The sequence below is a fragment of the Pseudomonas sp. IPO3747 genome (assembly GCF_013385245.1).
In the GTDB taxonomy this organism is placed as follows: Bacteria; Pseudomonadota; Gammaproteobacteria; order Pseudomonadales; family Pseudomonadaceae; genus Aquipseudomonas; species Aquipseudomonas edaphica.
On record NZ_JACAQL010000019.1, the window covers coordinates 1 to 107,114 of the forward strand.

General features: G+C 60.7%; 84 protein-coding genes, 2 tRNA genes and 1 pseudogene. 45 read left to right on the top strand and 42 right to left on the bottom strand.

Going from position 1 to position 107,114, the window contains the following annotated elements; translation table 11 throughout:
* The 3 genes from HX790_RS21110 to HX790_RS21120 all read right to left on the bottom strand — a co-directional run.
* Positions 1–6,759: hemagglutinin repeat-containing protein (locus tag HX790_RS21110; protein ID WP_176992084.1), on the bottom strand; the 6,759-nt coding region annotated here is incomplete at its 3' end.
* 44 nt (positions 6,760–6,803) lie between these two features.
* Positions 6,804–7,322 carry a toxin-activating lysine-acyltransferase gene (locus tag HX790_RS21115; protein WP_017139694.1) on the bottom strand — a complete coding sequence of 173 codons (519 nt, stop codon included), beginning with the start codon at positions 7,320–7,322 and terminating at the stop codon, positions 6,804–6,806.
* Positions 7,323–7,333: 11 nt separating this feature from the next.
* Complete coding sequence (locus HX790_RS21120) at positions 7,334–9,037, bottom strand: ShlB/FhaC/HecB family hemolysin secretion/activation protein (protein ID WP_050547762.1); 1,704 nt, start codon at positions 9,035–9,037, stop codon at positions 7,334–7,336.
* A 598-nt stretch (positions 9,038–9,635) separates the two neighbouring features.
* On the opposite strand from HX790_RS21120, the gene HX790_RS21125 reads away from it, so the two are divergent.
* On the top strand, positions 9,636–9,779 hold the full coding sequence (locus HX790_RS21125; protein WP_017139696.1) for a hypothetical protein: 144 nt from the start codon (positions 9,636–9,638) through the stop codon (positions 9,777–9,779).
* A 572-nt stretch (positions 9,780–10,351) separates the two neighbouring features.
* Here the strand turns inward: HX790_RS21125 and treR are convergent.
* Positions 10,352–11,056 (bottom strand): trehalose operon repressor, encoded by a 705-nt coding sequence (treR, locus tag HX790_RS21130; RefSeq protein WP_017139697.1) that lies wholly within the window; start codon positions 11,054–11,056, stop codon positions 10,352–10,354.
* A 252-nt stretch (positions 11,057–11,308) separates the two neighbouring features.
* On the opposite strand from treR, the gene treP reads away from it, so the two are divergent.
* The 5 genes from treP (at position 11,309) to HX790_RS21155 (ending at position 18,795) form a co-directional block, all read left to right on the top strand.
* Positions 11,309–12,751, top strand: a complete 1,443-nt coding sequence (gene treP, locus HX790_RS21135; RefSeq protein ID WP_017139698.1) for a PTS system trehalose-specific EIIBC component — start codon at positions 11,309–11,311, stop codon at positions 12,749–12,751.
* 124 nt (positions 12,752–12,875) lie between these two features.
* Positions 12,876–14,522: an alpha,alpha-phosphotrehalase gene (treC, locus tag HX790_RS21140; RefSeq protein ID WP_176992085.1), complete on the top strand. Its 1,647-nt coding sequence runs from the start codon at positions 12,876–12,878 to the stop codon at positions 14,520–14,522.
* A 74-nt stretch (positions 14,523–14,596) separates the two neighbouring features.
* Positions 14,597–15,817, top strand: coding sequence for a carbohydrate porin (locus tag HX790_RS21145; protein ID WP_169985223.1), 1,221 nt, complete (start codon positions 14,597–14,599; stop codon positions 15,815–15,817).
* 165 nt (positions 15,818–15,982) lie between these two features.
* Positions 15,983–18,514: a phosphoenolpyruvate--protein phosphotransferase gene (gene ptsP / locus HX790_RS21150; RefSeq protein WP_170040766.1), complete on the top strand. Its 2,532-nt coding sequence runs from the start codon at positions 15,983–15,985 to the stop codon at positions 18,512–18,514.
* A gap of 2 nt (positions 18,515–18,516) precedes the next feature.
* Positions 18,517–18,795 (top strand): PTS transporter subunit EIIB, encoded by a 279-nt coding sequence (locus HX790_RS21155; protein ID WP_017139702.1) that lies wholly within the window; start codon positions 18,517–18,519, stop codon positions 18,793–18,795.
* A gap of 136 nt (positions 18,796–18,931) precedes the next feature.
* Here the strand turns inward: HX790_RS21155 and mltF are convergent, their stop codons facing one another.
* Complete coding sequence (gene mltF / locus HX790_RS21160) at positions 18,932–20,392, bottom strand: membrane-bound lytic murein transglycosylase MltF (RefSeq protein ID WP_017139703.1); 1,461 nt, start codon at positions 20,390–20,392, stop codon at positions 18,932–18,934.
* 287 nt (positions 20,393–20,679) lie between these two features.
* Between mltF and purL the strand changes: the two genes are divergently transcribed.
* The 3 genes from purL (at position 20,680) to HX790_RS21175 (ending at position 25,619) form a co-directional block, all read left to right on the top strand.
* Positions 20,680–24,576 carry a phosphoribosylformylglycinamidine synthase gene (gene purL / locus HX790_RS21165; RefSeq protein WP_138449448.1) on the top strand — a complete coding sequence of 1,299 codons (3,897 nt, stop codon included), beginning with the start codon at positions 20,680–20,682 and terminating at the stop codon, positions 24,574–24,576.
* 4 nt (positions 24,577–24,580) lie between these two features.
* Positions 24,581–24,892, top strand: coding sequence for an NGG1p interacting factor NIF3 (locus HX790_RS21170; RefSeq protein ID WP_176992086.1), 312 nt, complete (start codon positions 24,581–24,583; stop codon positions 24,890–24,892).
* Positions 24,893–25,355: 463 nt separating this feature from the next.
* Positions 25,356–25,619 carry a DUF6124 family protein gene (locus tag HX790_RS21175; protein WP_176992087.1) on the top strand — a complete coding sequence of 88 codons (264 nt, stop codon included), beginning with the start codon at positions 25,356–25,358 and terminating at the stop codon, positions 25,617–25,619.
* A gap of 169 nt (positions 25,620–25,788) precedes the next feature.
* Here HX790_RS21175 and nagE read toward each other — a convergent pair whose 3' ends face one another.
* The 7 genes from nagE to HX790_RS21210 form a co-directional block, all read right to left on the bottom strand.
* Positions 25,789–27,486: an N-acetylglucosamine-specific PTS transporter subunit IIBC gene (nagE, locus tag HX790_RS21180; protein ID WP_138449454.1), complete on the bottom strand. Its 1,698-nt coding sequence runs from the start codon at positions 27,484–27,486 to the stop codon at positions 25,789–25,791.
* A gap of 26 nt (positions 27,487–27,512) precedes the next feature.
* Positions 27,513–30,023: a phosphoenolpyruvate--protein phosphotransferase gene (gene ptsP, locus HX790_RS21185; protein WP_176992088.1), complete on the bottom strand. Its 2,511-nt coding sequence runs from the start codon at positions 30,021–30,023 to the stop codon at positions 27,513–27,515.
* Positions 30,024–30,052: 29 nt separating this feature from the next.
* Positions 30,053–31,063: an SIS domain-containing protein gene (locus HX790_RS21190; RefSeq protein ID WP_371318506.1), complete on the bottom strand. Its 1,011-nt coding sequence runs from the start codon at positions 31,061–31,063 to the stop codon at positions 30,053–30,055.
* Positions 31,056–32,162 (bottom strand): N-acetylglucosamine-6-phosphate deacetylase, encoded by a 1,107-nt coding sequence (gene nagA / locus HX790_RS21195; protein WP_176992090.1) that lies wholly within the window; start codon positions 32,160–32,162, stop codon positions 31,056–31,058. Before nagA ends, HX790_RS21190 begins: the two co-directional genes overlap by 8 nt.
* Before the next feature lie 10 nt (positions 32,163–32,172).
* Positions 32,173–32,931 carry a GntR family transcriptional regulator gene (locus tag HX790_RS21200; protein ID WP_099549346.1) on the bottom strand — a complete coding sequence of 253 codons (759 nt, stop codon included), beginning with the start codon at positions 32,929–32,931 and terminating at the stop codon, positions 32,173–32,175.
* A gap of 271 nt (positions 32,932–33,202) precedes the next feature.
* The gene (locus tag HX790_RS21205) at positions 33,203–33,706 is read right to left on the bottom strand and encodes a murein L,D-transpeptidase family protein (protein ID WP_099485500.1); all 504 of its coding nucleotides are present in this window, start codon (positions 33,704–33,706) and stop codon (positions 33,203–33,205) included.
* 36 nt (positions 33,707–33,742) lie between these two features.
* Positions 33,743–34,291, bottom strand: a complete 549-nt coding sequence (locus HX790_RS21210; protein WP_017139715.1) for an NUDIX hydrolase — start codon at positions 34,289–34,291, stop codon at positions 33,743–33,745.
* 146 nt (positions 34,292–34,437) lie between these two features.
* On the opposite strand from HX790_RS21210, the gene HX790_RS21215 reads away from it, so the two are divergent.
* The 5 genes from HX790_RS21215 to purT all read left to right on the top strand — a co-directional run bounded on the left by HX790_RS21215 (position 34,438) and on the right by purT (position 37,734).
* Entirely contained in the window at positions 34,438–35,040 is a 603-nt protein-coding gene (locus HX790_RS21215) for a CoA pyrophosphatase (RefSeq protein WP_017139716.1), read from the top strand.
* A 35-nt stretch (positions 35,041–35,075) separates the two neighbouring features.
* Positions 35,076–35,600, top strand: a complete 525-nt coding sequence (locus HX790_RS21220) for a gamma carbonic anhydrase family protein (protein ID WP_058414816.1) — start codon at positions 35,076–35,078, stop codon at positions 35,598–35,600.
* Positions 35,597–35,812, top strand: coding sequence for a DUF1289 domain-containing protein (locus HX790_RS21225; protein ID WP_090368760.1), 216 nt, complete (start codon positions 35,597–35,599; stop codon positions 35,810–35,812). The genes HX790_RS21220 and HX790_RS21225 overlap by 4 nt, the downstream gene beginning before the upstream one ends.
* Before the next feature lie 203 nt (positions 35,813–36,015).
* Complete coding sequence (locus tag HX790_RS21230) at positions 36,016–36,483, top strand: VUT family protein (RefSeq protein WP_056858699.1); 468 nt, start codon at positions 36,016–36,018, stop codon at positions 36,481–36,483.
* Positions 36,484–36,552: 69 nt separating this feature from the next.
* Positions 36,553–37,734 carry a formate-dependent phosphoribosylglycinamide formyltransferase gene (gene purT / locus HX790_RS21235; protein ID WP_138449464.1) on the top strand — a complete coding sequence of 394 codons (1,182 nt, stop codon included), beginning with the start codon at positions 36,553–36,555 and terminating at the stop codon, positions 37,732–37,734.
* A gap of 120 nt (positions 37,735–37,854) precedes the next feature.
* On the opposite strand, the gene HX790_RS21240 is transcribed toward purT, so the two are convergent.
* From HX790_RS21240 to HX790_RS21250, 3 genes are all read right to left on the bottom strand, one after another.
* A complete protein-coding gene (locus tag HX790_RS21240) occupies positions 37,855–39,165 on the bottom strand; it encodes an MFS transporter (protein WP_176992091.1) in 1,311 nt (436 codons plus the stop codon).
* A 390-nt stretch (positions 39,166–39,555) separates the two neighbouring features.
* Positions 39,556–40,794, bottom strand: coding sequence for a transporter associated domain-containing protein (locus tag HX790_RS21245; protein ID WP_099549349.1), 1,239 nt, complete (start codon positions 40,792–40,794; stop codon positions 39,556–39,558).
* Positions 40,795–40,806: 12 nt separating this feature from the next.
* The gene (locus HX790_RS21250; RefSeq protein ID WP_017139723.1) at positions 40,807–41,619 is read right to left on the bottom strand and encodes an inner membrane protein YpjD; all 813 of its coding nucleotides are present in this window, start codon (positions 41,617–41,619) and stop codon (positions 40,807–40,809) included.
* A gap of 233 nt (positions 41,620–41,852) precedes the next feature.
* On the opposite strand from HX790_RS21250, the gene ffh reads away from it, so the two are divergent.
* The 6 genes from ffh (at position 41,853) to HX790_RS21280 (ending at position 45,922) form a co-directional block, all read left to right on the top strand.
* Entirely contained in the window at positions 41,853–43,229 is a 1,377-nt protein-coding gene (gene ffh, locus HX790_RS21255; protein ID WP_017139724.1) for a signal recognition particle protein, read from the top strand.
* A 252-nt stretch (positions 43,230–43,481) separates the two neighbouring features.
* On the top strand, positions 43,482–43,733 hold the full coding sequence (rpsP, locus tag HX790_RS21260; protein WP_003175899.1) for a 30S ribosomal protein S16: 252 nt from the start codon (positions 43,482–43,484) through the stop codon (positions 43,731–43,733).
* Between the two features lie 5 nt (positions 43,734–43,738).
* On the top strand, positions 43,739–44,275 hold the full coding sequence (gene rimM, locus HX790_RS21265; RefSeq protein ID WP_003175898.1) for a ribosome maturation factor RimM: 537 nt from the start codon (positions 43,739–43,741) through the stop codon (positions 44,273–44,275).
* Positions 44,257–45,030 carry a tRNA (guanosine(37)-N1)-methyltransferase TrmD gene (trmD, locus tag HX790_RS21270; protein ID WP_017139725.1) on the top strand — a complete coding sequence of 258 codons (774 nt, stop codon included), beginning with the start codon at positions 44,257–44,259 and terminating at the stop codon, positions 45,028–45,030. Before rimM ends, trmD begins: the two co-directional genes overlap by 19 nt.
* A gap of 45 nt (positions 45,031–45,075) precedes the next feature.
* On the top strand, positions 45,076–45,426 hold the full coding sequence (gene rplS / locus HX790_RS21275; RefSeq protein ID WP_003175895.1) for a 50S ribosomal protein L19: 351 nt from the start codon (positions 45,076–45,078) through the stop codon (positions 45,424–45,426).
* An 82-nt stretch (positions 45,427–45,508) separates the two neighbouring features.
* Positions 45,509–45,922, top strand: coding sequence for an acyl-CoA thioesterase (locus HX790_RS21280; protein WP_016977715.1), 414 nt, complete (start codon positions 45,509–45,511; stop codon positions 45,920–45,922).
* A 1-nt stretch (position 45,923) separates the two neighbouring features.
* Here the strand turns inward: HX790_RS21280 and HX790_RS21285 are convergent, their stop codons facing one another.
* Positions 45,924–47,732: a sodium:proton antiporter gene (locus tag HX790_RS21285; protein WP_099549351.1), complete on the bottom strand. Its 1,809-nt coding sequence runs from the start codon at positions 47,730–47,732 to the stop codon at positions 45,924–45,926.
* 107 nt (positions 47,733–47,839) lie between these two features.
* Between HX790_RS21285 and xerD the strand changes: the two genes are divergently transcribed.
* From xerD to HX790_RS21315, 6 genes are all read left to right on the top strand, one after another.
* Positions 47,840–48,736, top strand: coding sequence for a site-specific tyrosine recombinase XerD (gene xerD, locus HX790_RS21290; RefSeq protein ID WP_017139727.1), 897 nt, complete (start codon positions 47,840–47,842; stop codon positions 48,734–48,736).
* A 140-nt stretch (positions 48,737–48,876) separates the two neighbouring features.
* Positions 48,877–49,608, top strand: coding sequence for a thioredoxin fold domain-containing protein (locus HX790_RS21295; RefSeq protein ID WP_017139728.1), 732 nt, complete (start codon positions 48,877–48,879; stop codon positions 49,606–49,608).
* Between the two features lie 129 nt (positions 49,609–49,737).
* The gene (locus tag HX790_RS21300; RefSeq protein ID WP_017139729.1) at positions 49,738–51,042 is read left to right on the top strand and encodes a homoserine dehydrogenase; all 1,305 of its coding nucleotides are present in this window, start codon (positions 49,738–49,740) and stop codon (positions 51,040–51,042) included.
* A gap of 66 nt (positions 51,043–51,108) precedes the next feature.
* Positions 51,109–52,518, top strand: a complete 1,410-nt coding sequence (gene thrC / locus HX790_RS21305; protein WP_176992092.1) for a threonine synthase — start codon at positions 51,109–51,111, stop codon at positions 52,516–52,518.
* Positions 52,519–52,629: 111 nt separating this feature from the next.
* A complete protein-coding gene (locus HX790_RS21310) occupies positions 52,630–56,208 on the top strand; it encodes a transporter substrate-binding domain-containing protein (RefSeq protein ID WP_176992093.1) in 3,579 nt (1,192 codons plus the stop codon).
* Between the two features lie 73 nt (positions 56,209–56,281).
* Positions 56,282–57,526 (top strand): EAL domain-containing protein, encoded by a 1,245-nt coding sequence (locus HX790_RS21315; RefSeq protein ID WP_176992094.1) that lies wholly within the window; start codon positions 56,282–56,284, stop codon positions 57,524–57,526.
* Here HX790_RS21315 and HX790_RS21320 read toward each other — a convergent pair.
* A complete protein-coding gene (locus tag HX790_RS21320; protein ID WP_170039925.1) occupies positions 57,495–58,157 on the bottom strand; it encodes a response regulator transcription factor in 663 nt (220 codons plus the stop codon). The genes HX790_RS21315 and HX790_RS21320 overlap by 32 nt on opposite strands.
* Positions 58,158–58,364: 207 nt before the next feature.
* Between HX790_RS21320 and HX790_RS21325 the strand changes: the two genes are divergently transcribed.
* A complete protein-coding gene (locus HX790_RS21325; protein WP_026013896.1) occupies positions 58,365–58,649 on the top strand; it encodes a DUF3509 domain-containing protein in 285 nt (94 codons plus the stop codon).
* 196 nt (positions 58,650–58,845) lie between these two features.
* Here HX790_RS21325 and HX790_RS21330 read toward each other — a convergent pair whose 3' ends face one another.
* A complete protein-coding gene (locus HX790_RS21330; protein ID WP_017139735.1) occupies positions 58,846–59,718 on the bottom strand; it encodes a TIGR02285 family protein in 873 nt (290 codons plus the stop codon).
* The gene (locus tag HX790_RS21335; protein WP_176992095.1) at positions 59,718–60,917 is read right to left on the bottom strand and encodes a CaiB/BaiF CoA-transferase family protein; all 1,200 of its coding nucleotides are present in this window, start codon (positions 60,915–60,917) and stop codon (positions 59,718–59,720) included. The genes HX790_RS21330 and HX790_RS21335 overlap by 1 nt, the downstream gene beginning before the upstream one ends.
* Before the next feature lie 148 nt (positions 60,918–61,065).
* Here HX790_RS21335 and HX790_RS21340 point away from each other — a divergent pair, with 148 nt between their 5' ends.
* Positions 61,066–61,608 (top strand): YaeQ family protein, encoded by a 543-nt coding sequence (locus HX790_RS21340; protein WP_017139737.1) that lies wholly within the window; start codon positions 61,066–61,068, stop codon positions 61,606–61,608.
* Positions 61,609–61,817: 209 nt separating this feature from the next.
* A complete protein-coding gene (gene recJ / locus HX790_RS21345) occupies positions 61,818–63,527 on the top strand; it encodes a single-stranded-DNA-specific exonuclease RecJ (protein WP_017139738.1) in 1,710 nt (569 codons plus the stop codon).
* A 163-nt stretch (positions 63,528–63,690) separates the two neighbouring features.
* Here recJ and HX790_RS21350 read toward each other — a convergent pair whose 3' ends face one another.
* The 4 genes from HX790_RS21350 to HX790_RS21365 all read right to left on the bottom strand — a co-directional run bounded on the left by HX790_RS21350 (position 63,691) and on the right by HX790_RS21365 (position 68,259).
* Positions 63,691–64,977 carry a virulence factor family protein gene (locus HX790_RS21350; RefSeq protein WP_017139739.1) on the bottom strand — a complete coding sequence of 429 codons (1,287 nt, stop codon included), beginning with the start codon at positions 64,975–64,977 and terminating at the stop codon, positions 63,691–63,693.
* Positions 64,977–67,619, bottom strand: a complete 2,643-nt coding sequence (mprF, locus tag HX790_RS21355; RefSeq protein ID WP_017139740.1) for a bifunctional lysylphosphatidylglycerol flippase/synthetase MprF — start codon at positions 67,617–67,619, stop codon at positions 64,977–64,979. The genes HX790_RS21350 and mprF overlap by 1 nt, the downstream gene beginning before the upstream one ends.
* Positions 67,620–67,898: 279 nt before the next feature.
* Positions 67,899–67,975 (bottom strand) — tRNA-Met (locus tag HX790_RS21360).
* A gap of 207 nt (positions 67,976–68,182) precedes the next feature.
* A tRNA-Met gene (locus HX790_RS21365) sits at positions 68,183–68,259 on the bottom strand.
* 280 nt (positions 68,260–68,539) lie between these two features.
* On the opposite strand from HX790_RS21365, the gene dinB reads away from it, so the two are divergent.
* The gene (gene dinB, locus HX790_RS21370; RefSeq protein ID WP_017139741.1) at positions 68,540–69,598 is read left to right on the top strand and encodes a DNA polymerase IV; all 1,059 of its coding nucleotides are present in this window, start codon (positions 68,540–68,542) and stop codon (positions 69,596–69,598) included.
* Positions 69,599–69,730: 132 nt separating this feature from the next.
* Here dinB and HX790_RS21375 read toward each other — a convergent pair whose 3' ends face one another.
* The 4 genes from HX790_RS21375 to HX790_RS21390 all read right to left on the bottom strand — a co-directional run bounded on the left by HX790_RS21375 (position 69,731) and on the right by HX790_RS21390 (position 74,631).
* Positions 69,731–70,684, bottom strand: coding sequence for a hypothetical protein (locus tag HX790_RS21375; RefSeq protein WP_017139742.1), 954 nt, complete (start codon positions 70,682–70,684; stop codon positions 69,731–69,733).
* A 20-nt stretch (positions 70,685–70,704) separates the two neighbouring features.
* The gene (locus HX790_RS21380; protein WP_017139743.1) at positions 70,705–72,420 is read right to left on the bottom strand and encodes a proline--tRNA ligase; all 1,716 of its coding nucleotides are present in this window, start codon (positions 72,418–72,420) and stop codon (positions 70,705–70,707) included.
* A 272-nt stretch (positions 72,421–72,692) separates the two neighbouring features.
* Positions 72,693–74,225 (bottom strand): AmpG family muropeptide MFS transporter, encoded by a 1,533-nt coding sequence (locus tag HX790_RS21385; RefSeq protein ID WP_017139744.1) that lies wholly within the window; start codon positions 74,223–74,225, stop codon positions 72,693–72,695.
* Positions 74,226–74,268: 43 nt separating this feature from the next.
* Positions 74,269–74,631, bottom strand: a complete 363-nt coding sequence (locus HX790_RS21390) for an MGMT family protein (protein ID WP_099549362.1) — start codon at positions 74,629–74,631, stop codon at positions 74,269–74,271.
* 148 nt (positions 74,632–74,779) lie between these two features.
* Between HX790_RS21390 and HX790_RS21395 the strand changes: the two genes are divergently transcribed.
* The 5 genes from HX790_RS21395 to groL all read left to right on the top strand — a co-directional run bounded on the left by HX790_RS21395 (position 74,780) and on the right by groL (position 79,427).
* Positions 74,780–75,787, top strand: coding sequence for a DUF481 domain-containing protein (locus tag HX790_RS21395; RefSeq protein WP_017139746.1), 1,008 nt, complete (start codon positions 74,780–74,782; stop codon positions 75,785–75,787).
* A 125-nt stretch (positions 75,788–75,912) separates the two neighbouring features.
* Positions 75,913–76,644: a HugZ family protein gene (locus tag HX790_RS21400; protein ID WP_017139747.1), complete on the top strand. Its 732-nt coding sequence runs from the start codon at positions 75,913–75,915 to the stop codon at positions 76,642–76,644.
* 66 nt (positions 76,645–76,710) lie between these two features.
* Positions 76,711–77,187, top strand: a complete 477-nt coding sequence (locus HX790_RS21405) for an FxsA family protein (RefSeq protein WP_016975517.1) — start codon at positions 76,711–76,713, stop codon at positions 77,185–77,187.
* A 247-nt stretch (positions 77,188–77,434) separates the two neighbouring features.
* Positions 77,435–77,731 carry a co-chaperone GroES gene (groES, locus tag HX790_RS21410; protein ID WP_017139748.1) on the top strand — a complete coding sequence of 99 codons (297 nt, stop codon included), beginning with the start codon at positions 77,435–77,437 and terminating at the stop codon, positions 77,729–77,731.
* Between the two features lie 49 nt (positions 77,732–77,780).
* The gene (groL, locus tag HX790_RS21415; RefSeq protein WP_017139749.1) at positions 77,781–79,427 is read left to right on the top strand and encodes a chaperonin GroEL; all 1,647 of its coding nucleotides are present in this window, start codon (positions 77,781–77,783) and stop codon (positions 79,425–79,427) included.
* 194 nt (positions 79,428–79,621) lie between these two features.
* Here groL and HX790_RS21420 read toward each other — a convergent pair whose 3' ends face one another.
* The 4 genes from HX790_RS21420 to HX790_RS21435 form a co-directional block, all read right to left on the bottom strand.
* Positions 79,622–79,999: a hypothetical protein gene (locus HX790_RS21420; RefSeq protein ID WP_176992096.1), complete on the bottom strand. Its 378-nt coding sequence runs from the start codon at positions 79,997–79,999 to the stop codon at positions 79,622–79,624.
* 81 nt (positions 80,000–80,080) lie between these two features.
* Entirely contained in the window at positions 80,081–81,376 is a 1,296-nt protein-coding gene (locus tag HX790_RS21425; protein ID WP_017139750.1) for a sensor histidine kinase KdpD, read from the bottom strand.
* Positions 81,369–82,064, bottom strand: coding sequence for a response regulator transcription factor (locus tag HX790_RS21430; RefSeq protein ID WP_017139751.1), 696 nt, complete (start codon positions 82,062–82,064; stop codon positions 81,369–81,371). The genes HX790_RS21425 and HX790_RS21430 overlap by 8 nt, the downstream gene beginning before the upstream one ends.
* A gap of 77 nt (positions 82,065–82,141) precedes the next feature.
* The gene (locus HX790_RS21435; protein ID WP_099549364.1) at positions 82,142–84,091 is read right to left on the bottom strand and encodes an LTA synthase family protein; all 1,950 of its coding nucleotides are present in this window, start codon (positions 84,089–84,091) and stop codon (positions 82,142–82,144) included.
* Between the two features lie 200 nt (positions 84,092–84,291).
* On the opposite strand from HX790_RS21435, the gene colR reads away from it, so the two are divergent.
* The 5 genes from colR (at position 84,292) to HX790_RS21460 (ending at position 88,063) form a co-directional block, all read left to right on the top strand.
* Positions 84,292–84,975 carry a two-component system response regulator ColR gene (colR, locus tag HX790_RS21440; protein WP_003175870.1) on the top strand — a complete coding sequence of 228 codons (684 nt, stop codon included), beginning with the start codon at positions 84,292–84,294 and terminating at the stop codon, positions 84,973–84,975.
* Positions 84,965–86,245, top strand: coding sequence for a HAMP domain-containing sensor histidine kinase (locus tag HX790_RS21445; RefSeq protein ID WP_017139753.1), 1,281 nt, complete (start codon positions 84,965–84,967; stop codon positions 86,243–86,245). The genes colR and HX790_RS21445 overlap by 11 nt, the downstream gene beginning before the upstream one ends.
* A 189-nt stretch (positions 86,246–86,434) precedes the next feature.
* On the top strand, positions 86,435–87,115 hold the full coding sequence (locus HX790_RS21450) for a class I SAM-dependent methyltransferase (protein ID WP_017139754.1): 681 nt from the start codon (positions 86,435–86,437) through the stop codon (positions 87,113–87,115).
* Positions 87,116–87,119: 4 nt separating this feature from the next.
* Complete coding sequence (locus HX790_RS21455) at positions 87,120–87,839, top strand: lipopolysaccharide kinase InaA family protein (protein WP_017139755.1); 720 nt, start codon at positions 87,120–87,122, stop codon at positions 87,837–87,839.
* Positions 87,836–88,063 (top strand): hypothetical protein, encoded by a 228-nt coding sequence (locus tag HX790_RS21460; RefSeq protein WP_017139756.1) that lies wholly within the window; start codon positions 87,836–87,838, stop codon positions 88,061–88,063. The genes HX790_RS21455 and HX790_RS21460 overlap by 4 nt, the downstream gene beginning before the upstream one ends.
* 54 nt (positions 88,064–88,117) lie before the next feature.
* On the opposite strand, the gene HX790_RS21465 is transcribed toward HX790_RS21460, so the two are convergent.
* The 3 genes from HX790_RS21465 to HX790_RS21475 are packed head-to-tail and all read right to left on the bottom strand — an operon-like array spanning position 88,118 to position 91,744.
* Positions 88,118–89,218 (bottom strand): DUF1513 domain-containing protein, encoded by a 1,101-nt coding sequence (locus HX790_RS21465; protein WP_026013899.1) that lies wholly within the window; start codon positions 89,216–89,218, stop codon positions 88,118–88,120.
* 2 nt (positions 89,219–89,220) lie between these two features.
* Positions 89,221–90,285 (bottom strand): imelysin family protein, encoded by a 1,065-nt coding sequence (locus tag HX790_RS21470; RefSeq protein WP_017139758.1) that lies wholly within the window; start codon positions 90,283–90,285, stop codon positions 89,221–89,223.
* A 31-nt stretch (positions 90,286–90,316) separates the two neighbouring features.
* A complete protein-coding gene (locus HX790_RS21475) occupies positions 90,317–91,744 on the bottom strand; it encodes a di-heme oxidoredictase family protein (RefSeq protein WP_099549366.1) in 1,428 nt (475 codons plus the stop codon).
* 139 nt (positions 91,745–91,883) lie between these two features.
* On the opposite strand from HX790_RS21475, the gene HX790_RS21480 reads away from it, so the two are divergent.
* Positions 91,884–92,447, top strand: coding sequence for an NAD(P)H nitroreductase (locus tag HX790_RS21480; protein WP_017139760.1), 564 nt, complete (start codon positions 91,884–91,886; stop codon positions 92,445–92,447).
* 119 nt (positions 92,448–92,566) lie between these two features.
* On the opposite strand, the gene HX790_RS29900 is transcribed toward HX790_RS21480, so the two are convergent.
* The 8 genes and pseudogenes from HX790_RS29900 to gap form a co-directional block, all read right to left on the bottom strand.
* The gene (locus HX790_RS29900) at positions 92,567–93,322 is read right to left on the bottom strand and encodes a methyl-accepting chemotaxis protein (protein WP_371318507.1); all 756 of its coding nucleotides are present in this window, start codon (positions 93,320–93,322) and stop codon (positions 92,567–92,569) included.
* 150 nt (positions 93,323–93,472) lie between these two features.
* Positions 93,473–94,759, bottom strand: a pseudogene (locus tag HX790_RS29905) (chemotaxis protein); the annotation flags it as partial.
* Between the two features lie 85 nt (positions 94,760–94,844).
* Positions 94,845–95,246, bottom strand: coding sequence for a YbaN family protein (locus HX790_RS21490; RefSeq protein ID WP_017139762.1), 402 nt, complete (start codon positions 95,244–95,246; stop codon positions 94,845–94,847).
* A 199-nt stretch (positions 95,247–95,445) separates the two neighbouring features.
* Positions 95,446–96,054 carry a biliverdin-producing heme oxygenase gene (locus tag HX790_RS21495; RefSeq protein ID WP_176992098.1) on the bottom strand — a complete coding sequence of 203 codons (609 nt, stop codon included), beginning with the start codon at positions 96,052–96,054 and terminating at the stop codon, positions 95,446–95,448.
* A 135-nt stretch (positions 96,055–96,189) separates the two neighbouring features.
* Complete coding sequence (locus tag HX790_RS21500; protein ID WP_169985177.1) at positions 96,190–98,754, bottom strand: TonB-dependent receptor; 2,565 nt, start codon at positions 98,752–98,754, stop codon at positions 96,190–96,192.
* Positions 98,755–98,869: 115 nt separating this feature from the next.
* Complete coding sequence (locus HX790_RS21505; RefSeq protein WP_169985175.1) at positions 98,870–99,838, bottom strand: FecR domain-containing protein; 969 nt, start codon at positions 99,836–99,838, stop codon at positions 98,870–98,872.
* 74 nt (positions 99,839–99,912) lie between these two features.
* On the bottom strand, positions 99,913–100,431 hold the full coding sequence (locus HX790_RS21510; RefSeq protein ID WP_056858662.1) for an RNA polymerase sigma factor: 519 nt from the start codon (positions 100,429–100,431) through the stop codon (positions 99,913–99,915).
* Between the two features lie 225 nt (positions 100,432–100,656).
* Positions 100,657–101,658 (bottom strand): type I glyceraldehyde-3-phosphate dehydrogenase, encoded by a 1,002-nt coding sequence (gene gap / locus HX790_RS21515; protein WP_176992099.1) that lies wholly within the window; start codon positions 101,656–101,658, stop codon positions 100,657–100,659.
* A 221-nt stretch (positions 101,659–101,879) separates the two neighbouring features.
* Here gap and edd point away from each other — a divergent pair, with 221 nt between their 5' ends.
* The 4 genes from edd to HX790_RS21535 all read left to right on the top strand — a co-directional run bounded on the left by edd (position 101,880) and on the right by HX790_RS21535 (position 107,005).
* A complete protein-coding gene (gene edd, locus HX790_RS21520) occupies positions 101,880–103,706 on the top strand; it encodes a phosphogluconate dehydratase (protein ID WP_138451872.1) in 1,827 nt (608 codons plus the stop codon).
* Entirely contained in the window at positions 103,703–104,659 is a 957-nt protein-coding gene (locus tag HX790_RS21525; RefSeq protein ID WP_138451875.1) for a glucokinase, read from the top strand. The genes edd and HX790_RS21525 overlap by 4 nt, the downstream gene beginning before the upstream one ends.
* Positions 104,660–104,811: 152 nt before the next feature.
* Positions 104,812–105,546 carry a response regulator gene (locus HX790_RS21530; RefSeq protein WP_017139770.1) on the top strand — a complete coding sequence of 245 codons (735 nt, stop codon included), beginning with the start codon at positions 104,812–104,814 and terminating at the stop codon, positions 105,544–105,546.
* Positions 105,547–105,577: 31 nt separating this feature from the next.
* Entirely contained in the window at positions 105,578–107,005 is a 1,428-nt protein-coding gene (locus HX790_RS21535) for an ATP-binding protein (protein WP_198431518.1), read from the top strand.
* Positions 107,006–107,114: the final 109 nt, after the last annotated feature.

Genomic DNA, 107,114 nt, shown 5'->3' on the forward strand with positions numbered 1-107,114 from the left:
GGTGTCTTGCAGGCTTTCGATACTAAGATCGCCGCCGACGTCGGCGATGACTTTTTTGCCACTGGCCACCGCCCCCTTAAGCTGCGTGTCGCCGCCGGATGACAGCAGCAACTGGTTGCCAGCCTCCACTTTGGTATTGGTATGGGTCAGCTCGTCGCCGTCGGCCTGGCCCCGGTTTCCGGTGGCACCCAGGTCCAGGGTAAAGCCGTTTCTGCTACCGCCCAGCGAGAGGCCGATACCGATGCTGGCGCTGCTGCCTTTGCTGTCGGTGTTTTGCTGGCTGGTGTTGTTGGCGGCGAGCAGGTTGATGTCGCCGTCGGCCATCAGGCTGGCGTCACGCCCGGCCTTGATCTGGCTGCCTTGGACCGTGATGTTGCTGTCTGCACCTGCGCCGGTCGCGCGCAGGCGCACATCTTGACCGGCGGTGATGGTCGAACCGGTGGCGCTGTCGCTGGTCTGGGTGGTTTTGCTTTCGTTCTTCTTGGTGCCCAGCGACAGGCTGATGTTGATACCGCCTGCCGCGCCAGGGTCCATTGCCACCGCCGTGGCGGCGTTGTTACCGGCCAGCAGGACCGTGGCCGCTGCCAGCGCCTTCATGCGCCCGTCATCGGTTTTCTCCGATGCCTGCTTCATCTGCTGGGTGGTCTGGATTGCACTGATGACAGGGTTAGTCACCGTCAGAGTGAACCCGGTCTGTTTGAACAGGGTTTCACGTTCGCGCTTGCTGGTGTTGCGTGCCTCGACGATGTCGACGGTCTGCCCGGTGATGTCGACGTTACCCTCGGGCGCAGAGACGTGGCTGCCCACTTGGCGATAGCCTTTACCCGCATCGATCAGCACATTGCCACTGGTCGAGCCCACCGTACTGGCCGCCGCCGTCTGACGGAGGGTGAGGTCTTTGACGCTCTGCTGCTGTGTGCCGAGGGTGACCGCGATACCGCCGCCGCTGAACAAGCCGCTTGTCTTCACCGACTTGTCGTGACGTTCGCTGCTGCTCTCGGTCGCCGCTTCGATGTTGATGTTGTTGTCTGCCGCCAGAATGGTCTGGGTGGTAGACACCACGTTGCTGCCGTTCACGTTGATGTCGCGGCCAGCCTGAACGTAGGTCTGTTCGCCGCTGAGTGTTGAGCCTTGCGCCTGGGTTTGGTTGACGGTGTCGCGTGTGGTGGTGGTCTTGCTTGAGAACAAGCCGTTGCTGCCTTTGAACTTGTGTGCTTCATCAGCGAATTGGTTGTTTTTCGCAGCCGTCATGTTCACGTCGCGCCCGGCGTCGGCAATGATGGCACCTTGCTGACTGGTGACGCTCGCGCCTCGGGCATTGAGGTCCTGCCCGGCGCTCAAGCGAACATCGCCCTGGCCCTGAACGGTGGAGCCGACTTCTGTCTGGCTTGCGTCCTTGCGCCAGTTGCTGCTGTTCCAGCTCACCGATTGCTGATGGGCCTCGCCGACCGTCGCCAGGTTGATGGTGTTGCCTGCCTTGAGCGATGTGCTACCACCTGTGCCGGCGTTGACCACTTGGGCGCCGGTCAGGTTGAGGTCCTTGCCTGCGCTGACGTCGAGGGTGCCGCCAGCACCGCTGACAAACAGCCCGGCCACCCGCGAGAGATTGGTGCGCGTACCTTGGATGCTGCTGCTGTCACGACTGCTGGACACGACGTTGACGTTTCGCCCGGCGTTGATGGCGAGGCTTTCTGTCGCGCCGATCAGGCCGCCGAGGTTGTCGAGGTTTTCCCGTGCCGTCAGCGAGACCTTGTCGGCCTGGATGCGGCCGCCGAGGTTTTCGATGTTCTGCGCGGTAATCGCCATTACGCTGCGCCCTGCCAGGCTGCCGCTGTTGACCAGATCACCGGCAATGTTCAGGTTCAGGCGTTGCCCGGCAATCAGCGAGCCAGAGCCGTTAAGGTCGCTTTCCTGCACGCGCACGTAGACCTGCGGCACCAGCACGTTGCGGGTTTCGCCGCTGGCGAGGGTGACTTTTTTCTGTACCAGCCAGACGATATCGCTGGTCAGTTGCGCCATCTGCTCGGGGGACAGCTCGATGCCCGGCACCAGTTGCCATTGATTGGCAAGGGTGACGGCATTGTCGATCAGCGCCCGGTACTGCGCTTCGTCATTGGCATAGCCATCGAGGAAGCGCCGACCGGTGAGTTGTGCAACCTGTTCGCGAATCAGTTTTTGCTCATAGAAGCCATCGCCGAGACGCTGCTGGGTGAGCGCAGGGTCGACTTGCAAGCGCTCCAGCATGTAATCCGAAGACAGCCAGGTGCGATAGCTGGCGAAACGCGGATCTGTTTCGACCAGGTAATGGCTGGTGGTCTGCGGATGGGTGGTGAACAGGCTGTTATTCGGCAATTCCAGGGACGGCCCCCCGGTGCGAATTTGCTCGGCCACGCCTTGTGCGTTCTGGGTGGTCTGCGCTGCAACCTGAACGATCGGAGCGACTTGAAAGGTACGGGCGGCCGGAGCGCTGACCGTACCGGTGGAAGCGATCTGCTGGCCGACGGCCTGAGTCCCGCGTGCGCTGATCTGGGTGCCCGTGCCGCTGACCGCTGTGTTCTGCGCGAAGACGGTAGGCTGCAGGGAAATATCCTGAATCAGCGGCGCAGGGGTATAGGCTGCGGTGTTCGCGCCTTGCCGGTCGCGGCCCTTGCGCTGGATACGGTAGAAATTGGTGACGCTGCCGCTGTCGACGGTGGTGCGCTGGCCCGACACTTCGGTGTTGGTCAGGCTGGTGACGTCTGCCTGCAATAGTCCGCCGGCGATGATGCGGCTCTTGTCGTTGAGCACGTCGCCAGCGCTGATCTGCATTGTCCCGCCAGACAGGATCTGCGCCGGGGCCGAGGTGGCGATCTGGGTTTCGTTGACGACGCGGGTGTAGTCGTAGCGGTTCCAGTTGTCGCGCTGGCCCTCGGGGGTGACCAGGTAATTCACCTCATCGTGACGTAGGGAGATCTCGTTGGCTTGGTAGCGGTTGGTCGAGCCGGTGAGTTGAAACTCCTGCTCGGGTGTTCGACTGACCTCAACATCGCGCGTGCTGAAATGTTCGTTGGTGTTGCGCACGCTTTGTACGTTCAAAGACAGATCGCCAAGCGCTTCGAGGGTCGCGCTGGCATTGGTCAGTAATTGAGCGCGACCCTCAGCGGTATCGAGCGCGCTCAAGGTCCCGCCAATGGCGAGGTCGCCAGCACTGAAGACCAGCGATTGCTCGCGGTTATTCAGGGTTGCGGTGCCGATATTCAGTGATTCACGGGCTGCTATCGTTGCTGCGGTGCCATTTTCATCGAGGTTGTTCAACGTCGAGGTGGCTATCGCCAGTTGGTCGCCATACAGGCGCGCGGTACCGAGGTTATTCAGCGTCGCTGCCTGCACGCGGACTTGCTGGCCGTCGATCAGCCCGCGGTTGGTCAGGGTGTCAGCGACGTTCAGACGAACCTGGCCCGCGCTGATTTCGGCGTTGGCGCTGTTGTCGAGCGTCTGCGCGCTGACTAGCAGGGACTTGCCCGCCAGCAAACGCCCGGTGTTGTTCAGCGCTCCGGCGGTGCTCAGATCAACGCCGTTGTTGGCTTGAATCTGCCCGCTCAGATCAAGGCCGCTCTGCACCCTGAAGTTGATGTCGCCCAAGCTCAGGGCCCGGCCCGTGCCGCTGTAATAGGCCGCGTTGAGCGACAGCAGCTTGCCCGCAATCAGCGTGCCGTCGAGGTTATTCACCGATTGGCGACGCTGCGCGGTATCGCGGTCGCGGATGGTCAGGTCACCGGTCGAAGAGATCAGCCCGCTCTGGTTATTCAGCGTCTGGCTCACGCCCAGCAGCAGGCCTTCATCAGTGCGCACGGCACCGGTCTGGTTGTTGAAGGTGTTGACCGCCAGGTTCATGCTGCGGCCTTCAAGGCCTAGGTTGGTGCCCTGGGTGGCGCTGTTGTCGAGCACATCGGTGCTCAGGTTCAACGCGCCTGCACTGCGGACCAGCCCACCCTGATTGATGAGGGCCTGACTCAGTGCCAGCTCGACGTCGCCGAGGCTTTGCAACTGGCCGCCACGGTTATCCAGGCGTGCGCCGTCGACGTGTACGGTTTTCTCGCCAATGATTTGGCCGCCGTTGGTGTTGACCACGTCGCTGGCGGTGAGCAACAGATTGCCCTTGGTACTCAAAAAGCCGGTGCTGTTATTGACGCTGGCGCTGCGGATTTCCACGGCATCCTGACCGCTGACGCCTTTGGTGGTGCCGGAGTCGAGGTTATTGAGGGCCCGATTTCCGGTGTCGATAAACAGTTTGCCTGCAGACTGAATCAAGCCCGCCGCGTTACGCAATTCGCCGCTGCGCAAGTCGAGCGTGGCGCGTGCGTCGAGCGTGCCATCGCTGTTGTCAAACAGATTGCTGTTGCTGTTTAGGTCCAGTGCCAGACCACTGATCACACCGCTGTGGTTGTTCACACCTTGCGCCGCCACGGCGATGTTGCCCTGGGCTTCGAGACGCCCTGCGTCGTTGTTCAGTGCGCCATCGGTCACGTTCACCGACAGCCCGGACTGCACCGAACCCAGCACGCCATGGGTGTTGTTGAATTGCCCGGCGATGATCGCCATGCGCTGGGTCGAGGCGAGCGTGCCGCCGATATTGTTCAGTTGACCGAAGCGGGCTTGCAGCGTACTGCCGGCGCTGAGGGTGCCCTGAGCATTTTCCAGGCGCGCGCCGCTCAGTTCAGCGCCGCCGCTGGCAGCCAGCGTTCCGCCGCTGTTGTCGATCAAATCACTGGCGGTCACCGTCAGCAGGCCGCCGTCGGTTGCAACAACTTTGCCGTTCTGATTATTCAGCGTGCCAACGTTGATCGCCACAGCGCCAGGGCTGCTGACCTGGCCGTTCTGATTGTTGAATTGCCCGCTGACATTGATCTGTAAAGGCTCCAGCCCCGTTTGCAGAATGCGCCCGTATTGATTGGACAGGGTGCGGGCCTGGAGCGTGAGCTGTTGGCCCTGGGCCAGACCTTCATCCAGCACCACGTCGTCAGCCTTGATCGACACGCTGCCATTACTGGCAATGCTGCCTTTGGTACTGCCGAGTTGGTTGGCCTGAATGCCCAGCGAACCCTTGCCTGCGTGTTCGATGCTGCCGCTGCCGTTGTCGATGCGACCGGCGCTGATCCGGGTATTGGTCGCGTTTGAGGCAATTCGTCCGCTACGGTTGTCGAGGCTCACGGTGGCGTTTATCGATGTGTCGGCGACGCCGGTCTGCACCAGCTCGCCGCCGACGTTGGACAGATCACCGGCGTTCAGTTGCAGGTTGTCGGCGTTGACGCTGGCGCTGTCTGTGCGCAGGGTTTTTGTCGCGTTGGCCGCGAGGGTCTGGCTGGCATCCACGCGGCTGCCACTGAGATTGCTATCGCCGTTGTTGGCGGTCAGGGTGACATTGCGGCCTTGAGTCTGGCTGCCGCTGAGGTCCAGATCATCGGCCTGGATGCTGACATCGCCTGCCGCCAGGTTTTGACCCTGCGCTTTGACGTGGGTGGCGCGCACCGCAAGGTTGCCGCTGCTGCCCAGTTTGCCGTCCACGCCTGCGCCCGCCGCCAGGCTTGAGCCCTGGGTGCTACGAATCGATTTGGCGCTGAGGGTTGTTTGATTCTGGCTGGCAATCGTGCCGCTGTTGTCGATATCCCCGGAGCTGGTGAGGTTCAAATCGCCCTTGGCGTAAAGCGAGCCGCTATTGTCAACGCTTGTGGCAGTGATACGGGTGGCCGTGGTGCCGCTGATTGTGCCCATGTTGTGCAGTTTGCCGTCTGCGCTGACGACCACTTCACCCGCCATGGCGCCAATTTGCCCGGCATTACGCATGCCGACACCCGATTCGGTCCCCACCAGCACGATCTTCCCGGCGTACATTCCGCCCAATTGCGCCACGTCGATGCCGACGGCTGGCTTGTCGCCGTCGGCGCCGGCCTGAGGCTTGGCCTGGGTGTTATCGGCGTTGACCTGATTGCGTCCGGCAGTGACCTTAAGGTCATTGGCCCAGATACCCGCATTGACCTGCACGGTACGGGCAATCAGGTCGGTGTAATCGGCGTCGCGGCTATCAAGGCCCTTGCCCTGAATGTTCAGGGTGCCGCCGTTCACGGTGTAGCCGCTGATGCTGCCGTTCTCCAGCTGCACCTGACCGGTGCTCAGGGTCGCACGGTTGGCGTTGATGAAGCCGCAACCGTCGCAGGTAATGCCGGCCGGGTTGGCGATGACCACTTGGGCGCGTTGCCCGGCGACTTCGACATAGCCGCGTAACTGGCTGGGGTTGCTGGCGTTGACCTCATTGAGGATGACCCGCGCGCTGCCTTTGGCCATCGCTGCGTTGCCTTCGATCCAGCCACCCAGTTGCGTTTGGGTGTTGGCGCCGCTGTTGTTGAGGATGACGCCGCGCGAGTCGACATCGAACTGATTGTAGGTGTTACGCGAAACCCCGGCCGCGCTGGGCGCTTGAATATTCACCTGCGGCGTGCCGTTGGCGCTTTGAATCACCGTCGGACGCTGGCCGGCTGCGGCGGCAGGATCGGCCACAATCGTGCCCGCCGCCCACGCCGGTACAGCGCTCCAGGACACCAGCCCGAGCGCGATCATCAATGCAAAACGCATCGGCCCGAGCGTTGCCGTGCAGCCCGCGGAGGCGGTGGTGAGGCTGACGCGAGTGCCCGGCGCCTTGACCTGGCTGGTGACGTTCTCCGCCACCACCATCAACAGCCCGCGTGCCTTGTTGAAAACAATTCGGTACAGGTGCTTGTTCATAGCAATTCCATTTGCGGAGCCGGCCCGCGATACAAAAGTTGAAGTTACGGTGCTGTGGCAACCGGGTGAGCTGCAAACCAGGCTCTGGCCTGTTCAGGGATCACACCGATGCCCTGGAATGTCTTGATTTGCAGGCCTCGCTCGTCGCCCCGGTGATACAGCGCGCGACCGCATCGGTTGGCGAACAGGTGGCGCTGGAGGATTCGGGTAAAGGTGGCTGTATGGCCAAACGGCGCGACCCAGTCGTTGAGCCAGAGACGCTCGCCGCAATTCCAGTCCGCGTCGCTCAATGTCAACGGTGATTGCTGCAAATAGCGCTGTTCCGCTGCTTCATCGACGTTAAGCCAAGAGAGGTAGCACACCGGCTTGCCGTGCTCGCTGCCCAGCACGAATTGGCGATGCTTGAGCGCCGGCAGCAGGAGTGTCGGTAAGCTGTGCAGTGGCGCATCACGGTGAGCGCTGGAATGCATCCACAACCAAGTGACCGAGCCCAGCACTGCCGCCTCGTTCCAAGGCTCGTCGATCAGGCCGGGTGCCGTGATGTCCAGGGTTTCAAAACGCATGGCATTACCCCTCAGAACGACCAGATGACGGTAAAGTCGCTGGTCACGTTGGCGGTCTTGAAGCCATCGGGCTTCTTGAGCGGCGTGCCTACCGACCAGTCATAAGACAGGCCCTTATAACCACCACGCACACCCACCACAGCCCCCGCCAGTCGTTTACCAATCAGGAACTTACTGGCCTGACCGCTGACTTCGCCGTAGTCGACACCGGTGTAAAGCTCCTGGCCGGTTTGCCCCAGCGCCAGGCCAACTTCGTTGCGCAGTGTCCAGCCGCGATCGGCAGAAAGAATGTTTTCGCCGTCAAACCCGCGCACGCTGTAGCGTCCGCCAATCGAGAAGCGGTCTTGCGGCACCAACGGTGTGCGGTTCCATTGCGACCGCCAACTGCCGATATAGCGCAGGCGCTGGTCGCTGAGGGCGAATGGCACTTGCAGCTGGGCGTCGGCGGTGATGATCTGCGAGCGGGATGTGCCTGCACCGGAGGCTTCTTCGGGGGCCGGCAGCGAGTCATGTGCGCCGGTGCCGCGACGGTAGGCGACGCCAAGGTCCAGAATAGAGGTGCCGATAAATTCCCGGTGATCCAGGCCGAGCTGCCAGCCCGCCATGCGCCGATCCTGGTTGCCGATCTCGGTGTCGTCGATGAAGTTTTCAGAAGACCGTGTCCACAGGCCACCCCACGCCGTGGTCTTGCGCACGGCATCGCGGTAAAGCAGGCGAGACAGGCGCAGATCGTTGGTACGGCTTTCGCCTCGATACTGGTACGTCTGGGTGGCGCCGGCGACCGACTGCTCGTAGTTATACTCGCTGGTGGTGAACGCCAGTTGCCAGTAACCCATCGGCAGCGAGTAGTGGAGCGTATTGCCATTGGAGCCGTGTCGGCCGGACTCGCCGCCGCCCAGGTCGTGGTTGAAGCTGGCGTAGAACAAATCGTTGAGCGATAGCAGGTTGTCCAGCGACAGCGATACATTGCCCTGATACTTGCCTGTGGATTTGCTGCCCGAGTTGTCGACGGACAGGCTCACGCGGGCCGGAAACTGCTGGCTCCATTTGATCACCACATCGCTTTCGCCGGGCTTGGCATCAGCCGCCAGGGTGGGTGTGATCTGAATGTCGGCGTCGGCAGTGGGCACGCGCTTGAAGTTTTCCAGCGCCTGTTCGATATCGCGCAGGTTAAGCAGGTCGCCGGGGTTGGCAGGCATCGCATTCCATAGGGTTGCGCGACGGCTGGTGCCTTCGGCAAAGCGGATTTCGCGGATGCGCCCCGGCACGATTGTCAGTACCAGAATTCCGCTGTTGAGGTCCTGCGCTTCGGCAAGCACGCGGGTGGTGACAAATCCCGCCTGGATGATCGCATTCTGCATGCGCTTCATCGTCATGTTGATGCCCGCGCCACCCAGGCAACGCCCCACTGCGGAGTCTTCCTCGGGGTTGGCGGCCTTCAGCGCCCATTGAAACTTCTCGGATGCGTCGCCAATCAGGCGGATGTCTTTAATGGCGAAGCAGGGCGCTTCTTTTACGGGAAGACGAGAGCCGCCTTCGTCGAGCGCAGGTGCCTGAAGACGCACATCGGGCCGCGATTCCAATTGATCACGCAGCGCGCGTTCACGCTCCTGCTGACGCAGTAATTCCTCTTCAGGCCCGGCAGCCTGAGCGGTGGCGGTCGTAAAGAGTGTCCACACTGCCAGCGCCGTCAGCGCGAGGTGTCTTGCATTCATCGACGACAAGCCGGCCAGCCCCACGACATATCGAGAGGGGCCAAGCTTGTGCAGTGGGCAGCGTGAGTCCGCAGGCATTTCACATCCTTGTGATCAGAATCAGAGGCACAATAAGTGAACCGCCTGGAACGGCAGTGGCACTGAAGAAAATAGAAAATGTAAAGGTTTCGACGAGCAGAAAACGAAATTTCCTACATTCAATCATACGCTCTGATGGAGGCTTAGCCCGAAAGTTCCGTGACGGGCAAGGCTGCGATAACAACGCTCAGGAAAACGCTCAGGAATGTGACGATCTTCACGCGTATTGCGAGTGCTGAGGCAAGCGAATCAGATAGTTTGCTAGATATTAATACCTAGATCGAGCAGATCCAGGAATGGTCGCGCCTCATTAGCGGGGTTGTGCTGATCTTAGGGGCTCGTAGCGCACGAGGCATTTGCCCTGTTGATGCGGCGCACGGTCTTATGGTCTCGCAGGTGAAATGTCCCGGTAGATCTTACGCCGCTGTTTACAGTGTTGCAGGAAGTTTTCCTACATGACGTCAGGCTTGGGCTCCAGCAAGGGCTATTTGAACTAAAAGAGGAAAGAAGAGGCAATACGATGAAACGTTGGGAGGTGTACCAGGAAGGCAAACGGTTTGAAGGTGTTCAGGCCCGCGACCATTCCGAGGCAGTGCTTGAAGCATTGCGCAAACTCGATCTCGATGACGAGTCGGGTCTGGACGTGCGGCTGGCCGCGCAGTAATTCGGGAAAAGTCAGCCATGTCGTCCAGCACTAATCCGCTTGTTCTCTGCGTGTATAGCTGCACCGTGTATGGCCAACTTGCATCTGCCTTAATCATCGCCCGAGCTGACTAAGGCCTGCTCCGCATGCGGTGCCGAAGTCCTGGCTGAATGGGGCGGCGGCGTAGAGATGGTCACCAATCAACTCGAATAACGGAAAAATATGTGACGCAAGTTTTTGCTCCTAACCGATGACCGAACCGCATGAGTAATGCAGTGCGTGCGAAAACAGCTTTTCGTTAATGGCATTTTTCGTGGTATCAGCTGAAAAAATTAAAATAAAAATATGATTTTTAAAGACTTTTTATGGTTGTTTATGTTCGAGTGGGAGTGATCCTGCGCTAGCAGGTAAACGCTGAATAACAAAACCCCGGCCAGGTGCCGGGGTTTTGTGTTTCTGGAATACGCCAGATCAAACAACACTGATCGAAGTGTGGGAGCGGGCTTGCCCGCGATGAGGGCCTATCAGGCAAAACATCGATAACTGACAGGACGCCATCGCGGGGAAGCCCCACATTTGATCTTCTTTCGGCTTTAGCGCCGCGCAATATCCGAAAAGTAAAACTTATCCAACGTATGCCGCGACTCGGTGTACTCGAACTGCCTGCCGTCCTGCAAAAACGTCTGGTTGCTCACCACAATCACATGGCTTTGCCCATCCAGATCCAGATGCGCCTGGTCGTCCTTGCTGCGCGGCAGGGCTTCGATGGTGCGCTGCGCGTAGCTGATCTGCAGCTCCAGCGTCTGTTCGATAAACGCATAGATCGACTGCTCGGCGATGTCGCGGTCCAGGCCGGGGATCAGGTCAGCCACAAAGTGGTTGATATCCAGGATCACGCGTTTGCCGCCGATGCGCCGTACCCGTTTGATGCGGGTAATCAGAGCGCCGGGCGCGGCTTCGATGTGTTGCAGCAGCGAGCCTTCGAGCGGGAACTGGCTGAATTCGACTACTTCGGTGCGTACGTCATCGCCCAGGTCAGCGTGGGTTTCGTGGAAGCTGACGATGCCGCCCAGTTGGAACTCAATGGGGTTGGGCGACAACACAAAGGTGCCCTTGCCGTGGATTTTTTGCGCAAAACCACGCTCCTGCAATTGCTCGATGGCGCGGCGTACCGTGCCACGGCTGGCCTGGTAGGCGTCCATCAGTTCGGTTTCAGAGGGAAGGCGCGTACCGCGTTGCAGGCGTTCAGTGGTGATGCTGGCAAGCAGATCTGTATAGATCTGGTTGTATTTGCTCATGGGGATGGCTCTGTGCCCGGCTTGATGAAGGTGAACGGCGGGTTCAAGGCAGGAACCTTAGTGGCAGAGGTGGGCTTTGTCCATTGGACCTGCGTGGAATTAGGGAAATGTCTGACTTCAAATTCAGAAAAATAAACTTTATGTGACTCGTACAGACGAGTTATTGATTTAACTCGTACATACGAGTACTTTTGCCCACGGCGTGCTGCCAATGACTGCCCCCAAATAAAAAAACCAAAGTGGAAACCAAGCATGAGCCACGACTATTCCAATATTGCCCGCGAGATTCTCGAGAACCTCGGGGGCAGCGACAACCTTGAGCAAGCCGCCCACTGCGTGACCCGCCTGCGCCTGGCGCTCAAGGACCCGAGCCTGGTCAACAGCAGCGCGTTGAACCAGGTCGATCTGGTCAAGGGCTCGTTCTTCACCGGCGGCCTGTTCCAAGTGGTGATCGGCCCCGGCGAAGTGGAAAAGGTCTATGCCGCCCTGCGTGAGCAGACGGGTCTTGCGGCTTCGACCATCGCTGACGTCAAGCAGAAGGGCGCCGACAAGACCAACGCCATGCAGCGTCTGGTGCGTGTGTTCTCCGACGTGTTCATGCCGATCCTGCCCGCGCTGATCATCGCCGGCCTGCTGATGGGCGTGAACAACCTGATGGGCGCCAAGGGCATGTTCATCGAGGGCCAGACGCTGCTGGAGGCATATCCGAACCTGGATGGCCTGTGGAGCCTGATCAACCTTATGGCCAACACCTCGTTTGTGTTCCTGCCGGCGCTGGTGGGCTGGTCGGCGGCCAAGCGCTTCGGCGGCAGCGAAATCCTCGGTATCGTGCTTGGCCTGATGCTGGTGCACCCGGACTTGCTCAACGCCTGGAACTACGGCAAGGCGGTGGCCGGGCTCGATGGCCAGAGCTTGCCGTACTTCGATATTTTCGGTTGGTTCAAGATTGAGAAGGTGGGTTATCAGGGCCAGATCCTGCCGATCCTGATGGCGGCCTATGTGATGAGCGTGATTGAAAAGTGGCTGCGGGCACGCGTGCCTAACGCTATTCAACTGCTTGTGGTGCCGATCACCACCATCGTCGTCACCGGTGTGCTGGCTTTGGCGATCATCGGCCCGGTGACCCGTCACCTCGGCATCCTGATTACCGAAGGCGTGGTCACCCTGTTTGACCTGGCGCCGATGGTTGGCGGGGCGATTTTCGGCCTGTTGTACGCGCCGCTGGTGATCACCGGCATGCACCACATGTTCCTCGCCGTGGACCTGCAACTTATCTCCACCCAGGGCGGCACCTTTATCTGGCCGATGATCGTGATGTCCAACCTGGCCCAGGGCAGCGCCGCACTGGGTGTGTTCTACATGACCCGCAATGCGCGGGACAAAAGCATGGCCTCGACCTCGGCGATTTCCGCTTACTTCGGTATCACGGAACCGGCGATGTTCGGCGTGAACCTGCGCTTCAAATTTCCGTTCTATGCCGCACTGCTCGGCTCGGCGCTGGGCAGCATTTTCCTGTCACTTAACAAGGTGACGGCCTCGGCCATTGGTGTCGGTGGCTTGCCTGGGTTTATTTCGATCATTCCGCAGTTCATCCCCAGTTTTGTGATCGGGATGGTCATCGCCATGGTCGTGCCGTTTGTTCTGACCTGTGCGTTGAGCATGAAGATTGTGCGGCCGGGGTATCGCGTCGCTTGATCGATCGCTATCGCAGGCAAGCCAGCTCCCACATTTGAATGTGTTCACACATCAAAGTGGGAGCCGGGCTTGCCCGCGATGAGGCTCTCAAAGCCAGCACACAACTCAATTGAAGGAACCCACCATGCAAGACTGGCAAGACTCGGTGATCTACCAGATCTACCCCAAAAGCTTCCACAGCCACGCGGGTAACGCCACCGGTGACCTGCTGGGCATCGTGGACAAACTCGATTACCTCAAGTGGCTGGGCGTGGATTGCCTGTGGATCACCCCGTTCCTGCGCTCGCCGCAACGCGACAACGGCTACGACATCAGCGACTACTACGCCATCGACCCCAGCTACGGGACCATGGCCGATTGCGACCTGCTGATCAGCGAAGCGGCCAAGCGCGGCATCAAGCTGATGCTCGACATTGTGGTCAACCACACCTCCATCGAGCATGAGTGGTTCCAGCAGGCGCGCAGCAGCCTCAACAACCCGTACCGCGACTTTTACATCTGGCGCGACCAGCCGAACAACTGGCAATCCAAGTTCGGCGGCTCGGCCTGGGAATACGAGGCGCAAACCGGCCAGTACTTCCTGCACCTGTTCGACCATACCCAGGCCGACCTCAATTGGGACAACCCCAACGTGCGCGCCGAGGTGTACCAGTTGATGCGCTTCTGGCGTGACAAAGGCGTGGGTGGCTTCCGCCTGGACGTGATCAACCTGATCTCCAAGCCTGCCGATTTCCCCGAAGACAACACCGATGGCCGCCGCTTCTACACCGACGGCCCGAACGTGCATGAGTACCTGCAGGAAATGCACCGTGAAGTCTTCGAAGGGCACGACCTGATCAACGTCGGCGAGATGTCGTCCACCAGCCTTGAGCACTGCATTCGTTATTCGAATCCGGCGTCCAAAGAGCTGTCGATGACCTTCAACTTTCATCACTTGAAAGTCGATTACCCGAACCTGCAAAAGTGGGTGAAGGCCGACTTCGACTTCCTGCAGCTCAAGCAGATTTTTTCCGACTGGCAACTGGGCATGCAGGCCGGTGGCGGCTGGAACGCGCTGTTCTGGTGTAACCACGATCAGCCGCGAGTGGTCTCGCGTTTTGGTAACGATGGCGAGTACCGCGTGGTCTCGGCCAAGATGCTCGCCACTGCACTGCATTTTCTCCAGGGCACGCCGTATGTGTACCAGGGCGAAGAGCTGGGCATGACCAACCCGGGTTTCGACAAGATTGAGCAGTACCGCGATGTCGAGACCCTGAACATCTTCCGCCTCAAGCGTGATGCCGGTGAGTCCGAGGCGTCGAGCATGGCGGCGATCATGCAGAAGTCGCGCGACAACAGCCGCACGCCAATGCAATGGAACACCCAGGCCAATGCCGGTTTCAGCAGCGGTGAACCGTGGATCGGCATCCCGGCCAACGCGGCGCAGATCAACGTCGAAAGCCAGCTGGATGACCCCGATTCGGTGCTGCATCACTACCGCGCGCTGATTGCGTTGCGTCGTCACGAGCCGCTGATCCAGGAGGGCGTTTATCGCCAACTACTGCAAGACCACCTCCAGGTCTGGGCGTATCTGCGCGAAGGCGATGGCGAGCGCTTGTTGGTACTCAACAACTTCTACGGCACAGCCTGCGAAATCCAACTGCCGGAAGGCGTCCTCAGTGCGGCGAACGAGCAACGCCTGCTGATCAGCAATTACCCCGACTGCCCGTTGCGTTCGAGCACGGTGGTGTTGCGCCCGTATGAATCGTTTGTGCTGCACCTCAAGGACTGAGACCCGCTGCATCCCCCGTATGGGAGTGCGGGGGCGCTTCACCAAAAAACATAATAAAAATATCGGAGTGCTTCATGAAAACAACAATAAAGCTGGGCCTCATTGCTTCATGTCTTACCGCACCTTTTGCCGTTCAAGCCCTGGAGTTTGCCGGCTACTTGCGCAGCGGCGCGGGGACTTCAACAGGCAGTGGCAAGCAACAGTGTTTCCAACTGCCGGGGGCGCAATCCAAATACCGCCTGGGCAACGAATGCGAGCAGTACGCCGAACTCGAGTTGCGCCAGGACCTGCTGACCCTCGACGACGGCTCGGTGCTGAGCGTCGATGCCATGGCATCGCTGTACAACAAATACGACCGAGCCCTGAAGTTCCAGGGTGAGGACAACGGCTCGGCGCGCATGCCGCAGATGTACGCGCAGTGGTCCAACCTGCCTAGCCTCAATGGTGGCTCGGTGTGGGCGGGACGCCGTTACTACAAGCGTAATGACATCCATATCTCCGACTTCTACTACTGGAACCAGAGCGCCACGGGCGGCGGTGTCGAGGACGTCAAAATCGGCGACCTCAAATACAGCTACGCGCTGTCGCGCAAGGACAACCTCTACCAGAAAGAATACGCCACCCGTCACGACTTCAACGTGGCAGGCTTCAAGACCAACCCCGGCGGTGAGCTGGAGTTTGGCTTGAGCTATATAGAAAAAGCCGGCGGGCGTGAGGCCAACAGCGGTTGGGCGATCACCGCGCAGCATGTGCAAAAACCGTTTCTTGGCGGCAAGAACAAATTCGCCTTGCAGTACGGCGAAGGCCCCGGCACGGGTTTGGGATATACCGGCGATACCGCCTTGGACAAGAGCAGCAAAAGCTACCGCGCCGTGGAGTTTTTCGACTGGCAGGTGACGCCGCGTTTCGGCGGGCAGGTCGAGGCGGTGTATCAAAAGGACATTCGCCCGGGCAGCCAGGACCAGACCTGGATGTCCATCGGTGTGCGCCCGGCGTATGCCATCAGCGAACAGTTCAAACTGGTCACCGAGCTTGGGCATGATCAAGTCGAGGCCGCCGGCGGTACGCGCAAGCTGAGCAAATTCACCTTCGCCCCGACCTGGTCGCCCAACGGCCCGGATTTCTGGGCACGGCCGGAAGTGCGGTTGTACTACACCTATGCAACCTGGAACGAAGCGGCCAAGCGCGCGGCGAACGAACTGGCGGCGGGCTCGGCGTTGTCCGACACCGGCGCCTACGGCACGGCGCGGCATGGCTCGAATGTGGGTGTGCAAGTCGAATACTGGTGGAAATAGCTCGGTTTTAAGTGAACGCTTTTTAGGTGGGAGCTGGCTTGCCTGCGATAGCAACCCCTCGGTCTTACTGAGACACCGAGTCGCCGGCATCGCAGGCAAGCCAGCTCCCACAGTGGATCGTCGTTCGCCCTATGATTTTTACAGAACAAAACAGCAGGTGAAGTCATGACCACAACTCAACCCCTGGAACTGCTGGCGCCCTTGTCCGGGGTGCTGCTGGCGCTGGACCAGGTGCCTGACCCGGTGTTCGCCAGCCGCATGATCGGCGACGGCCTGTGCATCGATCCCACCTCGCAGACCCTGTGCGCGCCGCTGGCCGGGGTGATCAGCAATATCCAGGACACCGGGCATGCGGTCAGCGTCACCGGCGACAACGGCGTGCAGGTGCTGATGCATATTGGCCTGGACACGGTGCACCTGGCTGGCAAGGGCTTCACCCGTCTGGTCGAGGAAGGCCAGCGGGTCGAGGTCGGGCAGCCGTTGATCGAGTTTGATGCCGACTACGTGGCGCTCAATGCGCGCAGTTTGCTGACCTTGATGCTGGTGGTCAGCGGCGAGCCGTTTGTGTGGCTGGCATCGGGCAGTGGCGCGGTGGAGGTGGGCCAGCCGCTGTTGCACGTCTCACCCGGCCAGGCCGCTGAAACCGTGGGCGAGGAGGAGGGCGATGCACTGTTCTCCAAGCCGCTGACGCTGCCCAATGCCAACGGTTTGCACGCACGCCCGGCCGCCGTACTGGCGCAAACGGCCAAAGGTTTCAACGCCAGCATTTACCTGCACAAGCAAACCCAGAGCGCCAACGCCAAGTCATTGGTGGCGATCATGGCGCTGCAAACCGTGCAGGGCGATACCTTGCAAGTGAGTGCGGCGGGAGAGGATGCCGATGCGGCCATCAAGGCATTGGTAACCCTGCTGGCGCAAGGTTGCGGGGAGGCAGTCGAAGAGTCTGTTGCGCCTGTTGAAACGCAGTCACCCGAGTCATCGGCGACCTTGTTGCGCGGCGTGTGTGCTTCGCCCGGCTCCGCGTTTGGCCAGGTGTTTCAAGTGGCGGAACCCGAGTTGCACATCGAGGAACAGGGCGCGGGTGAATCCGTTGAACACGCTGCACTGAGCCGCGCCTTACTGGTAGCCACCGAAGCGCTGCAAGTGTTGCAAGACAAAGCGGTTGGCAGCGCCCAGGCGGAAATCTTCCGCGCCCACCAGGAACTGCTTGAAGACCCGACCCTGTTGGAGCAAGCCCATCGCCTGCTCACCGAAGGCAAGAGTGCTGCCTTTGCCTGGAACAGCGCCACGGCCGCAACCGCCAAGCTATTTCTCGGCCTGGGCAGTGCGTTGCTGGCTGAGCGCGCAGCGGATTTGGCCGATGTTGGCCAGCGTGTGCTGAAGTTGATCCTCGGTATTGAGGACAGCGCTTGGGCGTTGCCGGATCGTGCGATCGTGATTGCCGAGCAACTGACCCCCTCGCAAACCGCTGGCCTCGATACGCGCAAAGTGTTGGGGTTCGTCACCGTCGGCGGCGGCGCCACCAGCCATGTGGCGATCCTGGCGCGTGCCCTTGGTTTGCCGTCGTTGTGCGGCGTTCCGGCACAGGCATTGGCGCTGGCCAACGGCAAGCAGGTGCTGCTCGATGCCGACAAAGGCGAGCTGCACCTGGAGCCTGACCTGGCCGCTGTCGAGCAACTGGCCGCTACCCGCAAGCAACACATACTGCGACGTGAGCGTGAGGTGGCGCAGGCCGCCTTGCCCGGTATCACGCGCGATGGTCATCATGTCGAGATCACGGCCAATGTCGCCTCGTTGCAGGAGGTCGAGCAATCCCTGGCCTTGGGCGGTGAAGGCGTTGGCCTGTTGCGTTCGGAGTTTCTCTACCTGGACCGCAATCGCGCGCCCAGCCCCGAGGAACAAGCCGGCACCTACAGCGCCATCGCCCGAGCCCTGGGCAGCGAACGCAATCTGGTGGTGCGCACTTTGGATGTGGGCGGCGATAAACCTTTGGCCTATGTGCCGATGGAGCGCGAGACCAACCCGTTCCTCGGCCTGCGTGGTATTCGCCTGTGCCTGGAGCGCCCTGAATTGCTGCGCGAGCAGTTCCGCGCGATCCTGGCGAGTGCCGGATTTGCGCGGCTGCATATCATGCTACCGATGGTCAGCCTGCTGTCGGAGCTGCATCTGGCGCGCAAGATCCTTGAAGAGGAAGCGCTGGCGCTGAGCCTGACCGAGCTGCCAAAGCTGGGCATCATGATCGAGGTGCCGTCTGCGGCCTTGATGGCAGATGTCTTCGCGCCGCATGTGGATTTCTTCTCCATCGGCACCAATGACCTCACCCAATACACCCTGGCCATGGACCGCGACCACCCGCGCCTGGCAAGCCAGGCCGACAGCTTCCATCCGTCGGTATTGCGCCTGATTGCCACCACGGTCAAGGCCGCCCACGCCCATGGCAAGTGGGTCGGCGTGTGCGGCGCGTTGGCGTCTGAAGCACTGGCGGTGCCGGTGTTGATCGGGCTGGGGGTGGATGAACTGTCGGTCAGCGTACCGCTGATCCCGACCATCAAGGCCACCGTGCGCGAGCTGGACATGGCCGACTGCCAGATCATCGCCCGCCAGGTGCTTGGCCTGGAAGAAGCCGCCCAAGTACGCGAGGCCCTGCGCCTGTACCACGCGGCCACTGTTGAAACCTCACCTGTCGTGGAGCACTGAGCATGTTCGAGAAATTACAGCGCGCATTCTGGAAGGCCCTCACCCCGGACTTGATTGCCGAAACCGTGGTGGCGCCTGCGCAGGGTCTGTTGTCGACCGAGGTACTGAGCGCATTGGGCGGTGTGGATAACCTCAAGTCGCAACAGCGCGTGGCACTGACGCGGGTGCGGGTGCAGTTGCAGGATGCAGGGCGGCTGGATGCGCAGGCGCTGAAGGCGGCGGGTGTTGCGGGTGTGATGGTGTTAACGGGCGGGGTCGTGCATCTGCTCACTGGCCTATAAAACGACGAGGATCAACTGTGGGAGCCGGGCTTGCCCGCGATAGCGGTGTGTCAGGAAACGAATATGTTGACTGGCTAGCCGCCATCTCGGGCAAGCCCGGCTCCCACAGGGTTATGGGTCGTTTGGGAGATTGGGTTTACAACTGCGGGTTATCTTCCGGCGGCTTGGTCTTGTCGATACCCGGCACGTGCAAGTTGCCTTCCACCACTTGGTTGCCTTCCAACTGCGGCTGGGTCACCCAGGTGAGAATGTCGTAATACCGGCGGATGTTCGCGACAAAATGCACCGGCTCGCCACCGCGGGCATAACCGTAGCGGGTCTTGCTGTACCACTGCTTCTGCGACAGGCGCGGCAGCATCTTCTTCACGTCCAGCCACTTGTTCGGGTTCAGGCCGTCTTTCTTGGCCAGCGTGCGCGCATCTTCCAGGTGGCCGGTGCCGACGTTATAGGCGGCGAGGGCGAACCAGGTGCGGTCCGGCTCGGCAATGCTGTCGTCCAACTCATCCTTGATCTTGGCCAGGTACTTGGCACCGCCCATGATGCTTTGCTTGGCGTCCAGGCGGTTGGACACGCCCATGGCCTGGGCGGTGTTCTGGGTCAGCATCATCAGGCCGCGCACGCCGGTCTTGGAGGTGACGGCCGGTTGCCACAGCGATTCCTGATAGCCGATGGCCGCCAGTAGGCGCCAGTCGACCTTTTCTTCCTTGGCGTAGGCGCGAAAGTGTTTCTCGTACTTGGGCAGGCGTTGCTGCAAATGCTGGGCGAAGGTGTAGGCGCCGACATAGCCGAGTACATCGACATGCCCGTAGTAACGGTCTTTCAGTCGCTGCAGGGTGCCGTTTTTCTCAACCTTGTCCAGGTAGCTGTTGATCTCGTTGAGCAGGCTATTGTCTTCACCCGGCGCCACGGCCCAGCTCTGGTTGCTGGCATTGCCGAGGTCGAAGGCCACGCGCACGTTGGGGAAGTACACCTGGTTCATCGCCACTTCGTTGGAGTCCACCAGGGTCAGGTCGATCTGGCCCTCGTCCACCATGCGCAGCAGGTCCACCACCTCCACGGCGTCGGACTCTTCGTATTCAATCGCTGGGTTCTGCTTTTTAAGTGCCGCCAATTGCTCGGCGTGGGTGCTGCCTTTGAGCACCATGATCTTCTTGCCCACCAGGTCTGCCGGGCCGGTGGGGCGCGACTGGCCATTGCGGTAGATGATCTGCGGCGTGACTTCCAGGTACGGATGGGAGAAACGCACCTGTTGCGCGCGCTGCTCGCTGCTGACCAGGCCGGCGGCCGCAAGAACCGGACCGTTGGGTTTGCCCAACTGGCCGAACAGGTCATCGAGATTATCGGCGGTCTCGATCTCCAGCTTCACGCCCAGGTCATCGGCAAAGCGCTTGACCAGTTCGTACTCGAAACCGGTTTCACCGTTGCGGTCCTGGAAATACGTGGCCGGGCTGTTCCGGGTAATCACCCGCAATACGCCATCCTCCTTGATTCGCTCGAGCGTGCTGGGCTTATCAACACAGGCGCTGAGCATCAGGAAGAGTCCGGTTGCGATCAGCCATTTGGCGCATCGCGGGCGTAAAGCAGTAGGGGAGAACATCTGCGCAGTATACGCAAACGGCCCTCGGCGCCATATCTCGACAGCAGCGGACTTGTCTGCTAGCACCCGCAAAACCGGGCTGCAGCCCGCAGAAACGTGGGTTGGCGAGGGTTTGTGACGGTTAAAATAACTGCGCGCCAACCCCAGGATTTCGCCCCGAAAGCGTGCAATCGCTGCCAACTGACGTTCGGCAGCGGCCAGCCGTGCCGTTTCGAGTGCCGTTGGCGCAGGTTTACGCTAGAATGCACGGCCTCAAAGCACACCCCCTTCCCGAGGCTGTCCCGAAGATGTTGATCCTGCGCGGCGCTCCTGCCCTTTCTGCCTTTCGCCACAGCAAACTCCTTGAGCAACTGAGCCAAAAGGTTCCAGCTGTTACAGGCTTGTATGCTGAATTTGCTCACTTCGCCGACGTAACCGGCGTCTTGACCGCCGACGAACAGCAAGTGCTCGCACGCCTTCTGAAGTACGGCCCCAGCGTTCCCGTTCAAGAGCCGACCGGCCGCTTGTTCCTGGTTCTGCCGCGGTTCGGCACCATCTCGCCCTGGTCGAGCAAGGCCAGTGATATCGCGCGTAACTGCGGCCTGGAAAAAATCCAGCGCCTGGAGCGCGGTATCGCTTTCTACGTCGCCGGCCAGTTCAGCGATGCCGAGGCCGAGCTGATCGCCAGTAGCCTGCACGACCGCATGACCCAGATCATCGTCAGCCAGTTGGAACAGGCTGCCGGCCTGTTCAGCCACGCCGAGCCCAAGCCGCTCACTGCGATTGACGTGCTCGGCGGTGGCCGCGCCGCCCTCGAGAAGGCCAACACCGAACTGGGCCTGGCGCTCGCCGAAGATGAGATCGACTACTTGGTCGACGCCTTCAATGGCTTGAAGCGCAACCCGCACGACATCGAACTGATGATGTTCGCCCAGGCCAACTCCGAGCACTGCCGTCACAAGATCTTCAACGCCAGTTGGGATATCGACGGCGAAAGCCAGGAAAAAAGCCTGTTCGGCATGATCAAGAACACCTACGTGATGCACAGCGAAGGCGTTCTGTCGGCTTATAAGGACAACGCCTCGGTGATCGTCGGCTCCGTCGCCGGCCGTTTCTTCCCGGACCCTGAAACCCGCCAGTACGGCGCGGTGCAGGAGCCGGTGCACATCCTCATGAAGGTTGAGACCCACAACCACCCGACCGCGATTGCCCCGTTCCCGGGCGCAGCGACAGGTTCGGGCGGCGAAATCCGTGACGAAGGCGCCACCGGCCGTGGCGCCAAGCCAAAGGCTGGCCTTACCGGTTTCACCGTGTCCAACCTGCAGATCCCAGGTTTCGAACAGCCGTGGGAAGTGCCGTACGGCAAGCCTGAGCGCATCGTTACCGCACTCGACATCATGATCGAAGGCCCGCTCGGCGGCGCCGCGTTCAACAACGAATTCGGGCGCCCGGCACTCACCGGCTACTTCCGTACGTTTGAACAATCCATCACCACCCCGCGTGGCGATGAAGTGCGCGGCTACCACAAGCCAATCATGTTGGCCGGCGGCATGGGCAACATCCGCGAAGAACACGTCAAGAAAGGCGAGATTCTGGTCGGCTCCAAGCTGATCGTCCTCGGCGGCCCGGCGATGTTGATCGGCCTGGGCGGCGGCGCAGCTTCCTCCATGGCCACCGGCACCAGCTCGGCAGACCTGGACTTTGCTTCCGTACAGCGCGAAAACCCGGAAATGGAACGCCGCTGCCAGGAAGTCATCGACCGTTGCTGGCAGTTGGGTGACAAGAACCCGATCAGCTTCATCCACGACGTCGGCGCCGGCGGTTTGTCCAACGCCTTCCCCGAGCTGGTCAACGATGGCGACCGTGGTGGCCGTTTCGAACTGCGCAACATTCCAAACGACGAGCCGGGCATGGCCCCGCACGAAATCTGGAGTAACGAATCCCAGGAACGCTACGTACTGGCCGTTGGCCCTGAAGACTTCGCGCGCTTCCAGGCCATCTGCGAACGTGAGCGTTGCCCGTTTGCCGTGGTCGGCGAAGCCACTGCCGAACCACAGCTGACGGTCACCGACAGCCACTTCGGCAACAGCCCGGTCGACATGCCACTGGAAGTGCTGCTGGGCAAAGCCCCGCGCATGCACCGCTCCGCCGTGCGTGAAACCGAGCTGGGCGATGACTTCGACCCAAGTACGCTGGAACTGGCCGACAGCATCGAACGCGTGCTGCACCACCCGGCCGTGGCGAGCAAAAGCTTCCTGATCACCATTGGCGACCGCACCATCACCGGCCTGGTTGCCCGTGACCAAATGGTTGGCCCATGGCAAGTGCCGGTGGCCGATGTTGCCGTCACCGCCACCAGCTTTGACGTGTACACCGGTGAAGCCATGGCCATGGGCGAGCGCACGCCGCTGGCCCTGCTGGACGCCCCGGCGTCGGGCCGTATGGCGATTGGTGAAACCCTCACCAACATCGCCGCTTCGCGCATTGGCAAGCTGTCCGACATCAAACTGTCGGCCAACTGGATGTCCGCTGCCGGTCACCCGGGTGAAGATGCGCGCCTGTACGACACCGTCAAGGCTGTCGGCATGGAGCTGTGCCCGGAACTGGGTATCACCATTCCGGTGGGCAAGGACTCCATGTCCATGGCCACCCGTTGGAACGAAGACGGCACCGACAAGAGCGTGACCTCGCCGCTGTCGCTGATCGTGACCGGTTTTGCCCCGGTCACCGACATCCGTCAGACCCTGACCCCGCAACTGCGCATGGACAAGGGCACCACCGATCTGATCCTGATCGACCTGGGCCGTGGCCAGAACCGCATGGGCGCCTCGATCCTCGCGCAAACCCACGGCAAACTCGGCAAGCACGCGCCGGACGTGGATGACGCCGAAGACCTCAAAGCCTTCTTCGCCGTGATCCAGGGCCTGAACGCCGACGGCCACCTGCTGGCGTACCACGACCGTTCCGACGGCGGTTTGCTGACCAGCGTTGTCGAAATGGCATTTGCCGGTCACTGCGGCCTGAACATTGTGCTCGACAGCGTTGCCGAGGATGCTGCCGAAATCAACGGCATCCTGTTCAATGAAGAGTTGGGCGCCGTGATCCAGGTTCGCCAGGACGCCACTCCGGACGTACTCGCACAATTCAGCGCCGCTGGCCTGGACGACTGTGTGGCGGTGATCGGTCAACCGATCAATAACGGTGAAATCAATATCTCCTTCAATGGCGATACCGTGTTTGCCGGCCAGCGCCGCTTGCTGCAACGCCAGTGGGCCGAGACCAGCTACCAGATCCAACGCCTGCGTGATAACGCCGACTGCGCCGAGCAGGAATTCGACGTGATCCTGGAAGAAGACAACCCGGGCCTGAGCACCAAGCTCAGCTTCGACGTCAACCAGGACATCGCCGCGCCTTACATCAAGAAAGGCATTCGCCCGCAAGTTGCCGTACTGCGAGAGCAGGGCGTCAACGGCCAGGTGGAAATGGCGGCCGCGTTCGACCGCGCCGGCTTTAATGCGATCGACGTGCACATGAGCGACATCCTCGCCGGTCGCGTTGACCTCAACGAGTTCAAAGGCCTGGTCGCTTGCGGTGGTTTCTCCTACGGTGACGTGTTGGGTGCCGGTGAAGGCTGGGCCAAATCGGCCCTGTTCAACAGCCGTGCCCGCGATGCGTTCCAGGGCTTCTTCGAGCGCAACGACAGCTTCACCCTGGGTGTGTGCAACGGTTGCCAGATGATGTCCAACCTGCACGAGTTGATCCCGGGCAGCGAGTTCTGGCCGCACTTTGTGCGTAACCGTTCCGAGCAGTTCGAAGCCCGTGTCGCCATGGTGCAGGTGCAGGAATCCAACTCGATCTTCCTGCAAGGCATGGCCGGTTCGCGCATGCCAATCGCCATCGCCCACGGTGAAGGCCACGCTGAATTCTCCAGCGAAGAAGCCCTGCTCGAAGCCGACCTGTCCGGTTGTGTGGCGATGCGTTTCGTCGACAACCACGGCAAGGTCACAGAGAGCTACCCGGCCAACCCGAACGGCTCGCCGCGCGGGATCACCGGCCTTACCAGCCGCGACGGTCGCGTGACCATCATGATGCCGCACCCGGAGCGTGTGTTCCGCGCCGTGCAAAACTCGTGGCGCCCTGAAGAGTGGAACGAAGACGGCGCGTGGATGCGCATGTTCCGCAACGCTCGCGTGTGGGTGAACTAAGGCGGTGTACAAGCTTGCCTTCTTTGTGCCCGCCAGCCATGTGGAGACGGTGAAAATCGCCGTCTTCGCCGCCGGCGGCGGGCGCATCGGCAACTACGACAGCTGTGCCTGGCAAGTGCTGGGCCAGGGCCAATTCCGCGCGTTGGACGGCAGCCAGCCGTTTCTTGGGCAGGTGGGCCAGGTTGAAGTGGTTGAAGAATGGAAGGTTGAGCTGGTGGTGGCGGATGAGTTGATCGTGGCGGTTGTAGCCGCGTTGAAACTCAGCCATCCCTATGAGACACCGGCGTATGAGGTGTGGCAGTTGGCGGATTTTTGATTCGCAGGTTGCAGAAACGAGAAACCCGCTGGGCCAGTTTGGTCAGCGGGTTTTTTGTTGGTTGTAAGGGCCAATCGCAGGCAAGCCAGCTCCCACAGTTTGATCTGTGAATACGTTCAAAATGTGGGAGCTGGCTTGCCTGCGATGGCGCCGGGACAGGCGCCCCAGATCTTTCCCACAGGCTTTTCAGGTTGTCCCTAGGAACTCGCCTTATTAACCTTTGCCAGTCGCTGCCAATTCAGCGATCGGGACTGCAAGCCCGCCGAAACCTCACCAGTTACTCCTAAGCGCCTTTATAATTGCGGCGCTTTTTCATGGTCGTCATTTATGGCGGCTGTGTGCGGGAGACCTTCGGGTCTACCGAGGTGCTGGTGGGACTCGGTCTTGCAGGCCCGCGCACAGCTGCCACCCATCATCTGCAAGTGATGCTGGTAGTTCCTAAATTCTCACTAGGAAACACACCATGATCAAAGACAGTCCAAATCCCCCATCTGATTCTCAGCCCACCGATCAAATCTTCACCGTACTTCCTAACCTGAACAGCGAAACCCTGCTCGCCAATGCCTCCCAAGACCTGGCATCAGTACAAGCACTTGCAGGCAATCTGGCTTTTGATATCGACGGCCCACAGCGTGATGCGGTGCTGGGGATTCATCGGATGCTTGAAGGTATTCAGTTGATGGTGGATAGGGTGTTGGATCTACAAGAAATCCCCATCAGCAACTGAAGACACCCACTCTGTGGCGAGGGAGCTTGCTCCCGCTGGGGTGCGAAGCGCCCCCAAAACCTGCCACAGAGTTCTTTCTGAAAGAATGTGTAGGCTGGGCAAGGGGCTGCTGCGCAGCCCAGCGGGAGCAAGCTCCCTCGCCACAGAGGTTGATCGGTCACAGTGGTGGTCAGGCGTTGATTGGTCGGGTAACCAGCCGCTCCAGTGCCTCGCCCAATCCAGTGGCCTTGTCACCAATCAACAAATGCCAAACCCCGCTGTCCAGCTGGCTCACACCCTGGCAACCCAGCGCAGTCAGGTCCGCTTCAGACAGCACCGAATCATCCCCCAGTTCCACCCGCAATCGGGTCATCGCCACCGCTTCCAGCTGGCGCACATTCGTGCGGCCGCCTAAAGCATTCAGCCACTTCTCGGCCTCTTGCACATTCACCGCGACCGGTTTATCCACAGGCTGGGCGGCCACCGGCGCACTGGCAACAAACGACGGCATCGCCAGGCGGATCTCATCCGCAATGCTGTCGGCCATCGGCCCTACGACCACCTGCAAGCTCCCGCCGTTACCCGGCCGAACCACGGCCATCGCGCCCAGTGCTTTCAACTGCGCATCCACCGCCTTGTTACGATCCACCATGTCCAGGCGCAGACGAGTCGTGCACGCGCCGACACTCAGCAAATTCTCTGCACCGCCGAGTGCACGGATGTAGGCACTGGCCCGCTGGTTATCGGTCATCACCTCAGCCTGCACCACCTGGATGTCTTCACGCCCCGGTGTCTTCAGGTTGAACCGACGAATGCAATAGTTGAACACGCTGTAGTAGATCACCGCGTAAGCCAACCCGACCGGGAATACCAGCCAGCCGTTGGTGGATTTGCCCCAACCGAGCACCATGTCGATAAAGCCACCGGAGAAGGTAAAGCCCAGGTGGATATTCAGCATATTGGTCACGGCCATCGACAGGCCGGTGAGCACCGCGTGGATCAGGTACAAAAATGGTGCGAGGAACATAAACGCGAATTCGATCGGCTCAGTCACGCCGGTCAAAAACGAGGTCAGCGCCATCGACAGGAAAATCCCGCCCATGACCTTGCGGCGTTCCGGCAGTGCATTGCGGTACATCGCCAAACACGCGGCGGGCAGGCCGAACAGCATCACCGGGAACATGCCGGTCATGAACTGGCCGCCTTTCGGGTCGCCGGCAAAATACCGGGTCAGGTCGCCGGTGACGATGGCGCCGGTGGTTGGGTCGGTAAAGCTGCCAAACACAAACCACGCCATGTTGTTGAGAATATGGTGCAAGCCGGTGACGATCAGCAGGCGGTTGAACACGCCAAACACGAATGCGCCAAAGCTGCCGCTTTCCATCAGCAGCACGCCGAAACTGTTGATGCCGTGCTGGATTGGCGGCCAGATCAGGCCGAAGATCACGCCCAGAGCGACCGCCGAAAACCCGGTGACAATCGGCACAAACCGTCGCCCACCAAAGAAGGCCAGGTACTCCGGCAGCTTGATGTCCTTGAAGCGGTTATACAGCCCACCGGCCATCAAGCCGCTGGCGATACCGGCGAGCATGCCCATGTTGATGGTGGTGTCCATCACCTTGAGCGTGGAAATCATCACCAGGTAACCAATCGCCCCGGCCAAACCCGCCGTGCCGTTATTGTCGCGGGCAAAACCGACGGCAATACCGATGGCGAAGATCAGCGCCAGGTTGGCGAAGATTGCTTGCCCGGCATCGTGCATCACCGCGATGTTCAAAAGGTCGGTGTCGCCCAGACGCAGCAAGAGGCCGGCGATCGGCAGAATCGCGATCGGCAGCATCAGTGCGCGGCCGAGGCGTTGCAGGCCTTCGATGAAATGTTGGTACATGGCGTGTCTCCCTATTCTTGTTGTTTTCAGCTCAGCGGCCAGTGGTGTTGACAGGCTTGGCGAACGGCCTTGGCGCTGCTCAGGTCGAGCAGGCCTTGGCTCAATTGCCGGCATTGCGCCGCGTCCAGGTGGCGAACGCGGTCCTTGATTTCTCCGATTTGCGGCGGGCTTACCGACAGTTCACTCACACCCAGGCCAACCAGCACCGGCGTGGCCAGCGGGTCGGACGCCAGGGCACCGCACACACCCACCCAACGCCCATGCTTGGCGGCACCGGCGCAGGTTTGCGCGATCAAGCGCAGCAGCGCCGGGTGCAAGGCATCCACCCGTGCGGCGAGGCCCGCGTGGTCGCGGTCCATGGCCAGGGTGTACTGGGACAGGTCATTGGTGCCGATGGATAAAAAGTCCGCGTGTTTGGCGAGTTGCTCAGCCATCAGCGCGGCGGCGGGCACTTCGATCATCACGCCCAGTTCCGGACGCTGGGTCAGCTCCAGCTCCGCGCAGAGTTCATCCAGGCGCTGGCGGATCTGCAGCAGTTCATCCACCTCGCTGACCATCGGCAGCAGGATGCGGCAACGCGCCAGCGGAGACACTTGCAGCAGGGCGCGCAGTTGTTGGTCGAGCACGTCCGGGCGTACTTGCGCCAGGCGAATGCCGCGCAAGCCCAGCACCGGGTTGGCCTCAACCGGCAACGGCAGGTAATCGAGCTGTTTGTCGCCGCCCACGTCGATGGTGCGAATGATCACCGACTTGTCACCCATGGCATCCAGCACGGCCTGGTAGGCCTGGCGTTGCTCTTGCTCATCCGGCGCGGTGCGGCGGTCGACAAACAGGAATTCGGTGCGCAGCAAACCCACACCATCGGCGCCGTTCTCAAACGCCACTTTAGCCTCGGCACTGGAGGCAACATTCGCCGCCACTTCAATGCTCACGCCATCGCGGGTTTGCGCCGCTTGTTGGGCTTGGGCCTGTTGTTGCTGACGGCGCAGTTTCTGCGCATCGCGAATCTGGTGCACTTCGGCGTGGCGCGCCTCGCTGGGTGCCAGTTCCAGGCGACCGTTGGCCGCGTCCAGCACCACGCGTTGGCCTTGGGGCACGTCGAGCACTTCGGCGCCCAGCGCGACCACGCACGGCAAGCCTTTGCCTCGGGCCAAAATCGCGACGTGAGACGTAGCGCCGCCTTCGGCCATGCAAATACCCACGGCGTTTTGTGCGCTCAGTTGCAGCAGGTCGGAGGGGGTCAGTTCATGGGCGCTGACAATCGAACCGGCCGGCAATTCGAAGTGCCAGGTTTCGCCCAACAGCGCGCGCAGCACCCGTTGTTGCAGGTCGCGCAGGTCGTTGGCGCGCTCGGCAAATAGCGGTTTGCCCAGGGCCAGCAACACCGCGCATTGCGCCTGGATCGCGTCGCGCCAGGCGTGGGTAGCGGCGCTGCCTTGCTCGATGGCACGGGTGGCGGCATCCAGCAGCGTGGGGTCTTCCAACAGCGCAAGGTGGGCGGCGAAGATGTCTTCTTCTTCGACGTTCTTGCGTTGGCGTGCGTGTGTCAGGGTGCTGCGGATTTCTCCGCGCACTTGCTCCAGCGCGGTGTCCAGGCGTTGCAGTTGTTCGTCGGCGATAGGGTTGCCCGTGTCTTGCGGCAGTTCGATACCGGTGAGGCGAAACAGCGGCCCGCAGACCAGGCCGGGCGCGGCGCACACGCCTTGCAACACACCGGCTTCGGTGTTCGCCCGACGCGGTGCCACGGTCACCGGCGCGTGGTGTTCTTCATTCACGGCAACCGACAGTGCGGCCACCAACGCCTGCAACGCCGCCTCACAATCCTTGCCGCGACAGGTGATGCGCACTTCATCACCTTCACCAATGCCCAACCCCATCAAGCCAATCAGGCTGTCGCACGGCGCCGACTTACCGGCAAAGTGCAACTCTGCATGGCTGCTGAAACCTTGCGCGGTCTTACGCACCAGCGCGGCGGGGCGTGCATGCAAACCGCCACGGTGGGTAATGCGCACGCTGGCGCGCACTTCGGTGACAGAGTTATCCACAGCCGCCTGCAACGGCGCTACCGAACGCGCGGCAATGTGCAGCAACGGCTCACCCACCTTGACGGTTTTTCCTGCAACCGGCCGTAGCTCAAAACCCTCGCCATTGGTCAGGATAATCAGGCTGACCAGGCTTTTGCACTGGCGCGCAATGCGGTCCAGATCAAACTGCACCAGCGCCTGGCCCTGGCTCACCCGTGCGCCATCCTTGACCAGCAGGGCAAAGCCTTCGCCGTTCAATTCCACGGTGTCGATGCCCACATGCATCAACACTTCGGCGCCGTTGTCGGCACGAATCGTCAGTGCATGCCCGGTGCGCGCAACGTGGATGATCACGCCGTCACAGGGCGCGTGCAGGCAGTCGTTCAACGGGTCGATGGCAATACCGTCGCCCATGGCGCCACTGGCGAACACTTCATCGGGAACGTTGCCCAGGCTCAGCACCGGGCCACTGAGTGGGGCGCTTAGGGTCAATTCATTATTGTTGTAGGACATGGGCACGGTACTCATCAGGAAAACGCGACTCAGTGAGTGCGGGTAACTTTGCTCAGGTGGCGCGGCTGGTCCGGGTCCATGCCGCGGGCCTCCGCCAGGCCTGCGGCCATCACGTAGAAGCTTTGGATCGCCAGGATCGGGTCCAGGCTCGGGTGTTCGGCGCGGCTCAGGGTCAGGTCGCGCTCGCTGATATCGTCCGGCGCGGCCAGCAAGACGCGGGCGCCGCGTTGACGCATATCGGCGGCCAGGCTCAACAGCCCGGCTTGCTCGGCGCCGCGTGGGGCGAACACCAGCAGTGGGTAGTTTTCATCGATCAAGGCCATCGGCCCGTGGCGCACTTCGGCGCTGCTGAAGGCTTCGGCCTGGATCGCCGAGGTTTCCTTGAGCTTGAGCGCGGCTTCCTGGGCGATGGCAAAACCGGCGCCACGGCCAATTACAATCAGGCGTTGGCTGCTGCGCAGGGCTTCGATGGCTGGCGTCCAGTCCTGGGTGGCGGCTTCGCGCAAGCCGTCGGGCAAGGCCTGGCAGGCTTGCAGCAGCAACAGGTCCTGGTTCCAGTGGCCGATCAACTGCGCGCTGGCGCTTAAAGTGGCGATAAAGCTTTTGGTCGCGGCGACACTCTGCTCCGGCCCGGCACACAGTGGCACATGGAATTCACACGCGGCTTCCAGTGGTGAGTCTTCGGCGTTGACCATCGAAATGCTCAAGACCCCGCGTTTGCGCAGCAGGCGCAGGCTGTTGACCAAATCCGGGCTTTGCCCCGACTGGGAGAAACCGAACGCCACTTGGCCGCTGACCTTTAACGGCGCTTGCAGCAAGGTCACCACCGACATTGGCAACGACGCCACCGGAATACCCACATGCTGCATGGCCAGATAGGCGAAGTAGCTGGCGGCATGGTCTGAACTGCCACGGGCGATGGTCATCGCCACTTGCGGCGGCTGGCGGCGCAGGCGCCCGGCCACTTCCTCCAGCATCGGGTTGAGGCGCTGCAGTTGGGCCTCCACGGCGTCACAGGAGGCCAGGGCCTCTTCAAGCATTTTTGAAGTCAATGGTTTCTCCTTCGACCATAACGTCGGTGAGTGTCAGGGAGCGGTCCAAGCGCACGCAGTCGGCAAAGCTGCCGGGTTGCAGGCGCCCGCGTTCTTCCAGGCCCAAATAGTCCGCAGGAAACTGCGACAGGCGTTGTGAGGCTTCGCTGATGGGCAGGCCGATTTTCACCAGGTTGCGCAGCGCCTGGTCCATGGTCAGGGTGCTGCCGGCCAGAGTGCCGTCGGCCAGGCGCACGCCGCCCAGGCATTTGGTGACGGTGTGGCTGCCCAGCTTGTATTCGCCGTCGGGCATGCCGGCGGCGGCGGTGGAGTCGGTGACGCAGTACAGGCACGGGATCGAGCGCAGCGCCACGCGCATGGCGCCGGGGTGTACATGCAGCAAATCCGGGATCAATTCGGCGTACTTGGCGTGGGCCAACGCGGCGCCGACGATGCCGGGTTCGCGGTGATGCAGCGGGCTCATGGCGTTATACAAATGCGTGAAGCTGGTGGCGCCGGCGGCGAGGGCAGCGACGCCTTCTTCGTAGCTGCCCAGGGTGTGGCCGATTTGCATGCGCACGCCGCGTTCGCTGAGGGCGCGGATCAAGGCATCGTGGCCGGCAATTTCCGGGGCAATGGTGATCACCCGGATCGGCGCCAGGCGCAGGTAGGCTTCGACTTCGGCCATCAATGCGGTGTGGGCAAAGTTGGGCTGCGCGCCGAGTTTTCCCGGATTGATGTAGGGGCCTTCCAGGTGTACGCCGAGCACCCGTGCGCTGCCTGTAGGGCGCTGCTCGCAGAACGTGCCGAGTTCGCCGAGCACGCGGGAAATTTCATCCACCGGTGCGGTCATGGTGGTAGCCAGCAGCGAGGTCGTACCAAAGCGCACGTGGGTGCGGGTGATGGTCTCGAAGGCGTCGGTGCCTTCCATGATGTCTTTGCCGCCACCGCCGTGAACGTGCAGGTCAATAAAGCCTGGCAGCACGTAGGGCAGGTCATTGTCGTTCGGGTCGCACGGCGTGCCGTCGATGGCGACCACCTTGCCGTGTTCGTGCACCAGGCGGCCGCGAATCCAGCCGCCGGGCGTGAGGATGTTGTCTTCGGACATGGGCAGTTCTCTAAACCCGCAGTTCAGCGGAGTAGTCATTGCGGCGCAGCTCTGCGACGAAGTCGTAGTAGTCGTTGCGGCAGTAGGTGTCGGTGATTTCAATCGGCGTGTTGTCGGCGGTGTAGCCGACTCGGGTCATCAGCAGCATGGCGGTGCCGGGGGCGATGCCGACCAGCTTGGCGAACTCATCGGAGGCATTGATCGCCTGGATATGTTGCAGTGCGCGCACCACCGGTTTGCCGATGCTTTCCAGGTATTCGTACAGCGAATTGCCGATGGCTTGCGGGTTTGGCAGCACGGAGGCGGGCATGGCGGTCATTTCAATTGCCATTACGGTGTCGTCAGCCTTACGCAGGCGTTTGAGCCGCGCCACTTTGTCGGTCGGCGACAGGCCCAGGCGGATCAGTTCTTCGTGGGTCGGCGGGGTGATGTCGCGCTCAAGCCACTGGGACGTTGGCACAAAGCCCTTGAGGCGCAACATCTCGCTGAACCCCGACAGGCGCGACAGCGGCTGCTCCAGACGCGGGGTGATAAAGGTCCCCGAGCCTTGGCTACGGCGAATCAAGCCTTGGGCAAACAGCACTTCCAGGGCTTTGCGCGCGGTGACGCGGGAAATGCTCAGTTGCTCACTCAGGACCCGTTCCGACGGCAACGCCTGTTCGGATTTCCACTCGCCGGCATGGATCGCCGCTTCGAGCTTGCGGGCCAATTGCAGGTACAGCGGCGTGGACTGTTTGTCGTCGGGGCGCAGCGCCAGTATGGGATTCATCTGTCAGGTTTCCGATGCGTTATTGGAATGTTGTCGCCCGGTATTGGCCGGAAATTAATACCACTTAAATACCATGTCAATGCAGCGAAAACAGTGCGGTAGCCTGTTTCAGCGCACATTAAGGGTGCCTGATATCAAGTGGTATTAGAGAGGTCTTGAGTGCGCGCAGAATTGCGCAGCCCGCGCAGTGAACTGGTATTCACCGGCAGGCGCTGCCATGGGCAGGGATTTTTTTTAATTATTTTTGAGTTATTTTACAAACGGTAGGCGATTACGGACGAATCTCGATCAGGGTGCCGTCTTTGACCAGGTTCCAGACTTCGCGCATGTCCACGTTGCGCATGCCGATGCAACCGTCGGTCCAGTCCAGGGTGTGAAACCACTGTTCCGGGTATTCCTCGGTGTCGGGCGTGCCGTGGATCATGATCATGCTGCCCGGTTTCACGCCTTCGCGGCGCGCGCGGGCCGAGTCACTGATATTGGGGTAGGAGATGTGCATGGCCAGGTTGAAGCGGTCGCTGGTCTTGCGCCAGTCGATCCAGTAGAAGCCCTCTGGCGTGCGGCGGTCGCCTTCCATCAGTTTGGTGCCCTTGGGGTTTTTACCGAGCGAGATGCGGTAGGTCTTGAGCGGTTTGCCGTCGTTGATCAATTGCAACTGATGGGCGGACTTGAGCACCAGGATTTTCTCGACCGGTTTGCCGCCGAGGGTTTCCACCGTGGAGGCCGAAGACAGGCTAGCGAACGACAGGCAGATCAGAGCGAGCAACCAACGCATTAAAACGGTTTCCCTTGTAAAAGGTGCTGCCTGGAGTTATTTGGCCGGCCGCGTCATCGGCGGCACCGACTCGCTGCGCACCGGGAACAGCTGTTGCCTGCGGTCAGCGAAGAAGCATTCTAAGGTACGCCCGACCGTGCGGAAAGCCAGCTCGGACCAAGGGATGTCGGCCTCATCAAACAGCTTCACTTCAAGGCTCTCGGGGCCTGCGGCGAAGTCCAGGTCGACCAGTTCGGCGCGGTAGAAGATATGCACCTGGCTGATGTGCGGTACATCGATCAGGGTATAGATGCTCAGGTTGCGCACGCGGGCGCAGGCTTCTTCCAGGGTTTCGCGGGCGGCGGCCTGTTCGACGGTTTCGCCGTTTTCCATAAAGCCTGCGGGCAGGGTCCAGTAACCCAGGCGCGGTTCGATGGCGCGACGGCACAGCAGCACTTTGTCGCCCCACACCGGCACGGTGCCGGCGACGATATTGGGGTTCTGGTAATGAATGGTCGAGCAGTGATCACACACGTAGCGCAGGCGGCCGTCGCCTTCGGGAATGCGTTGGGTAACCGGTTTACCGCACTGGCTGCAGAAATTCATGCTGGGGTTCCTGGAAAGTGCGTCTATCTTGGCGTGGCGGGCAGGGCGCTGCAAGTTGTCGTTTAGCGACACGCCGGTGGTTTTGGGGTTGGGCGCCTGCCTGCTTTGGTGCATGATACAAGGTAGCCAACAGACCGAGATGACTCATGCTGGACGAGCTACTTCGCCGGGTAACCAATCACACCCCCCACACCTTGGAAACTGACGGGCGTTTCCCCGAGGCCGCCGTGTTGGTGCCGATCACCCGCAGCGACGAACCCGAGCTGATCCTGACCCTGCGCGCCAGCGGTCTGTCGACCCACGGTGGCGAAGTGGCGTTTCCTGGCGGGCGGCGCGACCCCGAAGACCCGGACCTGATTTTTACCGCACTGCGCGAAGCCGAAGAGGAAATCGGTCTGCCGCCCGGTCTGGTGGAAGTGGTCGGCCCGTTAAGCCCGTTGATTTCCCTGCATGGCATTCGTGTAACGCCTTACGTCGGTGTGATCCCCGATTACGTCGAATACCTGGCCAACGATGCCGAGATCGCCGCCGTGTTCAGCGTGCCGCTGGAGTTTTTCCGCCAGGACCCGCGCGAACACACCCACCGCATCGATTACCAGGGCCGCAGTTGGTATGTGCCCAGCTACCGATTTGGCGAATACAAGATCTGGGGGTTGACGGCAATCATGATCGTCGAGCTGATCAACCTGCTCTATGACGACGCCCAGATCAGCCTGCACCAGCCGCCTAAAAGCTTTATCAATATCTAAGCCATCGCTTGAATGGCCAGCCGTGAGGACACACCATGAAATACCGCCTGGGCGACGCCCGCGTCGAGACGCACCCGCACAGCTGGGTGGCGCCGAATGCCACGCTGGTCGGCAAGGTCAAGCTGGAAGAGGGCGCCAACGTCTGGTTCAACGCGGTGTTGCGTGGCGATAACGAGCTGATCCTGATCGGCAAGAACAGCAATGTGCAGGACGGCAGCGTGATGCACACCGACATGGGCTACCCGCTGACCCTGGGCACCGGCGTGACCATCGGCCATAACGCCATGCTGCACGGCTGCACCGTCGACGACTACAGCCTGATCGGCATCAACGCGGTGATCCTCAACGGTGCCAGGATCGGCAAACATTGCATCATCGGCGCCAACTCGCTGATTGGCGAAGGCAAGGAAATCCCCGATGGCTCGCTGGTGATGGGGTCGCCGGGCAAGGTGGTACGTGAGCTGACCGAGGCGCAAAAGCGCATGCTCGAAGCCAGCGCCGCGCACTATGTGCATAACGCGCAGCGGTATGCGCGTGACCTGGTTGAGCAGGAACAATGAACCCTGTAGAACGCCCTGTTGCCTCGCCGTGCGTGAGCATTTGCGCGCTGGACGATGACGATATTTGTACCGGCTGCCAGCGTACGGTGGATGAAATTACGCGCTGGAGCCGCATGGACAATGCCGAGCGCCGGGTGGTGCTGGGGTTGTGCCATGAGCGGGCGAAGGCGAGTGGGTTGGTGTGGATGATGCCGGGTAAATCTGGGGCCTGACCTGTTGGAATGCTTCTTTTTGTGGCGAGGGAGCTTGCTCCCGCTGGGCTGCGAAGCAGCCCCACATCAGGCGACTGCATTTCGTCAGTTATACCGCAATCACCTGTTTTAGGGCCGCTTCGCGCCCCAGCGGGAGCAAGCTCCCTCGCCACAGTGATTGTTTGTGCATTAACCTGTGCGGCATTACCCACAGGTCCTCCCCCATGCTCTTCCTGATCGCCTACATCAGCAGCGTCGTGCTGATCAACTTCGCTTTCTCCACCGCCCCGCACCTGGATGTCATCTGGTCCGCCTGGGGTGGCCTGGTGTTTATCCTGCGTGACATGGTGCAAACCCGCTTCGGCCATGGCGCAATCATCGCCATGCTGGCAGCGCTGGTGCTGTCGTATATCACCTCTGACCCGTCCATCGCGCTGGCCAGCGCCACGGCGTTTGCGGTGTCCGAGTGCATCGACTGGCTGGTGTTCAGCATCACCAAGCGCCCGCTGCACGACCGCCTGTGGATAAGTTCGGCGCTGAGCATTCCCCTCGATACCTTTATCTTCTTCGGCTTGATCGGCGCGCTCACACCGGCAGTGGCCGGCACCGCGCTGGTGTCCAAATTTGCCGGGGTCACGGTGGTGTGGCTGATCATGGCCTGGCGTATGCGCAAACGGGCTGTCGCCAACTGAGGCCAATTTTTACAGTTCATGTAAAATGCCGGCCTTTCTCCCCATGATCCGCTCCCCTGAGGACCTGAGATGACCCGAATCGGAACTCCATTGTCGCCAACCGCGACCCGCGTTTTGCTGTGTGGCTGCGGTGAGCTGGGCAAGGAAGTGGTAATCGAACTGCAACGCCTGGGCGTTGAAGTGATTGCCGTGGATCGCTACGCCAACGCGCCGGCCATGCAAGTGGCGCACCGCAGCCACGTGATCAACATGCTCGACGGCGCCGCCCTGCGCGCCGTGATCGAGGCCGAAAAGCCGCACTTCATCGTGCCGGAAATCGAAGCCATCGCCACTGCAACGCTGGTGGAACTGGAAGCCGAAGGCTTTACCGTGATCCCGACCGCGCGTGCCACGTCGCTGACTATGAACCGTGAAGGCATCCGTCGTCTGGCCGCTGAAGAGCTGGACCTGCCGACTTCGCCGTACCACTTCGCCGACACCTTCGAAGACTACAGCAAGGCCGTGCAAGACCTGGGCTTCCCGTGTGTGGTCAAACCGGTGATGAGTTCGTCGGGCAAGGGCCAGAGCCTGCTGCGCGGCGCCGATGATGTACAAAAAGCCTGGGATTACGCCCAGGAAGGCGGGCGTGCCGGCAAAGGCCGCGTGATCATCGAAGGTTTTATCGACTTCGACTACGAAATCACCCTGCTGACCGTGCGTCACATCGGTGGCACCACCTTCTGTGCGCCAGTGGGGCACCGTCAGGAGAAGGGCGATTATCAGGAATCCTGGCAGCCGCAAGCCATGAGCCCGATTGCCCTGGCTGAATCCGAGCGTGTAGCCAAAGCCGTGACCGAGGCGCTGGGTGGCCGCGGTCTGTTTGGCGTGGAGTTGTTCATCAAGGGCGATCAGGTGTGGTTCAGCGAAGTGTCGCCACGCCCGCATGACACCGGTCTGGTGACCCTGATTTCCCAGGACCTGTCGCAGTTTGCGCTGCACGCGCGCGCCATCCTGGGCTTGCCGATTCCGTTGATCCGCCAGTTCGGGCCTTCGGCTTCGGCGGTGATCCTGGTGGAAGGGCAGTCGACTCAGACAGCGTTCGCCAACCTCGGTGCTGCCTTGAGCGAACCGGACACGGCGTTGCGTCTGTTTGGCAAGCCGGAAGTGAATGGCCAGCGCCGCATGGGCGTGGCGTTGGCGCGGGATGAGTCGATTGAGGCTGCCCGAGCTAAAGCGACCCGTGCTTCGAAGGCTGTTGTTGTAGAGCTGTAAACCCAACCCGATCGTTCCCACGTTCTGCGTGGGAATGCAGCCCGGGACGCTCTGCGTCCCAAAGCGTGACGCGGAGCGTCACAAGAGGCATTCCCACGCGGAGCGTGGGAACGATCGGCTTCAGGCGACCTTGTTCAAATCATTATCCCGCGTCTCTTTCAGGCACAGCACAGCAATCAAGCTGAGCAACGCTGCCGCCGACACATACCCGCCGACATAACTCAGCCCACCCATCGCCACCAGCTTGGTTGCGAAAAACGGTGCGGCCGACGCGCCGACAATCCCGCCGAGGTTATACGCCGCCGAAGCGCCGGTATAACGCACGCGGGTCGGAAACAGCTCCGGCAGCATTGCGCCCATCGGGGCAAACGTGATGCCCATCAGGAACAGTTCCAGCGCCAGGAACAACGCCACCGCCCAGGTTGAACCGTGGGTCAGCAGCGGCTCCATGGTGAAACCCGACAAAATCGCCAGCACCGCGCCGACGATCAGCACCGGCTTGCGCCCGTAGCGGTCGCTGGCCATGGCTGCCAGCGGCGTGGCCAGCCCCATGAACAGCACCGCAAAGCACAGTAAACCGAGGAACATCTCACGGCTGTAGCCCAAGGTCGAAACCCCGTAGCTCAAAGAAAATGCGGTGGTGATGTAAAACAGCGCATAGCACACCACCATCGACGCGGCGCCCAGCAGCACCGGCAGCCAATGCTGGCTGAACAGTTCTACCAATGGCACTTTCACCGGCGCCTCTTTGGCCACGGCGTTGGCGAATACCGGGGTTTCGTGCAGCTTGAGCCGCGCATACAGGCCGACCATCACCAGCGCTGCGCTGAGGATGAACGGGATGCGCCAGCCCCAGCTGCGGAACTGCTCGTCGTTGAGGCTCATGGCCAGGATCAGGAACAGGCCATTGGCTGCCAGAAAACCAATTGACGGACCCAGTTGCGGGAACATGCCGAACCAGGCGCGCTTGCCCTTGGGGGCGTTCTCGGTGGCCAGCAGCGCCGCGCCGCCCCATTCGCCGCCAAGGCCCAGGCCCTGGCCGAAGCGCAGCACACACAGCAGGATCGGCGCCCAGGCACCGATGCTGTCATACCCCGGCAGCAAGCCGATCAGGGTGGTACACACGCCCATCAGCAGCAGCGAGGCGACGAGGGTAGATTTGCGCCCGATACGGTCGCCGAAGTGGCCGAACAGCGCCGAGCCCAGCGGGCGGGCAATAAAGGCGATACCGAAGGTCAGGAACGACGCCAGCATCTGCGCGGTGCCGGAGGTCTGTGGGAAGAACACCGGGCCAATCACCAGTGCCGCAGCGGTGGCGTAGATATAGAAATCGTAGAACTCGATGGCAGTGCCGACGATGCTGGCAGTGGCAACCCGTGCGGTCGAGTTGAGCGGGGCGGCGGGTGCGGCCTCGTTGTAGGTGGTGCTCATGGCAGTATCCCTGACGGTCATTGCGCGTTTGGACGCGGATTATTATTGGTCGAACACCCATGGATCAGGGTTGTAGGCGGAGCGGCTCGGGATGGGAGCAAACACCGGTCAGACACGGAAAAGGCGGTGCCTGGACGCGCTGAGTGCGGGTAGCACGCGGTCGGGCGGGGCTTGGGTAAGCCGAGCCGATTATAGGAAGGGGTTTGTAGATCCAACAAGGGGGCGTTGGCAGGCAAATAATCTAAATGTGGGAGCTGGCTTGTGTGGGGATTGGCTTGTGTGGGAGCTGGCTTGCCTGCGATGGCATCACCTCGGTTCAACTGAATGACCGAGGTGCCTGCATCGCAGGCAAGCCAGCTCCCACATTGGATCGAGTGGTGTCAGGGGAAGTTATGCAGCTACCGGCACGCGGCTGGTATGCCAGATCAGCACCTTGCTCACGCGGTTGTCCTCGGTCTCGAGGATTTCCAGGCGGTAGCGGCCGATTTTCAGGCACACCGCGCAGTCGGGAATAGTCTCGAGCGCCTCGGTAACCAGGCCATTGAGGGTCTTGGGGCCGTCACTGGGCAAGTGCCAGCCCAGGCTTTTGTTCAGTTCGCGGATCGAGGCGGCGCCGTCGATGATGTAGCGGCCATCGGCTTGGGCTTCGATGTGCGGGTTATCCACCGCCTGGTCGCTTTCGAATTCGCCGACGATTTCTTCGAGGATATCTTCCAGGGTGACGATGCCCAGCACTTCGCCGTATTCGTCCACCACCATGCCCAGGCGCCGTTGCTGTTTATGGAAGTTCAGCAGCTGCAATTGCAGTGGCGTGCTTTCCGGCACGAAGTAGGGTTCGTGGCAGGCGGCCAGCAAGGCTTCTTTGGTCAGGCTGGCGTCGGGCAGCAAGTGCTGGATCTGGCGAGTGTTGAGCACCGCTTGCACCTGGTTGATGTCGCTGTGAAACACCGGCAGGCGCGTGCGCTGGGACGTGCGCAGTTGCTCGATGATGGCTTCGACCGAGTCATCCAGGTTGATGCCATCCACTTCACTGCGCGGCACCAGGATGTCGTTGACCGTGATGTTGTCCAGGGCGTGGATGCCTGGCAGGCCGGGCGTGCGATTGTCGTTGGCCTCGGGCTCCGGTTCGTCGTCATGCTCGGGCAGCGGCTCGTCGCTCTTTTTCACCACGCCGGATTTGCGCGCGAAGGGGCGTAACAGCAACAGGCTGATGCCGTTGAGCAGCCAGGCCAGTGGATAAAGGATTTTCAGCGGGACGCCCAGCAGCGTATTACCGAAACCCAGCACGGCTTGGGGGTGACGAACGGCCAGCGCACGGGGCAGATAGTCGGCAAGTATCAGCAGGATGGCGCAGGAGATCAGCCAGCCGAGCCACGGGCCGTTTTGCGCCCAGGCATAAATCGCCAGCAACGTGCACAGGATCACCACGGCCGCCCGGCACAGGCTGTTGCACAGGATCAGGCTGTTACGTGGGAAGTTCAGGCGGGCGGCGGCCTTGTCGCCTTGGCGTGTGCCAGGGCGTATGGCCAGCAGGTGTTGCTGTGCGGCTTCGATGGCGGTAAACAGCGCCGCCCATAAGATCAGCAGGGCGATTACCGCGAGCATCGGCCCAAGGGGCAAGTTGTCCATTATTGCTGCCCGTCAGATATGCAGGATGTATTCGCGAACCAGCTTGCTGCCGAAGTAGGCCAGCATCAGCAGGCAGAAACCGGCCAGGGTCCAGCGGATCGCCTTGTGCCCGCGCCAGCCGAGACGGTTCCGCCCCCACAACAGCACGCTGAACACCACCCAGGCCAGGCACGCCAGCAGGGTTTTGTGCACCAGGTGCTGGGCGAACAGGTTCTCGACGAACAGCCAGCCGGAGATCAGTGACAGCGACAGCAGCGTCCAGCCGGCCCAGAGGAAACCAAACAGCAGGCTTTCCATGGTTTGCAGCGGCGGGAAGTTCTTGATCAGCCCGGACGGGTGCTTGTTTTTAAGTTGGTGATCTTGCAGCAGCAGGAGCAAGGCCTGGAACACCGCGATGGTGAACATGCCGTAGGCCAGGATCGACAACAGGATGTGCGCCAGGATGCCCGGCTCTTCGTCGATGACCTGCACGGTGCCTGTTGGCGTGAATTGCGCCAGCAGCACGGTCAGCATTCCCAGCGGGAATAGCAGCACCAACAGGTTTTCGACCGGGATGCGGTAGCAGGCCAGCAAGGTCAGCGCGATAACGGCAGCGGCGATCAGGCTGGCGGCGCTGAAAAAGTCCAGGCCCAAGCCGACCGGCGTCATTAGGTGGGTGAACAGGCTCGCGGCGTGAGCCAGCAGGGCGACGACGCCCAGGCCCACCAGCAGACGTTTGTCCGCTTTAGTGCCTTGGGCCAGACGAGTGCCCTGATAGAGAGTCGCAGCGGCATACAAAAGGGCGGCGGCGAGGCTGGGTAGCAAACTGGGTGACAAGGGGACCATAAATCCTGATAGACAAGCCCGAAAGGCGCTGAGTTTGGCACACACCTGCGCTGCACGAAAGACTCCCGGGCCAGACAGCGCGTGTGCAGCGGCGCAGTCTTCGCTATAATCCGCGACCTGCCCACGCCGCAGGCTTGCTGAGCGCTGTTTTTAATAGCGATTTACCACAGCCTGGGCCGCCATTACCTCGGTCACCACTGCATTTCGATGAATAGGGCCTGAAAGGATCGCGCATGTTTGAAAACTTGACTGACCGTCTCTCGCAGACGCTGCGCCATGTCACCGGCAAGGCCAAGCTGACCGAGGACAATATTAAAGACACCCTGCGTGAAGTGCGCATGGCGTTGCTGGAAGCCGACGTGGCCTTGCCTGTGGTCAAGGACTTCGTCAACTCGGTCAAAGAGCGCGCAGTGGGCACCGAAGTGTCCCGCAGCCTGACGCCGGGCCAGGCATTTGTGAAGGTCGTCCAGGCCGAACTCGAAAGCCTGATGGGCGCAGCCAACGAAGATTTGAACCTCAGCGCCGTGCCACCGGCCGTTGTGCTGATGGCCGGTCTGCAGGGCGCGGGTAAAACCACCACCGCCGGCAAGCTGGCGCGCTTCCTTAAAGAGCGCAAGAAGAAGTCGGTCATGGTGGTATCGGCTGACGTCTACCGTCCGGCCGCGATCAAGCAGCTGGAAATGCTCGCAGGCGAAGTCGGTGTGACCTTCTTCCCGTCCGACCTGAGCCAGAAGCCGGTCGACATTGCCAACGCGGCTATTAAAGAAGCCAAGCTCAAATTCATCGACGTGGTCATCGTCGATACCGCCGGTCGCCTGCACATCGACGAAGAGATGATGGGCGAGATCAAGGCGTTGCATGCCGCGATCAACCCGGTCGAGACGCTGTTCGTGGTCGACGCCATGACCGGCCAGGATGCGGCCAACACCGCCAAGGCTTTCGGCGATGCACTGCCGCTCACCGGCGTGATCCTGACCAAGGTCGACGGTGACGCCCGTGGCGGTGCCGCGCTGTCGGTACGCGCTATCACCGGCAAGCCGATCAAATTCATCGGTATGGGCGAGAAGAGCGATGCGCTCGAGCCGTTCCACCCTGAACGTATCGCCTCGCGCATCCTCGGCATGGGCGACGTGCTCAGCCTGATCGAGCAGGCCGAAGCCACGCTGGACAAAGACAAAGCCGACAAGCTTGCTAAAAAGCTGAAGAAGGGCAAGGGCTTCGACCTCGAAGACTTCCGTGACCAACTGCAACAAATGAAGAACATGGGCGGCCTTGGCGGCCTGATGGACAAGCTGCCGAACATCGGCGGTGTGAACCTGGCGCAAATGGGCAATGCCCAGGGCGCGGCAGAGAAGCAGTTCAAGCAGATGGAAGCCATCATCAACTCCATGACCCCGGCCGAGCGCCGCGACCCTGAGCTGATCAGTGGTTCGCGCAAACGTCGGATCGCCATGGGCTCCGGCACCCAGGTGCAGGACATCGGTCGCTTGATCAAGCAGCACAAGCAGATGCAGAAGATGATGAAGAAATTCTCCGCCAAAGGCGGGATGGCCAAGATGATGCGCGGCATGGGCGGTATGTTGCCCGGCGGCGGCATGCCGAAAATGTAAAAAGTATTCGAGCGCAAGCTTGCTTGCGCTCCGACCCACAGGGACGTGGGATCTCCAGCAAACCCGCGGTTAGCGGGAGCTGACTCGCCGTTTTAACCGACGGCTCTATAGCAGATCTGAGTGGCACGCTGATAGGCGCCAGAAAAAGACATTTGCAAAAGTCCGGATATTCCTTAGAATATGCGGCCTTTCGGGCACCTATGCCCGCTGTGCATTTAGATTTGCAGCACCGACTACAGGAACGATGTTCACATGCTAACAATCCGTCTTGCCCTTGGCGGCTCCAAAAAGCGCCCGTTTTACCACTTGACCGTAACCGACAGCCGCAACCCGCGCGACGGTTCGCACAAGGAACAGGTTGGTTTCTTCAACCCTGTTGCTCGTGGTCAAGAAGTTCGTCTGTCCGTGAACCAAGAGCGCGTAGCCTACTGGCTGAGCGTTGGCGCACAGCCATCCGAGCGCGTTGCAAAACTGTTGAAGGACTCGGCTAAGGCCGCAGCCTGAGCAATATGAACGCGACGCCAGCTGTTGCTGATGATTTGATCGTTATCGGCAAGATTTACTCTGTTCATGGCGTTCGCGGCGAAGTGAAGGTGTATTCCTTTACTGATCCGACTGAAAACCTGTTGCAGTACAAAACCTGGACGCTCAAGCGCGAAGGTAGTGTGAAACAGGTCGAGCTGGTCAGTGGACGCGGGAGCGATAAGTTCCTGGTCGCAAAGCTCAAGGGTCTTGATGACCGTGAAGAAGCTCGTCTTCTGGCCGGTTATGAGATCTGCGTGCCGCGCAACCTGTTCCCTGAATTGACCGACGGCGAGTACTACTGGTACCAGCTGGAAGGTCTGAAGGTTATTGATCAACTGGGGCAATTGCTCGGGAAAATCGATCATCTTCTGGAAACCGGCGCCAATGATGTAATGGTGGTCAAGCCTTGCGCTGGCAGCCTGGATGATCGCGAACGCCTGTTGCCCTATACCGAGCAATGCGTGTTGGCCGTCGACCTGGCCGCGGGCGAGATGAAGGTGGAATGGGATGCGGACTTCTAAGCGTGGCTAATTTGCGCATTGAAGTGATCAGTTTGTTTCCCGAGATGTTTTCCGCCATCAGCGAGTACGGCATCACCAGTCGGGCGGTGAAACAGGGGCTGTTGCAGCTCACCTGTTGGAACCCGCGAGACTACACGACAGATCGACATCACACTGTGGACGATCGCCCATTTGGCGGTGGCCCGGGCATGGTGATGAAGATCAAGCCCCTGGAAGATGCGTTGGTCGAGGCCAAGGCAGCAGCCGGGGAGAAGGCGAAGGTAATTTACCTGTCCCCTCAAGGCCGTCAGCTGAAACAGGCTGGCGTGCGCGAACTGGCGAATGAGGAGGCCTTAATCCTGATTGCCGGTCGCTATGAAGGCATTGACGAGCGTTTTATTGAAGCGCATGTCGATGAAGAGTGGTCGATTGGGGACTATGTCCTGTCTGGCGGCGAGCTGCCGGCGATGGTCCTGATAGATGCGGTTACACGACTGCTGCCTGGAGCTTTAGGGCATGCGGACTCCGCGGAGGAAGATTCCTTCACGGATGGTTTGCTGGATTGCCCGCACTACACCCGACCGGAGGTGTATGCGGATCAGCGTGTTCCCGACGTATTGCTAAGTGGCAATCACGCACACATCCGGCGTTGGCGTTTACAGCAGTCCCTTGGTCGGACCTATGAACGACGCGCCGATCTTCTGGAAAGCCGCTCGCTTTCTGGAGAAGAGAAGAAGCTGCTCGAGGAATACATCCTCGCGCGGGACGATAGTTAACAACGTATCGATGGTAGGTCCATTGACTTACCTTAGGAGCACAGCATGACTAACAAAATCATCCTTGCACTCGAAGCAGAGCAGATGACCAAAGAGATCCCTACCTTTGCCCCGGGCGACACTATTGTCGTTCAGGTGAAAGTGAAGGAAGGCGACCGTTCGCGTCTGCAAGCGTTCGAAGGCGTGGTAATCGCCAAGCGTAACCGTGGTGTGAACAGTGCTTTCACTGTTCGTAAAATCTCCAACGGTGTTGGCGTAGAGCGTACTTTCCAGACCTACAGCCCGCAAATCGACAGCATGGCCGTTAAGCGTCGCGGTGACGTACGTAAAGCCAAGCTGTACTACCTGCGTGACCTGTCCGGTAAAGCAGCTCGCATCAAGGAAAAACTGGCTTAAGTCCAGCTTCCCGATGCAGAAAAAAGCAGCCTACGGGCTGCTTTTTTGTGCCTGAAATTTGTCTGTTTACCGGTATTTGCCCATGACCACCCGCCTCGAAGAAATCCAGCGTCGCACCGACCTGTCCGTCACCCACGTGACCAAAGCCGTGTTCCCGCCGACCACCAACCACCACAACACCCTGTTCGGCGGCACTGCGCTGGCGTGGATGGATGAAGTGTCGTTCATCACCGCCACGCGCTTTTGCCGCTTGCCACTGGTGACCGTGTCCACCGACCGTATCGACTTCAACCACGCGATCCCGGCCGGCTCCATCGTCGAGTTGATCGGCCGCGTAATCAAAGTGGGTAACACCAGCCTCAAGGTCGAGGTTGAAGTATTCGTCGAGAGCATGAGTGCCGATGGCCGTGAAAAGGCGATCCAGGGCGTGTTCAGTTTTGTCGCGATTGATGCTGACAAACGCCCTGTGCCGGTATTGCCTGGTTTTGCCGACTGACTTATTCGGCTGTGTTGTTTTCTGGTTGAATCACGGCCAGCAAGGTCCAGCCAGCTACGGGTTTCAAGCTGCTGTCCGGGGTCACCACGTGTACCCAGCCTGCGGTATCGCGGGCAAACAGCAGCGTCGCGCGGTCACCATGCAGCGCCTGGTACTGTTCCCAGCTGAAGCCTTCGGTCAGGTTGGTGCTATACAGCTCTGCACCTTGGCCCAGCAGGCTCGCAAGTTTGGTGTAGCTCAGGGGTTGGCTGCCCAGCAAATGGCCACGGTGCTCGTGGCTGGCCCGGTGCTTATCGGTGCGACGGCTTTCCTGGCTGCTGGCCAGGGCGAACAGACGATGCCCAAAATCGTGGCGAAAGCGCATGGCGGCCAAAGTGTTCAGTTCGCCCGAAGGTGAGAGCGCCAGCAAATGCCCGAGGCCGACCAGATCCAGATGCGATTCGGCATGCTGTGATGCCGGGTTGCCGAAGTAAGTGGGTAGCCCTTCCATTCGGCTGGCGCGGATGTTTTCCCAGCTGGAGTCGGTCAGCAGCACTCGGCTGCCCAGTTGTTGCAAGGCTTTGCCCAGGATGCGCGCCGGGCCGTTCGCGCCGACGATCAGGAAGCCGCTGGGCGCAGGCTCGGCGACTTTCAGCAGGCGTGCCAGCGGGCGGGCCGTGGCGCTTTGCAGGACAACGGTGCCGATAATCACCGCGAATGTCAGTGGCACCAATAACAGTGCGCCTTCATGACCGGCCTCATCCAGGCGAATGGCGAAAATCGCCGACACGGCTGCGGCCACGATCCCGCGTGGTGCAATCCAGGACAGCAGGGCACGTTCACGCCAGTTCAGGCCGGAACCAAAGGTCGAAAGCGCGACGTTCAAAGGTCGTGCAATAAATTGAATGATCAGTAACAGGATCAGTACGAACGGCCCCAAGGCAATCAGGGCGTTCAGGTCCAGGCGCGCGGCCAGCAGAATGAATAACCCGGAAATCAGCAGGACGCTGAGGTTTTCCTTGAAATGCAGGATGTGGCGTACGTCAACGCCCTTCATATTGGCCATCCACATGCCCATCAGCGTCACGGCCAACAGGCCGGACTCATGCATCACCTCGTTGGAGGCGATGAAGATTCCCAGAACGCCAGCCAGCGTAGCCAGGTTATGCAGGTATTCCGGCAGCCATTGCCGGCGCATGATCTGCCCCAACACCCAACCACCGGCGACGCCGAACAGGCTGCCGCACAGGATCACGCCGCCAAAGGTCAGCAGGCTGTGACTCAAGCCGTCGCCTGACGCGCGAGCGATGATAAAGCTGTAGACCACCACGGCGAGCAACGCACCAATCGGGTCAATGACAATGCCTTCCCAGCGTAAGATATTGGCGATCGAGGCTTTTGGCCGCACGACACGTAACATGGGCACAATCACGGTAGGCCCGGTCACCAGCGTCAAGGTGCCGAAAAGCAGGGCGAGCATCCAGTCAAAACCCAGCAGCCAGTGGGTAGCCAGGGTAATGACGGCCCATGTCGACAGGGCGCCGACCGTGACAAGGCGATGCACGACGCTGCCGATCTCCTTCCATTCCGAAAGGTGCAGCGTGAGGCTGCCTTCAAACAGGATCAGTGCCACGGCCAGGGATACCAATGGCATCAGCAACGGACCGAACATTTCCTGAGGGTTCAGCCAGCCCAGCACCGGCCCTGCCAGGATTCCGCTGACCAGCAGAAACAGAATGGCGGGAAGTTTCAGGCGCCATGCCAGCCATTGGCAGGCCAACGCGGCCACGCCAATGCCACCAAATGCCAGCAGAATCTGTTGTTCGCTCATTGAAGCTTCCTGTTCCTTGAAATAGCGGGCTATGAAAGACTAGTGCCCGTTGTAACAGTTCACTAAATAATTTGCGCAAAGCCCTGTGCTGCGCTGCTTGAGTGCCCATGCCCGCCATTGACCATCCCCTGATCGACCGCTTCCTCGACGCCCTGTGGCTGGAAAAAGGACTGTCGGACAACACCCGCCTGGCTTATCGCAGCGACTTGGCTTTGTTCAATGGCTGGTTGCAGGACAAAAACCTTGAACTGATCAATGCCGGTCGTGAGTTGATCCTCGATCACCTGGCCTGGCGCCTGGAGCAGAATTACAAGCCGCGTTCCACGGCGCGATTTCTCTCGGGCGTACGTGGGTTTTATCGCTATTTGCTGCGGGAAAAGCTGATTGCTGTCGACCCGACCCTACAAATCGACATGCCCCAGCTCGGTAGGCCATTGCCTAAATCCTTGTCGGAAGCTGACGTCGATGCCTTGCTCGCCGCCCCCGATCTGAGCGAAGCCATCGGCCAGCGCGACCGCGCCATGCTTGAGGTCTTGTATGCCTGCGGTTTGCGCGTGACCGAGCTGATCAGCCTGACCCTGGAGCAAGTCAACCTGCGCCAGGGCGTGTTGCGCGTGATGGGCAAAGGCAGCAAGGAGCGGTTGGTGCCGATGGGCGAGGAGGCGATTGTGTGGGTGGAGCGCTATATGCGTGACGCCCGCAATGAGCTGCTTGGTGGGCGACCCAGCGATGTGCTGTTCCCCAGCCTGCGCGGCGAGCAGATGACTCGCCAGACCTTCTGGCACCGTATCAAGCACCAGGCCAAGGTCGCCGGGATCGGCAAGGCGCTGTCGCCGCATACCTTGCGCCATGCATTCGCCACGCATTTGCTCAACCACGGCGCGGATTTGCGCGTGGTGCAAATGCTGCTGGGCCACAGCGACTTGTCCACAACTCAGATCTACACCCATGTGGCACGCGCACGCTTGCAGGAGATGCACGCCAAGCACCACCCACGCGGTTGAAAGCCGCCAATTTATGCCGCCACGGGCTGCCCTGGCGCCCAACTGTGGTAGGCTTTGCCGGTTAGCAAAGGGGACGGCCACTGCCCGCGTTTCCAAGCGGTGTTCCACTGCCGTCCCTGCATCTGCCTTCAGGAGTTCCCATGCGCTTGACCCAGATTATTGCCGCCGCAGCGATTGCGTTGGTTTCCACCTTTGTTGTCGCCGATGACGCCGCCGAACAAACCATTCGCAAGAGTTTGGCGGACCTGAAGCTCGACACCCCGATCGAAAGCATCAGCGCCAGCCCCATGGCCGGCCTGTATGAAGTCAAGCTCAAGGGCAGCCGTGTGCTGTACGCCAGTGCCGATGGCCAGTACATCGTCCAGGGCTACCTGTTCCAGCTTAAAGACGGCAAGCCGGTCAACCTGACCGAGAAGGCCGAGCGCCTGGGCGTGTCCAAGCTGATCAACGGCATTCCGGTGGCTGAGACCGTGGTTTACCCAGCCATTGGCGAGACCAAGACCCACATTACCGTGTTCACCGACACCACGTGCCCGTACTGCCACAAGCTGCACGCCGAAGTGCCTGCGCTGAACAAGGCCGGTATCGAAGTGCGCTACGTCGCGTTCCCGCGCCAGGGCCTGGGTTCGCCGGGTGACGAGCAACTGCAAGCCGTATGGTGTTCGGCCGACAAGAAATCGGCCATGGACAAAATGGTCGATGGCAAGGAAATCAAGGCGGCCAAATGTGCCAACCCGGTTTCCAAGCAGTTCGCCCTCGGCCAGTCGATTGGCGTGAACGGTACACCGGCCATCGTTTTGGCTGACGGCCAAGTGATTCCGGGCTACCAGCCGGCGCCACAAGTTGCCAAACTGGCACTGGGTGCGAAGTAAGCAGTCATCGTCGAGCCTTTGACGATCATGCCCCGTCGAACAGTCGACGGGGCATTAATTGAGAGCCGCAGTTGTGCGGCTGTTTACCACGGCCGACCTTGAGTCGGCCGTTTCATGGGGAGTTCTTCAGTGAAACCGGTCAAAGTAGGCATCTGTGGGTTAGGGACCGTCGGTGGCGGCACCTTGAACGTACTTCAGCGTAATGCTGAAGAAATTTCCCGCCGTGCAGGGCGTGGGATTGAAGTGGCGCAAATTGCCACGCGTACGCCAAAGCCTCAGTTCCAAACGACCGGTATTGCGATTACCAACGATGTCTTCGCCGTGGCCACCAACCCTGAAATCGATATCGTCATCGAGCTGGTTGGCGGTTATACCGTGGCCCGCGAGCTGGTGCTGCTGGCCATCGAAAACGGCAAGCACGTGGTCACCGCCAACAAGGCGCTGATCGCCGTACACGGCAACGAGATCTTCGCCAAGGCGCGTGAAAAGGGTGTGATTGTCGCGTTCGAAGCCGCCGTGGCCGGTGGAATCCCGGTGATCAAGGCGATCCGTGAAGGCCTGTCTGCCAACCGTATCAACTGGGTGGCCGGCATCATCAACGGCACCGGCAACTTCATCCTCACCGAAATGCGCGAGAAAGGCCGCACCTTCGAAGACGTGCTGGCCGAAGCCCAAGCCTTGGGTTACGCCGAAGCCGACCCGACCTTCGACGTAGAAGGCATCGACGCGGCGCACAAGCTGACCATTTTGGCGTCCATCGCCTTTGGTATCCCGCTGCAGTTCGACAAGGCCTACACCGAAGGCATCACTAAGCTGACCACTGCCGACGTGAACTACGCCGAAGCCCTGGGCTACCGCATCAAGCACCTTGGTGTGGCGCGCAGCACCCCGGCTGGTATCGAGTTGCGTGTACACCCGACGCTGATCCCGGCTGACCGCCTGATCGCTAACGTCAATGGCGTGATGAACGCCGTGATGGTCAACGGTGACGCCGCCGGCTCCACCCTGTTCTACGGCGCGGGCGCCGGCATGGAGCCGACCGCTTCGTCGGTGATCGCCGACCTGGTTGACGTGGTTCGCGCCATGACCAGCGACCCGGAAAACCGCGTGCCGCACCTGGCCTTCCAGCCGGATTCGCTGTCGGCCCACCCGATCCTGCCGATCGAAGCCTGCGAAAGCGCTTACTACCTGCGTATCCAGGCCAAGGACCATCCAGGCGTGTTGGCCCAAGTGGCCAGCATCCTCTCGGAGCGCGGCATCAACATCGAGTCGATCATGCAGAAGGAAGTCGAGGAACAAGACGGCCTGGTGCCGATGATCCTGCTGACCCACCGCGTGCTCGAGCAGCACATCAACGATGCCATTGCCGCGCTTGAAGCGTTGCAGGGCGTGGTTGGGCCGGTGGTGCGCATCCGTGTTGAACACCTGAACTAATCGTTTAGCGGCAAGGGCCCCACACGTTCGGCGGCCCTTGTTCAGAATGCTCTAGAGGAGCCAGTCATGCGTTATATCAGCACCCGCGGCCAGGCACCGGCCCTGAACTTCGAAGACGTTTTGCTCGCCGGCCTTGCCACTGACGGCGGCCTGTACGTGCCGGAAAACCTGCCACGTTTCACTCAGGAAGAGATCGCCTCGTGGGCCGGCCTGCCGTACCACGAACTGGCGTTCCGGGTGATGCGCCCGTTTGTTACCGGCAGCATCCTCGATGCGGATTTCAAAAAGATTCTGGAAGAAACGTATGGCGTGTTTTCCCACAACGCCATCGCACCCCTGCGTCAACTGAACGGCAATGAGTGGGTACTGGAGCTGTTCCACGGCCCGACCCTGGCGTTCAAGGACTTCGCCCTGCAACTGCTCGGTCGCCTGCTCGATTACGTGCTGCAAAAGCGCGGCGAGCGCGTGGTGATCATCGGTGCCACTTCCGGTGATACCGGCTCGGCGGCCATCGAAGGTTGCAAGCACTGCGAGAACGTCGACATCTTCATCCTGCACCCGCACAAGCGCGTGTCGGAGGTGCAGCGTCGCCAGATGACCACCATCTTCGGTGAGAACATCCACAACATCGCCATCGAAGGCAACTTCGATGACTGCCAGGAAATGGTCAAGAACAGCTTCGCTGACCAGAGCTTCCTCAAAGGTACGCGTTTGGTGGCGGTGAACTCGATCAACTGGGCGCGGATCATGGCCCAGATCGTCTACTACTTCCACGCCTCCCTGCAGTTGGGCGGCCCGGCGCGTTCGGTGTCGTTCTCGGTGCCGACCGGCAACTTTGGCGACATCTTCGCCGGTTACCTGGCGCGCAACATGGGCCTGCCGATCAACCAGTTGATCGTCGCCACCAACCGCAACGACATCCTGCACCGCTTCATGAGCGGCAACCAGTACGTCAAGGAAACCCTGCACGCCACGCTGTCGCCATCGATGGACATCATGGTCTCGTCGAACTTCGAACGCCTGCTGTTCGACATGCATGGTCGCAACGGCGCAGCCATTGCCGGCTTGATGGACACCTTCAAAAGCGGTGGCGGTTTCAGCGTTGACGAAGAGCGCTGGACCGAAACCCGCAAGCTGTTCGACTCCCTGGCCGTGGACGATGCGCAAACCTGCGAAACCATCGCCGAAGTCTATGCGCAGACCGGCGAGCTGCTCGACCCGCACACCGCTATCGGTGTGAAGGCCGCACGCGAATGCCGTCGCAGCCTGGACATCCCGATGGTGATTCTGGGCACCGCCCACCCGGTAAAATTCCCGGAAGCGGTGGAGAAGGCCGGCGTTGGCAAGGCGCTGGAGTTACCGCAGCACCTGGCTGACCTGTTCGAGCGCGAAGAGCGCTGCACCGTGCTGGCCAATGACCTGAAAGCTGTGCAGGCGTTTGTCAGCCAGCATGGCAATCGCGGCAAGCCACTCTGATTCATCAGTGGCTGCGCGGCAGATCAAGCCCGTCTTCGTGACGGGCTTTTTCATTCTGGCGGGCCATACTTGCGCAGGCGCTTAACCCGAAGACTCAAGGAAACCCAATCGGTGCATGCAGTAATCCAATGGACGGTGCGTTTGGCGTGTGTGCTCTTGCTTGGCCAAGTGCCAATGGGCCTGGCCGCCGTCAGCCTGCCTTTCAAACTGGTGCCGGCGTTTATCCCGCTGGAGCCGTTGCCGCTGGCGCCGGCGCAGCAGCAGTGGCTGGCAGCCCATCGGACCTTGAAGGTGGGGATTTCCATTGATGACTATCAGCCGATTGATATCACCCGCGACCGCAATCGCTACCAGGGCATCAGTGCCGATTACCTGAGCCTGGTCGGTGCGCGCCTGGGTGTGTCGATGCAGGTGCTCGGTTTTGCCGAACGCGCCCAGGCGGTCGAGGCGTTGCGCAACGGTGCCATTGACATTCTCACCAGCGCCAATGGCTATGAGCGTGATGTACCCGGTTTGCAGTTTACCCGCGACTACATGCCCGACCGGTCGGTAGTAGTACTGTGTCGCGACGATAGCCAGGGCGACGATCTGACGGGCAAGAAGCTGGTGTTGCTCGATGGCTATGCCAACGTCAAGAACGTGCATGCCGCCTACCCCGGCAGCCACATCATGCTTGCGCCCAACCTCTACAGTGGGCTGGAGGCGCTCAATCAGGGCGACGCCGATGCGTTTATCGGCAACGAAGTCATCGTGCGCGCCTACAAGTCGCTGCGGCCTTACCTGAGGTTGCAGATCAAAGAAGAAAGTCGCTTGCCCCCGATCGGCTTCGCGTTTGCCACTCGCCAGGCCGACCCGTTGCTCGGTGCCATGATGGACAGCGCGCTGGCGAGCATCGATGAGTCGGTGCAGCGCGAAATTCTCGCGCGCTGGACCACCGGACTGGGTGTCGGTTTTGGTGTTGAGCGCATTGCGCTGTCGGCCTCGGAGCGGGCGTGGGTGTTGCAGCACCCGCATGTGGTGGTGGCGGCCCAGCAAATGTCGCCTTACGTGTTCAGAGACAAGGACGACCGCTGGGTGGGCTTGAACGTTGACCTGCTCAACCGGATTTCGCGCATGACCGGTTTACAGTTTGTCTTCGAGGAGGCGCATTCCACTGCGCAAACCCTGAGCTGGCTGGAAACGGGCAGGGCGGACATGAACACCACCTTGGCCGAGAATCAGGAGCGCCAGGCGCTGCTCAACTTCAGCCACAGTTTCGGTGGCTCTGGCTGGGTGTTTGTCGAGCCTGCTGATGCGGCGCCGCTGACCGGCCTGGATCAGTTGGCCGGCAAGGTGCTGGTGCTGCCGGCACGGCATGTACTTGAGCCCTACATTCGCCAGGCGTACCCGCAGATCAACCTACGCTTGGTCACTGATTACACCCAGGCCCGTGATTGGGTAAGACGCGGCGAAGCGGCTGCCACGCTGCAGACAGAAGTGGAAGTGCAGAGTTACCCACAGGATGGCCTGCGCATTGGCCGCAGCGTCGATGGCAAGTGGTCGGCCAACAGCCTGTCGGTGCGCAAGGACCAGCCTGAACTGTTGAGCATTCTGAACAAGGCGCTGGAAGCCTTGCCGGTCGCCGAGCTGAGCGCCTTGCGCCTGCGCTGGATCGGCGCGGTGGCGATTCCGGTGCCGGCCTGGCAGCGTGTCCCTGCCTGGGCTTACTGGACGGTGGCCATGGCGATCCTGTTTGTGCTGGTGTCGCTGGTGTGGAACAGCCGGCTCAAGCGCCAGATCCACCAGCGGCTGGAGGCTGAACGTCGGCTCAATGACCAATTGGCCTTCAAGCGCGCCTTGCTCGACGGCATGCCCAACCCGCTATTCGTGCGCGACCTGGCCGGGCGCCTGGTGACCTGCAACAAAAGTTATGAACAGCAATTGGCAACTCGCCTTGAAAAGATCCAGGGCCTGACCTTGATGGAAAGCGCGGTGATGCCCGAACTCACCGCCGCGCGCCTGCATGCAGGCCATATGGTGCAACTGGCCACGCAACAACCGCTGTTTGTCGACCGGGAGCTGGAACTCAACGGCGGCAGCGTTCACGTGTACCAATGGACTGTGCCGTTCTTTGACGCCGAGAACCGTTTGCAGGGGTTGCTGGGTGGCTGGATCGACATCAACGAGCGCAAAGTCCTGGAGCATCAATTAATGGACGCGCGTCAGGCCGCCGACGAAGCGAACTACGCCAAAAGTGCGTTTCTCTCAACCCTGAGCCACGAGATTCGTACACCGATGAACGCCATCATCGGCTTGCTCGAACTGGAGCAGGAACGCTGCCTGGCAGCCGGCCAGCCTGTGTCCGACGCCTTGCAGGTAGCCCATCGCTCGGCACGTGAGCTGATTGCGTTGATGGGCGACAGCCTGGACCTTGCCAAGATTGAGTCGGGCCATATGCAACTGGCACCGCAATCGACTGAGCTGAAGGGCTTTTTCGAAGGTATCCAGCGCTTGTTCGAGGCCACGGCGCAAAAAAAGGGCCTGCACCTGACCCTGGCGTTTGACCCGGCAGCCCAGGGTTATTACTGGTTTGACCCGCTGCGCTTGCGCCAAGTGATGCACAACCTTTTGGGCAATGCGCTCAAGTTTACTCAGCACGGCGGGGTGCGTATCAGTGTCGATTGCCGGCACGATGAGGCCGGCGCCGAATACCTGCACCTGTGCGTGGAAGACAGCGGTCCGGGGATTGGGGCCGATCAGCAAGCGAGGATGTTCAAGCCGTTTGTGCAGATGAGCGCTTCGACCGCGGCCGAGCATGGCGGCACTGGCCTGGGTTTGAGTATCTGCCAGCAGTTGGTGGAGTTGATGGGCGGTAGCATTCACCTCAACAGTGTCGTGGGCGCAGGTACGGTGGTGTGCATCGACCTGCACCTGGCGCGGATCAGCACTGACGACGTACCGGCACCCGTCGGTGCTTCATTGCCGCCTGCCGGTCGCAGCCTGTCGGTGCTGGTGGTCGATGATCTGGCGGCCAACCGTCTGGTACTGGTGCAGCAGTTGGAGTTCCTCGGCCATCAAGTGGTCGCCGTCGATTCAGCGCAGGGCGCGTTGCAGGCATGGTCGCAGCAACGCTTTGACGTGCTGGTCACCGATTGCCAGATGCCGGGCATGTCCGGCTATGAGCTGAGCCAGGCGATCCGACGGATTGAAGCCACTGAGCAGTTACCGCGTTGCGCAGTGATCGGTTGCACCGCGAATGCCATGCAGGATGAACAACAGCGTGGCAAGGAAGTCGGCATGGATGAGCTGTTGGTCAAGCCGATCACGTTGCAGCGCTGGGCTCAGGTGCTGGCAGAACGGGCGGCGCCACGCTCTTTTGATATCCAGACCCTGTGCACCATGACCCAGGCTGAAGGGCCGGTGCTGCACAGCATGCTGCAAGAGTTGGCCAGGAGCCTGGACCGCGAGCATGAAGTGATGGAGGTGGCCTTGGTCGAGCAAGACATGGCGCGCTTGAATGCTGCGTTGCATCGGCTCAAGGGTATTTGCTCTCTGGTCGATGCGCTGCCGCTGGCCAAGGCGTGCATGGCCCTGGAGAGCTGTGCACGTGAGGCGCGCGGCAGCGAACTTGAGGCGCCGTGGTCAAGGTTGTCCCAGGCGTTGATGGTGTTCCGTCGCGACCTGCAACCCTACCTGGACGCTCACGTTTAGGACACGTCCTATGGGGCGCCCTGCAGCTTTTGGTTACTGTGCCGGTCTTTGCCCGCTGCCGACAGAGTTGCCCATGCGTTCCCTCAAAGTGCTGATCCTTGAAGACAACCCGTTTCAACTGATGGCACTGCACCAGATGCTCAATGCCAACGGCGTGTTCAACGTACTCACCGCCGAAACGGTCGACGCCGCCCGCCAGTCCCTGGACAGTGCCGGCCCGGTGGACATTGCTATTTGCGATCTGTACCTGGAGCAGGGCGATGGCCTGGAGTTGATCCGCGAACTGGCCGAGCGCAGCCTGGCCCAGGTGCTGATCCTGCTCAGCAATGCCGAACCGGACGTGCTCGAAGGCGTGGCCAATATGGCGCGGCAACAGGGGCTGAATGTGCTGGCGTGCTTGCCCAAGCCCGCGTCGGCCAAGCTGATCGGGCAAGTGTTGACGGATTGCCAGGCGCGCTTGCGTGCGGGGCCGCCGGTGACCTCATGGGCGCGGGTGCGTCATCTGCTCGACCTGAACGAGCGCGAGCCGTTGCCACCCTCGGCGGACGTCAGCCAGGCCAGCATCGCGCGCTGTGGCCGGGTTTGGTATCAGCCTATCGTCAGCCAGGCCGGCGTGCTGCAACGGGTCGAGGCCCTGGCCCGTTGGCAATCTAATGAAAATGAGCTGCTGTTGCCTGACGACTTTTTGCCGGTGCTGGAGTTTGCCGGCATGGAAGAGGCCTTCACTTGGCACGTACTGGAGCAGGCACTGGGCCTGGCTGGCCAGGTCATGGGCCAGACCGGGCAACTGCTGCCTGTAGCGGTGAATATTCCCGGGCGCATGCTGGAGCGACCGCACTTTCCCCAAGTACTGCAAGGCCTGCTGCAACTGCACGGCGTGCCGGCCCATGGGCTGACCCTGGAGTTGGTGGAGACCTCACGGTTAAAAACCGACAGTGCCCACCTCACCGGGCTGCTGCGCTTGCGGATGATGGGGTGCAAGTTGTCCATTGGTGATTTCGGCGTCGGTGGCACCAGCCTGCAGAGCCTGCTGGCGTTGCCCTTCACTGAGCTGAAGATCCCTCCGGTGTTTGCCAGTGGCATGGCCGAGGATGATCGCAAGGCTGCCGTGGTGGCGGGTGCCATGAGCATGGCTGCGCACTTGGGCATTGGCGTGGTGGTGACCGGGGTGGAAAGCGCCGCCGATTACCATGCCGTCGGAGAATTGGGCGCGGCCTGGTTGCAAGGCTGTTTTATCGCGCGGCCAATGGAGGTCGAGGCGCTCAAGCAATGGATCGCGTTTCAGGCTATGCCAGCCCGTGTTCCTGCACATAGATAAACAGCGCGGCATCGTTGCCCAGGCCCAGCTTGCGCATGGCGCTGACCTTGTGCGCGCTGACCGTCTGCTTGCTGCGATGCAGTTGCGCGGCGATCTCGCCCACCGCCAACCCGGCAGCCAACAGGCGGATCACCTCCAGTTCCCGAGGTGACAGCTGTTGCTGCGACTGCAGGTGGTCGGTGCCGACTTCGCCGGCAAGGCTCAGTGCCTGGCGAATGGCGTGGGCCACATAAGGACGCCCTTGCCGCACGTGGTGAATTGCTTGCGGCAGCTCATCGGCCAAGCTGGCCTTGCTCAGCAGGCCCATGACCCCCAGTTTCAGAATGGAATGAAACAAGCCGGCGTTATTGAGCATGGTCACCACCACAATCGGCAACCCGGGATAGTACCGACGCAACTGTTCTATCAGGCGCAGCCCGTCGGCCTGAGGCTCGGCGGGCATCATGAAATCGGTCACCAGCACATCACAGGCACAGGTCTGCAGCTGTTCAATCAGGGCTTGGGGCGAATTGGCCTCGGCGACGATGCGTACCCGTTCGTCACGCTCCAACACGGCGCGCAAACCAATCAGAAAAATCGGGTGGTCGTCGGCGAGGACGATGCGCAGTGGCGCTTCAGACGCGGCTTTCAAGGCAGGCTCCCAGGATAATCCAGGGATTCTAGCCTGTTGGAGGTTGTTTTCTCTCTGTCATCTTTGCCGTGCATGCTCGGTTGACTCGGGCAGACGACGATACAAAAGGTCGAACTTTCTGCTGCGGGCACGGGTCACTTGAATGTCAGCACCTTGGTGACATTTTTGTTTTTCGAACTTTATTCGAATGATTGAGTGGTGATCGAGATGGAAAGTATCAGCCTATTGCTCGAAGAAGCACTGAGCCCTTATCAGGTTACGTTGACCACCTCGGGTGTGCAGGGCGAGTGCCTGGTGACCGTGAAGAACCCGGCTGGCGCTATTGTCGTCGAGCGGGAAGTCGATCGCGCGCAATTGACCGATAAGCGCGTGCTGGTGGATGTGGTCGATTGCCTGCTGCGCGACCTTAAAATCGCCGAAGGGCGCCTGGAACCCTCGGTTATCGCCGCCTTGCGCAACGCCGCACAGACTCGCGGCAGCGTGATCGCATGAAGAATTGTTTAATTGGCGAAACTTCCTACGCCATGCCCGGTCAGATTTTTTAACGGCAAGAGCAAACATTGTGCTCCGGTGTTTGTGGCTTGTTGTACTGGTCTTTGTAGGCCACGTTTAACCCCGAAGTGTCTCCCCACTCTTCGGGGTTTCTTTTTGCCTGGGATTTGCCTCGCTGAGGGTCAGGTCTCGGTGCTCAGGGCTCGGGAGAGTCGAGGAAGAAACTCGGGTTGTGCGACAAATACTGTTCACGCATCACTGGGTCCAGCCACGAGGCGTAGGACTGTTGCACCTGCTCCAGTGGAATCTCGCCCAATGCCTGATCGATTCGCTGCATGGCCTGGCGACCTTGCGGCGTGTTGGAGCAAGCGATATGCGTGCGTTGGTAAGGCGCTGAGCCCTTGATGGGAAAGAACAGCAGGTCGTGGGCCGCAATTCCCTGTTGCTGGGCGTGATAGCGGATTTCCGGCGGGTAACCCAGCACCGCCTCCAGCCGCCCCAGGCGCTGCATCTGCAACAGGCTGCCAAGGGCGTCATTGCCGTAATGCAGGGCCAGGGTGTGCGGGTCGGCGTGCTTTAGCTGTTCATCGACGGCGGGGCCGTAACTGCGTTCGGCCGTGGCGCCAATGCGCGCCGTATGGGATTTGAGAAAGGCTTGCAGGTCAAACTGACCCTCGACGATATAGGGCGCCATGGCCGCCTGGTGGCTGCGCTGGATCGTCACCCCATTGCTGACCGTCACGAATGCCTGGGCGGAAAACACCACGTACTGGGCGCGCTCCGGCGTCCACAGCAGCGATGGGTCACAGGTCAGGGATTGAGCACGCAACATTTGAATGCCGCGCGCGCGGTTGACGTGCATCACTTGATGACGATACTCCGGCAGGTGCTCCCTGAGCATCGGCAACAGTTGGTCGAGTGCGCCCTGGTTTTTTTGCGGGCCTTCGAAGATGGTCATTGGCGGCAGGTCGCGCAGCAGCCAGGTCAGTGTGTCCTCGGCCTGAGCCGAGAGCGACCAGCCGCCGAGCAGCGTGCTTACAAGGAGCAGGCGGACGTACGGGCGAACCATCAGATCGCGCCATCCTCACGCAAACGGGTGATGGCGGCGGCGTCGTAACCCAGCTCATTGAGCACCGTGCTGTTGTGCTCCCCTAACTGCGGCCCAACCCATTCGCAACTGCCCGGCGTCTCGGAGAGCTTGGGCACGATGCCTGGCATCTTGAAGTCCTTGCCACCTGGCAGCTGCGCCTTGAGGAACATTTCCCGGGCCAGAAACTGCGGGTCGCCGAGCATGTCTTCGGCGCTGTAGATACGGCTGGCGGGTACTTCGGCCTTGTTCAGTTGCTCGACCACTTGCTCCAGCGGCAGCGAGTTGACCCACCGATCAATCACCCCGTAAAGCTCGTCACGGCGGCTGTCGCGCCCGTCATTGCTGGCCAGGGCCGGGTCATTGGCCAAATCGTCGCGGCCGATGGCGCTCATGAAGCGCTTGAAGATGGCATCGCCATTGGCGCCGATCTGCACATGCTTGCCGTCAGCACTGGTATGAATCGAGGACGGCGTGATGCCGGGCATGATGTTGCCGGTGCGCTCGCGGATAAACCCGAACACGTCGAACTCCGGGATCATGCTTTCCATCATCGCGAAGATGGCTTCGTACAGCGCCACATCCACCACTTGGCCGAGCCCGCCGTTGACCTCACGGTGACGCAACGCCATCAGCGCGCCGATCACCGCCCACAGAGCCGCGATGGAGTCGCCGATGGAAATCCCGGTGCGCACCGGCGGGCGATCTTCAAAGCCTGTGATGTAGCGCAGACCGCCCATGGACTCGCCCACCGCGCCAAAGCCCGGCTGGTCTTTCATCGGGCCGGTCTGGCCGAAACCGGAGAGGCGCACCATCACCAGCTTGGGGTTCAGCGCGTGCAGGGTTTCCCAGTTCAAACCGAGTTTTTCCAGCACGCCGGGGCGGAAGTTTTCGATCAGGATGTCGGCGTCCGCCAGCAGCTGTTTAAGAATCGCCAGGCCATCCGGGTGCTTGAGGTTCAGGGTCAGCGACTTTTTATTGCGCGCCTGCACAAACCACCACAGCGACGTGCCTTCGTACAGCTTGCGCCACTTGCGCAGCGGGTCGCCGCCATCGGGGGATTCGACCTTGATCACCTCGGCACCGAATTCGGCGCAGATACGTGAGGCAAACGGTCCGGCGATCAGGGTGCCCAGTTCGATGACTTTCAGGCCGGCGAGCGGTTTGGCATTAAACGACATGAGGATCCTTAGCAAGCAGGGGCGGTGGTGTCATGCCTTTTAACATAGGCGAGCGGCCCAGGGATAAGCATGATGCAGCGCAGTATTCGTTCAATGGCTGCCCCATCGGTTAGACTGGCGACCTTTCCCTGTCTTTAGAAGCCCGTTCATGGCCCAGCCGTCCACGACCTACAAATTTGAACTGAACCTCACCGACCTCGATCGCTCGGTGTACGAGAGCGTCAAGCAGACCATCGCCCGCCACCCTTCGGAAACCGAAGAACGTATGACCGTGCGGCTGCTGGCCTACGCCCTTTGGTACAACGAGCAGTTGGCGTTCGGGCGTGGCCTGTCAGATGTAGACGAGCCTGCCCTGTGGGAAAAAAGCCTGGATGATCGGGTTCTGCACTGGATTGAAGTCGGCCAGCCCGACGCCGACCGCTTGACCTGGTGCTCACGCCGCACCGAGCGCACCAGCCTGCTGGCCTATGGCAGCCTGCGCGTATGGGAAGGCAAAGTGGTGCCGGTGGCCAAGAACCTCAAGAACGTCCACATCGCCGCCGTGCCGCAGGAAATCCTCGAGACCCTGGCCAAGGACATGCCGCGCGTGATCAAGTGGGACGTGATGATCAGCGAAGGCACTATTTTCGTGACTGACGACCGTGGCCAGCATGAAGTGCAGCTGGAGTGGCTGGTCGGCGAACGCGGCTAAAAAGTAAAACTGTGAAAAGCTGGCTTCTGTGGGAGCTGGCTTGCCTGCGATAGCATCACCGCGGTATGTCTGATGGACCGAGGTGCCTGCATCGCAGGCAAGCCAGCTCCCACACAAGCCAGCTACACAAACAGGTTCCAGCGTTGATCTGTGTTGATTGCTCAATTGTCGTTTAACCGTTGTATCTGAAGAGAAGCTTCCGTTACCCCATGCGTATCGATCCTCGCCCGTTGCCCGCTGTCCTGCCGTTTCTCGGTGAATTGCCACCGCTGTTGACCCGTCTCTACGCCGCACGCGGGGTGCAGTCGGAGGCTGAGCTGGACAAGAGCCTGGCGCGGTTGATTCCCTACCAGCAACTCAAGGGCATCGACGCGGCGGTAGACCTGCTGGTGACGGCCCTGGAGCAGCGCCAGCGTATCCTCATCGTCGGTGACTTCGACGCTGATGGCGCCACGGCCAGTACCGTGGGCACGCTGGGCCTGCGTTTGCTCGGCGCGGCGCATGTCGATTACCTGGTGCCCAACCGTTTCGAATACGGCTACGGGCTTACCCCGGAAATCGTCGCTGTGGCGCTGCAGCGCGAGCCGCAGCTGCTGATCACCGTGGATAACGGCATCTCCAGCGTTGAAGGCGTGGCGGCGGCGAAGGCCGCCGGGTTGCAGGTATTGGTCACTGACCACCACTTGCCGGGTGATGAATTGCCGGCGGCGGATGCCATTGTCAACCCGAACCAGCCTGGCTGCGAGTTCCCCAGCAAGGCGTTGGCCGGCGTGGGTGTGATCTTTTACGTGCTGATGGCCCTGCGCGCGCGGTTGCGCAGCCTGGGCTGGTACGACAACAAACCCCAGCCAAATATCGGCGAACTGCTTGATCTGGTCGCCTTGGGCAGCGTCGCTGACGTGGTGCCGCTGGATGCCAACAACCGCATTCTCGTGCACCAAGGCCTGGAGCGTATTCGTGCCGGGCGTGCGCGACCGGGGATCAAGGCGATTCTCGAAGTGGCCAAGCGCGATGCGGCGCGTATCACCTCCACCGACCTCGGTTTTATCCTCGGGCCACGCCTCAATGCAGCCGGGCGCCTGGATGATATGAGCCTGGGCATCGAATGCCTGCTCACCAGCGACGTGGCGGCGGCGCGGGAAATGGCCGCGCAGTTGGACGGCATGAACCAGGACCGCAAATCCATCGAACAAGGCATGCAGCGCGAGGCCCTGGCCCAGCTCAAGGACTTGCCCGTGGAGTCGATGCCTTACGGCTTGTGCCTGTTCGACCCTGAATGGCACCAAGGTGTGATCGGTATTCTGGCCTCGCGTATGAAAGAGCGGTATTTCCGCCCGACCATCGCCTTCGCCGATGCCGGTGACGGCCTGCTCAAGGGCTCGGGGCGCTCTGTGCAGGGTTTTCACATCCGTGATGCCCTCGCGGTGGTCGCCAGCCAGCATCCCAACCTGATCGCTAAATACGGCGGCCATGCCATGGCCGCCGGCCTGACCTTGCCCGAGGAAAACTTCCCGCTGTTTGCCGAAGCCTTTGATGCCGAAGTGCGCCGGCAGCTGTGTGAAGAAGACCTCACCGGTCGCCTGCTGACTGACGGCACGTTGGCGGTGGAAGAGTTTCACCTCGAGTTGGCGCGCGCACTGCGCCATGCCGGGCCATGGGGCCAGCACTTTCCCGAGCCGTTGTTTCACGGTGTGTTTCAGTTGGTTGAACAGCGTGTGGTTGGCGAGCGGCACCTTAAAGTGGTGCTCAAGAGCGAATGCGGGTCAGTGAAGCTCGACGGCATTGCGTTTGGTGTGGACCGTGAGGTGTGGCCGAACCCGACGGTGCGTTGGGTGGAATTGGCCTACAAGCTGGATGTGAACGAGTTTCGTGGCAATGAAACTGTGCAACTGATGATTGCGCATATCGAACCGCGCTGAGTCTGAGCCACACCACAAAACAACTGCGGGAGCGGGCTTGTGTGGGAGCTGGCTTGCCTGCGATGCGGACGCCTCGGTCTATCAGACAGACCGAGGTGATGCTATCGCAGGCAAGCCAGCTCCCACAGAGGTGCCCACGTTCAGCTTTGTGGGCAGCCTTGGATTACTCAGTTTTGTCTTTGGCCTGATGCTTCACAATGATATCCACCAAACGCTGAGCCAGCGCCGGGTAGTTCTCATCAAAGTGATGCCCGCCCGGCAGCTTCACAGCTTCGCCTACGGCAGTGGTGTCGGTGCAACCACTCTCGTTGACTTCTTCAGCACCGTAGATGCACACCACTTTATCGGCTGGCAGCTTGGCCATTTCCGGGCCAGTGGCGGCCTCTTTGCCGGCATTGCCCAGCCAGCCTTCCACTTCGATTTCAAAGCTGCCAGTGCGTGCGAATGCGAGCAGGATAATGGCGTCGACACGCTGCTGTTCGCTTTCCGGCATGCGGTTGTAGATCGCTGGCAGTACGTCGGCGCCGAACGAATAGCCGGTCAGTACGAAGCGCTTGGTGCCCCACTTCTGGCGGTAGTGCTGCATCAGCTCGGTGAGGTCTTTGGCGCTTTGTTCCGGGGTCTTGTGCTGCCAGTAGTAGCGCAGGGTGTCGATGCCGACCACCGGGTAGCCGATCTTGGCCATTTCACCGGCCACATCGCGGTCCAGGTCACGCCAGCCGCCATCACCGGAGAGGAACAGGGTAACGGTGTCCTTGGCTTGGCCAGCCGGTACTTCGACCACCGGAATCGCCAGGCCGCCGTTGTCCGAACCGACCAATTGCTTGCGCAGTTCGTTGTTCAGTACTTGCGGGTAGTGAATGTCGTAGTCGCTGATGCTGGTAGTCGCGCGCGGTGTATCGCGTACGAAACTGGCGCTTTCATCGTCAGGGTTATCGTTCCACGCCACCAGCCAATTGCCATGGGCAGAGGTCTTCGGCAGTGGGTCCTTGCAACCTTCCTGGACCAGGGCGAAGCCGACGGAGATGGCGTTGGCCTTGTCGTCGTTCTGTGTGGCCAGCCAGCGCCAGGCGAGCGCGGCGCCAGGGCCGATGCCGCTGACCAGCGTCGCCGGGCCTTTAAGCTGGGCCAGGGCGCTTTGCAGGGCTTGTTCCTGCAACTTGCAGTCATCTTTTGGCAGGATCACTTGAACGATTTGCGCCGAGCCGCCCTGGCTCAGGGCAATCAGTTGGCTGTCGCTCAAGGTCTCATCGGCCATTACAGCCACGGCCACGCGGGCCTTGGCCGAGCCGTTAGGCGTCACACGGGTCATCACCGAACCGTCGGCCTGGGGCAGTTGTTCCAGGATCGGTTGCGGGGCAGGGCGGTTCCAGTACCAAAAGCCACCCGCCGCGATCAGCGCGAGCAGCACTACTAAGGCCAATACATACCGCCAGGAGCGTCGAATCATCAGCGTTTCACCAATCCAGTCAAGCCGCCCGCAATCAGGGCGGCGGTATCGGCCAGTGCCACCAGCGGATCAAGTCCTGCGGGCACGGCCATATAACGGGGTTCCCAGTCAGGCTGGAACTTGTCTTTGAAGCGGCGCAAACCTTGGAAGTTATACAGTTGCTCGCCGCGGCGGAACACCATCGAGCCCAGGCGTTGGGTCAGCGGCGCACCACGGCGCGGTTGCAGGCCCGACAACGGCACCATGCCGAGGCTGAAGCGGGCGTAGTCATGGTTCTTATAATGTTGAATCAGGCCAACCATCATGAATTCCATGGTCAGCTTCGGCGCGTCCGGGTGCGCACGCATCAGGTCGAGACTGGCCAGGTCATGGTTGTAGGTCTCGAGCAGGTTGGCGAAGGCTACCGGGCGCCCTTCGAAGCGAATGATCGCGATGCGAAAGTGCTTGAGGTAGTCGTCACTGAAACGTCCGAGGGAGAAGCCTTTTTCCCGCACGTTCTTGCCGGTCAGCCACGCATCGGAAATAACTTTGAGCTCATCCATCGGCGCCTGGCCCGGGTCGCAGATCTCCAGGGACAGGCCGTCCCGGGTGCCACGGTTCCAGGTGTAGCGCAGGTCCTTCATCTCTTTGCCCTTGGCTTCCAGGTCAAAGCGTTTGAGGTCGACGCGGGCTTCTTCGCCCAGCTTGATCGCGGTGAGGCCAATGTCCATGTAGTACGGCAGGTTCTCGGCGCGTACTTGATAGAACACTGGGCGCGCGTGATGGATATCGCACAGGTCGCGGAACTGCCAGATCATCTCCGCGCGGGGCTGAGTCGGGCCGATCGGGTCGTACAGGGCCACCAGGCTGCGCCCGCGACGGGCGTACATCAGGAAGGCTTCATCGTTGGGGTGGAACAGCAACGCCTTGTCGCCGGTCAGCGCCAGGCCGCCGTCGGGTTGCGAGGAGGCCATCAGGATCTTGGTGGCGCGCTCCAGCTCATCCGGTGTCGGCAAGTGAATGACCGGGCGCGCAGTGCGCAACAGCCAGGTCAACGACACGATCACCAGCAACACCGCCGCACCCAGCAATGAACGCAGGCCCCGTGGAGCGTTGGCGTCCAGGGTGAACTGCCACCATAGCTGATGGCTGTACGGCACGTCTTGATAGGCAAACAGCAGCAGCCAGATCGAGGCGCCCAGCACACAGACACTGGCCACCAGGTACAGGGGCGAGAACGGCAGCTCAGTCAGGCGGCTGGCGCGGTAAAACGAGCGACGGAAGATCGCCAGCAGCACCGCCGTCATGATCATCAGGCTGGCTTCTTCCCAGTCGAAGCCTTTGAGCAGCGAGAGCAGGGCGCCGGTCAGCAGCAGCACCATGGTCAGCATCCAGGCCGCCGACAAACGTCGACGCAGGCCTTGGGCGAGCAGCAGGCACAACACGCCGATCAGGCTGGCACCGAAGTGCGAGGCATCAATCAGGCGGTGGGGAATCAGGAAGCCGATGTTTTCCAGGCGTGAGTCGATTTCCGGCGTGGCGCCGGAAAACAGCAGGACCACGCCGGACAAAAAAACCAGTACGGCCAGCACCGGCGCCGCCAGGCCCGAAGCAACCCGCAGGCTTTGCTGGGTCTGGAACAGGCGCTGGGCTTCGTTGACCAACAGGAAGATACAGGCGATCAGCAGCGGCAGAACCACGTAGATCATCCGGTACAACAGCAGGGCGGCGGCCAATGGCGCGGCGCCGAGTTTGTCGGCAAACGCGGCCAGCAGAATTGCCTCGAACACGCCCACGCCACCCGGCACATGGCTGAGTACACCGGCAGCCAGGGCCAGCAAATACACCAGCAGGAACGGGCCGAACGGCGGCGCTTCCGGCAGCAACATATAAAGGACGGTGGCGGCAGCGGCCACATCCAGCGCGGTGATGATCAGTTGCAGGAAGGTCAGGCGGCGGCCCGGCAGGCGCAGCGTGCGACGCCCGGCCTTGACCAGCAGGTTGTCCGGGTAAGGTTGTTCCGGCAGGCGCCGGCGATAAATACCGATGCACAGTGCGACTGACAGCAGCAATACCGCGCCGGCGATGCCACCGAGCAAACCTTGGGACAAATGCAGGTAGGTCGAGGCCGCGGGCAAGTTGCTCAAGGTGGCCAGTGCGGCCAACGGCGGCAGGGCGGTGCCCAAGGCCAGGCTGGCAAACACGGTCATGTGCGCCACTTCCGAGGCACCGATGCCATGGCGTGCATATAAACGGTAGCGTACTGAACCGCCCGAAAGCATCGACAACCCAATGGCATTGCCGATGGCAAAGGCGGTGAAGCCACCCATGGCCAGGGTCTTGGCCGGGAGCTTCACGCCGGCATAACGTGCGCCGGAGAATTCGTAGCCCAATAGAATGATGAAACCTGCGACCGCGGCGGCAAATGCGCCGAGCAAGGCAGGCTTGGGCACTTCCAGGATCGAGTCGTGGAGCGCGTAAAGGTCCAGCTCCAGCAGCAAGTGTCGGCAGGCGATCAGGGCGATAGCGAACAGCAACAGGGTGACGGCCAGCCCAATGGGTTGACGGTATTTGCTCAACAGATCCAACCATCGCAAACGGGTGGGAGTGATCGGTTGTTCCGCTGTGACGGTGTCTTGTGGTTCAGACGAGTTGGCGCGCATCAATCACCTCGTGGATTGTGCGCGACAGGATGGAGGTATCCAGCCAAGTTACCAATCCCTATGGACAAAATAATTACAAATATTAACGCTTATCGTCGGGGGCGGCGACAGCGGCCATTGGTCGTAGAGGGTCGAGCTTGAGCACTGAGCATAGCTTGCAATGACATGGACTCTGCAAACCGAATACGGTTTCATGAAAGATGCCATACCATTGTTTCAGAAGAACTTTTTCACCGGATACAAAAAAGGCCACTCTTTCGAGTAGCCTTTTTTGATGTTTGGTTGCGGGAGCCGGATTTGAACCGACGACCTTCGGGTTATGAGCCCGACGAGCTACCAGACTGCTCCATCCCGCGTCTGTGGGCGGCATTCTACAGCCCAACGGCGAGGTGTCAACCGTTAATAGTCTGATGGGTCAAATAAGTGGAAATTAGTCACTCCACAGCCACCTTGTGCGGTAAGTGCTGGGTGGGCAACGTTTTTTCTGTCTTACAATTTTCATACAGGGCTAAAACAGGCACGCACAAAAAAGGCCACTCTTTCGAGTAGCCTTTTTTGATGTTTGGTTGCGGGAGCCGGATTTGAACCGACGACCTTCGGGTTATGAGCCCGACGAGCTACCAGACTGCTCCATCCCGCGTCTGTGTGTCGGCATTCTACAGAGGAACGCAGGTGTGTCAACCTGTGAATTGAAGAAAAGCGCTTGTGGTTCAAGCGGTTAGCTCTCCAAGGTGGGCTTCAAACGGCCTCGGGGCCAGTCTGGCCAAGGGTTTTGGCTCTATTGGTGGGTAGATTTCGATTGAGAAAATAAATTCATCTGGGAAATTTCCTACCGCTCTAACGGCAGATTCAAACTACTGGTGCTATATACAGGAGTGAGTGCGATACTGGCCGCCCGTTGGATTACACCCTCTGTTTATATGACGCAGCGCAAAATCATCCACGTCGACTGTGATTGCTTCTACGCCGCCATCGAGATGCGCGACGACCCGAGCCTGGCGCAAAAGCCCCTGGCGGTCGGCGGCTCGGCAGACAGGCGAGGAGTGATTGCAACCTGCAACTATGAGGCGCGAGCCTATGGCGTGCGCTCGGCCATGTCATCGCGCCACGCCTTGAAGCTGTGCCCGGACCTGACCATCGTCAAGCCGCGCATGGATGCCTATAAAGAAGCGTCGAAGGAAATCCAGACGATCTTTCGCGACTACACCGACCTGATCGAGCCGTTGTCGCTGGACGAAGCTTACCTGGATGTCTCCGACTGCCCGCATTTTGGCGGCAGTGCCACGCGTATCGCCCAGGACATACGCCGCCGAGTCTCCAACCAGTTGCACATCACCGTGTCTGCGGGCGTGGCGCCGAACAAGTTTCTGGCCAAGATCGCCAGCGACTGGAAAAAACCCAACGGCCTGTTTGTGATCACCCCGGATCAGGTCGAAGACTTTGTGTCGCAGTTGCCAGTGAAAAAGCTGCACGGTGTCGGCAAGGTCACCGCCGACAAGCTGGCGCGCCTGGGCATCGAAGACTGCCTGCAACTGCGCGAGTGGAACAAGCTGGCGCTGGTGCGTGAATTCGGCAGTTTTGGCGAGCGGCTCTGGGGCCTGGCTCGTGGGATTGATGACCGTGTGGTGCAGAACGACAGCCGCCGACAATCGATCAGTGTGGAAAATACCTACGACGTGGACCTGCCGGATCTCTCAAGTTGCCTGGCGAAACTGCCTGAGCTGATGGAAACCCTGGCAGGGCGCATGGCGCGTATAGACAGTAGCTACCGCGCGGGCAAGCCGTTCGTTAAGGTGAAGTTTCATGACTTTACCCAGACGACGCTGGAGCAGGCCGGGGCAGGGCGGGATCTGGAGAGTTATCAACAGCTGTTGACCCAGGCGTTTAACCGGGGCGGGAAGCCGGTGCGGTTGTTGGGGATTGGGGTGCGGTTGCTGGACCTGAGCAGCGGTAACGAGCAGCTTCAATTTCCCTGGTAGAAACCGGATCAAAAAAATGTGGGAGCTGGCTTGCCTGCGATAGCGCAGTGTCAGTCACTGATGTTGTGACTAATACACCGCTATCGCAGGCAAGCCAGCTCCCACATTTGGATTTTTATCCAGCCTGAAGTCTCAGCGTGCCCCAGGATCTGCGACGAGTCTTCCCGCATCCTTGGTCAGCGCCTGCAGAAACTCCTGCTGCAACTCCGGATCATTGCGCGTCAATTCGATCAGGCTTTGTTCCAGCTCGCTGGCTTCTTCCTCCAGGCCCAGCTCCGACAGGCGCTTGACCCGGTGCACCCATTGGTTCACTTCGTCATCTTCCAGGTCGTCGTAGATCAGGCCATGGGCTTCGAGCAACTTGCCGCGCAGGGTGTTGCTGATCGCCAGGGTCGAGTCGGAATGCACATCGTCCTGGCCATCTTCCACGCTGATCTTCAAGGTGCTGACGCGGTTCAGGTCCTGCTCGGCAAATGGGCTGTCCAACAGGTTCAGGCGCAGTACGCCATCGCGGTCGGTGGTCAGCTCATGGGTCTGCTTGCCGGCGGTAACTTGCACCGGGCGCTCGCTCCAGGGAAGGCTCGAATACTCCGTGCGCTTGTCGCGCTGCACTTCATCGATACCCGCCAGGTTCTGTTGCGCACGGCCGTGGGATTGCACGTTCATGAACGGGTTGATGCCGTCCACGCCGTAGCTCAGCCAGTCACGCGTCATGCTGGTGGGCAGGTTGCCGAGGGCGAAGATATTCACCACGTTGGCGCCCGCGCCCGCTACCAGTGCAACGGCACCCAAAGGCATCTCATAGAGTTTGCGCCAGGGCTGGTAGGGGGTGTAGCGATCGTAACGGCGGGTGACTTCGAACTCGGTGACCTCAAAGGTCTTCTGCTCGTGAATGCGAACCCGGCGTTGCGGTAGTTCCAGCACTTTGGGTTCGCCTACATCGATTTGCAGGCTGTGATCGAGCAACTTTCGCTCGACCCGCTCCTCGTGCTCGCTGCGTTGCGACATTTGATTGGCGCAGCCGCTGACCAGCAGGGCGCCGCACAAGGCGGCGCCCCCCAGGGCTCTGGTGTTTCGCTTGAACATGACTTCTCTTGATCTGGTTTTCAGCGACGAATACGCGCCTGAAGGAAAGACAGCACGTCAGCCACCGGCAACGGTTGGGCTTCGGCTTCGGTCCGGCTCTTGTATTCCAGATTGCCATCCGCCAGGCCGCGGTCACTGACCACGATACGGTGCGGGATGCCAATCAGTTCCATGTCGGCGAACTTGATGCCCGGGCTGGTTTTCTTGTCCCGGTCATCGAGCAGCACTTCAAAACCGGCAGCCGTCAGTTCGGCATACAGTTTGTCGGTGGCTTCGCGTACTTGCTCGTTGTCGTAGCGCAGCGGTACCAGGGCGATCTGGAACGGTGCCAGGGCGTCGCTCCAGATGATGCCTTTCTCGTCGTTGTTCTGCTCGATGGCAGCGGCAACCACGCGCGATACGCCAATGCCGTAGCAGCCCATGTCCAGGGTGATCGGCTTGCCGTTCTCGCCCAGCACTTCGCACTTCATCGCCTTGCTGTACTTGTTGCCCAACTGGAAGATGTGCCCGACTTCGATGCCGCGCTTGATTTCCAGGGTGCCCTTGCCATCCGGGCTTGGGTCACCGGCCACCACGTTACGCAGGTCGGCCACGGTCGGAACCGGCAAGTCACGCTCCCAGTTCACGCCGAAGTAGTGCTTGTCATCAATGTTGGCGCCGATACCGAAGTCGCTCATCAGCTCGACCGAACGGTCGATGATGATCGGCAACGGCAGGTTCAGCGGGCCCAGCGAACCAGCACCGGCGCCAATGGCGTCGCGCAGTTCGGCATCTGTGGCCATGACCAGCGGGCTGGCCACGCCAGGTTGCTGGGCAGCCTTGATTTCGTTGAGTTCGTGGTCGCCACGGATCACCAGGGCGATCAGCTTGCCTTCTTCTTCGGCGCGCACGATCAGGGTCTTGATGGTCTTTTCAATCGGCAGATTGAATTTTTCCACCAGGGCCGCGATGGTCTTGGTCTCTGGCGTGTCCACCAGGCGCAGTTCTTCAGCCGGTGCGGCGCGGGACGTTTCCCGTGGCACGGCTTCGGCTTTCTCGATGTTCGCCGCGTAGTCGGAACCGTTGCTGAACACGATATCGTCTTCGCCGGACTCGGCCAGCACGTGGAACTCGTGGGAGCCGGCGCCGCCGATGGAGCCGTTGTCCGCTTCAACCGGACGGAACTTCAGGCCCAGGCGCGTGAACACGTTGCAGTAGGCGGTGTGCATGCGGTCGTAGGTGGCCTGCAGGGACGCCTGGTCGGCGTGGAACGAGTAGGCGTCTTTCATGATGAATTCGCGGCCGCGCATCAAACCGAAGCGTGGGCGAATTTCGTCACGGAACTTGGTCTGGATCTGATACAGGTTCAACGGCAGCTGCTTGTAGCTGCTCAACTCGTTGCGCATCAGGTCAGTGATCACTTCTTCATGGGTCGGGCCGGCGCAGAAATCGCGGCCATGACGATCCTTGAAGCGCAGCAACTCAGGGCCGTACTCTTCCCAGCGCCCGGATTCCTGCCACAGCTCAGCCGGTTGGGTGCTCGGCATCAACACTTCCAGAGAGCCGGCGGCGTTCATTTCTTCGCGAACGATGGCTTCGACCTTGCGCATCACCTTCAAGCCCATGGGCAGCCAGGTGTACAGGCCGGAGGCCAGTTTGCGGATCATGCCGGCGCGCAGCATCAGCTGATGGCTGATCACAACCGCGTCGGAAGGCGTTTCTTTCTGTGTGGCGAGCAAATATTGACTGGTACGCATGGTAGGCCGTTGTCGGTTGCTTGGACTTGAAATGACTTGGGATTGTACGGGCGGTTGTCGCTGGAGTACAGGCGTGAGGTCGTGGCGGTGTTTCTGGTGGAGTAGAGCGTGTGTGGGAGCTGGCTTGCTATGGAGAGGGCGCTTGCTGTGGCGAGGGAGCTTGCTCCCGTTTGACTGCGCAGCAGTCACCGGCATTTTGGGGGCGCTTCGCACCCCAGCGCAAGCAAGCTTGCTCGCCACAACAAGCCAGCTCCCACATTGGCTGAGGTGGGTCAGTCTTCTGCGGGAGGATTCAACCGCGCCCGTCGGCTTTCCTGAAACCAGTGCAGCGCAATCAGGAACAGCGTCGGCACACCCAGCAGGCAAGTGATGATGAAGAAGTTGTGATAACCGAACTTCTCTACCATCACGCCCGAGTAGCCACCAATCAGGCGCGGCAGCAACAGCATGATCGAGCTGAGCAGCGCGTATTGGGTGGCGGAGAACTTGAGGTTGGTCAGGCTCGACAGGTAGGCGACAAACGCCGAGGTGGCCAGCCCCGAACTGAAGTTATCCAGGGAGATGGTGAAGATCAGCATCTGCAGGTCCGGGCCCATGTCGGCAAGCATCACGAACAGCAGGTTGGTGGCCGCCGAGGCAATGCCGCCGATAAACAGGATCGGCAAGATGCCGAAGCGCACAATCAACAGGCCGCCCATACCGGCGCCGAGCAGGGTCATGATCAGGCCGAAGATCTTGCTGACCCCGGCGATCTGGTCCTTGGTAAAGCCCTGGTCGATGTAGAACACGTTGGCCATCACGCCCATTACCGTGTCGGACATGCGATAGGTCGCAATCAGCCCGAGCAGCAGCAGCGCCTGCCAGCGATACCGCAGGATAAAGTCGTTAACCGGCGTGAGGACGGGTGCCAGGCCTCGTCGACCCATGGCCGAGAGGCAAAGGGTAGTGAGGATGATGTACAGGATGGCGCGCAGGAACGCGCGATCTTCCATCAGCAGCTCCCACAGGCTCACGCCGTGGAACAGCACGCTGGCGAAATCGGTGTTGTACAGCTGGGTGAACATCGCCGGGACCGACACCAGCAGCACGATCAACACAAATACGGAGACAAGCTGATGCGCAAAGCTGTAGCGCCCGGCCTGCAATTGGGTGCGCAGTGGCACATCGGGTTCACGCATGAAGAAGGTGGTCAGCAGTGCCGGGATCATCAGCACGCCGAACAGCACGTAAGTACCGGTCCAGGCCGAGTGTTTATAGTTGAAGCCGGTGGAACCGAAACCTTCGGCAAAGAACAGCGCGCCGGCGGTGGCCAGCAGTGCGGCGATGCGATAGCCGGACATATAGCTGGCAGCCAGCGCGGCCTGGCGGCTGTCGTCGGCTATTTCCAGGCGATAGGCGTCTACCGCAATGTCTTGGGTGGCGGAGGCAAAGGCTACGATAACGGCAATGGCGATCAGCCAGGACAAGTGCTTTTGCGGGTCGCAGAAACCCATGCCGATCAACCCGAGGATCACCAGCGTCTGGGCAAGTACCAGCCAGGAGCGACGTCGTCCCAGTTTGCCGAGCAGCGGCAGGCGCCATTGGTCGAGCAGCGGCGACCAGACCCATTTAAACGCATAGGCCAGGCCGATCAGGCTCGCATAGCCGATGGTCTCGCGGGCCACACCGGCCTCGCGCAACCACACAGACAGCGTCGAAAACACCAACATGTAAGGCAAGCCGGCGGCGAAGCCGAGCAACAACAGGACTAACGTCGAAGGGCTGGCATAGGCGGCGAGCGCGGCGCGCCAGGTTTTACGGGGCATGGGCTGGAGTCTGCCTCAGATTTGCGGAAACAAAGCGCGCACTCTAACCGCTGTGCTCTACCGGGCGCCAGCCATGACGCTGAATATCAACGCGATTGTTCAGGATACTGACGCCTTCACTGCGCAAACGCGCACGTTGTTCGTCGCCTGAAGCGCTGCCCACCGGCAGACTTATCCGACCACCGGCACCCAATACCCGATGCCAGGGCAGACGGGTGTCCTCCGGCAGTTGGCTGAGCGTGCGCCCGACCCAGCGGGCAGCACGGCCCAGGCCGGCCAGGTGCGCCAACTCGCCGTAACTCACCACGCAACCTTCGGGCACTTGCGCCAGGGTCAGGTACAGGGCCGTTCGGCGCATGTCTGCGGGGCTTTGGGGGGCGTCTTCGGGTGAGTGAGGTGTGGGCATCGCCGCGTCTTTATAAAGAGGTGTTTTTGTAAGAAACGTCTGTAATCATGCCGTTGAGAATTGAACTCAATATAAATCCTTGAGTCAGTCCAAGCTATCTAACACGATAACGCCCCTTTTTCGCCATTTTCGAGCCTCGAATTCGCTTATGTTGTCCAGAACCCTGCTCTGCCTTGCTGTTCTCAGCGCCTCCACGCCCCTGCTCGCCGACACCATCTGGTTGAAGAACGGTGACCGCCTGACCGGCAAGATCAAAGTCTTCGACGGTGGCAAATTGCTGATTCAGACCAACTACGCAGGGGCCATCCCGGTGGATTGGAAGCAGGTCAAGACCCTGGAAAGCGACCAGGAACTGCTGGTCAAGCAGGACGCTTACACCGGTGAAAAGGCCAAATCCCTGAAAGCGGCGGAGGATGGCAAGGTCACCCTGACCAATGGCGAAGCGCCGAAAACCGTGGACTTGGCCAGCATCCAGCAGATCATCAAGCCAAAGCCTGTGATCGAAGACCTGGTGTGGAAGGGCAATGTCGACCTGGCGCTGGACTACAAACGCGCCGACAAGGACACCAACGACTACGACATCGACTTCAAGACCACCGCGCGTCACGGCCAGTGGCGGCATACCGCCCAGGGCGAATACAACCGCGAGTTCCAGGATGACGTGACCACCACCGACAACTGGTCGCTCGAATATGACCTGGACCGCTTCATCACCGAGCATTGGTACTGGCAGGGCCGCCTGACCTACAAGCGTGACAAGGTTGAAGACCTGTCCCGCCAGCGCACCGTCGGTACTGGCCCTGGCTACCAGTTCTGGGACGATGAGCTGGGCGCGTTCTCCCTCGGCTCGCTGGTCAACCGCACCGATTACCAGTATTCGGACGATCGCAAGAGCAACTTCTATTCCCTGGCCATGAAGTGGAGCTACAACCGCTACCTGGTGGGCAAGACCGTGGAATTCTTCACCAACGGTGAAGTGGGCAAGCCGCTGGCCGGGCCGTCCGATTACTCCCTGGATGCGGAAATGGGCCTGCGCTACAAAGTCACCGAGTGGGCGTCGCTCAACCTCAAGGCCGAGCGCGACATCATTAATGGCGAATCGCAAAGCAGCTTGGACAAGACCCGTTACACCGCAGGCTTCGGCGTCGCCTGGTAAAGCAGCCCGGTAAAACCAGCAACGGACACTCTGGCAACCCGCGCCGATATTGATTACCTTGTGTTGAGATTCATTCCCATAGACGCCATAGGCTGTGGGCGGCTGAACACCCGAGGAGTCATACCGTGAGCACGCAGGTTGCCAAGAACGCCCGAGAGCTGTTGCTCAAGGAATACCGTGGAGCGCTCTCCACATTGTCCAAAGCCATGCCGGGTTTTCCCTTCGGCTCAGTGGTGCCCTACTGCCTCGACGCGCAGGGCCAGCCGATCATCCTGATCAGCCGCATCGCCCAGCACACCCACAACCTGCAGAAAGACCCCAAGTGCTCGCTGCTGGTGGGTGAGCGCGAAGCCGATGACGTGCAAGCGGTAGGGCGCCTGACCTATCTGGCCGAAGCCGAAAAACTTGAGGATGAGGCTGCGATTGAAGCCGCCGCCGAGCGCTATTACCGCTACTTCCCGGATTCGGCCAACTACCACAAGGCCCACGATTTTGACTTCTGGGTGCTCAAGCCGGTGCGTCACCGTTACATCGGCGGCTTTGGCGCGATTCACTGGGTCGACCAGCTCACCCTGGCCAACCCGTTTGCGGGCAAAGCCGAGCGCAGCATGATCGAGCACATGAACAGCGATCACACCAAGGCCATCGCCCACTATGTGGAGCTGACCGGCCTGCCGACCACCGAACCTGCGCAATTGGCCGGTATCGACGGCGAGGGCATGCACCTGCGCATCGGCCAGTCCTTGTATTGGCTGCCGTTTGCCGAGCCTTGCAACACGCCGACACAAGTGCGCGAAGCCCTGGTTTCATTGGCTCACGCTGAGGTCTGGCCGAAAAAAGAAGCCGTCAGCGCTTGAATTCACGAAACGGCGACGTCATTTAAGGTGGACTGGCAAGGCATTCTTGCGTTGAGGAACCATTTGATGCGCCCTTTTTTATTGCTCTTTCTGCTGTTCCCGGTGTTGGAGCTGTTCGTATTTGTTCAAGTCAGCAGTGCCATCGGGTTTTTCCCGGCACTGTTGCTGATTATTCTCGGCTCGATGCTCGGCGTCCTGGTGCTGCGCGTCGCCGGCCTGGCCACGGCGTTGCGTGCGCGTGAAAGCCTGAACCGCGGCGAACTGCCTGCTCAGACCATGCTTGAAGGCCTGATGATGGCCTTGGCCGGCGGCCTGTTGATCCTGCCGGGCTTTATCAGCGACGTGGTCGGCCTGGTCATGCTGCTGCCGTTCACCCGCAAGCTGCTGGCCGGCAAGATGCGCCAGCGAGCTGAAGAAGCGGCGATCCGCCAGCGCGCCTTCGCCGATGACCTGCAACCCCGTGGCGGCCCGGCGCCACGCCAGCCGTTGGGGCGTGAAGGGGATGTGATCGAAGGCGAGTTCGAACACCGCGACAGCAAATAACCGCATGACCTGCACGGCGCCTTTGGGGGCCGTGCTGCTTTTGCCGCCCGGCATTCGTAAAAAATTTCCGTCGCGGCCTCTTGTAATAAGCTTATGCGCCCTTATGTAACGGTCACCGCAAGGTTTCTGGTGGCGACACCAGACAGACTTCCGCGTCTTGCTTGGCGAGGCGCGACCGGCACCGCCGGAATACAACTTGCCGGTATCGATACCGGCCGATGAAAAACACAATTAGGAGAGATCGACAATGAGCAAGCTTCGTCCTCTGCACGACCGCGTCGTAATCCGTCGCAGCGAAGAAGAAAAGAAAACCGCTGGCGGTATCGTTCTGCCAGGTTCGGCTGCTGAAAAAGCCAACCACGGTGTGATTCTCGCTGCAGGCCCGGGCAAGACGCTGGAAAACGGTCAAGTACGTGAGCTGGCCGTAAAAGTGGGTGACAAGGTTGTTTTCGGCCCTTACTCCGGCAGCAACACTGTGAAAGTCGACGGCGAAGACCTGCTGGTCATGGCTGAGAACGAGATTCTCGCCGTTCTGGAAGACTGATTCCCCGCTCATTTTCCCGTTACTACAAAGTATTTAAGGAATATCGATCATGGCTGCTAAAGAAGTTAAATTCGGCGATTCCGCCCGCAAGAAAATGCTCACCGGTATCAACATCCTGGCTGACGCGGTAAAAGCGACCCTGGGTCCTAAAGGCCGTAACGTGGTTATCGAGAAGAGCTTCGGCGCTCCGACCATCACCAAGGACGGCGTTTCGGTAGCCAAAGAAATCGAACTGGAAGACCGTTTCGAAAACATGGGCGCGCAGCTGGTCAAAGACGTTGCCTCCCGTGCCAACGATGACGCAGGCGACGGCACCACCACCGCTACCGTACTGGCTCAGGCCATCGTCAACGAAGGCTACAAGGCCGTCGCTGCCGGCATGAACCCGATGGACCTCAAGCGCGGCATCGACAAGGCGACCATCGCCATCGTTGCTGAGCTGAAAAAGCTGTCCAAGCCATGCGCCGACACCAAGGCTATCGCTCAGGTAGGCACCATCTCCGCCAACTCCGACAACTCCATCGGCGACATCATTGCCGAAGCCATGGAAAAAGTCGGTAAAGAAGGCGTGATCACCGTTGAAGAAGGCACTGGCCTGGAAAACGAACTGTCGGTTGTAGAAGGCATGCAGTTCGACCGTGGCTACCTGTCCCCGTACTTCGTCAACAAGCCTGAGACCATGGTTGCCGAGCTGGACAGCCCGCTGATCCTGCTGGTCGACAAAAAGATCTCGAACATCCGCGAAATGCTGCCAGTGCTGGAAGCCGTTGCCAAAGCCGGCCGCCCACTGCTGATCGTTTCCGAAGACGTTGAAGGCGAAGCCCTGGCGACTCTGGTTGTGAACAACATGCGTGGCATCGTTAAAGTCGCCGCCGTCAAGGCGCCAGGCTTCGGCGACCGTCGCAAGGCCATGCTGCAGGACATCGCCGTTCTGACCGGCGGTACCGTTATCTCCGAAGAGATCGGCCTGAGCCTGGAAAGCGCCACCCTGGAAAACCTGGGTAGCGCCAAGCGCGTGACCATCTCCAAAGAAAACACCATCATCGTTGACGGTGCTGGCGTTGAGCAGGACATCCAGGCTCGCATCACTCAGATCCGTGCCCAGGTTGCCGAGACTTCGTCCGACTACGACCGTGAAAAACTGCAAGAGCGTCTGGCCAAGCTGTCCGGCGGCGTTGCAGTGATCAAGGTTGGCGCCGGTTCCGAAGTTGAAATGAAAGAGAAGAAAGCCCGCGTTGAAGACGCCCTGCACGCAACCCGTGCAGCCGTTGAAGAAGGCGTGGTACCTGGCGGTGGCGTTGCGCTGATCCGCGCTCTGGAAGCACTGGCTGATCTGACCGGCGACAACGCTGACCAGAACGTCGGTATCGCTGTTCTGCGTCGCGCCGTTGAAGCGCCGCTGCGTCAGATCGCTGCCAACTCCGGCGACGAGCCAAGCGTTGTGGTCAACGAAGTCAAGAACGGCAAAGGTAACTACGGTTACAACGCTGCGACTGGCGAATACGGCGACATGATCGAAATGGGCATCCTGGACCCTACCAAGGTGACTCGTTCCGCGCTGCAAGCAGCAGCCTCGATCGGTAGCCTGATCCTGACTACCGAAGCTGCAATCGCTGACAAGCCAAAGGCTGAAGGCGCAGCTGGCGGCGGTATGCCAGACATGGGCGGCATGGGTGGCATGGGCGGCATGATGTAAGCCAGCCTTACCCAGCTATTAAAAAGCCCCGCTTGCAGTGATGCAGGCGGGGCTTTTTTGTGCAGTATTCAAAATGCAGAAGCTCCCATGTGGGAGCTGGCTTGCCTGCGATGGCATCACCTCGGTGCACCAGACATACCGAGTCGCCTGCATCGCGGGCAAGCCCGGCTCCCACATGGCTGCCTGTGTTGATCTCAACCCAATGTACGACGCCGCAACAGCTTCCTGAAGGTCATGCCCCTTGCCAGGGTTACTTGGGCAGCCGGCATAAGTGCCACGGGTTGCGGTGCAGCAGTTTGGTTGAGTGGGCCAGGGACAGGCAGGTGCGTGAGTTTCTCAACGCTGGCGGCTCGGGGCCACCTCCGAGGTGGCGGGGTGAGGAGCGCATCCTGCGCCGTTGGCCGACGTGCCGTATTGGCGGTGTGATCGCCAGCGTGTTTGTCTTCCATCCGTGGTGATGGCTTGTCCGTAACCGCCAGGCGCGAGGCCGACGCATTACCGGGCACGAACACGCCGGCAACGATGCACAGCGACAGCATCAAGGTGGGCAAATGCTTCTTACGGGGATGCATGACAGGGCTCTCCAACCGGGATTCAGTTGGCGAGGTTACGGGCGATGGGATGGCTTGGCTGTCACAGGCTGTAACAGCGCTCTAAAGAGGGCGCAACGGCAGTATCAGGCTCATGCGTGCGCCGCCCAGCGGGCTGCGGGTTACCGACAACTCACCGTGGTGCCACTGGGTTGCGCGCTTGGCCAGCGCCAGGCCGAGGCCGAAGCCACTGGGTTCGTCGCCGCCCATGGCAAGCCGCACAAAAGGCTCGAAAATCTTTTCACGGTTCTCCGCCAATATACCGGGGCCATCATCGTCGACATGCAGCACCAAGTGCTGCTCACCCTGGTAGGTGGCGCTCACGCACACTCGATCACGCGCATAGGTGATGGCGTTGCTCAAGAGGTTACGCACGATCAAGTGCAGCAGGGCACGGTCGCCGATCAGTTCAAGCTGTGCAGGCTCGGTTTCCAGGCTTAATTGACGGTGGTGCCCATCCAGTAAGGCGAACTCCTGGTGCAGCCAATCACGCAGGTTGATGGGTTCGTGCTGCAAATCGGTCGGCGCGCCGGCCATTCGCGCAAAGGCCAAGCTGGCGCGAACCAGGGCTTCGAGTTCTTCGACATCGGTTTGCAAGCGCTCCTGAAGGCGTGCGCGGGTCGGCGGGTCTTCGCTCTTGCTCAGCAACGTAAGGGCGAAACGCATGCGCGCCAGCGGTGTGCGCAGTTCGTGGGAGACGGCTTGAGAGACTTCGCGATGGCGTTCGCTCATGGCGCTGATGTCCCGCGCATGCTGTTGCAAAGTCAGCAGCAACGGCGTCCATTCCTTGCCCAGGGCGGGCAGCATCACGTTTGGCGTACGTGCCAGCGTGCCCAGGCACGTGTTGAGTGTGGCCAGGTCTTTGTTATGCCGTCGGTACGCACGCAAACCGAGGCCGAGCAACAGCAAAACCGGCAAGCCGGCGACGCAGGCGGTCATCCAGAAAATCGGAAATTTCAGCAGGTCCTTGACCTCGGCACTACCCCACATAGGGCCGAATCGGATCACGGTTTCGTCGTCCAGCGGGAAGTAGCTGATGTCTTCGTCGCTGTTCAGTGCCGGCTGCTGGTGTTCGAGCATGACCATGGCTTCGGGCGGCAATTCGACGTCGTCATACGGGATCAGCTCTACCGGGTACTGGAAGTGCGCGCGCAGGATGTCCATGCGCGCTTCACGTTTCTCGGCAGGCAAGCCTTTGAGCTGCTCGGCCACCAAATAGCCTGGGCCGGCCATCAAACGCAAAAAACTGTCCTCGCCGACAAACACCGAGGCGTTGGTGCACAGCCACAACAGATAAAGGGTCAAGCTCGTCCAGCCCGCGCCCGCCACGGCCACCATCCAGGGGCGCAGTTTAAACATGCTGGGCCGCCTGGGGGATTTCGACAAACAGGTAGCCTTGGGCCGTGATGGTCTGGATGGTCACCGGGCAGGCCAGGGTCATCAGCTTTTTGCGCAGGCGCGACACACGCATATCAATGGAGCGGTTAAGCCCGTCGTATTCCAGGCCGCGTAAGCTTTGCAGGAGTTTCTCGCGGGTCAGTAACACGCCGCTATGGCGGGCGAAAATCGCCAGCAGTTCGAACTCGGCCACCGAGAATTGCAATGGCGTACCGTCGAGCCAGGCGAAATGGCTATTAAGGTCCAACCGAAACGCGCCCCACTGATAAGACGCATTGGGCGCCTGGCGATGACGACGCAGCAACGAGCGCACCCTGGCCAGCAATAGCAGCGGGTCGACGGGTTTGACCACGTAGTCGTCGGCGCCCACGTCGAATCCGGTTAATTGCTCGGCGTTTTCATCCAGCGCGGTCATCATCAGGATCAGCCCGGGGTAGCTGTCGCGAATCTGGCGGCACAGGGTAAAACCGTCGATGCCCGGCAACATGACATCGAGGATCAACAGTGCCGGTTTTTCATCAAGAATGCGCTGTGCGGCGCGATCACCACGGTGCTCCACGGCGACGGTAAAACCCTCCGCGCGCAGGAACTCGGCCGTCAGCGCGGCCAATGGGCGGTCATCTTCAATCAGCAACAGGGAGTCGGACATGCAAAGGCGCCATCGCCGGAGGATGGCGCAAGTGTCACGCCCTTGCCCTGTGGTAGGCAAGGGCCAGAACGCAGCTGTCAGCGTACGCTGATTGCGGGGGGCACTTCCTTCGGCCCCTTCCAGCTCAGCAATTGTTGGGTGTAGCCATAGCTGGCCGCTTGGTAGTAGGTGATTGCGCGTTGGATCAACGGATCATCACTGCCTACACGCAGCTCCTGGCTTTCACCCAGGGCTTGATCGTGGCGACGCAGGCCCTGGCGTGGGCTTAGAATGGCCAGGTCCTTGCCGTCAAACAGCCCCAGATACTGGTAGTTGCCGACCACCACGCGCGGTGGCAACGGGTTGTCCTGCAACAGGTTGCGGCCGAAGAAGGTCGACTCGTAGCTCAGGTTGATCAGGCCCAGCAAGGTCGGCGCAAGGTCGATCTGGCTGGCCAGTTGTGCGCTTTCCCGGGCTTCGATCAGCTTGGGGGCATAGATGAACAGCGGGATCTGGTAGTTGGTGATCGGCAAGTCTTCCTTGCCTGCACTGCCGGCGGTGTGGTCGGCGACGAACACGAAAATCGTGTTATCGAACCAGGGTTTCTGGCGTGCCGCGTCGAGGAACTCGCCAATAGCGTGGTCGGTGTATTTGACGGCGCCGTCACGGCCTTTACCGGACTTGATATCAATGCGCCCGTCCGGGTAGGTGTAGGGACGGTGGTTGGACGTGGTCATCAGTTGCAGCAGGAAAGGCTGCTGCTTGGCGTAGTCGGCATCCGCGAGTTTCAGGGTTTGCCGGTAGAGGTCTTCATCAGCCATGCCCCAGGCGTTCTTAAACGAAATTTCCGCTTCCGGCACACTGCTCTGGTCGACGACCCGATAACCGTTGCCGCTGAAAAACGCGTTCATATTGTCGAAGTAACCGCGCCCGCCGTAGACGAACACGCTGTCGTAACCGACGGCACCGAGTTGTTGGCCAAGGCTTGCGAAACCGCTTTCACGGCCAATGCGCTTGACGATCGAGCGGCCGGGCGTGGGTGGAATCGCCAAGGTGATCGCTTCCAGCCCACGGTCAGTGCGGGTGCCGGTGGCATAGAAGTTATTGAAGTACAGGCTTTGTTTACGCAGCGCATCGAGGTTGGGCGTCAGGTTGTTCTCATCGCCATTGCTGCCCATGTATTTGGCGCTGAAGCTTTCGATGGTCACCAGCACGATGTTGGGTTTACGCAATGTGCCTGGGTTGTCGATAGTGCGGCGGATATCCAGCGGGTCTGTGCCGATAAAGTGCGCATTGGGTTCACTGAGTTCTGCGCGCAACTGTTTGGCGACAACTTCGGTTGGCAGGCTTTTGTAGAACTGCGTGTAATCGAGTTCGTTATTGCGAAAGGCGGCAAAAAATTGGTAGGGGCCGTTGCTCGCCAATTCGTTCATGTAGGCATTGCCGCCTTGGGCACGCGGGCTGTTCTGGCTGATCAATTGCACACTCAGACCGGCAGCTACCAACAGGCACAGGGCATTCAGCAAGCGGCCGCGCATGGCAGGGAGCGGGGCGTTCATCGCCGCATTGAACGGCTTGCGCAGGGCAAGGCTCACGACTATCGCCAGCATCGCCAACAAACTGAGCAGCTTACCGATCGGGTAGGACTCCAGCAGGTTGTTCAACACCTCCTTGGAATACACCAGGTAGTCGACGGCAATGAAGTTGAAGCGCACACCGAACTCATCCCAGAACAACCATTCAGCGACCGCAGTGAACAGCATGGCGAACACGCTGACGGTGAGCACCGCTTGCAGGAACCAGCGATGGCCGCGGCGGCGCCACAACGCGGGCGGGCACAGCAGCAGATACAGGCCCAGCGGCAAGGCGGCATACACCAGGAAGCTCAGGTCATAGAGCAAACCCACGCCAAACACCGGCAGCAAATTGCCACCGACTTCATCCAGATGGGTGATCAGCAGCACGCTGCGGGTCAGCAGGAAAATCACCAGCCAGGTGGCGGTGACGAGCAGCAGAAAGCGCATAGGCGCTGTTTTGAAAAAACCCATGTCCATATTCCTTATATCGATGGGCGCGATGTTCGACCTGACACTGTAATCAGTTTGTGAAGCTATAGTGAAAAACTTGTTGGAATATGTAATTGGTTGAAAACCTTTATCGACGTGACCTCAAGGTCTATCCCTGAGCCACACTTGGCCTTAAGCTGCGCGAGCCAACAAGGCCGTTACCGCGTACGGAGACACTGCCCATGCGAATTCTATTGGTTGAAGACAACCGCGATATTCTGGCCAACCTGGCCGATTACCTGGGGCTAAAAGGCTACACCGTGGACTGCGCGCAGGACGGTTTGTCGGGCCTGCACCTGGCCGCCACCGAGCATTACGACCTGATCGTGCTCGACATCATGCTGCCCGGTATCGATGGCTACACGCTGTGCAAACGTCTGCGTGAAGACGCCCGCCGCGATACGCCGGTGATCATGCTCACCGCCCGCGACCAATTGGATGACCGGCTGCAGGGCTTCAAGTCCGGCGCCGATGACTACCTGCTCAAACCCTTTGCCTTGTCCGAGCTGGCCGCGCGCATCGAAGCCGTTTTGCGCCGTGCCCAGGGCGGCGGGCGCCGTGCCCTGCAAGTCGGTGACTTGAGCTACGACCTTGATACCCTGGAAGTCACCCGCGAAGGGCGCCTGCTCAAGCTCAACCCGGTGGGCCTGAAACTGCTCGCCGTGTTGATGCAAAAAAGCCCGCACGTACTGCGCCGCGAAATCCTCGAAGAAGCCCTGTGGGGCGATGATTGCCCGGACAGCGACAGCCTGCGCAGCCACGTTCACCAATTGCGTCAGGTGATCGATAAGCCGTTCGCCAAGCCGTTGCTGCAAACGGTACACGGTGTGGGTTATCGCCTGGCCGAGGGCCGTGATGGAGTTTAAGCAAAGCCTTGCCCAGCGGATCATCATCGCCTTTGCCTTGATGAGTGCGTTGGTGGCGGGGGCCTTCGCCATGGGCATCATTGCGACCGTGCACCTGGTGGAAGAAAAACTGATTTCGGCCGGCCTGGGCGGCGACCTGCAGCGCCTGTTGCTGATGGACAGTGTCGAGGACTGGAGCCACCGGCCCGAGCCCGACCAGCTGTTTTACTTCAGCGGCGGCCCTGGGGATTTCGAGCTGCCCAAAGACCTTCGGCACCTGGAGCCGGGCTTTCACGAAGTATTCCGCGAATCGCTGTCGTACCACGCCATGGTTGAAGTGGTGGATGGCCGACGGTATGTGTTGCTGCAAGACCAAAGCGATTTCGAAGAGCGCGAGCGCGTGCTGTTTGCCGTGGTGCTGGTGGGCTTTGTGCTCAGCCTCGCACTGGCGGTTTTCCTTGGTTGGGTGCTGGCCCGCAAGGTGATGGCGCCGGTGGTGCGTCTGGCCCGCCAGGTGCGCCATCGTGACCAATTGCTTGGCTTGGCGCCGCCGCTGGCGCCGGACTACGCCGCCGATGAAGTCGGCGAGTTGGCCGTGGCTTTCGACGCCACCCTGGGCCGCCTGCGCGCGGCCTTGTCCCGTGAGCAGCTGTTCACCAGCGACGTCAGCCACGAACTGCGCACGCCGTTGATGGTACTGGCCAGTTCCTGCGAGCTCCTGTTGGAAAACCCGGCTATTGACCCGCGTGGCCGCAACCAAGTGCTGCGAATCGCCCGTGCGTGCGAAGAAATGCGCGAGCTGGTGCAAACCTTCCTCATGCTGGCGCGTGCCAAACACGATGATGCCGCCATGTCGCCGCAGGTCAACGTCACGCAGGTGGCGGAGGACTTACTCGGCATCTGGCGAGGGCCTATCGAGCAAAAGGGCCTTGAGTTGATCTATAACCCGGGCAATCCCCTGGATACCCGCTACAACACCACCTTCTTGCACGCCGTGATGGGCAACTTGCTGCGCAACGCGTTGCACTACACCGAGCAGGGCTTTATCCGCCTCACGCTGGAACCGAGTGGCTTTATCGTCGAAGACTCTGGGGTGGGCATTCCCGAGGACAAGCGTGAAGCGATGTTCGAGCCCTTTGTGCGCGGCAGCGAGAAGCGCGGAGAAGGCCTCGGCCTGGGCTTGTCGCTGGTGCAACGCATCTGCGAGAGCCAGGGCTGGAGCGTCAGCCTGAGTACTATGGAGCCCAATGGCTGCCGTTTCCATGTCGAGTTGAGCCAGGTCAAACCCTGAGTACTTTCCCTGCCGCTATCCTGCGGCAGATACCCCGCTTTTCGGCGAAGATGGCCCCATGCCACTGCTTGTATCTGTAAAGTCTTGAAATGTATGGGGTTGGACAGGACAAGTTTTTCACAACGGGTTGACCTGTTGATCACAGTTTGCTGCTTAAGGTTGTAAGCATCAGCTACTGGAGATCCGTTGATGTCTACCCCAATCAAGCTCGATTTTTCCGAAAAGTACGACGATCAGCACGCGCAGAATTATTTGCTCAAGCATCAGGACAATCTGGCTCGCCGGCTGTCCCACAAACGCGACGAGCAATTGGCGCGCGGTGCGTTGGCCCTGGCGGGTGAGCCGGGCCTGGTGCTGGACCTGCCTTGCGGTGCCGGGCGGTTCTGGCCATTGTTGGCGGAGAAGCCCAACCGTGTGATTATCGGCGCTGACAATTCGGAGTCGATGTTGAAAGTTGCCACCGTCGCCCAGCCGGCGGAGGTGGTGAAGCGGGTACGGCCTTTGCAAACGTCTGCCTTTGATATCGATTTGCCCGATAACTCGGTCGACAGTATTTTTTGCATGCGCTTGATGCACCACATTGGTGATCCGGCGCACAGGCTGGCAATACTGAAAGAATTTCAGCGGGTTACCCGCGACAGCGTGATTATTTCGTTGTGGGTGGATGGCAATTTCAAGGCGTGGAAACGCAAGCGCGCCGAAGCCAAGCGTCGCAAGAAAGGTGAGCAGGAAGGTTACCAAAACCGGTTTGTGTTACCGGCTGCTACTGTCGAGGCAGAATTTGAGCAGGCCGGTTTCCGGGTCCAGGAATCCCTGGACTTCATGCCGCTCTACGCCATGTGGCGAGTCTATGTATTGCGTAAGAGGTAACAGGATGGCAGTTGAGTGCGTATCAGGCAGTCACGTAGCTCCCGAAGAACGATTTGATTTTTTCTGGCGTCAGCAGGGCGAGTGGGTCGAGGAACCCAACCGCCGACGCGGTGGTGAAAGCGGTGTGCAGCGGGTGGTCAGCCCAAATGGCCGCTTGCTCTACAGCAAGCGTCAGACCGGTCATATCTACCGCAGTTGGCTTCACCCGTTCGGACGACCGACCGTGTTGCGCGAACGTGACGCCCTCAAAGGCCTGCGTTCGCTGGATGTACGCGTACCGGAACTGGTGTTCTGCGGCGCACGCCGTGACCCCGAGCACCAATGGAAAGCCTTGTTGGTCACGGCGTCCCTGGACGGTTTCGACGAGATCGAAAACTGGTACGCCGCCGGCGGCCGTGAGCAGTACGGCGAGTTGCTCCATGAGCGCATGCTCAAGGAATTGGCGGGCACCCTGGCGCGCATGCACAAGGGCCGCTGGCAACATGGTTGCCTGTACATCAAGCACATTTTTGTACGAGTGACCGGCGAAGGCGACTCGGCCAACGTGGAAGTGGCGCTGCTGGATTTTGAAAAGTGCCGCCAGCGGTTGACCGCTTATCGGGCCGCTTCCCATGACATGCTGCAACTGCGTCGCCATTCGTCGTGGAACAGTACCGACTGGGAAAAACTCAGCTACTTTTACGAGACGGCGTTTGGCAGCGCTATCAAGGGCTTAACTAGATGAAGCTAGAAATAGCACGAGGTGTGTTCCTGGTCGGCGCGTTGGGCATTGCAGCCCTGGCGCTGGCTGTGTGGGAACAACCTCGCACACAGGTGCTCAGTGCGGCGCAGGGTAGCGGGCAATGCCTGCTGCCACGTGTTGCCAAGACGAGTGTGGCGGCCAAGCCGGATCATGACTTGCTGTTGTTCATGTTCGGGATGTCCCAAGGGATGAGGCCGCAGAGTTGAAAGATTCCACACCCCCGACAAAAGGGCCTTGCGATGCGAGGCCCTTTTTTTTTCTCAAATTATCAGGTGCAAGTGGTTGTCCCAAAGCCCCGAGGGCAGCTCCAGCGGCTTGGCCACCAACTGCGGCTGGCGGCAATCGTAGAAGCGGCAACGGCCCTGGCCTGAGGTGACGACAAAGCCATCCGCCACAGCGCCTACACCGGCGCAGTCGGGCAACGGTCCGTCCAGGCGCAGCGCACCGCTGTCCATGTCCCAGATAAAAAACCTGTTACCCCGCGGCGCTGTGAGTGCGACCAGACGCAGTTCGCTGTGCACGGCGACGCTGGCGGTGTAATGCCCCATGGCTTGCAGTTGCTCATCGGCCACCGGGAACGCCACGAACGGCTGCCCTGGGCGCTTGATCGCGAGCAACTCGGAGCGCTCCTGGGACGGCCCCATGAACTGCTGCCCGGTGAGGATTGTGCCATCGCTGGCAATCCCCATATGCCGCACGCTGTTCATCTGTTGGTCCAGGGTTTCCTTGCTGATCAGGCTGCCGTCGCGGTGCATCAGCACCAGGCTCGGTTCCATGGCGTTGAGGTTCATCTCCACACGACTTTCGGCTTCGGTGCGAATGCCGCCGTTGGCCACCACCAGGGTTTCGCCGTCGGGCATCCATGACACTTGATGCGGGCCGATGCCATGGGTGGAGATTTCGCCACTGTGCACCAGCCGCTCGCCCTCGAACCTGTACACACCGAGCAGGCCACGGCCGGGGTCGGAGGTGTCGTTCTCGGTGGCGTACAGCCAGTCGCCGCTGTTGTGGATCACCGCGTGGCCATAGAAATGGCGATTGGCATTGGAGGTGATGGTTTGCAGCAGCGTGCCAGTACGCAGGTCGATCAGGTAACTCTCGGTGCCCGGGCGACGGGCGACGAACAGCGCAATCGGCAGTATCGGGTGGTTGATGATGTCATGGCAGCGCTGGCCGACCTGGGTGGCAAACACTTGCGTGCCGTCCAGGCGAAAACCCACGGCATAGTGCTTGCCGTCCGCATCATCGCGTGCCGACAGCAGCAGCGGTGCCTGCTTCTTTTGTTTGAACAGCGTCCAGCCACCCAAAGTGAGTGCACTGAGCAGCACACTGCCAACCGCCAAAGCCTGTCGCCTGAGCATCATCAGTCACCGTCGTTGGCGTTAAAGCCCAGTTGAATGCCCAGCGCCTTGGCCAAATCACCTTCGTGCAGGCGGTGGACCACGTTGAGGCTGTCATAGATGTCATTGAGCTGTTGGCGCCCGGCATCGTCGGCCAGCAATTCGTTGAGCGTGCGCTGGTTGCTGGCGAACAGCTTGAGCGAGGCTGCATAAGCGGCGTCGATCTTGTCGGCCAATGGCTTCTGCTCGGACGGCAGCAGGCCGCGCAGGCCCTTGTTGTCGACGCCGACCCACACGGTCTGCGCCGCCGCCAGGCTGGCTTGCAGGCTTTGCAGGGACGACTGGCTGCGCCAGGCATCGGCCTGGAAGGGTTGCGGGATGCCCTTGGTCTGGCGGCCCATCGGCGTGCCGAGTTTTTTCTTCAAGGTATCCAGTGCGGTGACTTGCACGCGCAGCAGGTCAGCGATGGCTTCGTGGGAATCGGCGTAGCGCTGGTTCGGGAACTTGGTCATCTGCGCGAGCATGCCATCGGTGCTGTTCCAGCTTGCCAGGATCTCTTCGGCCAGGGTTTTCTGACGCTCACCAATGGCCACGAGCAGTGGGCAGTAACGGGCTTTCTGGGCTTCGTCGGCGACGTCGGTCTTGGCGTCGTAGAGGATGTATTCGTAGGCCGACAGGCCTTGCACCACCACGCTGGACTTGGCCAGGGCGGCGCCGTCGATCTGCGGCTGGGCGCTGACCAGTTGTTCGACTTGTCGGCCCACAAGGTTTTTCTTGTCCGGCCAGAACTGCACTTGCCACGAACGGTTGCCCTCGGCCAGCGGGCCGATCAGCAGCGGCTGCAGCTCAGCCCAGGCTTTTTGCGCATGCAGGAAGTCGGCGCGGGCGGTCTCCAGGCTTTCCTTGCCCTGGCAGTAGGCGAGGGCGCTGACGGCCAGTTGGCGGTCGGCTTCAACCCAGCGGCTGTAGGTGGGCAGGATCACTTGCTTGGCGATGGCCGCCGAGGTCACCGCCTGCGGGTCCTGGGGCGAGCAGGCGCCGAGGGCGAGGGCGGCAAGGCTGGTGAATAGCAACTTGGGACGGAACATGTCGAGCTCCCTACTGTAATTGTGGCAATGCTTATAAAGAGTTCAGGAACGCCAGCAACGCAGCACGCTGCTCGGCATTAAAGGACAACACATGCTGCTGCGCCGCTTGTGCTTCACCGCCATGCCAGAGCACGGCTTCGAGCAGGTTACGGGCGCGGCCATCATGCAAAAACTGGGTGTGACCACTTACGGCCTGCGTCAGGCCAATGCCCCACAACGGCGGCGTACGCCAGTCGCGGCCGCCGGCCTTGAACTCGCTGCGGTGGTCGGCCAGGCCTTCGCCCATGTCGTGTAACAACAGGTCGCTATAAGGGCGAATCACCTGGTTGGCCAATTCAGGCTCGACGGCCGTGGCCGCCGTGGTGAACGTCGGCTTATGGCAACCCTGGCAACCGGCCTGATAGAACAGGTTTTTGCCGGCGAGCACCTGCGGCGTGTTGACGCCACGGCGCGCCGGTACGGCGAGGTTGCGGGTGTAGAACAGCACCAGGCGCAGGATGTTATCGCTGACTTCCGGCTCGCCCTCGGGGCCATTGCCATTGGGCGCCTGTTTGCAGGCGACTTGGGCGGCGGTGCAGTCATCAAAGGGTCTCAGGGACGTGGTGAGGCCCATATCACCAGAAAACGCGTGAACATTTTGTTGATTGAGGTTGGGTTGCCCGGCTTTCCAGCCAAAGCGCCCGAGTACGGTTTGGTGCTGCGCGTCATCCCAGACCCAATTGGCGCGACCAATGAGGGCTTCCTTGTCGGCGGTTTTTGCGTCGGTGTTGCGCAAGATGTCGGCATCGCTGATGGCTTCGAGCAGGCCCAGGCCGATCATCGGTGGCGCAATCCGCGCCGAGAAAAGTGTTTCGGCGTGCATCGGGCCGTAGCCCAGCTGGGTGATTTGCAGATTTGGCTTGCGCAACTCGACCACGCTGCCGTCCTTGAAGGTCACGTTGACGGGCGTGTAGTCGACCCGCACTTTGCCTTCAGGCGCCACGCCTGGCACGGCCATGTCCTGCAGTTGCCCACCGTAGACCGGCTCGGGCACCACGCCGATCTGCTCGATGAGCCGGGCATCGGCGGGCGCAGGCGGGATCGACAGGCGCACCAGCATCGACACCGCATTCGGTGCGTCGGGCAGCGGCGGATGGCCACGGCCGTCCTTGATATGGCAGTTCTGGCAAGCATTGGTGTTGAACAACGGGCCCAGACCGTCACGCGCGGTGGTGGTGGACGGCGCAATCACCCAGGGGCTGCGAAAGAAGCTGTTGCCGACGCTGAAATCCAGGCGACGGGTGGGCGCCAGGTTGGCCGAAGGCAGGGAAAACGCGTTCTGGTCGCGCTTGTTCACCGTCGTCGCGCCGCCCGCTCGTGATTCACCCGGCTCTGCCTTGGTAAACCTGGGGGCGTCGTCGCAGGCGGTCAGGCTCAAGGCCATCAATGCTGCGCACAGACGAAGAGGCGAACGGACCATCGGGTTTCCTGCGACTAAGGCGAAAAAGAGGGTCGCAAAGTCTAACAGGGCAGGGCGGATTGAATAAGAGCAATTATCGTTTGGTGGTATTTGATTCATTCCCGCTAGAATGACCGCACATTTTTTCTGGAGGTGGCCAATGCAGGCTCTCGACGCTTTGCTCAACCGTGTTTCCGTGCCGCGTTTGCTGGAGCCGGCGCCGACCCAGGAGCAGCGCGATGTGCTGTTCGCCGCCGCCATGCGCGCGCCCGACCATGGTCAACTGCGCCCATGGCGCTTTCTCACCGTAGAAGGTGCCGCCCGTGAGCAGATGGGCACGCTGCTGGCCGAAGCCGCACGCCTGCAGGACGCCGACGCACCGCAAGCCGCTATCGACAAGGCTCAGAATGGGCCGCTGCGTGCGCCGTTGGTGGTGGTGGTGATTGCGCGTCTGCAAGAGCACTTTAAGGTGCCTAAATCCGAGCAACTGCTGGCGGCTGCGTGTGCGGCACACGGTATTTTGCTGGCGGCTTATGCGCAGGGGATCGGGGCGGTGTGGCGCACCGGTGAGTTGTCGTACTCGGCCCATGTGGCCAAAGGCTTGGGGCTGACGGCGGATGAGGAAGTGATTGGCTTCCTCTATTTGGGCACGCCGCAGAACCCGCCGCGTACAGCGGCTAAAGAAGATTTAGCGGCGTTTGTTCAGGCCTGGACCGGCGTCTAATTGTGGGAGCTGGCTTGCCTGCGATAATGGCCTGTCAGTCATGGATGTACTGACTGACCCACCGCCATCGCAGGCAAGCCAGCTCCCACAGGGGATCTTCATTGTTTTGAGGATCGGGTTTATACCTTGAACTGATCCATCAACTTCATCTGCTGGGTCGCCAGCGCATTCAGTTGGCTGCTGATGGCCGCTGACTCGGTGGCCTGGCCGGTGAGGGTTTCGGTCACGGTGCGGATCGCCGAAACGTTGCGGTTGACCTCTTCGGCCACGGCGCTCTGTTGTTCGGCGGCGCTGGCGATCTGCAGGTTCATGTCGCTGATCACTGTTACCGCGTCACTGATCTTGCCCAGCGCCTGCACCGCTTGATGGATCTGCCCGGCATTGCTCTGGGCCTGGTGCTGGCTGGAATGCATGGTCGCCACCACGCCACGGGTGCCGCTCTGGATGCGCTCGATCACCAGGCGAATTTCCTCTACTGAGTCCTGGGTACGTTTGGCCAGGTTGCGCACCTCGTCGGCCACTACCGCAAACCCACGCCCGCTTTCCCCTGCGCGTGCGGCTTCGATGGCGGCGTTCAGCGCCAGCAGGTTGGTTTGCTCGGCAATGCTGCGGATCACTTCGAGCACCGAACCAATCTGCTCGCTGTTGACCGCCAACGCTTCCACTTCGGTCACGGCCTTGCTGACTTCTTCGGCCAGGGTAGTGATGTCGCGGGTGCTCTGCTCGATGATCGACATGCCGTCGCGCGCCGATTGGTCCGCGCCACGGGCGGCGCTGGCAGCGTTGGAGGCGCTGTTGGCCACATCATGGGCGGTGGCGCTCATTTCATTGGAGGCAGTGGCCACCTGATCGATTTCGCGGAACTGCACCTGCATGCCTTCGCTGGTCTGGCGGGCAATGGCTGAGGACTGGTCCGCCGTGCCACGCGCTTCAGTGATGCTCTGCTTGATCTGCGCAATGGTCGGTTGCAGCTTGTCGAGGAAGCGGTTGAACCAGTTTGCCAACTCGCCCAGTTCGTCCTTCTTGGCGTAGGTCAGGCGCTGCGTGAGGTCGCCTTCGCCGCTGGCGATGTTCTTGAGCATGGCCGCAACGGTGTTGATCGGGCGGGTCACGCCGGTGGCGGTCAACCAGATCAGCAGCAGGCCGAGCAGGGCCGCGGCGGCGCCGACCAGCAAGGCTTTGAGCGTGCCCGAGGCTTGGGCTTTGTCGAGCACGTCTTGCAGTTTCAAGGTGTCGGCCAGCATCACGTTCTTGGGCAGTTTGATCACAACGCCCCAGGCCTTGGCGTCGGCAATCGGCTTGACCGGGTACACGGCGCGGATCGTGTCATCTTGCTCACGGATCGTGCGTGTATCGTTGGCCAGCAGTTGCACGATTTCCTTGCCTTCCCCGCCGATGGTGTCGACCAGGTTTTTGCCGACTTTGTCCGGCTGGCCGCTGTAGGCCGCAATCAAACCGGTGCTGGACAGAATTTCCAGGTGCGCCGCGCCGTCGAACAGTTCTTTTTGCGCCGCGTCCGTCATCGCCTGCAGCGTATTGAGCGCCAGGTCGATACCGACCACACCAATGACTTTGCCGTCGACGATCAGCGGCAGCGAAATAGTGGTCATCAGCACCTGCTTGCCGGCCACTTCATCGGAATACGGGTCGAGCAGGCACACCGAGCGCGTGTCTCGTGGGCAGGTGTACCAGATGTTGTAGGGCGTGCCGCTGAGGTTGAGAGTCGTTTTGGTCAGGTCATCCTCGACCATCACGGTGTTCAGGCCTTCGCCGCCAGCGCGGCTCCAGTAGCTGGAGAAACGGCCTTTTTCATTGGAGACGCGGGTTTTGTCGTTGACGAAGTCGCTGTCTTTGCCATCCAGGCCATTGGGTTCGAATGACAGCCAGATGCCCAGTACCTTGCTGTTGCGCTCAAAGGCGGTTTTGACACTCTGGTTGAGCTCTTCTCGCAATGCGCCGGGCTCCAGCGCTCGTTTGTTGGCGAGGGCACGCAGGTCTTTGACGTGATCGGCCAGCGCGGTGACCACCACGAGGTTTTCGCCAAAGGTTTTCTGTAACTGCACTGCTTGTTCGGCGGCCTTGGCTTGCAGCAGGTGTTGAACGCTTTGGGTGAGCATTCGCGAGCTTGAATCGCTGATCAAATGGTCATTCTGACCGGTCTCGTACAGGTTGATACTGATGATCAGCGCTATCACCCCCAGCAGACAAAGGCCGGACAACAGCACGATTTTCAAGCGGATGGAGAGGGTGTCGAACATAGGTTCACTCGCGATTGGACTCGTTGAAAGGCAAGCAGGGCGAGCCAAGTCCATTCGGCGCTATGTCCGGAACATCGGCGTAACGGGATGTTTCATGAGGGAAAGGCGATGAGCGGTAGGAAAAGCACTACGCGCCGCGTTATACGGGGGCTGCAAGCCGTTCCGGGCGTGACCAGATCCACAGGTTGCCCAGGCTCATGCCGGCAATCGCCAGGTAGATCGGCCAGCCGTGATCGAGCATCACCAACATCAATACGGCGCACAGCAGCATGCTCACGGTGGCGCTGACTTTGGCGCGGCGCGCGATGATCTTGCCATTGCGCCAGTTGAACAGAATCGGTCCGAACAGCCGGTGGTTTTCCAGCCAGGCGCTCAGGCGCGGCGAGCTTTTAGTCGCCGCCCAGGCGGCCAGCAGGATGAATTCGGTGGTGGGCAAACCCGGTATGACAATCGCCACCAACCCAATGCCCAGGCTGACGTAGGCCAGCAGGCCGAAGAGCAGCTGGGCGATTTTTGAGGTGGATTGGGTTTTGCCGGTCATGCTGAAGTTTATCTGTTGAGGGGTTACACATTATTCGAACTGAAATCCGCTCAAATGTGGGAGCTGGCTTGTGTGGGAGCTGGCTTGCCTGCGATAGCATCGACTCGGTCTGACAGGTAGACCGAGGTGAGCGCATCGCAGGCAAGCCAGCTCCCACAACAAGCCAGCTCCCACACAAGCCAGCGCCCATCGTGGCCTGTTACGCCAGTTCAGGGGCGCTAGCGTACGCCTGTTCCAGCAGCACGGTGAAGCGCACAAACGCGTCGATGGCACCTTTTTCTGCCGCCGCTTCTTCTTCGGCGCTGAACTCCAGGCCGTCGAGGGTGCGGGTGAAGCGCTTCCAGCCTTCAGCGCGGCCACCGGCCGGCTCGCCCAAGTGACGGGCACCGAAGGTTTCGCTCAGGCCCAGGCCCACGGCGCGCTTGATCAAGAATGCAGCGCCCAGCTTGGAGCCTTCGGACACGAACAACCAGCCCAGGGCTTCGGCTTTGCTCGGGTTTTTCACGGCGCCGGCAACCGGTGCTGGCACGTCGGTTTCCAGGTCGGCCAGGTCGAGTTTGGCGGCGTCGGCGCGGCAGCGCTCAGCCAGGTCCGGGACGATCTTGATCAACTCGGGGTCGTTGTACAGCGCCACCAGTTCCGACTGGAACAGGTACTGCGCCACTACAAAACGGGCGAAGTTGGCTGGAGTTTCAAACGGCGCGTGGGCTTTGACCAGCGCGTCGAGCTTGGTGTGTGGCGCGTGGGTGATCTGGTTCAGGCGCTGGGAGCGCAGGTTTGGGCGTTCTGCGGTAGGAGAAGCGGTCATCGAAAAAATCCTTGAGAAGGGGCGCGCCTGGGTGCTCTAAAGAGAGCTGTTATCAACTAGACGAACAAGAAGACGCGGCACAGTAAAAAAACCTCACCTCGCCGCTGATAAAGGGCGGCAAGGTGAGGGCGGCTGTCAGATGTCCCAGATCAGGTTGATCGCGAAGTTGCGACCCGGCTGAGTCAGGCGGTCGAGGTTGGCCGGCGCGGTCACGCCGGCTTCGCCGACGCCGTCGTAGCTGCGCACGTCATCCCAGTTCCAGTACTTCTTGTCGGTGAGGTTGTAGAGGCCGCCGTTGATGGTCACGTCGTTGGTGACTTTGTAGAAACCGGTGAGGTCGACGATGCCAAAGCCTGGGGTCTTGAACGGAGCGCTGGTGCTGCCATCCGGCGCGTGGAAGGTGGTGCTGTCGACACGGTTCTGTTTTTTCACCAGCGTCCAGCTGACCAGCGCGCCGTATTGCTCTTGCTCGTAGCCCAGGCCGAATACGCCTTTAAGCGGGTTGACGCTGTTGAGCGGCTCGCCGTTGTCGTCGTTGCGGCCGTAGGTGTAGCCCACCGAGCCCTGTGTGTAGAGACCTTGCGGCGCTCCGAACGCATCGAGGTTCAGGCGGCCTTTGGCCTCAACCCCCTTGATGGTGGCGTGCTTGATGTTGTTGGCTTCGAAAGTTTGGATGTCGCCGCCGGCGACCGAGGCGTCTTCGTCGATAAAGTCGCGGTACTTGTTGTAGAACACCGCGATGTCGAAGGAGCCCTCATCGAACTGGCCGCGAATTCCGGTCTCGATACCCTTGCTGGTTTCCGGCTTGAGGTTCGGGTTTGGCTCGACGGTGTAGCCCAGGTTGAGGTTTTCAAAGCGGCCATACAGCGCCTTGGCCGACGGGGTGCGGAAGCCCTCGGCGTACTGGCCGAACCAGGTGTACTGATCGGTTAGCGCGTAGGTCAGGCCGAATTTTGGCGTGACGCGGTGCCAGGTTTTTTCTTTGTCGCTGACCGGGTAGGCGCCGGTCGGGTTTACGGTGTTGAGGAATTCCTGGGTCAGCTTGGGCTTGAGCCGGGTGTAGTCGTAACGTACGGCGGGCAGGAAGGTCCATTTGTCCCAGCTGATCTGGTCCTGGGCAAACAGCGAGTAAGTGTTGATGGTCGGGTCCGGGAAGTCGCTGGACTTTTTCACGCTGTCGCCGGCAGACGGGCTGGGCGCGCCGATCGCCGTGCAACCTGAGCCGACGGCGAGGCAGTAGGCCGAGCCTTCGCGCGAGCCGCTGACTTTCTGCTGCTTGAGGGTGGTGCCATAGGTGACCTGGTGATCGGTTTCACCGAGGCTGAACGCCTTGTCCAGCTGTGCGTCGAAGACCCACTGTTTTTCTTCGTACAGGGTGTCGCGGGTGCGCATGACGCGGCGCGATGGCTGGTAGATTTCAGCGGTGCTCTGGTCAGTCTTGGCAATCTGGTAGTTGAGGCTGGTCTTGATCTGATCGGCTATCGGCGAGTCGAGGGCAAAGCGGTTTTCGATGCCGAAGCGTTCACGGGTGATGGTGTCGTTACCCGAACGCCCACGGTAGAAATTAAAGCCACGCCCGCCGACGAAGGGGCCGCCCACGGCGTTCTTCAGATTGACGTCGCGATCATCCTTGAACTTCTCGTAGGTCAATCCCAGCCGATTGTCATCGCCATAATTCCAACCCATTTTCGCCAGGATATTGGTGGTGCGCGCATCTTCCGGGTTAGCGCCGGTGCGGGCCAGGCCGGTGGCGTTGTTGCCGTCGTAGGACTCCATTTCATGGCCATTGCGCTGGCTCAGGTGCAGCAAACCGTCGAAGTCCTGCACGCGGCCGGCGACGGTGCCGGAGGTCAGCCAGCTGTCGTCGGCGGAGCTGTAGCCGGTTTTGAGGCGGGCGCCGACGTCCTGGCCGGGCTTGATGATGTCGTCCGGGTCGAGGGTGAAGTAGCTCACCGCGCCGCCGATGGCGCTGCTGCCGTACAGTGCCGAGGCTGGGCCGCGCAGGATCTCGACGCGCTTGACGATTTCCGGGTCGACGTAGTTACGGCGGGTTTTGGCGTACGGGCCGTTGAAGAAGTTGTCCGGCACTTCCACGCCGTCCACTTGAGTGAGGATACGGTCGCCGTCGATGCCGCGAATGTTGTAGCCGGCGTTGCTGGCGCGGGTGCCTGCGCCGCCGACCGACACGTTGGGCTCGTAACGCACCAGTTCACGGATGGTGTTCACGTTCTGGCGGTCCAGCTCCTCACGCGCATGCACAGTAACGGTGCTTGGCACGCTGTTGACGTCCTGCTCACTGCGGGTGGCGCTGATGGTCACCTGCTGCAGATTGAGCGTGCTGCCCGCTGGGCGCTTTTCCAGCACGATGTTGTTATTGCCCAGTTTGCGGTAGCTCAGGTTGGTGCCCAGCAACAACCGGTCCAGGGCTTTTTCCGGCGAGAGTGCGCCGCGCACGCCGGGGGACGACACACCCTGGCCAAGCTCTGCCGGCAAGCCGACTTGCCAGCCGGTAACGCTGGTAAAGGCATTCAACGCCGACACCAAGGGCTGCTGTTCGATACTGAAACTGTAATTGCCGTGGCTGCGCGCGGCCGGTTCGGCGGCAGTGGCGGCCATCACCGGCGCGCTGGCCAGCAGGATGGCGGCGGTGAGCAAGGACAGAACGGGCGAAGAGGACCGGCGGTTGAAACGAGAGGACATCGAGAGCGCTCCGGGGATACGAATCTTATAGTTGCGAGCTGATCAAATAGGAATCAGTTGCATTGGCTATAACGAGACGAACCGCCGGTTACTATCGAGTAAAAATAATTCTCATTTAGTTCAAGATAACCAGCGCCGGGTACTCCGAGAGCTTGGCCGAGGTGATGTGCGCCAGGGAGCGCACCACATCCAGCGGTTGGTCGAGGCGGTAATTGCCGGTGACGGCCACGCTTGCGAGCTTGTCGTTGGTGTTGACGATCCAGCCGGGGTAATAGCGGCGCAACTCGGCGAGCACTTCGCTCATCGGGCAGTTTTCGAATACCAGGCGGCCCTGGACCCACGCCAAGTCTTTACTCGCATCCAGTTTGGCCGGTTGGCCGAAGCCTTTGGGGCCGATGCGGATACTCTCTCCGGCGCTCAAGCGCACGCGGGCATCGTCAAAGGTGTTGCTCAAGTCCACATCGCCGCGCTGCACCTGCACCTGGGCTTCGCCATTGAGGTAGCGCACGGCGAAGTCGGTGTCGCGCACGCTGGCGCGCACGGGCCCGGCGTCAATTTCAAGCGGCAGGCCACGGCTGGGCGCCACCTCAAAGAAAGCTTCGCCCTGGAACAGTCGGGCGACGCGCTGGTGGTCCTTGATGCTGCTGGAAAACGCCGAATTGGTGTTCAGTAACACTTTGGAGCCGTCATCCAATTGCAGGCGCTGGCGTTCACCGACCACGGTGAGGTGGTCGGCCTGCAGTCGCACGGGCAGGTTGCTGAAGCTGAACAGACCGATCAGCAGCACAGCGGCGGTGGCCAGGGGTTTCCAATGCGGCTTGATACGCCGCCACGCGCTGGGTTTGCGCGGCACTGCCAAGGCCACGGCGGCGCTGTGAACCGGCGCGCCGCCCCAGGCGGCCTGGGCCTTGCTGAAGGCGAGCAGGTGCGCCGGGTCGCTGGCCAGCCAGGCATCGAACTCGGCTTGCTGCCCGGGTTGCGGGCATTGCAAGGCGATCAGCCAGTCGAGGGCTTGGTCCATGGCCGCGTCTTGCAACACCTCATGAGCCAGCTCATGGGGGCGCAGCTTATTCGGGTCCGTCACGGTGTTCCTCGGGTCTTCGCCACGTTCTATTCATCTTTCCTACAGCCTGGTTCGACACCTCTGTCGGGTGAAGCTTAAGGCTGATCCAGCCGTTCGGCCACTCCTACACAGATAGCCATGATCAATTTCAGTTCCTTTTGCACCGTGCTCAAGGACACTTGCAACTGATCGGCAATCTCCTGGTAGCTGCAACCGTGCAGGCGGCTGAGGATGAAAATCTGCTGCTGGCGCGCGCTCAACTGGCCGAGGCTGACGCTCAGGTGTTCGAGCAATTGCTCGGCCTGGGTGGCGTCCTCGGGCGTGCTGATCGGCGCGGCGACGCTCTGCAGTACGTCCAGCGGCACATCTTCTTGCAGTGTGCGGGCCTGGATGCGGCGCGAGCGCAGATGGTCCAGCGCCAGGTTGCGCGCGGTTTGATAGACGAAGGGTTCAAGGTGATCGATCGGCCGCTCGCTGAGCGCCCGCGTGACGCGCAGGTAGGTTTCCTGCAACAGGTCTTCGGCGGTGCTGTGGTTATTCACCATCCGCTGCAGAGTGCGTAGCAGAATCACCCGTTGGGTGAGAAAGACTTGGTTGAAGCGAGATTGGCTCACAGTGATACCAGACCGGTTTGCAGTTAATGATAATGCTTATCATCAACTCAAATGGCAAGTGGCACTTTGAGATGCTGCGTCGACTCCTGTGGGAGCTGGCTTGTGTGGGAGCTGGCTTGCCTGCGATGCAGGCGCCCTGGTCTTTCAGACAGACCGCGGTGATGCTATCGCAGGCAAGCCAGCTCCCACACAAGCCAGTCCACACAATGGAACAACCGGGTCGGTTTACTCGGCGTTGCAGAGCGCCAGGCAGTTATCCAGCATACGGTTGGAGAAGCCCCACTCGTTGTCGTACCACGCCAGCACCTTCAGCAACTTGCCACTGACCTTGGTGTGATTGGCATCGAAAATCGACGACAGCGGGTTATGGTTAAAGTCGCTCGAAACCAGTGGCAGGGTGTTGTAGCCGAGGATCTTCGAATGCTGGCTGGCTTCTTTCAGCAGTGCGTTGACTTGCTCGGCGCTGGCTTCTTTTTTCAGCGTCACGGTGAGGTCCACCAGCGACACGTTGATCACCGGCACACGCACGGCCATGCCGGTCAGCTTGCCTGCCAGTTCCGGCAGTACCAGGCCGACCGCTTCAGCGGCGCCGGTCTTGCTCGGGATCATGTTCTGGGTGGCCGAACGCGCGCGGTACGGGTCGGTGTGGTACACGTCGGTGAGGTTCTGGTCATTGGTGTAAGCGTGAATGGTGGTCATCAGGCCGCTTTCGATGCCCAGCTCGCGATGCAGCACCTGAGCCACAGGTGCCAGGCAGTTGGTGGTGCACGACGCGTTGGAGATGATCTGGTGCGATTGACGCAAAATGTCATGGTTTACCCCGTAAACCACGGTGGCGTCAGCGCCTTTGGCCGGGGCCGAGATGATTACCTTGCGCGCACCGGCGGTAATATGGGCGGCAGCCTTGTCGCGGTCGGTGAACAGACCGGTGCATTCGAATACCACGTCGATCTTGTGCGCAGCCCACGGCAGGTCGGCCGGGTTGCGAATGGCACTGACGGCAATCCGGTCACCATTGACGGTCAGGCTTTCCTGATCGTGGGCGACCTCTGCGTCGAAAGTGCCATGCACGGTGTCGTATTTGAGCAGGTGGGCATTGATCGAGCTGTCGCCCAGATCATTGATGGCGACGATCTGCAAATCCTGGCGGTAGCCTTGGGTATACAGTGCGCGCAGGACATTACGGCCGATACGGCCAAAACCATTGATTGCGATACGAAGAGTCATTGGAAAGTGCCTGTCGTCGATTTGTTGTAAGAATTACAAGATTATTCGCATAAAAATAGAAAACAAGCCTTTTTAGTGGCAATATTTTGTTCAATCTACAACGAGTGACCTGAATCAACTGGTCCGATGATTCAAACGACACCCTGCCATCCCATGAGCTGCGGGCGTTTGATCAGCATAGACTCTCAGGTCGCCACATCCGTTAGCCTGGAGTTCTATACATGCATCCCCGCGTTCTTGAGGTCACCGAACGGCTTATCGCCCGCAGTCGTGCAACCCGCGAGGCTTACCTTGCGCTCATTCGTGGCGCGGCCAGCGACGGCCCGATGCGCGGCAAGCTGCAATGCGCCAACTTTGCCCACGGCGTGGCCGGCTGCGGCACTGAAGATAAAAATAGTCTGCGTATGATGAATGCCGCCAACGTGGCAATTGTTTCGTCATATAACGACATGCTCTCGGCGCACCAGCCGTACGAACATTTCCCGGAACAGATCAAGAAAGCCCTGCGCGAAGTCGGCTCGGTCGGCCAGTTCGCCGGTGGCACGCCCGCCATGTGCGACGGCGTGACCCAAGGCGAGCCTGGCATGGAGCTAAGCTTGCTCAGCCGCGAAGTCATCGCCATGTCGACGGCGGTAGCGCTGTCCCACAACATGTTCGATGCCGCGCTGATGCTGGGCATCTGCGACAAGATTGTGCCGGGGCTGATGATGGGTGCGCTGCGCTACGGCCACCTGCCGATGATCTTCGTGCCGGGCGGCCCTATGCCGTCGGGCATCTCCAACAAGCAGAAAGCCGACGTGCGCCAGCGTTATGCCGAAGGCAAGGCTACCCGTGAGGAACTGCTGGAATCGGAGATGAAGTCCTACCACAGCCCCGGCACCTGCACCTTCTACGGCACCGCCAACACCAACCAGTTGCTGATGGAAGTGATGGGCCTGCACCTGCCGGGCGCTTCGTTCGTCAACCCGTACACGCCGCTGCGTGACGCGCTGACCCGTGAGGCCGCGCACCAGGTCACGCGCCTGACCAAAGCCAGTGGCGACTTCACGCCGATTGGCGAGATCGTCGACGAGAAGTCCATCGTCAACTCCATCGTCGCCCTAAACGCTACCGGCGGTTCTACCAACCACACCCTGCACATGCCGGCTATCGCCATGTCGGCGGGCATCATCCTCACCTGGCAGGACATGGCCGACCTCTCCGAGGTGGTGCCGACCCTGTCCCACGTGTATCCAAACGGCAAGGCCGACATCAACCACTTCCAGGCAGCGGGCGGCATGTCGTTCCTGATCCGCGAACTGCTCGAAGCCGGCTTGCTCCATGAGGATGTGAACACCGTGGCGGGCAAGGGCTTGAGCCGTTACACCCAGGAACCGTTCCTGGTCGACGGCGAGCTGATCTGGCGCGACGGCCCGATCGAAAGCCTCGACGAAACCATCCTGCGCCCCGTAGCCCGTGCGTTCTCGCCGGAAGGCGGCTTGCGCGTGATGGAAGGCAATCTCGGGCGTGGTGTGATGAAGGTTTCGGCCGTGGCGCCGGAGCATCAGATCGTCGAAGCACCGGCCGTGGTGTTCCAGGATCAGCAGGATCTGGCCGATGCATTCAAGGCCGGCCAGCTGGAAAAAGACTTTGTCGCGGTGATGCGCTTCCAGGGGCCGCGCTCCAACGGTATGCCGGAACTGCACAAGATGACACCGTTCCTCGGTGTGTTGCAGGACCGTGGCTTCAAAGTTGCGTTGGTAACAGACGGGCGTATGTCTGGCGCGTCGGGTAAGATCCCCGCCGCGATTCACGTCAACCCCGAAGCCCAGAGCGGCGGGCCGCTGGCGCGGGTCAAGGATGGCGATATCATTCGCGTCGATGGCGTGAAGGGCACCCTGGAGCTTAAGGTGGACGCCGAAGAATTTGCAGCGCGCACGCCTGCCACGGGCCTGTTGGGCAACAACGTGGGGGCCGGTCGCGAGCTGTTTGCATTTATGCGCTTGGCCGCAAGCTCCGCAGAGCAGGGCGCCAGCGCCTTTACCTCTGCCTTGGAGACGCTTAAGTGAAGCTTGCGCTGGTCGGTGACATTGGTGGTACCAACGCCCGTTTTGCGTTGTGGCGGGATCAGGAACTGCATTCGATCCGCGTGCATGCCACGGCGGACCACCACAGCCCTGAGGAAGCCATCAAGGTTTACCTCAAGGAGGAAGGCCTGGAAATCGGGGACATCGGCGCGGTGTGCCTGTCAGTCGCGGGGCCGGTGAGTGGCGATGAATTTAAATTCACCAACAATCACTGGCGGCTGAGCAAAACTGCGTTTTGCAAAACCCTGCAGGTCGATGAGCTGCTGCTGGTCAATGACTTCACGGCCATGGCCCTGGGCATGACGCGGCTCAAACCCGATGAATTCCGTGTGGTCTGCCAAGGCACGCCGGAGCCGTTACGCCCAGCCGTGGTGATCGGCCCGGGCACTGGCCTGGGTGTGGGCACCTTGCTGGATTTGGGCGAAGGCCGTTACGCGGCGTTGCCAGGGGAGGGTGGCCATGTCGACCTGCCGCTGAGCAGCCCGCGTGAAACCCAGTTGTGGCAGCACATCTACAGCGAGATTGGCCACGTCAGCGCCGAGACCGCCTTGAGCGGTGGCGGCCTGCCCCGTGTGTACCGCGCCATTTGTGCGGTCGACGGGCACACGCCGGTGCTGGACACGCCCGAAGCCATTACGGCCGCGGGCCTGGCCGGCGACCCGGTGGCCATGGAAGTGTTGAACCAGTTCAGTATCTGGCTGGGCCGTGTGGCCGGTAACAACGTGCTGACCACCGGTGGGCGTGGTGGTGTGTACATCGTGGGCGGGGTGATTCCGAGGTTTGCCGACTTCTTTATCAACAGCGGTTTTGCCAAGAGTTTCAGCGACAAAGGCTGCATGAGCGACTATTTCAAAGGCATTCCGGTGTGGTTGGTGACGGCGCCGTATTCCGGGTTGACCGGGGCCGGTGTTGCGCTTGAGCAGGCTTTTGCGTAGGGGCTGATGGCCTCATCGCAGGCAAGCCAGCTCCCACAGTTGACCGGGTTCCAACCTTGGAATGCAGTCAACTGTGGGAGCTGGCTTGCCTGCGATAGGGCCTCAAACGCAACAAATGATTTAAGCTTGGCCATAACAACAAGGAGGACCCCGTGAGCGTAATCAGTAAATCGATTCTCCTCGTCGACGACGACCAGGAAATCCGCGAATTGCTGCAGACCTACCTCAGTCGCGCCGGCTTCCAGGTGCGTGGCGTGCCGGATGGCGCGGGGTTCCGCCAGGCGATGAACGAGGCGCCGTGCGACCTGGTCATCCTCGATGTGATGTTGCCGGACGAAGACGGTTTCAGCCTTTGCCGCTGGATTCGCCAGCACCCGCGCCAGGCGCAGGTGCCGATCATCATGCTGACCGCCAGTTCCGACGAAGCCGACCGCGTGATCGGCCTGGAGCTGGGCGCCGACGACTACATCGGCAAACCCTTCAGCCCTCGCGAGCTGCAAGCGCGGATCAAAGCCTTGTTGCGTCGCGCCCAGTTTGGCCAGGAGCGCACGGGTGGCGGCGACGTTCTGGTGTTCGATGAGTGGCGCCTGGACATGATCAGTCATCGCCTGTTTCACGTGGACGGCGAAGAGGTAATCCTCTCCGGCGCCGACTTTGCCTTGCTCAAGTTGTTTCTTGATCACCCCCAACAGATTCTCGACCGCGACACCATCGGCAATGCCACCCGTGGCCGCGACCTGATGCCGTTGGACCGTATCGTCGACATGGCCGTCAGCCGCCTGCGCCAACGCCTGCGCGATACCGAAAAACCTCCAAGGCTGATCCGCACCGTGCGTGGCAGCGGTTATCAACTGGCAGCCAGCGTGGTTGCCGGCAATGCCCACTGAGCCGCTGACCGAGCGCCGCCGGCGTTTTCCGGTGCCGCGTTCGCTGCTTGGGCGCATGTTGCTGCTGACCTTGCTTGTGGTGCTGTTTGCCCAGGCGCTGTCCAGCGTGATCTGGGTTTCGCAACTTCGCGCCACCCAGCTCGAAGGCCTGGTGACCAGCGCGCGCAGCCTGGCGCATTCGATGACGGCCAGCGTGAGTTACTTCCGCTCGCTGCCGGTTGCCTACCGCCCGTTGGTGCTCGACCAACTGCGCAGCATGGGCGGCACGCGGTTTGTGGTGACCCTCAACGACCGCCCATTGGACATGCAGATTCTGCCGCAGACCCCGCGCAAGCAGGCGGTGCTGCAAGCCGTGGACGAGGTGCTGCGCCAGACCCTGGGCAGCGACGTGCATATCTCGGTGGAGTTCGTCAGCGCCGAGGACCTGCGTATTTTCAACGCGGGCCTCAAACTCGATGAACTGCCGCGTTCCTGGGCGCATTACGCGCTGACCCTGGAGCCGGTGAACCCGCCGGTGCTGGTCACGCAAATCCAGCTGGCACCCGGCGAATGGCTGTACATCGCCTCGCTGCTGCCCGAGCCCTACACCAGTTTGGAAGAACAAGGCCTGCCGTCGCAGCAAGTGTGGTTTATCGTGCTGACCAGCGGTTTCCTGTTGCTGTTTATCGGCCTGCTGGTGCACTGGCAAAGCCGGCCGCTCAAGCGCCTGGCCCGTGCAGCGCGGGACATGTCCCTGGGCGCCGATGTGGAACCGGTGGCCGAAGGCGGTGGCAGCGAAGTGGTGGAAGTGGGCCGTGCGTTTAACGCCATGCGCGAGCGCATCAGCCGTTACCTCACCGAGCGCAGCCAACTGTTCAGCGCAATTTCCCACGATTTGCGCACGCCAATCACGCGTCTGCGCTTGCGCGTGGAGTTGCTGGAAGACGAAAACCTGCAAGCCAAATTCGGTCGTGACCTGGATGAGTTGGAGTTGCTGGTCAAGGGGGCACTGCAATGCGTCAAAGACACCGACATCCACGAGAACATCGAGCCGGTCGACCTTAACCACGTGCTTGATTGCCTGGTGGAACCGTACCTGGCGCCGAACGGTAACGGCCGTATCACCCAGCACGGACGGGCGCTGACCCCTTATCCGGGCAAACCGCTGGCGCTCAAGCGCTGCATCGGCAACCTGATCGACAATGCCTTGAAGTACGGGCAGAACGCGCATTTGCATATAGAGGACGATGGCGTGGAGTTCATCCTGCATGTGGATGACGAAGGCCCGGGCGTGCCGGAGCAGCGTTTGGAACAGGTCTTCGAACCGCACTTTCGCCTGGCCGGCCAACAGCAGGGGTATGGCTTGGGCCTGGGCATCGCGCGCAACATTGCCCACAGCCATGGTGGGGAAGTGAGTTTGCAGAATTTGCGCGAAGGCGGGTTGCGGGTGACCTTACAACTGCCGCGAACCCTGGACTAATGTGGGAGCTGGCTTGCCTGCGATGCAGGCACCCTGTTCTTTCAGTCAGACCGCGGTGATGCTATCGCAGGCAAGCCAGCTCCCACACAAGCCCGCTTGTGTCTTGATC

Excerpts from the sequence above, each read along its gene's own strand:
- HX790_RS21115 (WP_017139694.1), bottom strand. The coding sequence starts at position 7,322 with ATGCGTTTTGAAACCCTGGACATCACGGCACCCGGCCTGATCGACGAG.
- HX790_RS21120 (WP_050547762.1), bottom strand. The coding sequence starts at position 9,037 with ATGAATGCAAGACACCTCGCGCTGACGGCGCTGGCAGTGTGGACACTC.
- HX790_RS21125 (WP_017139696.1), top strand. The coding sequence starts at position 9,636 with ATGAAACGTTGGGAGGTGTACCAGGAAGGCAAACGGTTTGAAGGTGTT.
- treR (WP_017139697.1), bottom strand. The coding sequence starts at position 11,056 with ATGAGCAAATACAACCAGATCTATACAGATCTGCTTGCCAGCATCACC.
- treP (WP_017139698.1), top strand. The coding sequence starts at position 11,309 with ATGAGCCACGACTATTCCAATATTGCCCGCGAGATTCTCGAGAACCTC.
- treC (WP_176992085.1), top strand. The coding sequence starts at position 12,876 with ATGCAAGACTGGCAAGACTCGGTGATCTACCAGATCTACCCCAAAAGC.
- HX790_RS21145 (WP_169985223.1), top strand. The coding sequence starts at position 14,597 with ATGAAAACAACAATAAAGCTGGGCCTCATTGCTTCATGTCTTACCGCA.
- ptsP (WP_170040766.1), top strand. The coding sequence starts at position 15,983 with ATGACCACAACTCAACCCCTGGAACTGCTGGCGCCCTTGTCCGGGGTG.
- HX790_RS21155 (WP_017139702.1), top strand. The coding sequence starts at position 18,517 with ATGTTCGAGAAATTACAGCGCGCATTCTGGAAGGCCCTCACCCCGGAC.
- mltF (WP_017139703.1), bottom strand. The coding sequence starts at position 20,392 with ATGTTCTCCCCTACTGCTTTACGCCCGCGATGCGCCAAATGGCTGATC.
- purL (WP_138449448.1), top strand. The coding sequence starts at position 20,680 with ATGTTGATCCTGCGCGGCGCTCCTGCCCTTTCTGCCTTTCGCCACAGC.
- HX790_RS21175 (WP_176992087.1), top strand. The coding sequence starts at position 25,356 with ATGATCAAAGACAGTCCAAATCCCCCATCTGATTCTCAGCCCACCGAT.
- nagE (WP_138449454.1), bottom strand. The coding sequence starts at position 27,486 with ATGTACCAACATTTCATCGAAGGCCTGCAACGCCTCGGCCGCGCACTG.
- ptsP (WP_176992088.1), bottom strand. The coding sequence starts at position 30,023 with ATGTCCTACAACAATAATGAATTGACCCTAAGCGCCCCACTCAGTGGC.
- HX790_RS21190 (WP_371318506.1), bottom strand. The coding sequence starts at position 31,063 with ATGCTTGAAGAGGCCCTGGCCTCCTGTGACGCCGTGGAGGCCCAACTG.
- nagA (WP_176992090.1), bottom strand. The coding sequence starts at position 32,162 with ATGTCCGAAGACAACATCCTCACGCCCGGCGGCTGGATTCGCGGCCGC.
- HX790_RS21200 (WP_099549346.1), bottom strand. The coding sequence starts at position 32,931 with ATGAATCCCATACTGGCGCTGCGCCCCGACGACAAACAGTCCACGCCG.
- HX790_RS21205 (WP_099485500.1), bottom strand. The coding sequence starts at position 33,706 with ATGCGTTGGTTGCTCGCTCTGATCTGCCTGTCGTTCGCTAGCCTGTCT.
- HX790_RS21210 (WP_017139715.1), bottom strand. The coding sequence starts at position 34,291 with ATGAATTTCTGCAGCCAGTGCGGTAAACCGGTTACCCAACGCATTCCC.
- HX790_RS21215 (WP_017139716.1), top strand. The coding sequence starts at position 34,438 with ATGCTGGACGAGCTACTTCGCCGGGTAACCAATCACACCCCCCACACC.
- HX790_RS21220 (WP_058414816.1), top strand. The coding sequence starts at position 35,076 with ATGAAATACCGCCTGGGCGACGCCCGCGTCGAGACGCACCCGCACAGC.
- HX790_RS21225 (WP_090368760.1), top strand. The coding sequence starts at position 35,597 with ATGAACCCTGTAGAACGCCCTGTTGCCTCGCCGTGCGTGAGCATTTGC.
- HX790_RS21230 (WP_056858699.1), top strand. The coding sequence starts at position 36,016 with ATGCTCTTCCTGATCGCCTACATCAGCAGCGTCGTGCTGATCAACTTC.
- purT (WP_138449464.1), top strand. The coding sequence starts at position 36,553 with ATGACCCGAATCGGAACTCCATTGTCGCCAACCGCGACCCGCGTTTTG.
- HX790_RS21240 (WP_176992091.1), bottom strand. The coding sequence starts at position 39,165 with ATGAGCACCACCTACAACGAGGCCGCACCCGCCGCCCCGCTCAACTCG.
- HX790_RS21245 (WP_099549349.1), bottom strand. The coding sequence starts at position 40,794 with ATGGACAACTTGCCCCTTGGGCCGATGCTCGCGGTAATCGCCCTGCTG.
- HX790_RS21250 (WP_017139723.1), bottom strand. The coding sequence starts at position 41,619 with ATGGTCCCCTTGTCACCCAGTTTGCTACCCAGCCTCGCCGCCGCCCTT.
- ffh (WP_017139724.1), top strand. The coding sequence starts at position 41,853 with ATGTTTGAAAACTTGACTGACCGTCTCTCGCAGACGCTGCGCCATGTC.
- rpsP (WP_003175899.1), top strand. The coding sequence starts at position 43,482 with ATGCTAACAATCCGTCTTGCCCTTGGCGGCTCCAAAAAGCGCCCGTTT.
- rimM (WP_003175898.1), top strand. The coding sequence starts at position 43,739 with ATGAACGCGACGCCAGCTGTTGCTGATGATTTGATCGTTATCGGCAAG.
- trmD (WP_017139725.1), top strand. The coding sequence starts at position 44,257 with ATGGGATGCGGACTTCTAAGCGTGGCTAATTTGCGCATTGAAGTGATC.
- rplS (WP_003175895.1), top strand. The coding sequence starts at position 45,076 with ATGACTAACAAAATCATCCTTGCACTCGAAGCAGAGCAGATGACCAAA.
- HX790_RS21280 (WP_016977715.1), top strand. The coding sequence starts at position 45,509 with ATGACCACCCGCCTCGAAGAAATCCAGCGTCGCACCGACCTGTCCGTC.
- HX790_RS21285 (WP_099549351.1), bottom strand. The coding sequence starts at position 47,732 with ATGAGCGAACAACAGATTCTGCTGGCATTTGGTGGCATTGGCGTGGCC.
- xerD (WP_017139727.1), top strand. The coding sequence starts at position 47,840 with ATGCCCGCCATTGACCATCCCCTGATCGACCGCTTCCTCGACGCCCTG.
- HX790_RS21295 (WP_017139728.1), top strand. The coding sequence starts at position 48,877 with ATGCGCTTGACCCAGATTATTGCCGCCGCAGCGATTGCGTTGGTTTCC.
- thrC (WP_176992092.1), top strand. The coding sequence starts at position 51,109 with ATGCGTTATATCAGCACCCGCGGCCAGGCACCGGCCCTGAACTTCGAA.
- HX790_RS21315 (WP_176992094.1), top strand. The coding sequence starts at position 56,282 with ATGCGTTCCCTCAAAGTGCTGATCCTTGAAGACAACCCGTTTCAACTG.
- HX790_RS21325 (WP_026013896.1), top strand. The coding sequence starts at position 58,365 with ATGGAAAGTATCAGCCTATTGCTCGAAGAAGCACTGAGCCCTTATCAG.
- HX790_RS21330 (WP_017139735.1), bottom strand. The coding sequence starts at position 59,718 with ATGGTTCGCCCGTACGTCCGCCTGCTCCTTGTAAGCACGCTGCTCGGC.
- HX790_RS21335 (WP_176992095.1), bottom strand. The coding sequence starts at position 60,917 with ATGTCGTTTAATGCCAAACCGCTCGCCGGCCTGAAAGTCATCGAACTG.
- HX790_RS21340 (WP_017139737.1), top strand. The coding sequence starts at position 61,066 with ATGGCCCAGCCGTCCACGACCTACAAATTTGAACTGAACCTCACCGAC.
- recJ (WP_017139738.1), top strand. The coding sequence starts at position 61,818 with ATGCGTATCGATCCTCGCCCGTTGCCCGCTGTCCTGCCGTTTCTCGGT.
- HX790_RS21350 (WP_017139739.1), bottom strand. The coding sequence starts at position 64,977 with ATGATTCGACGCTCCTGGCGGTATGTATTGGCCTTAGTAGTGCTGCTC.
- mprF (WP_017139740.1), bottom strand. The coding sequence starts at position 67,619 with ATGCGCGCCAACTCGTCTGAACCACAAGACACCGTCACAGCGGAACAA.
- dinB (WP_017139741.1), top strand. The coding sequence starts at position 68,540 with ATGACGCAGCGCAAAATCATCCACGTCGACTGTGATTGCTTCTACGCC.
- HX790_RS21375 (WP_017139742.1), bottom strand. The coding sequence starts at position 70,684 with ATGTTCAAGCGAAACACCAGAGCCCTGGGGGGCGCCGCCTTGTGCGGC.
- HX790_RS21380 (WP_017139743.1), bottom strand. The coding sequence starts at position 72,420 with ATGCGTACCAGTCAATATTTGCTCGCCACACAGAAAGAAACGCCTTCC.
- HX790_RS21385 (WP_017139744.1), bottom strand. The coding sequence starts at position 74,225 with ATGCCCCGTAAAACCTGGCGCGCCGCGCTCGCCGCCTATGCCAGCCCT.
- HX790_RS21390 (WP_099549362.1), bottom strand. The coding sequence starts at position 74,631 with ATGCCCACACCTCACTCACCCGAAGACGCCCCCCAAAGCCCCGCAGAC.
- HX790_RS21395 (WP_017139746.1), top strand. The coding sequence starts at position 74,780 with ATGTTGTCCAGAACCCTGCTCTGCCTTGCTGTTCTCAGCGCCTCCACG.
- HX790_RS21405 (WP_016975517.1), top strand. The coding sequence starts at position 76,711 with ATGCGCCCTTTTTTATTGCTCTTTCTGCTGTTCCCGGTGTTGGAGCTG.
- groES (WP_017139748.1), top strand. The coding sequence starts at position 77,435 with ATGAGCAAGCTTCGTCCTCTGCACGACCGCGTCGTAATCCGTCGCAGC.
- groL (WP_017139749.1), top strand. The coding sequence starts at position 77,781 with ATGGCTGCTAAAGAAGTTAAATTCGGCGATTCCGCCCGCAAGAAAATG.
- HX790_RS21420 (WP_176992096.1), bottom strand. The coding sequence starts at position 79,999 with ATGCATCCCCGTAAGAAGCATTTGCCCACCTTGATGCTGTCGCTGTGC.
- HX790_RS21425 (WP_017139750.1), bottom strand. The coding sequence starts at position 81,376 with ATGTTTAAACTGCGCCCCTGGATGGTGGCCGTGGCGGGCGCGGGCTGG.
- HX790_RS21430 (WP_017139751.1), bottom strand. The coding sequence starts at position 82,064 with ATGTCCGACTCCCTGTTGCTGATTGAAGATGACCGCCCATTGGCCGCG.
- HX790_RS21435 (WP_099549364.1), bottom strand. The coding sequence starts at position 84,091 with ATGGGTTTTTTCAAAACAGCGCCTATGCGCTTTCTGCTGCTCGTCACC.
- colR (WP_003175870.1), top strand. The coding sequence starts at position 84,292 with ATGCGAATTCTATTGGTTGAAGACAACCGCGATATTCTGGCCAACCTG.
- HX790_RS21445 (WP_017139753.1), top strand. The coding sequence starts at position 84,965 with ATGGAGTTTAAGCAAAGCCTTGCCCAGCGGATCATCATCGCCTTTGCC.
- HX790_RS21450 (WP_017139754.1), top strand. The coding sequence starts at position 86,435 with ATGTCTACCCCAATCAAGCTCGATTTTTCCGAAAAGTACGACGATCAG.
- HX790_RS21455 (WP_017139755.1), top strand. The coding sequence starts at position 87,120 with ATGGCAGTTGAGTGCGTATCAGGCAGTCACGTAGCTCCCGAAGAACGA.
- HX790_RS21460 (WP_017139756.1), top strand. The coding sequence starts at position 87,836 with ATGAAGCTAGAAATAGCACGAGGTGTGTTCCTGGTCGGCGCGTTGGGC.
- HX790_RS21465 (WP_026013899.1), bottom strand. The coding sequence starts at position 89,218 with ATGCTCAGGCGACAGGCTTTGGCGGTTGGCAGTGTGCTGCTCAGTGCA.
- HX790_RS21470 (WP_017139758.1), bottom strand. The coding sequence starts at position 90,285 with ATGTTCCGTCCCAAGTTGCTATTCACCAGCCTTGCCGCCCTCGCCCTC.
- HX790_RS21475 (WP_099549366.1), bottom strand. The coding sequence starts at position 91,744 with ATGGTCCGTTCGCCTCTTCGTCTGTGCGCAGCATTGATGGCCTTGAGC.
- HX790_RS21480 (WP_017139760.1), top strand. The coding sequence starts at position 91,884 with ATGCAGGCTCTCGACGCTTTGCTCAACCGTGTTTCCGTGCCGCGTTTG.
- HX790_RS29900 (WP_371318507.1), bottom strand. The coding sequence starts at position 93,322 with ATGCAGGTGCAGTTCCGCGAAATCGATCAGGTGGCCACTGCCTCCAAT.
- HX790_RS21490 (WP_017139762.1), bottom strand. The coding sequence starts at position 95,246 with ATGACCGGCAAAACCCAATCCACCTCAAAAATCGCCCAGCTGCTCTTC.
- HX790_RS21495 (WP_176992098.1), bottom strand. The coding sequence starts at position 96,054 with ATGACCGCTTCTCCTACCGCAGAACGCCCAAACCTGCGCTCCCAGCGC.
- HX790_RS21500 (WP_169985177.1), bottom strand. The coding sequence starts at position 98,754 with ATGTCCTCTCGTTTCAACCGCCGGTCCTCTTCGCCCGTTCTGTCCTTG.
- gap (WP_176992099.1), bottom strand. The coding sequence starts at position 101,658 with ATGACTCTTCGTATCGCAATCAATGGTTTTGGCCGTATCGGCCGTAAT.
- edd (WP_138451872.1), top strand. The coding sequence starts at position 101,880 with ATGCATCCCCGCGTTCTTGAGGTCACCGAACGGCTTATCGCCCGCAGT.